Source organism: Streptomyces sp. NPDC052079, from assembly GCF_040680275.1.
Lineage (GTDB): Bacteria > Actinomycetota > Actinomycetes > Streptomycetales > Streptomycetaceae > Streptomyces.
The window spans coordinates 1-113,077 of the sequence record NZ_JBFAWL010000021.1; the positions used below are offsets into that span (position 1 = coordinate 1).

Consider the following 113,077-nt stretch of genomic DNA (forward strand, 5'->3'; position numbering starts at 1 on the left):
CGCAACGGCTCCCCGGTCGTCCTCGGCATCGGCGAGAAGGAGATGTTCGTCGCCTCCGACATCGCCGCGCTGGTCGCCCATCCCCTTCAGGGGCGCGGGGCTGTATCGACATGCGGCTCCGCCGCGTGGGCGCGAAGGGGGTCTGGGGGCGGAGCCCCCGGGGACGGGACGGGAAGGGGCGGCGGGGGCGAAGACCGCCGTCCAACCACTGGACGGTCCGGGTGGTCGCGCCAGAAGCCGGCCAGGACCGTCAGCCTGCCACGGTCGAAGGGGGCATGTTGTAGGGGGTCACGACCTGGATGGCGGAGGGGAGCGTGGGTCCCGCGGGCGGCAGGGCTCCGTGCGCCCGCATCACCAGGTGGCAGGCCTCGCGCAGATCGTGGCGCAGATCGTGGTGGAGCACCGCGGACAGCCGGTGCTCACGCAGCAGCCGGGTGTTGTCGTGGTCGAGGTCGTGCGCCACGAACACGGAGCACTCCCGCCCGGCGTCCTCGAAGGCGCGCAGGGTCGCGATGTTGCCGCCGCCGATGGAGTACACCGCGCGGATCTCCGGATCGCGGTCCAGAGCGGCGCGGACGAGGTCGTACTGGGTGGCGTCCAGGCCCTGACCCTCGGCGATCTCGACGAGGGTCCGCCCCGGGTGCCGGGCGCGCATGATGCTGCGGAAGCCCATCTCGCGTTCCTCCTCGTTGCGGAAGAAGCCGCTGGAGAGGCTGGTGAGCACATTGCCGGGGCGGTCGCCGAGCCACTGGCCCATGAGGTAGGCGGCGGTGGCGCCCGCCGCCCGGTTGTCGCTTCCCACATGGCCGATCCGGGCGCTCGCGGGCAGGTCCGTCACCAGGGTCACCACCGGGATGCCCGCCGCCGTGAGCCGGCCGACGGCGGCGGTGATCTCGGGGACGTCGGGCGCCTTGAGCAGCACGCCCTGCGAGCCGCGCCGGGCGATCCGGTCGAGGACCCCGGCCAGTTCCCCCGCCGGGCCCGTCTCGCGGAAGTGGAAGCGGGAGCGGACCACCGCCGGGTGCAGGGAGGGCAGTTCGGCCTCCAGGGCGGCGCGGACGGCGGTGGAGAAGCGCTCCGGCGCCTGCATCACGATGTCCACCATGAACGTGCGGCCGACGAGACGGACCTGGGTGCGCTGCCGGTCCAGGTCGGCTATCGCGCGGCGCACCTCCTGAGCGGTGCTCTCCCGCACCCCGCCCCGCCCGTTGAGGACGCGGTCCACCGTGGCCTCGCTCAACCCGGCCTGACGTGCGATTTCCCTGATCGGGAAGGGGTGGCCCATGCGATGGCTCCTGAGGGGTTTTTGATGGGTTGCTGCTGGTTGTTCGAAGGGTTTGTACTGACAAGAATGACACCACCCGCGTCGCTCCATGACCCGAAGGGACGACTTCATGTCCGCATCCGCCTCCGTGCAGACTCCCGCGCCGGCCGACTGGCTGTCCGAGCGGGACTGCGACCTGGAGACCTTCCGCGCGCTGGTGGAGCAGCAGACCGACCTCGCCGCCCACCCGCACGCCACCGCCGTCGAGCGGAATGTGCTGCTGTACGACGCCGACCGGCTCGCCCTCGCCGACCGCCGCGCCGTCCAGGCCGAGCTCGTCCGCGCGCTCGCCGCAGGGCCCGGCATCGTGGTGATCCGCGGCGCCTTCCCCGACCCGGCGGTCGTGGACCGGACCACCACCGTGTTCGACGCCCTGATCGCCGAACAGCGTGCCTCGGGCGCCGGCGGCGGCGACCACTTCGCCCGGCCGGGCGCCAACGACCGGGTGTGGAACGCCCTGGAGAAGACGGCCCTGTACGACCCGCAGACGTTCGCCGACTACTACGCCAACGATGTGATCGCCCTGGTCTCCTCGGCCTGGCTCGGTCCGGGCTACCAGGTGACCTCGCAGGTCAACGTGGTCAACCCGGGCGGCGCCGCGCAGACCGTGCACCGCGACTACCACCTCGGGTTCCTGTCCAACGAGGCGGCCGCGGCCTACCCGGCGCAGGTGCACCGCCTCTCCCCCGCGCTCACCCTCCAGGGCGCGGTGGCGCACTGCGACATGCCCGTCGAGTCGGGGCCGACCCTCTACCTGCCGCACTCGCAGAAGTACGAGCCCGGCTATCTCGCCTGGCGGCTCCCGGAGTTCCGGGCGTACTTCGAGGAGCACCACGTCCAGCTGCCGCTCGCCAAGGGCGACGCGGTGTTCTTCAACCCGGCGCTGTTCCACGCCGCCGGCGCCAACCGTTCGGCGGACATCCGGCGCATGGCCAACCTGCTGCAGGTGTCCTCCGCGTTCGGGCGGGCCATGGAGACCGTGGACCGTGAGGCCGTGACGGGCGCCGTCTACCCGGTGCTCCTGGGCCGCAAGGCGGAAGGCGCCGGGGAACGGTGGCTGGAGAACGTGATCGCGGCGAGCGCCGAGGGCTACCCGTTCCCCACGAACCTCGACAACGACCCGCCGGTCGACGGTCTGGCCCCGCCGTCGCAGGCGGACGTCGTGCGGCGGGCGCTGCGCGAGGGCTGGACCGCGCGGGCCCTGCGGAACGAACTGCGGGCCGCTGCCAAGCGGCGCGAGAGCTGAAAGGAACCCGGACACATCATGGGACTTCTCGACGACAGGATCGTCCTCGTCAACGGCGGCAGCCAGGGCGTCGGTGCCGCCATCGCGCGGGCCGCGGTCCGCGAGGGTGCGGTCGTGGCCGTCAGCGGGCGGCGCCCGGAACCCGGCGAGGCGCTGGTCGCCGAGCTGATCGCCGGGGGCGGCAAGGCGATGTTCGTACGGGCCGACCTGGCCGACGCCGAGCAGGCCAGGGCCTGTGTGGCCCAGGTGGTAGAGGCGTACGGCCGGGTCGACTGCCTGGTCAACTCGGCGGGTCTGACGACGCGCGGGACGCTCCTCGACACCACGCCCGAGCTGTTCGACCAGCATGTCGCGGTCAACCTGAAGGCGCCGTTCTTCGCCATGCAGGCCGCCGTCGCGGACATGGTGCGGCGCGAGGAGCCCGGCACCATCGTCAACATCATCACCTCGTCGGCGCACGGCGGGCAGCCGTTCCTGGCGCCGTACGTCGCCGCGAAGGCCGGGCTGATCGGTCTGACCCGCAACGCGGCGCACGCCCACCGCTGGGACCGGATCCGGATCAACGGACTGAACATCGGCTGGACCGCCACCGAAGGCGAGGACGCCACCCAGCGCACCTTCCACGGCGCCGGGGACGACTGGCGCGAACAGGCCGCCGCGCGGCTGCCGATGGGCAAGCTCGGCCAGCCGGACGAGATCGCCGACTTCGTGGTCCTGCTGCTCTCCGACCGTTCCGGTGTGGTCACCGGATCCGTGATCGACTGGGACCAGAACGTCCTCGGCGGCCTCGACTGACCTCCCTCACCTCCTGCTCGTACGCACCACCCCGCACCCAAGGAGCACCACCCTCATGCGTATCGGAATCCTCGGCCTCGGCCGTATCGGCGCCTTCCACGCCGAGACCCTGTCCGGGCTCGACGCCGTCGAGTCCCTCGTCGTGTCGGACCCGTTCGCGGACGCCGCGAAGGCAGCCGCCGAGCGGTTCGGCGCTGAGGTCGCGGACTCCCCCGAGGCGGTGCTCGCGGCCGGGGTGGACGGCGTGGTCGTGGCCGCCGCGACCGACGCCCACCCGGCGCTGATCGTGGCGTGCGCGGAGGCGGGCGTGCCGGTCTTCTGCGAGAAGCCGGTGGCGCGCACGATGGCCGAGGGTGTGGAGGTGCTGAAGGCGGTCGAGGGGCTGGACGTGCCGATCCAGATCGGCTTCAACCGCCGCTTCGACGCCGGCTTCGTCGCCGCGCGGGAGGCCGTGCGCAGCGGTGAGCTGGGCGACCTGCACACGGTGCGCTCGACGACGCTCGACCCGGCGCCTCCGCCGGCCGCGTACATCGCCGCGTCCGGGGGGATCTTCCGCGACTGCTCGGTGCACGACTTCGACATCATCCGCTGGGTGACCGGCCGCGAGGTGACCGAGGTGTACGCGGCCGGCGGCAACCGGGGCGCCGCCTTCATCAAGGAGGCGGGCGACGCCGACACCACGGGCGCGGTCCTGACCCTGGACGACGGCACCCTCGCGGTGGTCTCCAACAGCCGTCACAACGCCCGGGGTTACGATGTGCGCATGGAGATCCATGGCTTCCGGGACTCCATCGCGGTCGGTCTGGAGGACAAGCTGCCGCTGCGGTCGGTGGAGCCGGGCGTGACCTTCCCCGCGGGCACCCCGCACGACTTCTTCATGGACCGCTTCACCGCCGCCTACCGGGCCGAACTGACGGCGTTCACCGAGGTGGTGTCCGGTTCCCGGCCCTCGCCGTGCACGGTCGCGGACGCCCTGGAGGCGGGCTGGATCGCGGAGGCGTGCACACTGTCGCTCCATGAGCACCGGCCCGTCACCGTCGACGAGGTACGGCACGCCTGAGCGAGCCCGGCCCGCAACTCCTGCGGGCCGCCAACATGGCTGAGGCCGCCCCCGCGGGGGCGGCCTCAGCCATGTTGTGTCAGCGGTACAGCGGCGGTTTCTCCACCAGGTCGACCGTCACCCGGCCGCCGTTCTCCAGCGCCCGCACGCCCGCCTCGCAGACGGCCGCGGCTGCGTAGCCGTCGTAGACGCTCGGGCCGGCGATCCGGCCGTGTCGGGTGGCGTCGACCCAGGCCTGGATCTCGTCGTCGTAGGCCTGGGCGAAGCGTTCGGTCCAGTCCTGGGTGATGGTGCCGCCCCAGTGGCCGTCCGTGTGGGTGACCAGGGCGTGGCCGTCGCCGATGCGGGCGGTGCCGCGTTCGCAGACCGCCTCGGCCTGCACCTGGTAGCCGAATCCGCAGTTGACGAAGATCTCCACGTCGGAGAGGGCGCCGCCGTCGGTCTCGAGAACGACGAACTGGGGGTCGCGCAGTCCCTCGGGGGCGCCGGCGGACGGAGTGGGACGCAGCACCGTCACGGCGGTGATCTCCTGGCCGAGCAGCCAGCGGGTGGCGTCCACCTCGTGGACCACGGAGTCCGTGATGAGCATGGCGCTGGTGAAGAAGGACGGGCTGGCCATGTTGCGGTGCCGGTTGTGCAGCATGAGCGGGCGGCCCAGCCGGCCGCTCTCCAGCAGGGCCTTGAGCCGCACGTACTCGGTGTCGTAGCGGCGCATGAAGCCGACCTGGACCCTGCGGTGGCCGAGGGCCTGTTCGGCCTCCATGACGCGCAGGGCGGAGGCCGCGTCGGGGGTGAGCGGCTTCTCGCACAGGACGGGCAGATCGTGCTCGAACGCGGTGAGCAGAGCGGCCTCGTGGGCCGCACCCGGGGAGGCCACGATCACGGCGTCGACGTCGGCCGCCGCCATCGCGGCGGCCGGGTCGGTGTGGGCGGTGCAGCCGTCGACGCCCGCGGCGACGGCCTTGGCCCGTTCGGCGTCGACGTCCACGACGGCGGTGACCCGCGCCCCGCTGATGACCCGGTCGATCCGGCGTACATGGTCCGCGCCCATGCGGCCGGTGCCGATGACGGCGATGCGCAGTGGCTCGCGCGGGTTCATCCTCTCGCCTCTCTCCAGGGTCGTCAGGCGCCGCAGGAACGCAGGAACTTGCGGGTGCGTACGGCGATGGGCAGCGGCTTGTCGGGCTCGCACGGGTACATGTCCTGCTCGACGATGGCGAACAGGTCCACGCCCAGTTTCTGGGCGGCCGTGAGGACCGGGCCCAGCTCGGGGACGCCGGCGGGCGGTTCGCACATCACCCCGCGCTGGACGGCGGGCCCGAAGGGGATCTCGTTCTTGACGACGTCGGCGAGGATCTCCGGGTCGACCTGCTTGAGATGGAGGTAGCCGATGCGCTCGCCGTAGGTCTCGATCAGCTTGACGCTGTCGCCGCCGCAGTAGGCGTAGTGGCCGGTGTCCAGGCACAGGTTGACCAGCGAGGAGTCGGTCGAGTCGAGGAAGCGCTCGACGTGCTGCTCGGTGTCGATGTGGGTGTCGGCGTGCGGGTGGACGACGATGTCGAGCCCGTACGTCTCCTTCACCTCGCGGCCGAGGCGTTCCATGCCCTTGCTGAGGTGGCCCCACTGCTCGGTGGTGAGCTCCGGGGGCTCGAGGATCTCGGCGGTCTTGTCGTCGCGCCAGAAGGACGGGATGACGACGAGGTGCTTGGCGTTCATGTCGCGGGTGAGTGCGGCGACGCGGCTGACCTGTTCCCAGGTGGCGTCCCATTCGGACGGGCCGCGGTGCAGTCCGCAGAAGATGGTGCCGGCGGAGACCTTCAGGCCCCGCCGCTCCACCTCCTCGGTGAGCCGCGCCGAGTCGGTGGGGAGGTATCCGTAGGGGCCGAGTTCGATCCAGGAGTAGCCGGCCTCGGCGACCTCGTCGAGGAAGCGCTGCCAGGGCACCTGCTGGGGGTCGTCGGGGAACCAGACGCCCCAGGAGTCGGGGGCGGATCCGACCCGGATACGGTCGAGCGCGACTGCCATGTCAGGACTTTCCTTCCGGTGTTGCGGCTGCGGGGGCCTGGAGGTCGCCCTCCTCGGGGAGCCCTTCGGTGTCCACGCCTCGCACCTGTGCCAGCTCGTGCTTGAGGGCGGCGAGTTCGGCTCCGCCGGCCATGTGGTTGGTGAGTTCCTCGAGGGTGACCTGGCTGCGGTCGGCGGACAGTTCGAGGGTGCCCAGGCGCAGCACGCTGAAGTGATCGCCGACCATGTAGGCGTGGTGCGGGTTGTGGGTGATGAAGATGACGCCGAGGCCGCGGTCGCGGGCCATGGCGATGTACTTCAGGACCACGCCGGACTGCTTGACGCCGAGGGCGGCGGTCGGCTCGTCGAGGATGAGGACGCGGGCGCCGAAATACACGGCGCGGGCGATGGCGACGCACTGGCGCTGGCCGCCGGAGAGCGTGCCGATGGGCTGCTCCATGTCGTCCAGGACGATGCCCATGTTGCGCAGTTCCTCGTCCGCCGTCTTCTTCATCCGGTCGATGTCGAGGCGGCGCAGCGGCCAGGGCCCCTTGGTCATCTCGGAGCCGAGGAAGAAGTTGCGCCACACCGGCATCAGGGGGACGACCGCGAGGTCCTGGTAGACGGTGGCGATGCCCCTGTCGAGGGCCTCTCGGGGGGTGGAGAAGCGCACCGGCTCGCCGTCGACGAGGAACTCGCCCTCGGTGTGCTGGTGCAGCCCGGAGATGATCTTGATGAGGGTGGACTTGCCGGCGCCGTTGTCCCCGAGGACGCAGGTCACCTTGCCGGGCTGGACGGTGAGGTCGACACCGTGCAGGGCCCTGATGTTGCCGTAGGACTTGCCGGCCGCGCGGAGTTCGACCAGGGGGCGGTCGCCGTCCGGCGCGGTGTCCTGGGTGACGGCGCCCTGGGTGCCGGTGGGGTTGTCGGTCATTGCGGTCACCTCCGGGTCGCCGTGCGCTGGACCCACAGATTGATGAGGACGGCGCCGAGGAGCATCACGCCGAGGAAGGCCTTGAACCAGTCGGGGTTCCAGCCGGCGTAGACGATGCCCTGCTGCACCATGCCGAACATGAACGCGCCGAAGACCGGGCCGATCGCGGAGCCGTAGCCGCCGGTCAGCAGACAGCCGCCGATGACCGCCGCGGCGATGTAGATGAGCTCCTGGCCCACGCCCTCGCCGGACTGCACGGTGTTGAAGGAGAACAGGTTGTGCATGCCCACGAACCAGGCGCCGAAGCCGACCAGCATGAACAGCGAGATCTTGGTGAAGGTGACGGGGACACCGACCGCGCGGGCGCTGTCCTTGTTGCCGCCCACCGCGAAGATCCAGTTGCCGTACTTGGTGCGCAGCAGCACCCAGGTGGCCAGGGCGGCGAAGACCAGCCACCACACGACGGTGATCTTCACCTGGATGCCGCCGACGTCGAAGCTGGAGGCGAAGAGCGCCTTGGCCTGGTCGAAGCCGTCCATGTCGCTGATGTCGTCGGTGGCGACGTTGCCGGTGACCAGCTTCGTCACCGCGAGATTGACGCCCTGCAGGATCAGGAAGGTGCCGAGGGTGACCAGGAAGCTGGGCAGCCCCGTCTTGACCAGCATCCAGCCGTTGAACATGCCGACGGCGAGGGACACCACGAGGGCGACGATCACGCCCACCCAGACGTTCAGGGTGAGCTGGTAGCTGAGCATGCTCGCGGTGAGCGCCGAGGTGAGGACGGCGACACCGGCGGAGAGGTCGAACTCGCCGCCGATCATCAGCAGGGCCACGGGCAGCGCCATGATCCCGATGGTCGACGACTGGTACAGGATGTTCGCCATGGAGCTGCCGTCCCGCACCGGCGGGGCGGCGAACAGGAAGAACACCAGGACGGCTACGGCACCGAGGAACACGCCGACCTCGGGCCGGGCGAGCAGGCGCAGCGCCAGCGGACGCCGCGCGGTCCGGCCGTCGGTCTGCTGAGGGCCGGGGGCCGGCGGCGGGGTCACCGCCGCCGGCTCAGCCTGTTGCGCCATACTCATCACCGAGTGCCCTTCGCGGCGAACTCGGAGACCGCCTCGACGTTCGACTCGTCGACGAACGCCGGGCCGGTCAGCACGGGCTGCTCACCGCCGCCGCTGTAGTTGCCGTTGTTCTTGTAGAGCCACAGTCCGTCGACGGCGAGGTAGCCCTGGAGGTAGGGCTGCTGGTCCACCGCGAACTGGATGTCGCCGTCCTTGATGGCGCCGGTCAGCTGCTTGTTCAGGTCGAAGGTGGCGACCTTCGCCTTGCTGCCGGACTCGTCGACCGACTGCACCGCGGTCAGCGCGAAGGGCGCGCCGAGGGTGACGACGTAGTCGATGGAGGAGTCCTGCTTGAGCTTGGCGGTGATCGTCGACTTGACGGACGGCATGTCGGTGCCGTTGACGTTGAGGATCTGGGTCTTGCCCTTGAAGGTCTTCTTCACCCCGTCGCAGCGCTGGGTCAGGCCGACGTTGCCCTGCTCCTGGACGACGCAGACGGCGTTCGACGCGCCGACCTCGTTGAGCTTCTTGCCGAAGGCCTCGCCCGCCACCGACTCGTCCTGGCCGAAGAACTCCAGCAGGCCGAGGTCCTTCCAGTCGCTCACGCCGGAGTTGAGGCCGACGACCGGGATGCCGGCCGCCTCGGCCTTGGCTATGACGCCCTTGAGCGCGTCCGGCTTGGCGAGGGTGACCGCGATGCCGTCGACCTTCTGGTCGATCGCGTTCTGCACCAGGCCGGCCTGGTTGCCGGCGTTGGGGTCGGCGGAGTAGACGAGCTTGACGTTGTCCTTGTCCGCGGCGGTCTGGGCGCCCTTGCGGACGATGTCCCAGAAGGTGTCACCGGGGGACTGGTGGGTGATGAGGGCGATCGTCATACGAGGCGTCGAGGCCTTGCCCGCCGAGGCGTCGGCTCCGCCTTCCTCGGACTTCTTGCCGCCGGAGCCGCTGGAGCAGCCGGCGAGGGTCAGGGCGGCTGCCGCCGCGACCGCGACGAAGGGCGCGATTCTGCGGGAGCGGGTGTGAGAAGAGCGGTCCATCTGTCCTGCACCTCACTGTGCTACACGGGGAAAGGGCGAAAGTCCGAGTATCTCCGGTGCCCGGAGGGCTCGGGAGTCCGGGTATGTGTGCCTGGCACACAACACGTCTGTCGTGCTGGGACGCGATCCAATCCCCAGATACGGCCACTGTCAATACTTTGTTAAGACATCACTTCACGCGCTCGTCCGAATGTAAGTACAAACTATTGACATCGCGGCCCTGCGAGATCTACACCTGAGAGGCGGCAGGTCCCGGGAACGCACGTGCCCACCGTGGCAGGGCGTCCTGGGACCCGCATCCCCAGCAGCTTCAGGAGCAGCGCTTCATGGCCGACTCACCACAGTATTTCGATCTGATCACCATGGGTCGCATCGGGGTCGATCTCTACCCCCTGCAGACCGGTGTGCCCCTGTCGCGGGTGGAGACATTCGGGAAGTTCCTGGGCGGCTCGGCCGCCAATGTCGCGGTCGCGGCCGCCCGGCTGGGCCGCGCCACGGCGGTGATCACCCGCACGGGGGCCGACCCCTTCGGCGCCTATCTGCACGAAGCGCTGCGCGACTTCGGCGTCGACGACCGCTGGGTCACCCCGGTGGACGCGTACCCCACCCCCGTCACGTTCTGCGAGATCTTCCCGCCGGACGACTTCCCGCTGTACTTCTACCGCCGTCCCAAGGCGCCCGACCTGGAGATCCACACCCACGAGCTGGACCTGCCCGCCGTACGCGCGGCGGGAATCTTCTGGATCACCGGTACGGGTCTGAGCGAGGAGCCGAGCCGCTCGGCCACCCTCGACGCCCTGGCGGCCCGTGACAAGGCCGGCACCACCGTCTTCGACCTGGACTGGCGCCCCATGTTCTGGCGGGACCCGGACCAGGCCCGCCCGTACTACCGCGAGGCACTGCGCCACGCCACGGTCGCGGTCGGCAATCTCGAGGAGTGCGAGGTGGCCACGGGAGTGCGCGAGCCCGAGGCCTGCGCCGAGGCGCTGCTGGCGGCCGGGGTGGAGCTGGCCGTGGTCAAGCAGGGGCCCAGGGGCGTGCTCGCCGTGCACCGCGACGGCACCCGGGCCGAGGTGCCCCCGGTGCCGGTGGAGGTGGTCAACGGTCTCGGCGCGGGGGACGCCTTCGGCGGCTCGCTCTGCCACGGTCTGCTCTCCGGCTGGGACCTGGAGCGGACCATGCGCCACGCCAACGCCGCCGGTGCCCTCGTCGCCTCACGCCTCGCCTGCTCGTCCGCCATGCCGACCGGGCCGGAGGTGGCGGACCTCCTCGCGCGGGCCGCGTCGCCGGACGCTGGCCTGCCGAGCCAGTCCTGAACGGAGCCCTTCCTTGAACCTCAGCATCCCCGACCTCACCACGGTCCGCGCCCGGCACCCCGAGGCCGTCGCCGAGGCGGCCGCCCGCCGGACCCGCCGCCCGCTGATCGGCGACAGCGGCCGGCTGATGATCGTGGCCGCCGACCACCCCGCCCGGGGCGCGCTCGGCATCGGCGACCGGCGCCTGGCCATGGCGGACCGCGCCGACCTGCTCGCACGCCTGTGCGTCGCCCTGTCCCGGCCGGGCGTGGACGGGGTGCTGGCCACCGCCGACATTCTCGAGGACCTGCTGCTGCTCGGGGCGCTGGAGAACAAGGTCGTCATGGGTTCGATGAACCGGGGCGGCCTGGCCGGGGCCTCCTTCGAGATGGACGACCGCTTCACCGGCCACCGCGCCGAGGACATCGCCCGGCTGGGCTTCGACGCCGGCAAGCTGCTGGTCCGGGTCGACTACGACGACCCGGGCTCGCTGACCACCCTGGAGTCCTCCGCCCGCGCGGTCGACGCGATGGCCGAACACCGGCTGCCCATCTTCGTGGAGCCGTTCATCTCGCGGCGGGTGGACGGCAAGGTCCGCAACGACCTGTCCGCCGAGGCCGTCACCCGCTCCATCGCCATCGCCTCCGGACTGGGCGGCACCTCCGCCTACACCTGGCTGAAACTCCCGGTCACCGACGACGTGGACGACATGGCCGAGGTGCTGGCGACCTCGACGCTGCCCGTCGTCCTGCTCGGCGGCGAGGTCGGCGACCAGAAGGCGGCGTACGAGCGGTGGGGCAAGGCGCTGCGGCTGCCCACCGTCCAGGGGATGGTCGTCGGCCGCTCGCTGCTCTACCCGGCCGAGGGCAGTGTGGAGAAGGCGGTCGACACGGCCGTCGGCCTGTTGTGACAAGCACGTTCGCCAACGGAGGCATGGCATGACGCATCACCTTCCCGCGGGCAAGGCCCTCGCCGGCCCCTACGCCGTCGACGTGAGCCCACGGACCGCAGGCTGGGGCTACTCCGGTCTGCGCGTGCTGGAGCTGCCGCCGGGCGGCGGCCAGACCTTCGACGCCGGTGACAGCGAGTGGATCGTGCTGCCGCTGAGCGGCGGCTGCACGGTGGCCGTGGACGACGACTTCGGCCACGACACCTTCGAACTCACCGGCCGCGCAAGCGTGTTCGAGGGCGTCACCGACTTCGCCTACGTCCCCCGCGACGCCCGCGCGACGGTGTCCTCGGCCGGCGGCGGCCGGTTCGCGCTCACCGGCGCCCGCTGCACCCGCCGGCTGCCCGCCCGCTACGGACCGGCCTCCGGCGTGCCCGTCGAGCTGCGCGGCACCGGGAACTGCTCACGGCAGGTCAACAACTTCGCCGCCGCCGGTGTGTTCGAGTGCGACCGGCTCATCGCGGTGGAGGTGCTCACCCCGGGCGGCAACTGGTCGTCCTTCCCGCCGCACAAGCACGACGAGGACCGGCCGGGCGAGGAGTCCCTGCTGGAGGAGATCTACTACTTCGAGTTCGCCGGCCACGAGGGCACGCCCGGCCTCGGCTACCAGCGGGTCTCCCCGTCCGGCCTGGGCCGCGACACGGACGTGCTGGCCGAGGTGCGCGACGGCGACGTCGTGCTCATCCCCAACGGCTGGCACGGCCCGTCCATGGCCGTGCCCGGCCACCACATGTACTACCTCAACGTCATGGCCGGTCCGGGGGCCGAACGCGCGTGGCTCATCTGCGACCACCCCGACCACGCCTGGATCCGCGACACCTGGCAGGACACGCCGGTCGACCCCCGGCTCCCCCTCTACACCGCACCGGAGAGGTCCGCATGAGCGCCACCACCCGCCGACTGACGACCGCCCAGGCCCTGGTGCGGTTCCTGTCCGTGCAGTACACCGAGCGCGACGGCGTGCGCCGCCGGCTGATCGCGGGCACCTGGGGCATCTTCGGCCACGGCAACGTGGCCGGCATCGGGCAGGCCCTGGTCGAGCACCGCGACGTCATGCCGTACCACCAGGGCCGCAACGAGCAGGCGATGGTGCACGCCGCCGTCGGCTACGCCCGTCAGCTCAACCGGCTCTCGGCGCAGGCGGTGACCACCTCCATCGGCCCCGGCGCGACCAACCTGGTCACCGGCGCCGCGCTCGCCACCATCAACCGGCTGCCGGTCCTCCTCCTCCCCGGCGACTACTTCGCCTCGCGCGTCGCCAACCCGCTGCTCCAGCAGTTGGAACACCCCGTCGAGGCCGATGTGTCGGTCAACGACACGCTCCGCCCGGTCTCGCGGTACTTCGACCGGGTCACCCGCCCCGAGGCGCTGATCCCCTCCGCGCTGAACGCCATGCGGGTGCTCGCCGACCCGGCCGAGACCGGCGCCGTCACTCTCGCCCTGCCGCAGGACGTGCAGGCGGAGGCGTACGACTGGCCGGAGGAGTTCTTCACCGAGCGCGTCTGGCCGGTACGGCGTCCGGCACCGGATCCGGTGGAGCTGACGGCGGCCGTGGCGGCCGTACGAGCGGCGCGCAGGCCGCTGATCGTCGCGGGCGGCGGGGTCCACCACAGCGAGGCCGAGGAAGCGCTGCGGGCGCTGGTGGACGCCACCGGCATCCCGGTCGCCTCCACCCAGGCCGGCAAGGGCTCGCTGCGCCACGACCATCCTGCCGACCTCGGCGGCATCGGCCACACCGGCACCGCGGTGAGCGACGAACTCGCCCGCACCGCCGACCTGGTGATCGGCGTCGGCACCCGCTACACCGACTTCACCACCGCCTCCGGCACCCTGTTCCAGCACCCGGACGTGCGCTTCCTCAACCTCAACATCACCGGCTTCGACGCGCACAAGCTGGCGGCGCGCACCCTGGTCTGCGACGCGCGGACCGGACTGGAGAGGCTCACCGAGGCGCTGGCCGGGCACCGGGTGGAGGAGGCGTACGAGGCCGAATACCGGGCCGGCAAGGAGCGCTGGGAGCGGGTCGTCGAGACCGCCTACCGGGCCGACGACGACAGCGCCGTACCGACGCAGACGCAGGTGCTCGGCGCGCTGGACGCGGTCGTCGGCGACGAGGACGTGGTGATCAACGCGGCCGGTTCGCTCCCCGGCGACCTGCACAAGCTGTGGCGTGCGCGCGGCCCCCGCCAGTACCACCTGGAGTACGGCTACTCCTGCATGGGCTACGAGATCCCGGCCGCGCTGGGCGTCCAGCAGGCGGCTCCCGGCACCCCCGTCTGGGCGCTGGTCGGCGACGGCACCTATCTGATGATGCCGACGGAGATCGTCACCGCCGTCCAGGAGGGCCTGCCGGTCACCATGGTCCTCATCCAGAACCACGGTTACGCCTCCATCGGCGGCCTGTCCGAGGAGACCGGCGGCGAGCGCTTCGGCACCGCCTACCGTCACCGGGCCGCCGACGGGAGCTTCACGGGGGCCCCGCTGCCCGTCGACCTCGCCGCGAACGCGGCCAGTCTCGGCATGGACGTGCTGCGCGCCAAGACCGTGCGGGAGCTGCGGAACGCGCTGGCCGAGGCCCGCGCCTCCGACCGTCCGACGTGCGTCTACGTCGAGACGGACCCGACGCCCACCGCTCCCCCGGCCGAGGCCTGGTGGGACGTGCCGGTGGCCGAGGTGGCGTCCCGCGAGGCGGCCACCCGGGCCCGCGAACGCTACGAATCCCAGGTCGCCGGTCGCCGCCGCCACCTGTGAACCCGCCCCCACCGACCGCACCCCTTCAGGGAGGTACGTTCCATGGCGAAGACCGGTGATCCCGCCCGCGCCGCGACCGCACCCGCGTTGAGCACCCTGGACTTCGCCCTGGACCGGGGCAGTCCCGTACCGCTGTACTACCAGCTCGCCCAGCAGCTGGAGGCGGCGATCGAGCACGGCGTCCTCACCCCGGGCAGCCTCCTGGGCAACGAGGTCGACCTCTCCGTGCGCCTCGGCCTGTCCCGCCCCACCGTCCGCCAGGCCATCCAGTCCCTCGTGGACAAGGGCCTTTTGGTCCGCCGGCGTGGGGTGGGCACCCAGGTGGTGCACAGTCAGGTCAAGCGCCCTCTGGAGCTGAGCAGCCTCTACGACGACCTGGAGGCGGCCGGCCAGGGACCGACCACCGAGGTCGTGCGCAACGAGACGGTCCCGGCCTCCCCCGACGTGGCCGCCGCCCTCGGTGTCGCGGAGGGCGCCGAGGTCGTCCGGCTGGAACGGCTGCGCCGCACCCACGGCCAGCCGGTCGCCCTGCTCTGCAACCATCTGCCGACGGATCTGCTGGACCTGGACGGCGCCCGCCTGGAATCGACCGGCCTCTACCGGATGCTGCGCTCGGCCGGGGTGACCCTCCACAGCGCCCGCCAGACCGTCGGCGCCCGCTCGGCCACGGCGCCGGAGGCCGCCCGGCTCGACGAGAAGGAGGGCGCCGCCCTGCTGACCATGCAGCGCACGGCCTACGACGACACCGGCCGGCCGGTGGAGTTCGGCACCCACATCTACCGTGCGTCCCGCTACTCCTTCGACTTCCAGCTGCTGGTCAGGTCCTGAGGCCCGCGCTGAACGGGGTGACCGGGCGCGACAGGCGTTCGCCGTCCACGGTCAGGTCGACGGCCTCGTTGTAGAAGGCGAGGCGGTCCTTGATCACGGCCACCGCGGGCAGCGGGTCGGGGTAGCTCCACGCGATGTGCGGCGGTACGGCTCCCCCGCCACGCCAGGACCAGTAGGCGTCGGCCGTGCCCTTGTACGGGCACCGGGTGCTGTGGTCCGTGGCTTCGAAGAGGTCCAGGCGGACGTCCTCGCGCGGTAGGTAGTAGCGGGTCGGCAGCGAGGTCTCGAACAGCAGGACCGGGTTCGCCGAGTCGGCGACGACGGTGCCCTCGATCTCGACCCGGACGCGGCGGCTGCTCGGCATCGCGTCCACCCGTTTGTGCGGGTCGCGAGGGTGGACGAAGATCTCCTCGTCCTCCTCGTACCAGTGGTCGAGGCCGGTGTCGGTGCGCCCGAACCACGCGAAGGCGATGTACCCGGACAGGTCGTCGGCGGGGAAGGTCCAGGCGGCGTTCGGGCGCGGGTCGCCGCCGGCGTGGAGGTCGTAGAAGACCGTCGAACCGGTGTGGCTGCCCGTCCGGGGGTGCCGGGCGGGGCGGAGGAGGTCCGTGCGCACCTCCTCACGGGGGAAGGCGTACTGCGGGACCGGCAGCCGGGGCTCCCAGACGAGGACCGGGTGGCGGCTGTCGACGACGGTGACGTCGCCGGTGATGCCGCGCACCCAGCGCTCGCTGGGTTCCCACAGCAGGCCCTCTGGGGTAGCCCGCGTGGAACGGGCGGTGGGATGGGTGATCATGGCCGGGCTCCCTCCGGATGTGCGGCTGACTTCCACCGTCGCACCGGCGGGCCTGCGTGTCCGTCTCAGTGCGCCGCGTTCAGCCGGGCCCGCTGCTCCGCCGACAGTTCCAGGTCCACCGCCGCCAGGTTCTCCTCCAGCTGGGCCAGGGACGACACCCCGGCCAGCGGGAGGATCGGCAGTTCGTGGCCGAGCTGCCAGGCCAGGACCACCTGGTTGGGGGTCGCCCCGGTCTCCCGGGCGACCTCGTGCAGCACCGCGAGGCGGGCGGGCGTGCCCGGGTGGTCGTAGTCGTGGGGCAGCCGCTCGGGGTGGGTGTAGGCGCCCCTGAACAGCGGTGAGTAGGCGACCAGGGTCAGTGCGGGCTCGGCGCGGAGATAGCCGGCGTGTTCCGCTCCGGCGTGGCCGAGGCTGCCGTTGGGGAACAGGTCGTCGGGGACGTCGGAGCGGGGCCGCGGATAGCTGTGCTGGTACTGCAGGACCTCGTAGCCGGGCAGTCCGGCCGCCGCCGCGAGCGCGCGGGCCCGCTCCACCCGCCACACGGCCTGGTTGCTCACGCCGAGCAGCCCCACGGTGCCCTCGGCGACGAGGGCGCCCACGGCCTCGACGGTCTCCTGCTGGGGGACGGTGGGGTCGTCGATGTGCGCGTACAGCAGGTCCAGCCGTTCCAGACCGAGCCGCTCGCGGCTGCGTTCGGACGACTCCCTGATCACCTTCGCGGACAGACCCTCCGGGTTGTCGGTGTAGCTGGTGCCGGGAGCGAGGGGCCGTGCCCCCAGCTTGGTGGCGAAGACCAATTCGTCGCCCACTCCCCTGCTGCGCCGCCAGCGGCCGAGCAGCTCCTCGCTCTGTCCGCCCTGGCCGCCGTCGGTCCAGAACGCGTAATTGTCGGACGTGTCGATGAAGTTGCCGCCGGCCTCGGTGTAGCGGTCGAGCAGGGCGAAGGCGGTCTTCTCGTCGGTCACCGACCCGAACAGCATCGCGCCGAGCGCGAGCACGCTCACCCGGCGGCTGTGCGGACCGGTGCCGATGGTGCGGTACTTCATGGCGGATCCCTCCGTTCCGCACCCGGTTGTCGGGGCACGGCACGGGAGTCTTCCTGCTGGAGCGCGCTCCAAGTCAAGCGTGCGGCGCGGCCCCGGCCGTCCCGTCGGAACCTGTTCGGCCTCGCGCTTCGTCCTGATCGACGGGACGAGTGAACAGGGAGCAAGGCGTGGAGCGCTACTGGGGGTGGGAGCGGGGGCGGGTGCTCGCGGTGTGCGCGGTGCTGACGGCCGGGCTGCTGGTGTTTCACGGGACGGTGCCCAACTCGCCGGGCCGGCTGGGCAGTCTGCTGGAGGTGTTCCTGCCGTGGCTCGGCCTGGTGGCCGTCCCGCTGTTCGGGCTGGCCCTGCTGCGCCGTTCGGCCGCCGCGCTGTTGGCCTTGCTGCTGCCCGTGGCGGCCTGGACGCATCTGTTCGGCGGGCTGCTGCTGCCCGGGGCCGCGTCCGGCCCGCAGGGCCTGCTGGTGGTGCAGCACAACGTCAGCGACGAGAACACCGACCCGGCGGGCACGGCCCGGGCCCTGGCCGGAGCCGGGCCGACCTCATCGCGCTGCAGGAGCTGGTGCCACCCGCTCTGTCGGTCTACCGAAGGACGCTCGCCGCCGACTACCCGTACCACGCGGTCCGGGGCACCGTCGGGCTGTGGTCGAAGTATCCGCTCACCGGGGTCCGCCCGCTGGACATCAAGCCCGCGGACATCACGGAGCCGTGGAGCCGCGGGCTGCGGACCGTGGTCCACACCCCGCACGGCGAGATCGCTGCGTACGTCGCCCACCTGCCCTCGATCCGGGTCGGCGCGGGCGGTCTGGCATCCGCCCGGCGTGACGAGAGCGCCGGCCTGCTGGGCCGGGCCGTGGCCGCGGAGCGGCTGGACAGGGTGGTCCTGATGGGCGACCTCAACGGCACGGCCGACGACCGCGGGCTGGCCCCGCTGACCTCACGGATGAACCTGGCGCGGCGGGGCTTCGCCTTCAGTTACCCCGCCGCCCTGCCGGTGGCCCGGATCGACCAGGTCATGGCCCGCTCGGCGCGCGTCGACCACGTACGTGCCCTGCCCGCCACCGGCAGCGATCATCTGCCGGTGGCGGCCCGCGTCACTCCCCGCTGACTCCGGCGAACGGGCCCTCCAGGGCGGCCCACTGGAGGAGCATGACGGTCTTCGCGTCGTTGATCTCGCCCGTGCGGATCATGCGCAGGGCCCGGCGGAAGGGCAGCTCGAGGATTTCGATGTCCTCGCCCTCCTCGCCGAGTCTCCCGCCCTCGTGGGTGCGGGTGGAGGGACCGTAGGCGGCGGCGTAGAAGCTGACGCGTTCGGTGACCGAGCCGGGGCTCATATAGACATCGAAGACGTGCTGGACGGGGCCGATGGTGTGGCCGGTCTCCTCCACCACCTCGCGGCGCACGGCGACCTCGGGGTGCTCGTCCTCGTCGTCCAGCACGCCGCCGGGGGTCTCGATCAGCATGCCGTCGGGGTGGCCGTTGACATAGGCCGGGAAGCGGAACTGGCGGGTGAGCAGCACGGTGTGGCGTTCGGCGTCGTAAAGGAGCATGGTGGCGCCGTTGCCGCGTTCGTGCGTCTCCCGCTCCTGGGTGCTCCAGGTGCCGTCGGCGTGCTGGAAGTCGAAGCTCGTGGTGCGCTCGACGTACCAGTGGCTGGACAGCAGTGTCACATCGCGGATCTTCACCCGCGGGTTGCCGGTGAGGTCACGGCCGGTCCGGTCGAGTCCGGTGCGGCCCCGGCGGTCCGGGGTGTCGATGCCGGCGGTCATCGGAGGGCCCCCGCGAGGGAGGACGCGTACGGGGGGCGTGGATACAGGGTGGTCATGCCCGGTTGTACCATCCGGGGCCCTCCGGGATCACGCGGAAGGTCATCCGGACGGCTCGGGCGCCGGCGGCATCCCGGTCGGCCGGCACGCGGTCCTGGTGGACAGCTCGGACTTCAACAGCACCGCGATCCAGGGCAACTGGTCGCGGACGCAGGCCGAGGAGCAGTACGGCTACGACACCTACTCCCACGCGGCCGGCGACGGCACCGCGTCGTTCTCCTGGCAGCTCAACATCCCGCAGGACGGCACGTACGAGGTCTTCGTACGGCATCCGAAGATGACCGGTGCGGCCACCGACGCGACGTTCAAGGTCGACCACGACGGCGGCAGCACCACCAGGACGATCGACCAGACGCAGCGCGCCGGTGAGTGGATCTCGCTCGGTTCCCACCCGTTCGTGGAGGACGGCCCGCAGAAGATCACCCTCACCGAAGCGGCGAACGGCACCTCGCCAACGGCACCTGGTACGCCGCCGAGGGCAACTACGCCGACGCGGCCCTCTCCATGACCTCGGCCATCCCGCTGGCCGGTTACGCCGCCACGGCGGTCAAGGCCGGCAAGTACGCGAAGAAGGGGATCGACGCCGCCGACAGCGCGAACGACGTGCGCAAGACCGCGAACACGGCGGACACCGCCAACGACGCGCGGAAGACCACGTCCAAGCCCGACTCCGGGAAGAACTCGGGTGGCAGTTGCCCCGTCAAGCAGCCGGCACCGCAGAGCTTCGTGGCCGGGACCCAGGTGGTCATGGCCGACGGAACCCTGCGCGACATCGAGGACCTGGAACTCGGCGACCTGGTGCCGGCCACGGGCGTGGAGACCGGTGAGAGCGCCGCGCGCCCCGTCACCGACACCCGTGACAACAGAGGCGAGAAGCACCTCGTCACCCTGACCGTCGACCCGGACGGCAAGGACGGCGAGGCGAAGCCCGGCAAGGTCACCTCCACGGACGCGCACCTGTACTGGCTGCCCGACTACGGCAGGTGGGTCCCCGCCAAGGACCTCGCGCCCGGCATGTGGCTCCAGACGTCCGCGGGCACCTGGGTCCAGATCACCGCGATCGACACCGCGCACCGTACGGACCGCGTCTACAACCTCACGGTCGAAGGCGCCGGGCACGCCGAGCAGCGCGCCTGGCAGGAACTCCAGCAGAAGCACCCGGGCATCCAGCCGGACCAGGTGAGCCGGGTCTACACCGAACTCGCCCCTGCGACTACAACGGATGCGACAACTGGCTCAGGAGTACCTTCGGGGGCAACAAGGTATCGTGGAGCATCGATTATCCGCATGGCCAGGGGCCTGCGTCCAAGGCCGGCCGAAGCGCCGGAATCAACGAACTCACGCGCATGCTGACGCAGATCCGGCGAGGGAAGCTGTGAGCGACGGAGCGTCACGAAGGGGACTTCCCGTGGGGTACACACCTCGGTGGCTGACCGCATCGTCGTGGGAGGAGGACGGCATCCTGGAAGTGGACGCCGACGCCCTCTCCGGCTGGGGCAGTTGGCCGCGGGCCGTGCGCGAGGCGCTCGACACGGCCCAGCGGTACGGGCTGCCGCAGGAGGCCGCCATGTTCTACCCGAGTGCGCACGGTGCTCCCTTCACGGTCGTCGACGATCCGTCCGGTAACCGGTACTGGAGGCTGGGCCAGCACGATGCCCAGCTGAATCCCGGTTACTACGTGTCCGAGTACGTCCTCGACAGCGACGGGCGGGTGCTTCTGCTGGACCCGTCGCTGCCGAAGCCCCGGTTCGTGAACTCGTCGCTGATCGCGTTCCTCGACGCCCTCGCCGCGTGGGACTACCGGTGCGAGCATGTCGACGACTTCGACGACCTCGATGACGACGAGGACGAGGGTGAGGACGAGGGGGACGACGAGGACGCCACGGATCCGTCGGAGGCGGCACGGATCGCCTTCGGACTGGAGATCAGGGACCGGCTTCGTGAGCTGGACCCGCCTGCGTTCGAGATGGACACCTGGTGGGACCGGGTCTACGAGGAGGTGGAACTCGATGCCATCTGAGGGGCGCCGCTGAGTGAGGAGGGGCCCTGCCCGGAGAGGATCCGGGCGGGGCCCGTCCGTTCCGCGGGTCGTCCGCGGAGGGACACGAACTCCTGGAAACGATCAAGGGCCCTGTCCCACGTGATGTGGACAAGGCCCTGATCCGGGCTCCGAAGCCCTTACCGCACCGTCGGGACGACAGGATTTGAACCTGCGACCCCTTGACCCCCAGTCAAGTGCGCTACCAAGCTGCGCCACGTCCCGGTGCGCTCACGTGCGGTGAACCGCGTGATCGCGCGAACAGCACTTTACCCCACACCCCGGGCCGCGCCGAAGCGGGCCCGGACTTGGGACAATCGGCCTATGGGCAGCACGGACAGCACCTCCGCGGGCCGGACAGCCGCCGCGCGGGACCGGGACGACGAGGGGCGGGCGCGCAACGCGCGGCCCCGGGACGGGCTCGGGCGGCCCCTCCCGTACGACGCGGAAGGGGTGGCCCGGCAGCCCGAGGGCGTCGTGCGGCGGCCGGAGGAGAGCGTCGCCGAGGCACAGCGGCTGCTGGACGAGGGCAAGCCGTTCCACGCGCACGAGGTCTTCGAGGACGCCTGGAAGTCGGGTCCGCAGGAGGAACGGGAGCTGTGGCGGGGGCTGGCGCAGCTCGCCGTGGGGCTCACCCATGCCGCGCGGGGGAACACCACCGGCGGGGCGCGGCTGCTGCGGCGCGGGGCCGGTGCGGCGGAGGAGTGGGCCGCGAGGGCGGGCCGCCCCCGCCCGCACGGGATCGATCTTCCCGGTGTGATCGCCTGGGCCCGGGACCTGGCGACGGAGGTGGAGCGGGGCGTCCCGGTGGACGCGAGGGCGCGAGCGCCACGGCTGCGGGGCGGCTCCTGAGGGGGCGGGATGCGGTGTACGCGCCGTGAGTGCCGTGCGGCAGACTCGGGGCGTGCGAGAGATTCATGTCATCGGTATCGGCGCGGGCGACCCCGACCAGCTGACCCTGCAGGCGGTCAAGGCGCTGCGGAGCACGGACGTGTTCTTCATCCTGGACAAGGGAGAGGCCAAGGCGGACCTCACCCGGCTGCGCCGGGACATGCTGGACGTACATCTGCCGGAGGGCGGCTACCGCGTCGTCGAGGCGCGTGACCCGGAGCGGGACCGGACGGCCGGGGGGTCCGCCTACTCCCCCGCGGTCGGGGACTGGCGCAGCGCCCGCGCGGACATCTACGAGCAGCTGATCGCGGGGGAGCTGGCCGAGGAGGAGACGGGCGCCTTCCTGGTGTGGGGGGACCCGTCGCTGTACGACAGCACACTCGGGATTCTTCAGGAGGTCCTGGAGCGCGGGACCGTGTCGTTCGTGTACGACGTCGTGCCGGGCATCAGCAGTGTGTCGGCGCTGGTGGCCCGGCACCGGACGGGGCTGAACCGGGTGGCGCGGCCGGTTCAGATCACCACGGGGCGGCGGCTCGCCGAGGGGTTTCCGGAGGGCGTGGACGACGTGGTGGTGATGCTGGACGCGCATCAGACGTTCCGTGCGTACACCGGGCAGGACGTCGACATCTACTGGGGCGCGTATATCGGCACGCCGGACGAGATCCTGGTTTCCGGTCCGCTCGACGAGGCGGCGCCGCGTATTGAGCGGCTGCGGGCTGAGGCGCGGGAGCGCAAGGGGTGGATTATGGACACGTATCTGCTGCGGCGCAGGGGGGTTGAGGACAGCTAAGCGCCGGGGGGCGTGCGCGAGAGTTTTTCGCCCCCGCCACCCCTTCCCGTCCCGTCCCCGGGGGCTCTGCCCCCGGACCCCCGCTCCTCAAACGCCGGAGGGGCTGGATGTGGCGTCCAGCATGCGCAGGGCGGTCCGTACGTCGTCGACCGGTGTGATGCCTTGCGGCAGCGGTGGGCGGCGGATGACGACGACCGGGAGGGCGAGGGCGCGGGCCGCGGTGAGTTTGGCGGAGGTGGCGGCGCCGCCGCTGTCCTTCGTCACCAGCACGTCGATGCCGTGGTCGCGCAGCAGCGCCGTCTCGTCGGCCACGGTGAAGGGGCCGCGGGCCTGCAGGATCCGCGTGTGGGCCGGCACGGGCGGCTCGGGGGGCTCCACCGACCGGACGACGAAGCGCAGTTCCGTCAGATGGGCGAAGGCCGCGAGGCCCAGTCGGCCGGTGCTGAGGAACACCCGTGGTCCGAGCCGGGGCAGCAGGTCCGCCGCCGCCTCCAGTGAGGGGACAGGGTGCCAGCGGTCCCCGGGGCCCGGTTGCCAGCCGGGGCGGCGCAGTACCACCAGGGGCACCCCGGTGGCCGTCGCCGCCCGTGCCGCGTGCGCCGTGATCGTCTCCGCGAACGGATGCGTCGCGTCGACCACGGCGTCCACCCGCTGCTCGCGGAGCCAGGCGGCGAGTCCCTCCGCCCCGCCGAAGCCGCCCACCCGCACCTCGCCGGCGACGGGCCCCGGGCGACTCACCCGTCCGGCGAGCGAGGTGGTCACCCGGGTTCCGGGCCGGGCGGTCAGTGCGGCGGCCAGTTCGCGTGCCTCGGTGGTGCCGCCGAGGAGCAGGACGTGCGTGGGCATGGGCCGAGAGTACGGGGACCGGGCACGGCGTCCGGCACCGGTCCTCGTGTCGCTGATCGTCATCCGGCCGCACGCAGGTGCATCACACGCCCTACGATGACGCCGGGCGACTGGAGGAGTCATGGCCGTGAACTGGAGCGAGCGGGGCTACCACGCCCAGCGTTGGGCCGCGCGGGGGGCGCTGGCCGCCGCCGCGCTGGCGGTGGCGGCTCCCCTCGCCTACGGCGGGTTGCGCGGTCTGGTGCTGCTGGTGTGCGGCGTCGTGGGACTCGCGCTCAGCGCGGCCGCCGTGTGGTGGACGCTCACCCGGCGGGGTCCGGTGCGGTGGGTGTCCGCGCTGATCGCCGTGTGTGTGCCGGCCGGTCTGCTCGCCCTGTTCGCGGTGACCCTCTTCTGGGGGCTGCTGATGTCGCTGGCCTTCTGGGGTCTCGCGGTGTGGAGCGGGCGGTTGGCGCTGCGCGGCACGGGCAGCGGGCAGGCCGTACGGGAGCGGCGGCTGCCGCCGCCCCGGAAGCCGGTGCTGATCATGAACCCCCGGTCGGGCGGCGGCAAGGTCGGCCGGTTCCGGCTGCGCGAGAAGGCCGAGCGGCTGGGCGCCCGGGTGGTGCTGCTGGAACCCGGCAAGCAGCACGACGTCACCGAGCTGGCCCGGGCCGCCGTCGCGGATGGGGCGGATCTGCTCGGCGCCGCGGGCGGCGACGGCACCCAGGCGCTGGTCGCGGCCGTGGCCGCCGAGCACGACATCCCGTTCCTCGTCATCAGCGCCGGGACGCGCAACCACTTCGCCCTCGACCTCGGCCTCGACCGGACGGACCCGGCCACCTGTCTCGACGCGCTCACGGACGGCGTGGAACTCCGCGTCGACCTGGGGTTCGCCGGTGATCAGCCGTTCGTGAACAACGCCTCCTTCGGCGCGTACGCCGCGATCGTGCAGAGCCCCGCCTATCGCGACGACAAGATCGGCACGAGTCTGGAGATGCTGCCGGAACTGCTCACCGGTCAGCAGGGGCCCCGGCTGGTCGTGCGGGCCGGGGACACGACGCTCACCGCTCCGCAGGCCGTGCTGGTCAGCAACAACCCGTATCGCACCGGGGACCCCTTCGGGCTCGGCCGGCGGGAACGGCTCGACTCCGGCGTGCTCGGCGTCGTGGGGGTCAAGCTGGAGGGGGCTATCAGTGCCGCCGCGCTGCTGCTGAATCCGGAGCCGAGCGGGCTGACCATTCTGACCGCCCCCGAGGTCGTCATCGAGGCGGACCGTGAGGAGATCGAGGCCGGCGTCGACGGGGAGGCCATGGTGCTGCCGGCCCCGGTGCACTGCCGCATCGCACCGGGCGCACTGCGGGTCCGGGTCCCGCGCAAGCGGCCCGGCGTCACCTCGGCCCAGCCCCGGCTGGACTGGCGGCGGCTGCGGAAGCTGGCGGCGACGGTGGGCCGTACCGCCGCGCCGAGCCGGCTGCACCGTCCGCACGCCGCACCGCAGGACACCGGGGCGGGCCCGGGTGGGCGGAACGAGTCGGCCGGGTCCTCCTCAGCGCACCAGTAGCTGCAGGCCGCCCACGACGGTGGCCGCGATCACCAGCTGTTCGAAGAGCCGCTGGTTGATCCGGTTCACAGCCCATGTGCCGAGCAACGCGCCGGGCACGACGAACAGCACGAGCGCGGCGTCGAGCAGCAGCGAGTCGGCGTCGATGAGCCCGAGACCGGCGCTGAAGGGCAGCTTTGAGGTGTTGACGATGAGGAAGAAGAACGCGGAGGTGCCGAGGAATCCCAGCTTCCGGAAGCCCGCGGAGAGCAGGTACATCGACATCACCGGGCCGCCCGCGTTGGCGACCATGGTGGTGAAGCCGCCCAGGACACCGTAGGAGCGGGCTTTCGCGCGGCCCGCGCGGGTGCTGACCGGGCCGGGTTCGTCCTCGGCGTCGGCCCGGCGCCGCCGCCACACCGTCACTCCGGCCATCAGCAGCAGGATCACTCCGATCGAGGTCCGTACGACGCCGTCGTCGGCCCGCATCAGGAACAGGGTGCCGACGACGACGCCGGCCGCGACCGCGGGGAACAGCCGCCACAGCGTCGGCCAGTGGGCGTGCCGGCGGTAGATGAGGACGGCGAGTACGTCTCCGGCGATGAGGATGGGCAGCAGTACGCCGGTGGAGGCGCGGGCGGGCAGGACGGCGGCGAAGACGGCGAGGCTGACCGTGTTGGCCCCGCTGACGGCGGTCTTGGAGAAGCCGACGAGCAGGGCGGCGAAGGCGAGCGCGGCGAATTCCCAGCCGGTGAGGTGCCAGAGCGTCATGGTGTCCATTGCGGGGACCGATGCTATGTGCAAGCAACGGACGCCCGTAGCACCGTCTCGTCTGATGGCTCCCGGGCGGCGGTCAGGGCCTCTCGACCAGCACCGCGCTTCCCTGGCCCACGCCCACGCACATCGTCGCCAGGCCGCGTTCGCCGCCGGTGCGGCGCATGCGGTGGAGCAGGGTGGTGAGGATGCGAGCGCCGGAGCAGCCCAGCGGGTGGCCCAGGGCGATGGCGCCGCCGCTGGGGTTGACCAGGCCGGGGTCGATGCCGAGCTGGTCGACGCAGGCGAGTGCCTGGGCGGCGAACGCCTCGTTGAACTCGGCCTCCCGGAGGTCGCCGACGGTCCAGCCGGCCCGGGCGAGCACCTTGCGGGTGGCGGGGACGGGGCCGATGCCCATGACGTCCGGGTGGACGCCCGCGGAGGCGCCGGCGACATAGCGGCCGAGCGACTCGAGGCCCAGTTCGTTCAGGACCTCCTCGCTGACGAGGATCAGCCCGGCCGCGCCGTCGTTCATGGGGGACGCGTTACCCGCCGTCACCGAACCGCCCGCCCGGAAGACGGGCTTCAGGCGGGCCAGCTTCTCGGCCGAGGTGTCCTCGCGGATGCATTCGTCGGCGTCGACGACCACTCCGTCGGGGCGGGCCACGGTCAGGAGCTCGTCGTCGAAGTGGCCGTTCTTGCGGGCGTCGGCGGCCCGCTGGTGGCTGCGCAGGGCGAACGCGTCCTGGCGCTCGCGCGCGATGCCGTAGCGGGCGGCGACCTCCTCGGCGGTCTCCCCCATGGCCAGCAGGCCGTGCAGTTCCTTCATCGCGGGGTTGACCAGCCGCCAGCCCAGGCGGGTGTCGGCGGTCTCCATGCGGTGCGGCAGGGCCTCGTCGGGGCGGGGCAGCACGAAGGGTGCGCGGCTCATCGACTCGGATCCGCCCGCGATCACGATGTCCGCCTCGCCGGCCGCGATGGTGCGGGCGGCGGTGGTGACGGCCTCGAGACCGGAGGCGCACAGCCGGTTGACCGTGGCACCCGGCACGGCCTCGGGGAGCCCGGCGAGCAGGGCGGCCATGCGGGCGACGTTGCGGTTGTCCTCGCCGGCCTGGTTGGCGGCGCCCCAGTAGACGTCGTCGACGCGGGCGGGGTCGAGCGCGGGGAGGTCGGCGACCAGGCCGCGGATCACGGCGGCGGCGAGGTCGTCGGGCCGTACGGTGGAGAGGGCTCCGCGCAGTTTGCCGATGGGGGTGCGGCGGGCGGCCGCGAAGTGGACGGGACGCACGAGTGGACTCCTGACCCGACGCCGGTGGCCGTACCGTGACCGGCGGCTCTCTCAATTCTTAATTAGCACCGCTAGTTTTGCACTATAGGCCGCCGGACGGCCCTCTGGGAAGATCTCGGGGCGGCCGTGAGTGCGTCCTCCTCCCACGCACCCGGGCTGGGTTTGTGCCGTGGGGGCACGGGCACCCGCGCGTTCATGAAGGAGCCGCGGAGCGCACGCGGCACCCGGGACGAAGCGAGAAGGAGGAGCGGTACTTCATGACCGTCGTGAGGAGCACCCTGCCCGACGAGGCCCGCCGGGTTTCCTGCGAGGCCCTTCAGGACACCCTGGTGGACCTGCTCGGACTGTCACTGATCGGAAAGCAGGCCCACTGGAACGTCGTGGGTCCGCGGTTCCGTTCCGTCCACCTCCAGCTGGACGAGGTGGTCTCGGCCGCGCGCACCCACGCCGACACGGTCGCGGAGCGGGCCGCGGCACTCGGCGTGCCGCCGGACGGCCGCCCGGAGACCATCGCCAAGGTCTTCTCCCTGCCGGCTCCCAAGGAGGGCTGGCTGCGCGACTCGGAGGCCGTCGAGGTGATGACGCAGGCCCTGGGCTCGGCGGTCGCGCGGCTGCGCGAGCGCATCGACGCCACCGAGAAGGCGGATCTGGTCACCCAGGACCTATTGATCTCGATCACCGCGGAACTGGAGAAGCAGCGCTGGATGTTCGAGGCGGAGAACGTCCCCGGCGACTCCTGACCGCCGCGGCACCCGGAACGACACGCAGATGAAGGACACATGATGAGCGAGGACGCCCTCGAAAAGGACGCGCTGTGGGAGGACTTCCACCGCGTGGTCAACATGACCTCCGCGGAACTGGCGGCCTGGCTGCGGGCGATCGACGCCGACGAGACGACGGAGCCGCTGCCCGAACACGCGGGCCCCGAGATCGGGCAGCGCGTCCTCTCCATCCTGCAGAAGCGCCGCACCGACCTCACCGAGGACGACCTGCGGGTGATGGAGCATGTGGTGGACACCGTCACCGCCGAGATCGACCCGGAGAACGAGCCGACGGCCGAGGACACCGACCGCCGCCACCGACTGATGACGCTCGGCCACGATCCGCTCAAACCCTGACCGTGACCCGCCGGGAGAAGGAGCGGGCCGTGGTGCGCGCGCTCCTCGACGCGCACGGGGAGACGTACGCGGAGGAGGCCGGCATCGAGCTGCGGAACACGCCGCAACCGCTGTACCGGCTGCTGGTGCTGGCTCATCTCCTCAGCGCCCGCATCAAGGGGTCGATCGCCGTGGACACCGCCCGTGCCCTGCACGACGCGGGGCTGCGCGATCCCCGCCGGATGGCCGACGCCGACTGGCAGGAACGGGTGGACGCGCTCGGCCGGGGCGGTTACCGGCGCTATGGCGAGCGCACCGCGACCCAACTGGGCGAGGCCGCCGAGCTGGTGACCGAGCGCTGGGGCGGGGATCTGCGCAGACTGCGCGAGGAGGCGGTCGGCGATGTCGGCGAACTGCGCCGTCTGCTCCAGGAGTTCCCGGGTGTGGGGCCCACCGGTGCCGACATCTTCCTGCGGGAGGTCCAGCGTGTCTGGCCGGAGGCGGCCCCGTACCTGGACGACAAGGCCCTGCGGGGCGCGCGGCGGCTGGAGCTGCCGCGAGACCCCGAACGCCTCCTGGAGCTGGCGGAAGGTTCCGAACCGGCCGTGCTCGCGGCGGCGTTGGTACGGGCGGCGATCGACAAGGACGTCGCCGAGGACACCCTGAGCCACGCCGGGGCCGGGTGAAGTCTCCGGGCCGCGCCCGTCCCCCGTTCGCGGGACAGCGTGATCACCACGCGGCACAATGGCCGGGGTGGCCGGCCCGGAGGGGCCGCCGGGGCGAGGAGAGGGATGCAGACGTGAGTGAGAGCCACACCCCGCCGAGCGGGTCGGCAAGGCTGAACACCGGTGTGGCGCACAACGCGCGCGTGTGGAACTACTGGATCGGCGGCAAGGACAACTACGAGGTCGATCAGCGGGTCGGCGAGCACGTCGCCTCGATCATCCCGGTCATCCGGGACATCGCCCGCGCGGACCGGGACTTCCTGGGCCGGGCGGTGACCCATCTGACCCGTGAGCTCGGGGTACGGCAGTTCCTCGACATAGGCACCGGGCTGCCGACCGCGGACAACACCCATGAGATCGCGCAGCGCATCGCGCCCGACGCGCGGATCGTGTACGTCGACAACGACCCGATCGTGCTGGTGCACGCCCGCACCCTGCTGACCGGCAGCCGCGAGGGGGCGACCGACTACATCGACGCCGATGTTCACGACCCGGAGGCGATCGTGGCGCGCGCGGCCGCGACGCTGGACATGACCCGGCCGGTCGCGGTGATGATGCTCGGCATCCTGAACTTCGTGCTCGACACCGACCAGGCCCGTGACATCGTGCGCCGGATCATGGCGGCGGTGGCCCCGGGGAGCTTCCTGGTCCTCACCCATCCCACCTTCGACCCCGAGGTCGGCGGCGAGCTACAGGTGCCCGCCATGGAGTTCTGGAACGAGAACGCCACTCCCCCGATCACCGCCCGCAGCGCCGCGGACATCGCCGCGTTCTTCGAGGGCCTTGAACTGACCGAGCCCGGCCTGGTCTCCTGCTCGCAATGGCACGCCCCGTCCGGCAGCGCCGTCGTGGTGCCGCAGTACGGCGCGGTGGCCATGAAGCCCTGACCGTTGAAAGTATGATCAAACAATGTCTGACATGACCGAAACCACGCCGGGCTGGCTCTCCTCCGACGACCTGGAAATGGCACGCGCCCAGATGCCGATCCTGTACGTCGAGGCGGTCCCCGTGCGTGTCGACGACAGCGGCGAAGTCACCAGCGTCGGCCTGCTGCTGCGCATAGGGCCCGACGGAACGGTCAGCCGGACTCTCGTCTCCGGCCGAGTGCTGCACCACGAACGGGTCCGTGACGCCCTCCTGCGCCATCTGGAGAAGGACCTCGGCCCGGTGGCGCTGCCCCGCGTCCCCGCGTCGCCGCAGCCGTTCACGGTCGCGGAGTACTTCCCGACGCAGGGCATCACCGCGTTCCACGATCCGCGTCAGCACGCGGTGTCGCTGGCGTACATCGTGCCGGTGACGGGTGACTGCCGGCCCCGGCAGGACGCTCTGGACCTGGTGTGGTTCAGCCCCCAGGAGGCCGTGTCGGCGGCCGTGCAGAGCGAGATGCCGGGCGGGCACGGGGTGCTGCTGAAGCAGGCGCTGGCCCACGCGGGCTGTGTGATCTGAGAGGCTGGTCATCCGCGCTCCGGGTGGGTCAGGTTGGCGCCGGTCGAGGGGTCGAACACATGGGCCTTGCCCATGTGGACCCGGAGTTCCATGGGTACGCCCTCGCGGGCGCGGGTGGCGGCGTCCAGCCGGGCAACGATCTGCTGGGCCGTCCCGGCTCCGGTGTCGCGCAGACCCGAGTCCGTGGCGAGTTCCTCCAGTTCGGCGGTGGTGACCGGACCGCCCTCGGCACTGAAGTAGACGTACGCGTCCGAGCCCAGGGACTCCAGTACGTCCACCGTGGCGGTGACGACGGGACCGTCCGTCCGGCGGGCGAGACTCGCGTCCTCGAAGGCCTCGGGGCGCAGCCCCAGGATGACCTCACGGGGCGCCTCCCGCTGTTCCAGCGCCCGGCGCGCGCGGTCGTCGAGCGGCAGGTCGCCCAGCGGGGTGCGCAGGCTGCCGGCGGACAGGGAGGCGTGGAGGAAGTTCATCGCCGGGGAGCCGATGAAGCCGGCGACGAACAGGTTGCGCGGCATGTCGTAGAGCCCGGCCGGAGTGCCGACCTGCTGGACCACGCCCTGGCGCATCACGACGACCCGGTCGCCGAGGGTCATCGCCTCGGTCTGGTCGTGGGTGACGTACACGGTGGTGGTACCCAGGCGGCGTTGCAGCCGGGAGATCTGGGTCCGCATCTGCACGCGCAGCTTGGCGTCCAGGTTGGACAGCGGCTCGTCCATGAGGAACGCCTTGGGGTCGCGGACGATGGCCCGCCCCATGGCCACCCGCTGGCGCTGGCCGCCGGAGAGGTTGGCCGGCTTGCGGTCCAGGAACTCGCTCAGGTCGAGCACCCGGGCGGCCTCCTCCACCTTGCTGTCGATGGTCGCCTTGTCGACCTTGGCCAGCCGCAGCGGGAAGCCCATGTTCTCCCGCACGCTCATGTGCGGGTAGAGCGCGTAGCTCTGGAACACCATGGCGACGTCCCGCTCCTTGGAGGCGAGGTCGTTGACGACCCGTCCGCCGATGCGCAGGGTGCCCTCGGTGATGTCCTCCAGGCCGGCGATCATGTTCAGGGTGGTCGACTTCCCGCAGCCGGAGGGACCCACCAGGATCACGAACTCGCCGTCGGCGATCTCCAGGTCCACGTCCCGCACGGCGAGGGATCCGTCGGGATAGCGCTTGGTGACTGACTCGAGGACGATCTCGGCCATGGGTGGTGCCTCCTTGCCTTCAATGCTCAACCCTTGACCGCCCCGGAGGTGAGTCCGGCCACGATCCGCCGCTGGAAGAACAGGACGAAGATGATGATCGGGACGGTGATCACCACGGCCGCGGCGGCGATGGACCCGGTGGGCTGCTGGAACTGCGAACTGCCGGTGAAGAACGCGATCGCGGCGGGCACCGTGCGCGCGGACTCGGTGGAGGTCAGCGAGATCGCGAACAGGAAGTCGTTCCAGCAGAAGATGAACACGAGGATGGCCGTGGTGAACACGCCCGGCGCGGCCAGCGGCAGGATGACCAGCCGGAAGGCCTGCGCGGGAGTGGCCCCGTCCACCTTGGCGGCCTTCTCCAGGTCCCAGGGGATCTCCCGGAAGAACGCCGACAGCGTGTAGATGGCCAGCGGCAGCGAGAAGGTCATGTAGGGGATGATCAGCCCGAGCCAGGTGTCGAAGATCCCCATGATCCGCTCGATGTTGAACAGCGGGGACACCAGGGAGATCGGCGGGAACATGGCGATCAGCAGGGACATGCCGATGAGGACCTGCTTGCCGGGGAACCGCAGCCGGGCCACGGCGTACGCGGCCATGGTGCCGAGCATCACCGCGATGACCGTGGCGATGAGGGCGATACCGATCGAGTTGATCAGCGCCCGGGTGAACTCGGAGGTGGCGAAGATGCCCCGGTAGTTCTCGAACGTCCAGTCCCGGGGGATGTAGTTGCCGTCCGTGACGGTGCCCGGGTCCTTGAACGACAGTGCGGCGATCCACCACACCGGGAAGAGGGCGTACAGCACCACCACGACGTTCACGACGGCCCATCGGGTCGCGTGAGTCCTGCCCGCGGCGGCCATCAGCGCTTCACCTCCGCGCCCGGTGCGGCGGCGCCGAACAGCTTGACGAAGGTGAAGGCGATGATCCCGACACAGAGGAAGATCAGGACCGAGATCGCCGACCCGATGCCCAGGTTCAGCGCGGTGAACAGGTTGTCGTAGCCGAGGATGGACAGGGAGCCGGTGCCGTGGGCGCCCGAGGTCAGGATGTAGATGTTGTCGAAGATCCGGAAGGCGTCCAGGGTGCGGAAGAGCAGGGCGACCAGGATGGCCGGTTTCATCAGCGGCAGCGTGACCTTGATGAACCGCTGCCATGGGGTGGCGCCGTCGACCATGGCGGCCTTCAGGGTCTCCTCGGGGACCAGGGCGAGGCCCGCCAGGAGGAGGAGCGCCATGAACGGGGTGGTCTTCCACACCTCGGCGAGGATGATCAGCCACAGCGCGGGCCACTGTTCGGTGAGCGGGGCGTCGCCGGCGGGCAGCAACGAGGCGAGGTAGCCGAGTTCGGGGGTCCAGGCGTACTGCCAGGAGAAGGCGGCGACGACGGTGACGATGCCGTACGGGATGAGGACCGCGGTGCGGACCGTGCCGCGTGCGAAGGGGGTGCGGTGCATCACCAGGGCGAGGCCCATGCCGAGGACCAGTTCGATCGCCACGGACACGGCGGTGAGGAACAGTGTCACCCAGAAGGCGTCCCACCAGAACGGGGAGGTCAGCACCGCCCCGTAGTTGTCCAGACCGACGAACTCGGCCTGTGCGGGGAAGCGCAGGTCGTAGCGCTGGAGGGACAGGTAGACCGCGTAGCCGATGGGATAGGCGGTCACGGCGGCCATGACCAGGACGGCCGGGGCGCACAGCAGCAGGCCCAGCCGGCGCTCCTGTCTGGCGCCGGCGGATAGCGCCTTCGCGCCGCCCGCCTTGTCCTTCGTCGGCTCGGCCATGGTGCTCACGGGATCACGCCCTCCGATCGCAGGGCCTGGTCGATCTGTTCCCCGATGGTGTCCACCGCGCTCTCGGGCCGGATCTCCGACGGCGGGGACAGGGTGTGGGAGACGGCGATCGACACGTTCTGGTAGGCGGGGGTGAGCGGCCTTACGCTCGCCCTCTCCAGTGAGGACAGGACCTCCGCGGAGAAGGGGTACTGCTTCTTGAACGACGGGTCGTCGTAGAGGGCGCGCAGGGTGGGGGGCAGTCCGCCCTCGAGCGCGGCGGTGAGCTGGTTCTTCCGGTTGCGCAGGCACAGGGCCGCCTCGAAGGCCAGGTCGGGGTGACGCGAGTAGGCGCTGACGGCCAGGTCGATGCCGCCGACGGTGGGGCGGGCGGGACGGTCGGCGTCGACGCGGGGGTAGGGCGCCCAGCGGAAGTCCTCGAACAGCTGCGGGTTGTTGCTTCTCATCGACGGATAGACGAACGGGTAGTTGAGCTCGAAGGCCGCCACGCCGGACTCCATCGCGAGGCGGTTCTGGTCCTCCATCTGGTTGGGCAGGGAGGGGTCGGCGGCCGGGGAGTTCGCGAGGTCGCGCATGATCGAGGCGGCCCGTACGGCGGGCGGGCCGAGGGAGGGCTCGGTGGCACTCAAGTTGAGGATGGTGCCGCCCGCGCTGTTGATCAGGGAATTGAACCAGGCGGTCAGGCCCTCGTACTGGGCGCCCTGGATCTCCACGTAGTGCGGTCTGCCCTGCCGGGCGAGCTCGCGGGACATGTCCAGCATCTCGGACCAGGTCGTGGGCGGAGTGGGCACCAGGTCCTCGCGGTACCACAGGAGTTGCACGTTGGTGTTGTACGGGACCGCGTACAGCCTGCCCTTCCAGGTGGCCGTCCGGAGGGGGACGCGGAGCGTGCCCTCGGTGGCCCGGCGCCTCATCTCCCCGGTCCACTCCCGGATCCAGCGGGCCTCGGCGAATTCGGCCGCCCAGGTGACGTCCAGTCCCAGGATGTCGAGGGAGTCGTCCTCGGCGGCGAGTCTGCGCACCAGCTGCTCACGCTGGCCGTCGGCGGCCCGGGGCAGCTTGTTGTAGTTGATCCGGTAGCGGCCGCCGGAGGCCCGGCTGCACCGGTCGGCGGCCTTCTGCAGGGCGCCGGAGTCGTCGGGGAAGTTGTACCAGTTCAGGGTGGGGCGGGAGGTGTCGTCGGTGTCACCGCCGCAGGCGGCGAGCGTCGACGCCAGCAGGGTCAGCGCGACCAGCGCACGCGTCCGCCCCGGACGGCCGGTACCTTTGCGCCTCACGTGCACGTGCTCCACACCTCGCTCCCGGGATCGCGGCGCGGGTGTCGCACCCCGCGGCGGTGCCTACCCGGCGAACGCTAAGCAGTACGTAGAGCGACATCAAGGACATCTGCTGACAATTGATTCACGGATGTTCGCGCGGGCGAGCGGCGCACGGACGACGGTTCAGCCGGTGGTACCGCCGGGAGTCACCAGTCCGGTCTCGTAGGCCACCACGACGGCCTGGTCGCGGCTGTCCAGGTCGGGCTTGGTCATGGTGCGGTTCAGATGGGTCTTCACGGTCGCCTCGCTGATGAAGAGCTGTTCGGCGATCTCGGTGTTGGACAGTCCCGGGACACCCGCCGCTCTGACCCGCTCGACCATTTCCCCGAGCCGGGACAGCCCGGGCATCGGCGCATACGGTGCCGCCTCCGCGTCCCCCGGCTCCGCGCCGCCCTCGGGCCCGGTGCGCGGCAGCGTCAGCATGCGGCGCAGTTCGCCCAGCCCTTCTTGGCTGGTTTCCTTGATCGTGCGCAGGGCCGCGCGGGCGGTGTCCGGTTCGGAGTCGAAGACGTAACTCGCCGGCCCTCCCTGCACGTTGATCACCGACATGTGGTGGGCGACCACGTCGTGCAGCTCGCGGGCGATCCGCCGCTGCTCCTCGGCGACGGCGCGGCGCATCCGGTCCTGCTGCTCGCGCCGCAGCTGCTCGGCCAGTTCGGCGAGCCGGTCGGCGCGGCGGGCGGACACCTGCGCGGCGATGCCCACCCGGCAGCCGACGGCCGGGAAGACCGCCGCCTGGGCGAGCACGGCGGGCGTGGCCTGCCCGGCCCGCCAGCCGGAGTACACCCATACGGCGCCCACCAGCACCGTGCAGACGACCGCCGAGCGCAGGCGGCGCAGCGAGGCGACCGTGTACAGGGCGAAGAAAGGGCCCATCGATTTCACGACGGGCCAGTAGTCGAGGGTGATGAACAGCCCCCATGCCGAGTCGCTCACCGCGAAGACGGTGAGCGGGGCGCGTCTGCGCAGCGCGAGTGGCGCGTTGATCAGGCAGCTCAGGGCGATCCCGAGGCCGTCCTGGGCCCGCCAGTCGGCCCCCGGTTCGGGTTGGCGGCCGAGCAGGACGGCGACCAGGGTGAAGGCCACCGCGATGGCGGTGTCCAGCCAGAGGTCCCGACGTTCGATCAGCCGTGTGATCCAGCGCACGGGCGCAGCGTACGCGGAAACGGCGAAGAGGCCGTCCGGGTTTCCCCGATACGGCCTCTGACCTGCGTCTCAGCAAGTCGGGACGACAGGATTTGAACCTGCGACCCCTTGACCCCCAGTCAAGTGCGCTACCAAGCTGCGCCACGTCCCGTTGCCCGTCTGACCTGGGGTTCCCTCGGCCGAACGCGCACGGAAACCATACCGCACTCGGGGCGGTGATCGCGCACCCGTTTACCACGGGCGGCAGCGGTGCTCAGTGCGCGGACGGCAGGCCCAGCCGGGGGTGCGCCTCCAGGAGCCGTGGGGGTGCCGCCTGGCGCCAGGAGTCGGCGAGGATGTCGCGCAGCTCGCCCTCGTCCTCCAGGGCGGGGAGGCGGACCCTGACCCAGGCGAACTGCGCCTCGTGGCCGGCGATCCAGAACTTCTCCGGTTCGGCGAGGGCCAGTTCGTCGCGCTCCTCCTTGGGGCAGCGCACGGCGACGGAGGTCTCGTCCTCGGGCAGGGTGGCGAACATCTTCCCCGCGACGCGGAAGGTGGGCATGCTCCAGGCGATCTTCTCCGTCGTGTCCGGCAGGGACAGGGCGATCCGTCGTACGTCTTCGGCATCCGGCATGGCAGGCACCGTAGCGGCCGCCACTGACATTGATCCTGATACTCAGGTTCCGGTGGTCATGGCTCTGCCAGTCTCACCCGCCGGTTGCGGGGTCGGCCGCCATTCCGGGACGGTACCGACGGCAGTCCGGGAAGACCCCTGCCTACGCTTCCCCGGCCGCCGCGCGGAGCGCGTCCAGCACCGGGCGGATCAGCGGGTGCTCCTCGGCGCCCCGGCGCACGGCCGCGAAGACCCGGCGGGTGGGCGCCACGCCGTCCACCGGGCGGACGACCACGCCCGAGAGGTCCATGCCGCGCAGCGCCGAGCGGGGCACCAGGGCGACGCCCACGTCGGCCGAGGCGAGGGCGACCACCGCGCGGAAGTCGTCCGAGGAGTGCTCGAGACGGGGCTGGAACCCGGCGCTCTCGCAGGCCAGCACGACCACGTCGTGGCAGGGGTTGCCGGGGTAGGGGCCGATCCAGGGGTCCTTGGCCAGCTCGGCCAGCGGCACCTCGGCGGTGTCGGCCAGGCGGTGGGTGACCGGGACGACCGCGTCGAAGGGTTCGGCGTACAGCGGCAGGTGGGCCAGGCGCGGGTCGTCGGCGGGAGGCGCCCCGCGGTACTCGACCGCCACGGCGACGTCGACCTGCCGGTCGAGGACCATCGGCAGACTGGCGTCCCCTTCGGCGTCCTGGACCCGGATGCGGATGCCGGGTGCCGACGCGGCGATGCGGGCCACCGCGGGCGCGACGACCTGGGCGATGCCGGTGGCGAAGGCGGCGACCGTGACGGTGCCGGCCTCCCCCGACCCGTAGGCGGCCAGCTCGGCCTCGGCCCGCTCCAGCTGCGCCAGGACGGCGTTGGTGTGGCTGAGCAGGATCTCGCCCGGCGGGGTGAGCCGTACGCCCTTGGCGCCGCGCTCGACGAGGCGGTGGCCGGTCTCCTGCTCGAGGGCGGCGAGCTGCTGGGAGACGGCCGAGGGGGTCAGATGCAGCGCGGCGGCCGCCGCCGTGACCGTGCGGTGGTCCGCCACCGCACGGAGGATGTGGAGCCGCCGCGCCTCGATCATGCGAGCGATTGTCTCAAGACGCTCGGTGTGTTCCGTTCAGGCGTCGAGTTCCGCCCGCGCCGCCACGAAAGCGTCCACCGCGCGGTGCACGTCGTCCGTGGAGTGGGCGGCGGACAGCTGGACGCGGATCCGGGCCCGCCCCTGCGGGACGACGGGGTAGGAGAAGCCGATCACATAGACGCCGCGTTCCAGCAGCAGCTCCGCCATGCGTCCCGCGCGGGCCGCGTCGCCGATCATCACCGGGGCGATGGCGTGGTCGCCGGGGAGGACGTCGAAGCCCTCCTCGGTCATCCGGCGGCGGAACAGGGCGGTGTTCTCGGCCAGCCGGACGCGCAGGTCGTCGGCCGACTCCAGCAGGTCCAGGACCTTGAGGGAGGCGGCGGCGATCACCGGGGCGAGCGTGTTGGAGAACAGGTACGGGCGGGAGCGCTGGCGCAGCAGGGCGACGATCTCCGCGCGGGCGGCGACATAGCCGCCGGACGCGCCGCCGAGCGCCTTGCCGAGGGTGCCGGTGATGATGTCGACGCGGTCCATGACGCCGTGCAGCTCGGACGTGCCGCGCCCGCCGGGGCCGACGAAGCCCACGGCGTGCGAGTCGTCGACCATGACCATGGCGCCATGCCGGTCGGCGAGGTCGCAGATCTCGTCCAGCGGGGCCACGTAGCCGTCCATGGAGAACACGCCGTCGGTGACGATCAGCGTACGGCGGGCGCCGCCCTCCGCGGCCTCCTTGAGCTGCCGCTCCAGGTCGGCCATGTCACGGTTGGCGTAGCGGAGGCGGCGGGCCTTGGACAGCCTGATGCCGTCGATGATCGACGCGTGGTTCAGCGCGTCGGAGATCACCGCGTCCTCGGGGCCGAGCAGCGTCTCGAAGACGCCGCCGTTGGCGTCGAAGCAGGAGGAGTAGAGGATCGTGTCCTCCTGGCCGAGGAACGCCGACAGCCGCGCCTCCAGCTCCTTGTGCACCTCCTGGGTGCCGCAGATGAAGCGGACGGACGCCATGCCGTAGCCCCAGCGGTCGAGGGCCTCGTGGGCGGCGGCGATCACCTCGGGGTGGTCGGCGAGTCCGAGGTAGTTGTTGGCGCAGAAGTTGAGGACCTCGCCGGGGCGGCCGCCGGCGGTGACGTTCACGGTGGCGGACTGCGGGGTGCCGATGACGCGCTCGGGCTTGTGCAGTCCGGCGACGCGGATCTCGTCGAGGGTGGCGCGCAGGTCGTCGCGCACGGAGTCGAACATGACGGGGGCTCCTTGTGAGGCAGATGACTTACGCGGTCCAGTCGAGGATGACCTTGCCGCCCTTGCCGCCGGCCGCGTCCTCGAAGGCGGCCTCGAAGTCGCGGTAGGAGTAGCGGCCGGTGATCACGGGGGCGAGGTCGAGACCGCCCTCCAGCAGGACCGACATGGCGTACCAGGTCTCGAACATCTCACGGCCGTAGATGCCCTTGATGGTGATCATCGAGGTGACGACGCGGGCCCAGTCGACCGGGAACTCCTCGGCCGGCAGGCCGAGCATCGCGATCCGGCCGCCGTGCGTCATGTTGTCGATCATGTCGCGCAGGGCCTCGGGGCGGCCGGACATCTCCAGGCCGATGTCGAAGCCCTCGCGCAGTCCTAGAGCGTGCTGCCCGTCGGCGATGGTGGCCTCGGCGACGTTCAGCGCCAGGGTCGCCCCGATCTTGCGGGCGAGTTCCAGACGCTCCTCGCTGACGTCGGTGATCACGACGTTGCGCGCACCCGCGTGCCGGGCCACGGCGGCGGCCATCAGACCGATCGGGCCCGCGCCCGTGATCAGGACGTCCTCGCCGACCAGCGGGAAGGACAGCGCGGTGTGCACGGCGTTGCCGAACGGGTCGAAGATCGCGGCGACGTCGAGGTCGACGGGGACCCGGTGCACCCAGACGTTGGTGGCGGGAAGCACGACGTACTCGGCGAAGGCGCCGTCGCGTCCGACGCCGAGGCCGATCGTGGCCCGGCACAGATGGCGGCGTCCGGCCAGGCAGTTGCGGCACTTGCCGCACACGAGGTGGCCCTCGCCGCTGACCCGGTCGCCGGCCTTGATGTCGTCGGGGACGTCCCGGCCGGTGTCCACGACCTCGCCGACGAACTCGTGCCCGACGACCAGGGGCGTACTGATCGTCTGCCGGGCCCAGCCGTCCCAGTTCCGGATGTGCAGATCGGTACCGCAGATACCGGTGCGCAGCACCTTGATCAGCACGTCGCCGGGTCCGACGGCGGGCTCCGGGACGTCCATGAGCCACAGCCCGGGCTCCGCCTGCTCCTTGACCAGCGCCTTCAACGCTACGGCTCCTGAGGGTGAGTCCCGGCCGCCGGGCACGCCGAAGCGGCCCCGGTCCGGGAGGAGGAGTGGAATCGCACAGCAATCTGCCGTACAACACCCTCAGGGGTCCATCGAGGTTTTCTTAAGCGCGGCCACAGCTTTGCTTCACACGGTCACCCCATCGGCGGCGCCGGGGGCCTCACAGCGGCAGCCCCTCGTCCTCCAGCCGCTCCAGCCGTACGGCGAGATCCGCAGCCTGTGCCTTGATGGCGGCGAGCCCCGGCCGGCCCCAGGCCCGCGGCCGGATGTCGGTGACCGAGACGGTGCCGAGCACCATGCCGGTGCTGTCGATCAGGGGTGCGCCCAGATAGGAGCGGATGCCGAACTCGTCCACCACCGGATTGCCCGCGAACCTCGGGTAGTCGCTCACGTCCTCCAGCACCAGCGCCTTGCGCCGGGCCACCACATGGGGACAGAAGCCGTGGTCGCGGGGCAGCACCCGGCCCAGCAGGGCACCCGTGCCGTCGCCGCGCACGAACGGCGCGACGGCCGGGGCGTGCAGACCCGCGAAGAACTGCCCGTCCTCGCCGAGGAAGTTGACCATGGCGTACGGCGCCCCCGTGAGCTCCGCGAGACCGTGGGCGAAGACGTCGAGCGCGGGCTCGGGGTGGTGTCCCAGTCCCAGGCCGCGGAGCCTGCCGGTGCGGGCCGGGGCCTCCTTGTCCTCGGGGGTGAGCAGCAGACGACCTGCCGGGCGGGGCGGGTCGTAGCTCATGGGCGGGCTCCCAGGGTGTGGGCGAGGATCATCTACGGGCTCCGAGGGGGTGCGCGGGGATCACATGTGGGCGCCATACCCCGTGGTGGTGGCCGGGGTGTGGACGATGAGGTGCCGGACGAGGGTCAGCAGGGTCTGGACGCCGGAGCTGGAGATCCGGGCGTCGCAGCGGACGACCGGGACCTCGGCGGGCAGGTCGAGGGCGGCCCGTACTTCCCCGGGGTCGTAGCGGAACGCTCCGTCGAACTCGTTGACGGCGACGATGAATCCGAGGCCGCGCTGTTCGAAGAAGTCGACCGCTGCGAAGCACTCCTCCAGGCGCCGGGTGTCGGCGAGGATGACGGCGCCGAGCGCGCCCTCGCAGAGCTCGTCCCACATGAACCAGAAGCGTTCCTGGCCGGGCGTGCCGAACAGGTACAGCACATGCTCCGCGTCGAGGGTGATGCGGCCGAAGTCCATGGCCACGGTCGTCTCGACCTTGTTCTCGATGCCGTCGAGGTTGTCGGTGCCGGCGCTGACCGTGGTGAGGAGCTCCTCCGTGCTGAGCGGCGCGATCTCGCTGACCGCGCCGACGAAGGTCGTCTTGCCCACGCCGAACCCTCCCGCCACGAGGATCTTGAGTGCGGTCGGGAACGGGTCGTCACCGTGGGCCGTGCCGGCGCGCCGGTCAGAGCTGTCGTCGTAGTCCATCGAGCACTGCCTCCAGTAGGGCCCGGTCCGTCGGGTTGTGGTGGAACGCGGGGGGTTTGTCGGTCAGCGCCCCGCATTCGACGAGGTCCGCCAGCAGCACTTTGGTGACGGCCACCGGCAGCCTGAGATGTGCGGCGACCTCGGCGACCGGGACCGGGGCGCGGCACAGGTCGAGGGCCTGCGCGTGCTCGGGGCCGAGATAGCCGAGGGGGGTGGCTCCGGTGGCTCGCACCTGCGACAGCAGGTCGAGTGCGACGGTGGGGCGGGTACGGCCGTTGCTGACCGTGAAGGGGCGCACCAGCCGGCCGGCCGCGTCGTCGAGCCAGGGCCCGTCACTGGCCGCCGTCACGCTCAAGGCCTCATCGCCGGGGGTTCGACGCCCGGCTGCCGCGGGGCCGTCATCAGGTACGGGCGGACGGACTTGACCAGCATGGCCATCTCGTAGCCGAGCACGGCGGCGTCGGCGTCCCGGCCGGCCATCACGGCCAGACAGGTGCCGGAGCCGGCGGTGGTGACGAACAGCAGCGTCGAGTCGAGCTCGACGACCACCTGGCGGACGTCACCGCCGTCGCCGAAGCGGATGCCCGCGCTGCGGCCGAGGGAGTACAGGCCGGAGGCCAGGGCCGCCATGTGGTCGGCGCTGTCCGGGTCGAGGCCGTGCACGGACTTCACCAGCCCGTCGCAGGACAGCAGTACGGCGCTGTTCGTGTGCGGTACGCGTTGCACGAGGCCGCTCATCAGCCAGTCGAGGTCGGATACCTGGGCGGTCGGCGCATCGCTCGCCATGGCGGATCGACTCCTTGGGGTACGAAGGTCTGCGGGAGCGCGGGGAGTGGGGGTGGGGAGGCGGGTGGTCATCCGGCGGGCGCGCTCCCGTCCTGCCGGGCGATGTGGTCGGTAAGGGGTGCGGCCGGTGACGGCCGTGGGGTGGCGGACGGCTCCTGCTGGGACTCCGCGAGGCTGACGCCCCGCTGGAAGGCCGCCATCAGCTGGGGGTCATGGCCGGCGACGTGCTCGGTGTCCTGGCGCGGTTCCGGTCTGTCGCGCAGTTGCGGTGCGATGTGCTCCTGGGCGCGCCGACGGGGCAGTTGGGGCCGGCTCATGGTGCCGCGCACCGTGGTGCTGCGCGGGGTGAGGGGCGTGGTTCCGTCGTCGTCGGGGGCGGCCTGGTCGCTGTGGCGCACGCCGGGTACGGCCTCCGCCGGGGTGGGGCGCACCTCGCGGGCACCGCGCAGCGGCAGGGGCGGGGGGACCGCGCCCTGGCCGGGGGCGGGGGCCGGGGGACGGGGCCGGGGGACGACCGGGGTGAGGGAGGCCGCGGGTGCGGTGCCCGGCCCGTTCACGGGGACGGGGAGGGATACGGCAGGCATGTGACGTACCGTCGGGACCCGACCGCCGTCGCTGTCGGGCGGCTGCTGTCCCGCCCCCGTGGCCTGTCCCATGCCCGCCATGCCCGCGACACCCGGCTCCGTACCGAGCAGTGCCTGCGGCACGACGAGAACGGCCTGGATCCCGCCGTAGATGTTGGTCTGGAGCCGGACCTGGATGCCGTGCCGCTTGGCGAGCTGGGAGACCACGAACAGCCCGATGCGGCCGTCGGCCAGCAGGCTGGCGACATGCACCTGGTCGGGGTCGGTGAGCAGCGCGTTCATCCGGTCCTGCTCGCCGACCGGCATCCCGAGTCCGCGGTCCTCGACCTCGACCGCGAGTCCGGATGTCACGAGGTTGGCCCGCAGCAGCACCTGGGTGTGCGGGGCGGAGAACACCGTGGCGTTCTCGACGAGTTCGGCCAGCAGGTGGATGACGTCGGCGACGGCGTGCCCGCGCAGCGTGCCGTCGATCGGGGGCACGAGCTTGACCCGCGAGTACTGCTCGACCTCGGCGATCGCCGAACGCAGCACCTCCGTCATGGAGACGGGGTTGCTCCACTGCCGCCGGGAGACGGCCCCGCCGAGCACGGCGAGGTTCTCGGCGTGGCGGCGGATGCGGGTGGCAAGGTGGTCGACGTGGAAGAGGCCCTTGAGCAGTTCGGGGTCCTCCATCTCGTTCTCCAGCTCGTCGAGGAGGGAGATCTCGCGGTGCACCAGGGACTGCAGACGCCGCGCGAGGTTCACGAACACCTCGAGTTTCTGTTCGCTGCCCGTCTGGCTGGAGAGCTGCGAGGCCTGTACGACGGCGGTGACGGCGCCGTCGTGCGCGCGGGTGAGGTCGGCGGCGAGGAGGTCGAACTCGTCGGCGTCGTCGGGGGCCTGTTCGCCGCGCCGTGCGCGTGGGGGCGGGGCCTCGCCGTGGCGCAGGGCCTCGACGAGGGCGTGCAGTTCGGCCTCGCGCCGGGCGGTGCTCCGGCGCAGGGCGCCGATGCGGTCGTACACGGAGCGGGCGGCGCGGTCGGCGGCCACGGCGGCGATGACGATGCCGGCGCAGGTCACCGATGTGGCGCCGCCGAGCACGGCCCACAGGGTGGGGCCCGGCCGCACTCCGGTGGAGCGGACGGTGAACAGTACGGCCGCGCAGGCGCTGAGCGCCACCGCGACGGGTGGTAGCACGGCGAGGCGCAGCAGCTGGGGCCGTATGTGCGTCTCGGGGACGGTGGGAGCGGTCCGCGCGGGCGGCCGTCCGTGCCGCCCGCCCTCACGCCGCTCGGGCCGGGGGGCGGTGCCGTTGCCTCGGCGTGCGCCCGGGCCGGGGGCCGGGGGCTTCGGGGCGGCGCCGCTCTGGGGCGTGCGGGCCACGACCGTGGCGCCGACCGTCCCCGGGTGTCGGGGCTCCTCGCCCCGTCGGCTCCCTCGTCCGCCTTGTGGCTGCACGTACCGGTCCCCGCTCCCTGATCCCGATCCCTACGACGCGGCCCTCGGCACGAGGCGTCCTGCGACATGAGCCGTCGCGAGCCGTCACACCGAGCGACCGACACTCACCGTAGTCGTCACCGCATCATGTGCGGTGGGCAGTTGACAAACTCCTGCGGACAGCATCGCGCTCTGGTATGAGGCCTCGTACGACAGACCGATAACCGTTCGGCCGGATGCGACGGGACTGGTCGCGGGTCGATCGATGCTGGTCAGAAGCGGTCGCGCGAGCGTTCGGGGCGCAGGGGTGTGAAGGGAGGTGCGAGCGGGACCAAGTGCGCCCCCGAGCGCGCCCCCGACTCCGGAAGGACCTCGGGGGTACCTTCAGCCCTCCGGCCAGAACATCACGCTGAGTAGCGGAACGCGGGTGTTGGCACCCTTCACACGCGAGGCGCCGGGGCCGACGCCCGCAGTTGTTCGATCACGTCGTCCAGGTGCGCCGCCACCGCACGTGCCGCCGCCTCCGGGTCGGCACCGGCGACCGCGTCGATGATCGCGAGGTGCTGGGGCAGGGACTGTGCGGGGCGTCCGGGGCGCAGGGCGAGGCGGAACTGGAAGCGGACCATCGGGCCGTTCAGCCGCTCCAGCTGACGGCGCGCCACCTCCTGCCCGCTGGCCTCGATGACGAGTTCGTGGAGCCGCTGGTTGAGGGCGGAGTACGCGTGCCAGGCGCCGTCGGCGACGGCCTGCCGCATGTCGGCGCCGATCCGCCGCAGTTCCGCGCGCTGTTCCTCGCTCGCCCCACCGGCCGCCTTCCGCGCACACAGCTGCTCCAGCGCCGACCGGCACTCGGTGATCTGCACGGCCTCCTCCACGGACACTGCGCGGATTCGGGCGCCGCGGCGGGGGACGATCTCGACGATGTCCTCGGCCGCGAGGTCCTGCAGCGCCTCCCGGACGGCGCCGCGCGTGGCGCCGTAGACCTCCGTCACCTCACTGTCCTTCGTGGGCATGTTCATCGGCGCGGTCGTGGCCGGCGGGCTGGCCGACCGGCTGGGCCGCAAACGGACGCTGACCCTGACCACCCTGTGGTTCACGGTGTGGTCGTTCGCCTGCGTGTTCGCCTGGGACATCTGGTCCCTCGGCGTGTTCCGCGTGCTGACGTCGGCGGGCCTGTCCGCGATGACGGTCGTCGCCGTCGTCTACATCAGCGAGCTGTTCCCCAGCGCCAAGCGCGGCAAGTTCCAGGCGTACGCCATCGTCATCGGCATCTGCGGCACGCCCGTCACCAACCTGATCGCCTCCGCGGTGGTGCCGATGTCGGACTGGTCCTGGCGGCTGGTCTACCTCTGGGGGTCGCTGGGCGCGCTGTTCCTGTTCTTCGTGCGGCGGCTCGAGGAGTCCCCGCGGTGGCTGGAGTCGCGCGGCCGGCACGACGAGGCGGAGGCGGTGCTGACCCGCATCGAGGCTCAGGTGACGGCCGAGCACGGGCCGCTGCCCGAGCCGCAGCTGCCGACGCCGGCGGGGCCCTCGGTCAAGCCGGGCCTGGGCATGCTGAAGGACAGGAAGTTCCTGTACCCGACGATCCTGCTGTCGGTCCTGTGGATCACCCAGACCATCGGCTTCTTCGGCTACTCCAGCTGGGCGCCGACCCTGCTGGCCGCGGAGGGCGTCAGCGTCGAGGACTCGATCTTCTACGTGGCGCTGACGACCGTGGGCGCGCCGCTCGGCTCGTTCCTCGCGGCGATGGTCACCGACCGCTTCGAACGCAAGTGGTGCCTGGTGGTGTTCGGCCTGGTCATCGCCGCGTCCGGCCTGCCCTACGGCCTGACGTTCACGCCGGTGCTGATCGTCGTCTTCGGCTTCCTGGTCAATCTGTTCGAGCGCGGCTACACGGCCCTGGCGTACGCCTACGCCCCCGAGTTGTACGGCACCGAGGGCCGCTCCCTGGGCACGAGCATCGCCTACGGCCTGGGCCGGCTGTCCAACGCGGTGGGCCCGCTGATGATCGCCGGCGTCTACAACGGCATCGGCTACCAGGCGGTGTTCATGGTGATCGCGGGCACGTGGACGCTGGGCGCGCTGGTCCTGGCGGTCTTCGGCCCGGCCACCCGCCGGCGTCGGCTGGCGGAGGCAGCGGCGGCGGCCGGGACGGGGGCGAAGTCGGTGACGGCGACGCGGTAAGTACGGGTGATCGCGTGCGGCGGGCGGACGGACGGGGGCCTCCGTCAGCCCGCCGCGTCACCACACCAGACGGGCGACTCTCCCCCGCCCGACTCGTCACCGACCGAGCGGGTCAGCGGTCGCCCGCGAGGTCGAGGTCGCCACTGAGGGTCTCCTCGCTCCGCGACGGGCCGCCGGTCTTCCATGAGCGCGGGACGGGCCGGGTGAGCGGCCGCCACCAGCGCTCGGTGGGCAGTTCGCCGCCCGGCTCGAAGGGGGCGCCCGGACGCGGGAAGGCGACCGCCTGGCCCACCGCCGCCGCGGCGTCCGTCATCCACTCCCCCGGCTCCGCCCACGGATGCGGGGCGAGGTTGAAGGTGCCCCAGTGGATCGGCATCAGCACGCCGCCCGGGTCGCCACCCTGAGGTCGAGGTGGGAGCGGACGCCTTCCTCGGGGGTCATGTGGATGTCCGGCCAGAAGGTGTTCTCAACTCTGCGGCATAACATTAGAGTTGGTCTGACGAGTTGCTGTTCAGATGGACACCATGTCCAACGGCAGGTGGTGCACTGCGCTCCTTGAGGACTGGCCCCCGGACTCGCCCTCTGGAGGCAGTTCACAACCCGTGCCGGTCAAGAAGGGTCATCAGCTTGCGCCTCCGCTTCAGCTCCGCCCTCAGGTCGGCGAGTTGGGCGGTGAACTCGGCCTCGGTGCCCATCGCCTGGTGACAGTCACGGGCCTTGAGCAGTAGCTGCGCCATACGCTCGTACACGCGGTCCCCAGTCGGCTCCTTCAGCGGTTCGATCAACCGCAAGTACACCGCGAGTGCGTCGGCCGGGCGCCTCTCGCGCGAGAGGTCGGCGAGCCACTGCCATTGCCGATCGTCGGCACGGCCGACCGCCTCCCGCCAGGCGGCATCCAGATCGCCGTCATCCAGCAGCGCGTCCAGCAGCACGGGGCCGCGGTACCCAGCGCCGCGGTCCCGGCACGCGTCCTCGCCCAAGACGGACAGCGCCGCCTCCCGCGTACTCTCCCAGCAGCCTGCGGTCCGGGCTGCGGCGCGCAGCTGCTGGTAGGCAACGAGCGAGCGCTCCACTCGGAAGCGGTCGTGGCGGACCGCGACCGTCTCGGCTGTCCGGCCTGCCTGCGTGTAGCGGGTGCACACATAGTCGGCCAGGCGGCCGTCGACGTGGGCCTCGGCGGCGGTGTCCCGCAACCCGCGCTCCGCCCACGCCAGCGCCTCGTCCGCGCGGCCCGCCGCCTCCAGTTCCTCGGCGATGCGCAGATGCGTGGCGCCGGACGGCACCAGGTCCTTCGCGTACAGGGCGACCAGCGCGTCCACATCACCTTCCGCCTTGACCAGGCGCTCCATCAGGTACCGCTCCGCCCAGCCGTTCGGCCTGCGCCGCCGCGCCTCGGCCGCCAGTTGCCGCATACGGGCCAGTCCGGTCGGCCCCAGGACGTCGGCGTAGTCGAGCGGGTCGAGGTCCGCCGCGTCGTTCCAGTCGCCGAGCGCCTGGCCGACGAGCCACTCGGCCAGCCGGTCCGGGTCAGGGCGCGCGACCGAGCACGCTTCCAGATGGGCCTCGGACACTGCTCCGACGGCCTGCCCGACCACCCCGTCGGAGTCATCGACCTCCTCGTACGCCCGCCCGAGCGCCCGGATCGCCTCTTCCGCCAGACCGACCGCCTGCGCCGCCAGCCCCCTTGAGGCCAGGGCACGCAGCGCGTCGGCCGCTTCCTCGACCTGCCGGGCGTACCTGGCGGCGTCCGCGTACTCGACGTATCCGTACCGGGCGAAGGGCCGCGGGTCGATCAGCACCAGGATCCGATCCCGGACCGCGCCCGTGTCCGAGTGCGCGGCCGCGGCCCGCAGCTCCAGACGCCGACGCAGCTCCCGGTCCTCCCCGATCTGTTCTCGCACCAGTGCAAGCAGTTGGTCACGGGACAGCGCCGTGAGCCACGCCTCCAGGCGGGAGGCCCGTGCCCGGGCGGCGGCCCGCTGACGCGGGATCGCCTCCGACTGCCGCAGCACGGTCAGCCCCACCGCCACGCAGTGCTTGCAGAAGTTGCCCTCCTGCCCGTATGGGCAGTCGCACCACCCGGAGACTCCGATGCCGTCACGGAGGGTGAGCTCCACTTCGTAGACGTCGGTGCCGTGCACCGTGGCGGTGACCGAGCCGTCGCCCACCTCCAGGCCACTCACCGCATCCAGATACCCCAGCCCGCGATCGAAGGACCGAACCCCGGCCAGGGCCCGCAGATCCTCCTCGCCGAATCCCACTACGTGCCGTGCCACACCGGTATTCAACCCTCCCGCCGAGTGCTGGGTGCGAGATCCGGCGACCTGCCCCAGTAACAGCGCCGTGCTACAAAGTGGCACCTGATAGCACATGAGGGCTACCGTGGAGCCATGACCGCCCAGCCCGAGATCACCCAGCGCGACCTGCGCACCAAATCCAAAGAGATCATGGACGCCGTCCAAGACGGCCAGGCCTTCACCGTCACCCGCGACGGGCACCGCATCGGTGAGCTGATCCCCCTGCGCCGTCGCCGCCGCTTCGTCCCGCGCGGGGAGTTCGCCGCCATGTCCCGCACCGCCCCCGACATCTCCCTGGACGCCTTGCGCGCAGACCAGGACGCCACCGCCGAGCAGGAGCCGGACGACCCCTATGCCCGATGAGCACCGGCCCACCGCGTATCAGCAGGGCCTTCTCGACACCAACATCATGATCCTGCGCAAGTGGATCAATCCGCAGGAGCTGCCCGCCGAGGTGGCCATCACCGCCATCACCCTCGCGGAACTCTCCGCCGGCCCCCACCAGGTGCGCAGCAACGCCGAGCAGGACGACTACGACGAATACGCCGAACGCGCCCGCCGCACCGACATCCTCCAGCGCGCCGAGAACGAGTTCGACCCCATCCCCTTCGACGCGGAAGCCGCCCGCATCTACGGCCGCGTCTGCGCCGCCGTCATCAGTGTCGGCCGCACGCCCCGGCGCCGCATCGCCGACCTGCTGATCGCCTCCATCGCCATCGCGGAAGACCTGCCCCTGTTCACCACCAACCCGGACGACTTCAAGGGCTTGGACGGCCTGCTCACCGTCGTCCCCGTCACCCGCCCGAAGGTGCTGCACGACCGGTAGGCCACCGCCGCACAACCGCTCACGCCTTCCGCGAACCGGGGTGGTCTGTGCGCCTGGCCTCCCAGACCTCAGCGCGGAGCCGCCCCCGGGATGGCACGTCCATGCCCCGCCCCGCTCTCGGACCCAGCCCGTACCAGCAGCGCAGGTCCCGTTCTCAAGGCCTAGGCACCGGATGTCCCTGTGCCAGCGGTGCATGCCATCTCACTGCGCAACAGGCCCCCTGCTCGCAAGTCCGGAACCCTGTGGGCTCTACGCGCTCGGAACGATGCGCGTCGTGATCTTCAGCCTCGTCACGTAGACCGCGGTTGGCAAAGGTACGCGCAGCTGCGGCACCTCCTGCTCCTCCATCCGAGGCGGTCCATCGATCGTTCGAAGGGCCTGCTGCCGCTCCGACTCGTTCATCGAGGCCAGGACATCAGCGACCCACTTCAGTTCGTCCACGGTCAGCCCTCGCCCACAAGGTCGAGGTCGTCACGAGACGCCACCGAAGCAATCTCCGGAATAGGCCATTTGCGACTCAGCGCCGGAGACACATCCCGCCACCAAGGACGCGTCGGCAGATCTCCACCAGGCTCGAAAGGCTGGCCTGGGACAGGCAGGGCGACCGCCTGCCCGACCGCACCAGCCGCGGCCAGCACCCACTCCACCGGCTCCGCCCACGGGTGCAACGAGAGATTGAACGTGCCCCAGTGAATCGGCAGCATGACACCGCCCGGTCGGCCCTGCTGCAGGTCAAGATGGCTCTGGACCCCCTGCGAGGGGTTCATGTGGATGTCCGGCTACGCTCCGGGCAGCGGCGTAGAATCGGTGTGGTTCTTGGGCCAGAAGTCCGAGTACGCGCCGACCTGGATCATCGTCGCGTCGAACGGGCCGTGCTCGGCGCCGATGTCGCGGAAGCCCTCGAAGTAGCCCGTGTCGCCGCTGTGGTAGATCCGGTGCTCCTCGCCGGCGACTACCCAGGAGGCCCAGAGGGTGTGCTGGGGGTTGCGCAAGCCCCGGCCGCAGAAGTGGCGGGCCGGGGTGGCGGTCAGGGTGAGACCGCCGATCCGCGTCGTCTCCTGCCAGTCCAGTTCGCGCAGCCGGCCCTCGGACACGCCCCAGCGCTCCAGGTGCGCGCCCACGCCGAGGGGCACGGCGAACAAGGTGTCCGTGCCGGCCAGTGCCTTGATCGTCGGCAGGTCCAGGTGGTCGTAGTGGTCGTGGGAGATCACGACGACATCGACCGGGCCGAGCGCCGCCAGCGGCAGGGGCGCGGGGTGCAGCCGCTTGGGTCCGGCGAAGGGGAACGGCGAGCAGCGCTCTCCCCACACGGGGTCGAACAGCACCCGCTGCCCGTCGATCTCCGCGAGCACGCTGGAGTGGCCCATCCACGTCAGGCGCAGCCCGGTCGCCGGCGGGCGGTTCAGGTCGGCGAGGGTGGTGGGATGGACCGGGATCGTGCCCTGCGGGGCGCGGAGGGAGCGGGAGTCCTTGTCCAGGAACTGCTTGGCCATGTCCCATCCCGACCCGGAGGGACGCGTACGGGCCTGCCCGCCCGGGTTCTGGAACACGCCGTTCGCGAAGTGCGGGGACCTGCGGATCCGCGCCAGGCGCTCACCGGCCGGCTCCGCGCCGAAGGCCGGCAGCCGCAGGGCGGTCAGCCTCGCCCGGGGGGCGGAAGAAGCGGCCACGGTACCTCCAGATGAAGTCGATCGGAGTGTCCATTATGTGCGGTGGCTCCGCGGACGGGGGCAGTTGTGGAAACAGCCCCCGCGCCCCCAAAGGGGCGCGGGCAACTGCGCGACCAGCCACCCGTACACGCCCCCGCGCGCCAAGCCCCACGCGGACCTCAAGACGCCGCGAGCGCAGCACCCCAAAAGGGGCGCGGGGAACTGCGCGACCAGCCACGCACCACCCACACACGCCCCGCGCGCCCAGCACCCCGCGAACCGCGCCTCACGCCACCTTCGCGATCCGCGACCGGATGTCCTCCGGGGACAGCGTCCCCTTCGCCGTGACGTGGTCGCCCGACGACTCCCCCCGCAGGCGGCGGCCGATCCACGGGACCAGATACTCCCGCGCCCAGTGGACGTCGTCCCGCCGGATCTCCAACGTGCCGCGAGGCGGCAGCGGCGGCCACGGCTGCTCCGGGTCCGCGGGCACCTTCAGGCCGAGGGCGAGGCCCGCGCGCAGCGCGACGCGGGTGTGGCCCTCGGGCGAGAGGTGCAGCCGGTCGGCGTCCCAGGCCCTGCGGTCCTGGACGCTCTTGAGGGACCACAGGTCCAGCACCGTGCAGCCGTAGCGGTCGGCGATGGCCCGTACGTGCCCGTTGTACGTGGCGATCTTGCCGCGCAGATGCCTGAGCACGGGGACGCCGCGGGTGTCGAACCCGGTCGTCACCAGGACCGTGCCGCACACGGCGGTGAGGGCGGCGATCGCCTGCTCGAAGCGCTCGGCGACCTCGTCCGGGTCGGTGCCCGGACGGAGGATGTCGTTGCCGCCCGCGCAGAACGAGACCAGGTCGGGGGCGAGTTCGACCGCCACCGGGAGCTGGTCCGCCATGATCTGGTCCAGCAGCTTTCCGCGCACCGCGAGATTGGTGTACTCGAAGTCCCCCTCGGGCCGGCGGTCGGCGAGAAGCACGGCGAACCGGTCGGCCCAGCCGACGAACGCCCCGTCGGGGCCGGGGTCACCCACGCCCTCGGTGAAGCTGTCCCCCACCGCCACGTACGACCCGATCACTCTTCTGCTGTCATTCTTCGAATCGTCTGCCACGGCAGATCATGATTCACCGTGGAATGTGACCTACGCGACCGTAGGCGAGCGTTGACGTGCGGTGAGATAAGCCACTCTCAGAATGTCGCCCGGTCCGGAATACACCGGAGGCCGGACCCGTGGATGGGGTCCGGCCTTCGGTGCGCGTGTCAGGAAGGTTGCCGCAGGGGGTCAGATGGAGACGCCCTTGGAGCGGAGGTAGGAGAGCGGGTCCACGTCCGAGCCGTAGTTCGGGGTGGTGCGGATCTCGAAGTGCAGGTGCGGGCCGGTCGAGTTGCCGGTGGAGCCGGAGAGACCGACCTGCTGGCCGGCGCTCACGGTCTGGCCGGCCGAGACCGACAGCGAGGACAGGTGGGCGTACTGGGCGTAGTGGCCGTCGCTGAGCTGGATGACGACCTGGTTGCCGTACGCGCCGGCCCAGCCCGCGGAGACGACCGTGCCGGAGCCGACGGCCTTCAGGGAGGTGCCGGTCGGGACGCTGAAGTCGACACCGGTGTGGTAGCCGCTGGACCACATGCCGCCGGCCACCTTGTAGGCGGTGCCGATGCCGCCGCCGGGCACCGGGGAGCTGTAACCGGAGGCGGCCGGGGAGGACGGCTGCGGCTGCTCGGCCGGCTGCTGCGCCGGCTGCTCGGCGGGCTTCTCGGCCTTCGCCGCGGCAGGCTTCGGAGACGCCGGCGCAGTGGACTTCTTCGGCGTGGCCTTGGCGGCCTCACCGTCGATGGTGAGCTTCAGACCGGGGTGGATGAGTGCCGGGTCGTCGCCGACGGCCTCGCGGTTGTCCGCGTAGAGCTGCTTCCAGCCGCCGTCGACGTTCTCCGTCTCCGCGATCTTCGCCAGGTAGTCGCCGGCCTTCACGGTGTACGTGCGGACCTGGTCGCTCTTTTCGGCGGTGGCCTCGTGGCCGCCGGCGGAAAGGGACTGGACGGCCTTTTCGGGGGCCGCCTGCGGCGTGGCGGCGTTCGCGCCGGTGGCGCCGAGAAGCGGCAGGGCGAGTGCGGCGCCACCGGTTCCGGCGACGGCGATGGAGCGGGTGAAACGCTGAGCCTTGGGACGGCGGTGCTTACCCTTCGCGGGCATGACGAATTCCTCTCCGGCGCCTGCGAGGTGAGCTGTCGGGTTCGGACTGGAGATGTCCGGCCGCGATATCACGCGACTTAACCCCAAGCCGTTCCGGAGACCGGAACAGGCAGTCTTACCTGTGGGTCCCCCGCTCCTGCCGTACACGGGTCAGTGTGTGCGGGCTCCGGGCGGCGGCAGGATTAGGCGTCCGTCCGGATCGGTCGTGAACGTAAGCGACCCGGATGCGACGGGACAAGCGGCAGTTCGCCGCGAAGGTGCTTTTTCCGTGATCCACAGGAGGAATTGACGTCACCGAGCGTCAATCGTGATGCAGAGGGCCCACGAATTCCCTTGTTATTGCGCTTGATTACGTGAGCATGGCGATAACACATCGTCACGGATATGACGCTGCTCACGCACCCCACTCCCATTTCTCCTGCTTTGGTGGCATGTTATAGCGAAGCGACCTAATCGGACACAACGCCTCAATCATGCGATCACAGGCATGCGCATCCTGGGCGCCTGGGCGGCCGGGCCACGCCTGTGGAGAACTCATTGCCCCAGGCAGGCATGTCGTATCGTCAGGTGATGCCCGCCGACGAGCAGCGGCGGCGGCGCCGAGTGGGAGGAGTCCCCGTGACGCAGCAGATCCCGTCGACCGAACCCGAGCTGGCCGGAGTACGCAACTTCCGCGACGTGGGCGGACTGCCGACCGTGGACGGTCGGCGGGTGCGGCACGGGGTGCTGTTCCGCAGCGGTCACCTGGCCCATGCGACCGCCGAGGACGCCGTCTTCCTGTCCTCGCTCGGGCTGCACACGATCTTCGACTTCCGCAACGCGGCGGACCAGAAGCTGGAGGGGCCGGACGTCGAACTGCCGGGCGTGCGCAATCTGAACCTGCCGCTCAGCGACCCGGCCGACGGCGCCGAGTTCTGGAAGATGGTCCGCGACGGCGACCTGGACCAGCTGCGCTCGGTCCTCGCGGACGGCAAGGGCGCGGACCGGATGATCACCTCCTACCGGATGATCATCACGGAGCGCACCGCCGAGCACGCCCAGGTGCTGCGCTCGCTCGCCGAGGACAGCGTCCCCGTGCTGATGCACTGCGCGGCGGGCAAGGACCGTGCGGGACTGTCCGTGGCGGTGACGCTGCTCGCGCTGGGCGTCGAGCGGGACGCGATCGTCGACGACTACCTCAAGTCCAACGCCAAGCACCGCCGTTACAAGGTGCACCGCAGCGGCAGCTCCGCCTCGGCCTACTCCTCCGAGGTCATGGAGCTGCTCAGCCCGCTGTTCGACGCCCGGGCGGAGTACCTGTCGGCCGCCTTCGAGACGGTGGAGGAGACCTGGGGCGGGGTCGACGCCTATCTGGAGCAGGGGCTCGGCCTCACCCCCGGGGCCCGGGAGCGGCTGCGCGAGCGCATGCTCGACTGAGGCGGGCACCCGCCCCGGCGTCTACTTCTTGGGGGCTATCTCGAACAGGAAGTAGATGAAGGCCGCGAAGAGGTGCCCCACCACCACGTAGATGAACAGCCGCACCCACAGGGCCCGTGGGAACTTCTCCTCCATGTCCTTACCAGTCATGTCGCTTCTCCGTGGATCGGGCCCAGGCACAGCGCGGCCGTGGGACTCTGCAGCAGGGTGTGGACGAACAGCAGTTCGACCCCGTCGGGGTCGGCTGCGGCAATACGGTGCGGGGTCAGCGAGTCGAAGTGCGCGCTGTCGCCCGGGGCGAGCCGGTGCAGGACGTCCCCCAGGCGCAGCAGCAGCCGGCCCTTGAGGACGTACAGCCACTCCTCGCCGGGATGGACGCGCACGATGTCGCCCTGGGAGCCGTGCGGCACATGGACCCGCAGGGCCTGCATGCCGCGCCCCGGCGCCCCGGCCGGCCAGTACGTCCAGCCGCCCGCCGCGGTGGGTTCCATGTCGGCGGCGCGGACCACGGCGTCCCGTTCGGTGGCCGCCTCGCCGAGCAGCTCGGAGACCGTCGTACCGTAGATCCGGGCGAGGGACAGCAGCATCGGCAGCGAGGGCTGCCGCTGCCCGGTCTCCAGCCGGGAGAGATGCGCCGGTGACAGACCGGCGTCGCGGGCGGCGGCCTCGAGGGTCAGGGAGGCCCGTCGCCGCAGGGCGCGCAGTTGGGGCGCGACCGCGGGAAGGCCACCGGCAGGCCCGGTCGGCGGCTCGGCGTCGGAGGAGCTCATGCCCCCATTGAGCCGGAAATTTGCCCGTGGGGCAATTTTCTTGCCTCACAGGCAAACGGCCGGATGTCCTCCGGTCAGCGGATGGCCACCGCCTGCTTCACCAGCGTCCTGCCGAACTCCCACATCAGACCGCCATCATGGGCGTCGTCCATGACCGCGCGGAAGGCGCGCACGAACCGGTCCACGTCCTCCTCGTCGATGACGAGCGGCGGGATCAGTTTGATCACCTCCATGTGATCGCCGGAGACCTGGGTGAGGATCCGGTGCCGTTGCAGCAGCGGTACGACCACCATCTGCGCGAAGAGCCCCTTGCGGGCCGCCTGGAGCATGGTCCAGCGGGAGCGCAGCTTCAGCGACCGGGGCCGGCCGAACTCGATGCCGATCATCAGGCCCCGGCCGCGGACGTCGGCGAGCAGCTCGTACTGGTCGGTGAGCGCGGCCAGCCGGGTCCGCAGCAGCTCGCCGGTGGTGCGGACGTTCGCGATGATCTGCTCGTCCTCCATGACCGACAGCACCGCGAGGCCCGCCGCCATGGCCTGGGCGTTGGACCCGAAGCTGGCCGAGTGGACCAGCACCCGGTCCATCGACGAGAAGACCTTCTTGAAGATCCAGTCCTTGCCGATGGTGGCGCCCACCGGCACATAGCCGCCGGAGAGCGCCTTGGCCACGCACACCAGGTCCGGCTCCACGCCCTCCTCGTGCTGGTAGGCGTAGAAGTCGCCGGTCCGGCCCAGTCCGGTCTGCACCTCGTCGGCGATCAGCAGCGCCTTGTGCCGGTGCAGCAGCTCCTGGGCGGCCCGCAGATAGCCGGGCGGTGCCACGTGGACGCCCTTGCCCTGGATCGGCTCCACGATCAGCGCGGCGACGTCCTTCTTGCGCAGCTCCCGCTCCAGGGCGTCCAGGTCGCCGAGCGGGACGGCCGTGTCGGGCAGCAGCGGGGTGAACCCGTCCTTGAAGCCGGACTCGCCGTTGACGGAGAGGGAGCCAGCGGTCAGGCCGTGGAAGGCGTGCTCGCAGTAGAGGACGCGCGGCCTGCCGGTCGCGTACCGGGCGAACTTCAGGGCGCCCTCGACCGCCTCCGTGCCGCTGTTGCCGAAGAACACCCGGTCCAGGTGGGGGGTGTGCGCGAGCAGCTTCTCGGCCAGCAGTCCGGGCAGCGGCTGGCAGTCGAAGCGGGTGAGGTCGGCGAGCTGGGCGTCCAGGACGTCGTGCAGCGCCTTGCGGACCACGGGGTGATGGCGGCCCAGGCCCATCACCCCGAACCCGGCGAGCATGTCCAGGTAGTCGTTGCCGTCGGCGTCCCAGAAGTGGGCGCCCTCGGCGCGCTCGTAGACCTTGTCGAAGCCGAGGGTGTGCAGCATGCGCGGGAGCTGGTGGTTGAGGTACCGGCTGTGCAGCTCGTAGCGCTCGGCCCCGCGCTCGGCCAGCAGCGCGCCGAGGTCGAACTTCCCGGCTCTTGACGACTCCGACGCCGACTCCGCGGTGGTCATGGCTGGTGCTCCTGTGCGTCCTGTGGCTGTTTCGCGAGTTCTTCCCCGACGGCGAGGCTCGCGCTGATCCGCCCGGCGACCTCGACGGGCGTGAGGCCGATGTCGGCGAGCACCTCACCGCGCTTGGCGTGCGCGAGGAACTGCTCCGGGATGCCGAACCGGCGTACGGGCACGTCGACCTCGGCGTCGCCCAGTGCCAGCGCCACCGCGGAACCCACCCCGGCGGCCCGGCTGTTGTCCTCGACGACGGCCACCATGCGGTGGCCGGCAGCCAGCGGCGGGAGGGCCGGGTCGACGGGTTTGACCCACCGGGGGTCGACCACCGTGCACCCGATACCGCGGGCTTCCAGCAGTTCGGCGGCCCCCAGACAGACCGGCGCCATCACGCCGACGGCCACCAGCAGCACCTCCGGCGCGTCCGCACGGTGCAGCACGTCCATGCCGCCGATCCGGTGCAGCGCCGGGATCACCGGGCCCACCGACTCCTTCGGGAAGCGGAGCAGGGTGGGCGCGTCGTCGACGCAGACCGCCTCGCGCAGCTGGGCGCGCAGCTGGGCGGCGTCGCGGGGCGCGGCGATGCGCAGGCCGGGGACGACCTGGAGGACGGACAGGTCCCACATGCCGTTGTGCGAGGGTCCGTCGGCCCCGGTGACGCCGGCCCGGTCCAGGACGAAGGTCACCCCGCAGCGGTGCAGCGCCACGTCCATCAGCAGCTGGTCGAAGGCGCGGTTGAGGAAGGTGGCGTAGACGGCGACGACCGGGTGCAGGCCGCCCGTCGCCAGGCCCGCCGCGGACACGGCGGCGTGCTGTTCGGCGATGCCGACGTCCCACACCCGGTCGGGGAACCGCTCGGCGAAGGCACCGAGGCCGACCGGATGCAGCATGGCGGCGGTGATCGCCACCACGTCCTCGCGCTCCTCCCCGATCCGGACGATCTCCTCGCCGAAGACGGAGGTCCAGGACGGTCCGCCGGACGGTGTGAGGGGCGCGCAGGTGAGCGGGTCCATCACGCCGACGGTGTGGAAGTGGTCCTCCTGGTCGGCGAGGGCGGGTTCGTAGCCGCGGCCCTTCTCGGTCAGGCAGTGGACCAGGACGGGTCCGTGGAAGCGTTTGGCGCGGCGCAGCGCGGATTCCACGGCGCCGATGTCGTGGCCGTCGATCGGGCCGACGTACTTCAGTCCCAGGTCCTCGAAGAGGCCCTGCGGGGCGAAGGCGTCCTTGAAGCCCTTCTTCGCGCCGTGCAGTGCCTCGTAGACGGTGGAGCCGACCACGGGCGTGCGCTGGAGCACGTCCTTGCCCCAGGCCAGCACGCGTTCGTAGCCGTCCGTGGTGCGCAGGGTCGCGAGATGGTTGGCGAGCCCGCCGATGGTCGGGGCGTAGGAGCGTTCGTTGTCGTTGACGACGATGATCAGCGGGCGGTCCTTGGCGGCGGCGATGTTGTTCAGCGCCTCCCAGGCCATTCCGCCGGTGAGCGCGCCGTCGCCGATCACCGCCACGACATGGCCCTTCTCCCCCTGGACCTGGCGGGCCTTGGCGAGCCCGTCGGCCCAGCCGAGGGCCGTGGAGGCGTGGCTGTTCTCGATGACGTCGTGCTCGGACTCCTCGCGGGAGGGGTAGCCGGACAGGCCGCCCTTGCCGCGCAGCTTGGAGAAGTCCTGACGTCCAGTCAGCAGTTTGTGGACGTAGCTCTGGTGGCCGGTGTCCCACAGGATGCGGTCCACGGGCGACTCGAAGACCCGGTGCAGGGCGAGGGTCAGTTCCACCACCCCCAGGTTGGGTCCGAGATGACCGCCGGTCCTGGCCACCGCCTGCACCAGGAACTCCCTGATCTCGTGGGACAGTTCGCCGAGTTCCTCCTTGGACAGCGCCTTCAGGTCGCGTGGTTGCCGGATGCTCTCCAGGATCGTCACGCTCGGGCCCCCTTCGGATTCCGTGCTCTTCAGCTCACGGTGACGGCCGGCTCCCCCGACGCGGCGCCGTCCTTCTCCATCTGCTCGGCGATCTTCATCGCCTCTTCGATCAGCGTCTCGACGATCTTCGACTCGGGGACGGTCTTGATGACCTTGCCCTTGACGAAGATCTGGCCCTTGCCGTTGCCCGATGCGACCCCCAGGTCGGCTTCGCGGGCCTCGCCCGGGCCGTTCACCACACAGCCCATGACGGCGACCCGCAGCGGCACCTCCATGCCGTCCAGCCCGGCGGTGACCTCGTCGGCCAGCTTGTACACATCGACCTGGGCGCGCCCGCAGGACGGGCAGGAGACGATCTCCAGCCGCCGCTCCCTGAGCCCGAGCGACTGCAGGATCTGGATGCCGACCTTGACCTCCTCGGCCGGCGGCGCGGACAGCGACACCCGGATGGTGTCGCCGATGCCCTCGCTGAGCAGCGCCCCGAAAGCGACCGCCGACTTGATGGTGCCCTGGAAGGCGGGGCCGGCCTCGGTGACGCCGAGGTGCAGCGGGTAGTCGCAGCGCTCGGCGAGCTGCCGGTAGGCGTTGATCATGACCACGGGATCGTTGTGCTTCACGGAGATCTTGATGTCCCGGAAGCCGTGCTCCTCGAAGAGGGACGCCTCCCACAGGGCGGACTCGACGAGCGCCTCCGGAGTGGCCCTGCCGTACTTCTGGAGCAGCCGCCGGTCCAGCGAGCCGGCGTTGACCCCGATCCGGATGGGGGTGCCGTGGTCCTGCGCGGCCCGCGCGATCTCCTTGACCCGGTCGTCGAACTGCTTGATGTTGCCCGGGTTCACCCGGACGGCGGCACATCCGGCCTCGATGGCCGCGAACACGTACTTGGGCTGGAAGTGGATGTCCGCGATCACCGGGATCTGGGACTTGCGGGCGATGGTCGCGAGGGCGTCCGCGTCGTCCTGCGTGGGGCAGGCGACCCGGACGATCTGGCAGCCGGACGCGGTGAGCTCGGCGATCTGCTGCAGTGTCGCGCCGATGTCGGACGTACGGGTCGTCGTCATCGACTGCACGGACACCGGGGCGCCGCCACCGACCGCCACCGGTCCTACCTGGATCCGCCGCGACGCGCGCCGCTCGGCGAGCGACGGTGCGGGCACCTCGGGCATCCCCAGCGAGACAGCGGTCATGGCGTCACCCCCGGTTTCCGGAGACGGTCCCACGCAGGGCGCGCAGCGACTCCTTCAGGGAGCCCATGGTGGCGAGGACGGCGGTGGGCTCGTAGCCGCAGTGCGCCATGCAGTTGGCGCAGCGCGGGTCCTTGCCGCGGCCGTACCGGTCCCAGTCGGTCTCCTCGATCAGCTCCCGGTAGGTCGGGACGTATCCGTCGCTCATCAGGTAGCAGGGGCGCTGCCAGCCGAAGAGCGAGTAGTTCGGGATCGCCCACGCGGTGCACGGGAAGTCGACCTTGCCCTCCAGGAAGTCCAGGAACAGCGGGGAGTGGTTCAGCCGCCAGCGGTTGCGGTTGCCGCCCGCGAAGGCCTTCTTGAACAGCTCCCGGGTCTGTTCCACGCCGAGGAAGTGCTCCTGGTCGGGGGCCTTCTCGTAGGCGTAGGCGGGCGAGATCATCATCTCGTCGACCTTGAGGTCGTCGTTGAGGTAGTTGAGCACCTCCACGACGGTCTGCGGGGTGTCGGTGTTGAAGAAGGTCGAGTTGGTGGTCACCCGGAAGCCGCGCCGCTTGGCCTCCTTGATGGCCTCCACGGCCTCGTCGAACACGCCCTCCTTCGCCACCGACTCGTCGTGCCGCTCCCGCAGCCCGTCGATGTGCACCGCGAAGGCGAAGTAGGGGGAGGGCCTGAACCGGTCCATCTTCTTGCGCATCAGCAGGGCGTTGGTGCACAGGAAGACGTACTTGCGCCGGGCCACCAGCTGGCGCACGATCTCGTCGATCTGGGGGTGCATCAGGGGCTCGCCGCCCGCGATGGACACCATGGGCGCCCCGGACTCCAGTACGGCGCCCACGGCCTGGGCGACGGGCATCCGCTGCTTGAGCACCCCGGCCGGGTGCTGGATCTTGCCACACCCCTCGCACTTGAGGTTGCAGGCGAAGAGCGGCTCCAGTTCGACGATGAGCGGGAACTTGTCCCGCCTGCGGAGCTTCTGTTCGGCCAAGTATGTAGCGACCTTGATGGACTGACGCAGCGGCATGGCCATCTGGCTCACCTCCTGGGGAGCAGCAAGGAACGGTGCCATTCATAGAAAGCCGGAAGTACGAGGCGAAGGACACGGAAAGCCGATATTCCACCGCGGACCGTGCCGATGCGGACGAGTTCGTGTTCTGGAGCGTCCACCACCACCCGGACGGCCGCAACCGGGCGCTCGCCCGCCCGGACGGCGCTCAGGAGCGTGGCCGCCGATTCCATGTCCGCCGCGATCGCGCCGGTCGCGAGCAGATCGGACCGTTCCTGGCCGCGGACGACGTGGTCGGAGCCGGTGAGCGCACCGGTGTGGACGGTGCGCCCGGGAAGGATGCGCACCAGCTCCTTCACCAGCCGTGCGGTCCCGACGCAGGGGACGCTGCCGCGCGGGTCCCGGGTCTCCTCGGCCACCACCAGGTCGCCGGGGTGCATGCCGGGGGCGAGGCCGGCGCAGAAGCCCGTGGCCAGGACGGCCGCCCCGCTCAGGGCCGGGCCGGCGAGCACCCGGGTGACGGACCGCTCGGCCGCCGCCGGCCCCATGCCCGTACGCAGCACGGTGACCGGCCCGCCCGGACTGCCGCGCTCACGCCTGCGCAGGGCGAACTGCTCGATGCCGAGCGCGCAGGCGATCAGCAGCGGTGCCGGGGCGGGCCGGGAGCTCATCAGGTTCCCTTCGCCTCGGCAAGGGCCTGCTCCGCACCGGTCCGCGCCGGGACCGGCTGCTTCGTGAACGGCTCCCCGTGCACATACCGGCCGAGCGCGGTGAGCGGGAAGACCTGCCGGTAGAGGTGGTAGTTGATGGAGAAGTCCCAGGGGAAGCCGGTGCCGGTGAAGTAGGGCTCGTCCCAGGAGCCGTCCTCGCGCTGGGTGGCGGCCAGCCACCGGATGCCCCGTTCGACGGCCTGGGAGTCCCGCTCCCCGGCCGCCAGCAGCGCCATCAGCGCCCAGGCCGTCTGCGAGGCGGTGGAGGCCCCCCGGCCGCTCCACTCCCGTACATAGCGGTAGGAGCGCAGGTCCTCGCCCCAGCCGCCGTCGTCGTTCTGCACCTTCTCCAGCCAGGCCACGGCCCGCCGGATCGCCGGGTGCGAGGTGGGGATCCCGGCAGCGGCCAGCGCGGGGACGACGGAGCCGGTGCCGTACAGGTAGTTGACACCCCAGCGCCCGAACCAGGAACCGTCGGGCTCCTGTTCTGCGAGCAGCCACTGGATGCCGCGGCGGGTGCGCGGGTCGTGGGCGAGGCCCTCGACGGCGAGCATCTCCACGACATGCGCGGTGACATCGGCCGACGGCGGGTCGATGACCTCGCCGAAGTCGCAGAACGGCAGCCGGTTGGGGAACCGGCTGGTGTTGTCCACGTCGAAGGCGCCCCAGGCGCCGTTCTTCGACTGCATGCCGAGGTTCCAGCGCACCCCGCGTCCGACGGCGTTGTCCAGCCGCTCGGGGTCGTGGTGCTTCACCCGGCGCAGCGCGAGGACCACCTCGGCGGTGTCGTCGATGTCCGGGTAGTTGTCGTTGTGGAACTCGAACGCCCAGCCTCCGGGCGGGAGATGGGGTCTGCGGACGGACCAGTCGCCGGGCCGCACGATCTGCTCGCCGAGCATCCAGTCGGCGGCCTTGACCAGTTGCGGATGGTCCGTGGGCAGACCCGCGTCGGCGAGCGCGATCGTGGCGAGGCAGGTGTCCCACACCGGGGACTGGCAGGCCTCGATCATGCGGGCCCCGTCCTCGCGCCGGACGGCGAACCGGTCCAGCGACTCCAGGCCGGCCCGCATCACCGGATGGTTCAGGTCGTAGCCGAGCAGATGCAGCGCGATGAGCGAGTACACGGCCGGGGGCTGGATGCCGCCCCAGCAGCCGTCGTTCTCCTGCCGCTCGATGATCCAGCGGGCGGCGGTGTTCATGGCCGCTCGGCGCAGCCGGCGCGGCACCGCCCGGCGCAGGGTGTGCAGGGCCTTGTCCAGCCGCTGGAAGGCGCCGTCCCAGGTGTTGGGCGGGGCGAGGGGCCGGGGAGGGTTGGGCGTGCTCGGGTCGGTGTGCAGTTCGTCCAGCGGGAACGGGGCCGGGCGCACCGGCCGGAGGGCGGAGACGATCGTCAGCGGCACGATGGTCTGCCGGGCCCAGCATCCGAAGTCGTAGATGTTGAGCGGGAGCCAGGAGGGAAACCAGATGAGCTCGGGCGGGAGCTCGGGCAGGTCCTCCCACGTCCACCAGCCGAACAGGGCCAGCCAGATCCGGGTGAAGACCCGGGAGGAGGCGATGCCGCCCCGCTCTCGGATCCAGGCGGAGGCTCTGGCCAGGTGCGGGGCGTCCGGCGGGTCGCCGGCCAGTCGCAGGGCGACGTACGCCTCGATGGTGGCGGACAGGTCGCCGGGGCCGCCGTAGAAGGTGGCCCAGGTGCCGTCCTCGCGCTGCTCCCCGCGGATGAACAGGGCGGCGGCGCGGGTGGTGTCCTCGTCGAGAATGCCGAGGAACTGACGCAGGAGCAGGTCCTCGGCGTCCATCGTGACGTTGGTCTCGAGGTCGCCCTTCCACCAGCCCTGGTCGTCCTGCCGCGACAGCAGGAAGTCGGTGGCGCGCCGCATGGCGCCGGCGGCGATGTCGGGAACCCCGGCCGCCTCGGGGATGTCGGTGTCGTTGTCGCTGGCCGCGGTCACGCGGGGCGGCAGGGCCGCCCCGGTGCTTCCGTCGGTCGTCGCTGTCATGGCTTCCCCTTCGTGCAGTCCTGCGAGTAGTGCGTCTGCTGTGGGTCCGCCGTCGGCCGGTGCCGTTCTCCCCTGGGCGCCGGCCGGCGACTACGCGAGGGCTATTCGACCGATAGTGATCATCTCTTTCGTACGACGACGAAGTCCGCGAGCGCCGTGAACTGCTCCCGCACCGGGTCGGGCATGTCCACCTCGTCGAGGGCCTCGATGGCGATGGTGTGCTGACGGCGTGCCTCGCCGGCGGTCCACTCACGGCCGCCGGCCTCCTCGATGAGGGCGGCACGGGCCGCGAACTCCTCCTCGGAGAAGTTCGCGAAGTCGCTGCTCCTGGCGTCGGCCGCGAGGAGCTCGCCGAGCCGCCGGGCGGCGGGGCCGTCCGCGGCGAGCGCGGCCACGACCGGGAGGGACTTCTTGCGCTGGCGCAGGTCGCTCCAGGTCTGCTTGCCGGTGGCCTCCGGGTCGCCCCAGATGCCGAGGAGGTCGTCGACGGCCTGGAAGGCGAGGCCGAGGTGGTAGCCGTAGGTCTCCAGCGCGTCGGCGGTGCGGTCGTCCGCGCCGCCGAGCACCGCGCCGATGGAGCTGGCGCAGGCGAGCAGGGCGCCGGTCTTGTTGCCCTCCATCTCCAGGCACTCCGCCACGCTGACGCGGTCGCGGTGCTCGTAGGAGATGTCCTGGGCCTGGCCGTCGATGAGCGCCCGGCTGGCGGTGGCGAGGCGGCGGGCGGCGCGGCCCGCCTCCACAGTGCCGAGCTCCAGCAGCACCTCGCCCGCCAGAGCGAACAGGGCGTCGCCGACCAGGATGGCCTGGGCGGGGCCGTGCACCTTCCAGACGGTGTCGCGGTGCCGGCGCTGTTCGTCGCCGTCCATCAGGTCGTCGTGCAGCAGTGAGAAGTTGTGGACCAGTTCGACGGCGACCGCTCCCGGGACACCGGTGGCCGGGTCGGCGCCCGTGACCTCGGCGGACAGCAGCGCGAGGGCGGGGCGCACGGCCTTGCCGCCGTCGCCGTCCGCGGGCCGGCCCTGGGCGTCGATCCAGCCGAAGTGGTAGGCGGCGACCGTGTCCATGGGAGGTGCCAGGCGGTCGACGGCCGCCCGCAGTACCGGTGTGGCCAGGGTCCGGCCGCGCTCCAGGAGCGCGGACACGTCCACCGCGGTCCTTCGAGCGGCCTGCGAGGCCGGGGGCACAGTGGGCACAGTCTCTCCTCTTGTCGCGGTACGGGGGGTGCGGGAACCTGCCGCGCCGCTCTCCTGCAGCATCAGGCCGCCTCCTCGATCGCGAAGAGGTGGCGGGGGCGGGGCCGGCCGAGGGCGTCCAGCGCGGCGTCCGCCGCGCCGACGCCGCTGCGGACCGCACTCTCCATGGTCGCGGGCCACCCGGTGGCGGTCCACGCTCCGGCCAGGTACAGGCCGGGTGCCTGGGTACGGGCGCCGGGCCTGAGGCGTCCGACGCCCGGAGCGGGAGCGAACGTGGCGGTGCGCTCCCGGGTGACGAAGAAGTCCTCGACGCGGGCGTCCCGGGTGCGCGGCAGCAGCCGCTCCAGTTCGGGCAGATACCGCTGGCGCAGCACGGCGACGGGCTCGTCGATGTCGTCCTGGGCGACCGACTGGGACAGCGCCAGGTACTGGCCGCGCAGCAGTCCGGACGCGTCGGTGCGGTCGAAGACCCACTGCACGGGGGTGCCGAGCGCCGCGAGGAACGGGCGGGCGAGCACCTTGCGGTCGTAGACGACGTGGATGTTGAGGATCGGGGCGGTGCCGATGCCGAGGAGCCGCTCGGGCGCCTCGAGCGCTCCGGCGGGCAGCAGTTCGTACGCCTCGCGCTGCGGTACGGCGAGGACCACCGCGTCGGCGTAGATCGTCCCGCCGGGAACCTGAACGCTCCAGCCTCTGTTCCCGTCTGCGGAGACGGAGGTGACTTTTGTACGGGTCTCGGTACGCACGCCCACGGAGTCCAGCGCCTTGCGGGCGAGCCGGTCGTGCAGTTCGCCCAGCGGCACCCGGGCCCAGCCGATGTCGGCCGCACCCGGGTCGGACAGCAGACCGGTCTGGAACACCATCGCGGCGAGCGACAGGGACGCGTCGCCCGCGACCGCGTTGAGGGTGGCCACGCCGACCAGATCCCACAGGGCCTCGACGGCACGCGCCGACTGGCCGTGCGCGGCCAGCCAGCTGCCGAAGTCCTGGGTGTCCAGAGTCGGATCGCTGAGGTCGAGCCCCTTCAGCGCGAGCGCGGCCCGGCCCACCCTGGCCCGGTCGGCGAGCGACAGATGCGGATAGGTGGCGAGGCTGCGCCCCAGATGCAGGGGGACGGGCAGCGCGTCGCGCCGCAGTCTGCCGAGCCGCCGCCCCTCGGGGCGGGTGACGTCGACCACGGGCACGTCGAGACGGTCCTGCAGCGGTGCCAGCGCCGTCCCGCCGATGCGGTCGAGGAACCAGCGGTAGGCGGTGCAGCAGCGCAGGTACACATGCTGGCCGTTGTCGACGGTGAGGTCGCCGCGCCGGAAGGAGAAGGCGAGCCCGCCCAGGCGGGGCCGGCCCTCGAGCAGGGTGACGCCAACTCCGGCGTCGGCGAGGGCGAGCGCGGCGGTGACACCGGCCAGACCCCCGCCGACCACGACGGCATGACGTCCTGCCGGGACGGAGCCGTCCACGAGCGGACCCTCGGTCCGTGTGCCGTGGCTCATGCGCCCTCCCCTGACCGGCCGGACCGCTTGAACCGGGCACGACCGGCCGTCTCAGTCTGGGACGCGGCGTCGCGGCGGAGGGTTGCCCGCCGCTTTTCGCCGGGGAGCTGAGTGTCCATCAGGCACGCCTCCTGACGGTCCGCCGGGTCACGTTCCTGGCGTCCAGGCCCGACAGTGCGCGCACGGCCACATAGGCCTTCTCTCGTCCGGGCAGGGAGACCCGGCCGCGCAGCACCGCCTCGGGCTCGCGCTCGATGCGGTCCAGCAGCCGGCGGTAGATGCCGGCCATGGCGGCGACACAGGCGCCGCTGCGCCGGTCGAGCAGGGGGAGCAGCCGGTAGCCCTCGGCGAAGAGGGCGCGGGCCCTGCGCACTTCGAAGTGCACCAGGCCCGCGAAGTCGGAGCCCTCCGGTGGCATCGGCCCGCTGAACCCGGCCGAGCAGCCGAACTTGGCGAGGTCGTCGGCGGGCAGATAGATGCGCCCGCCCTCGGCGTCCTCGCGCACGTCCCTGAGGATGTTGGTCAGCTGGAGCGCGAGACCCAGCGTATCGGCGTACTCGGGGGCGCGCTCGGCCGCGCGCGCGCCGGGTTCGGTGCCGAACACGCCGAGGGAGAGCCGTCCGATGGCGCCGGCGACACAGCGGCAGTAGGCCTTGAGGTCGTCCCAGGTCTCATAGGTCTCGCCGCGTACGTCCATCCGGACGCCGTCGATCAGCTCGTCCAGGCCGCCGAGCGGGATCGGGAAGCGCCGGGCGGCGTGCGCGAGGGCGACCGCGACCGGGTCGGTGTCGTCCTCGTCGATCGCGTCGTCGCGGATCCGGGAGAGCAGCGCCCGGGTGTCCTCCAGCCGGGCGACCTTGACGTCGGCCGGCAGCGCGCCGTCGCCGATGTCGTCGACCCGTCGGGAGAACGCGTACAGCGCCGACATCGCGCGCCGCTGGGGGGGCGGCAGCAGCCGGATGCCGTAGGCGAAGTTGCGCGCCTGCTGTCCGGTGACCGTCTCGCAGTAGCTGTAGGCGGCGAGTACCGGTGCGGACGCCGGTGGTTGCGACTCCACGGTCCGGATCACCCCTTCCCTCGCAGAGTCACGCCCGCCTCACGCAGCAGCTGGATCCTGCCGGGCCTGGGCGGGCCGGGGAGCACGTCGTATTCGGCGGCGGCGATCGCCCGGACGGCCGCCCTTCCTCCGGCCACGAACCCCGCGAGCAGCAGTCGGAGCCTGCCGTGGACGCTACCGAGCAGAGGCGCGCCTTCGTTCAGCAGGTCAAGGGCGCGTTGGGCCTGGTGCGCGACCAGTGCGCGCACCGATGCGCCGGCCGTGGGCGCGGCGAGGTCCGCCTCCTGGACTTGGAAGAGCTTCATGTCCGTGACGGGCAGATAAATGCGGTCGCGGCGGAGGTCCTCGGCGACGTCCTGGAGGTGTTCGACGATCTGCAGGCCAGTGCAGACGGCGTCGGAGCGGCGGATCCGTTCCGGGGTGGCGGTCCCGGTCACGGCGAGGACGAGGCGGCCGACGGGATTGGCCGACTGCGCGCAGTAGGCCAGCAGGTCGTCGTAGGTCTCGTAGCGCTTGACGAGCTGGTCCTGGCGGTTGGCCGCGATCAGGCGGAGGAAGGGCTCGGGGGTCAGCGCGTGGCGGCGGACCGTGGGCCGGAGCCGGAGCAGCAGCGGATGACGGGGTTCCGGGCCGGCCGGGTCGAACACCCGGTGAAGATCGGCTTCGAGGGCGTCGAGGAGGGCGGGCCGGTCCCCGGCCCGGTCGTCCGGGACGCCGAGGAGGCGGGCGTCGGCGCCGCCGGGCGCCAGATCGCCGTCGCCGATGTCATCGACCAGACGGGCGAACCCGTACACGGCCATGAGGTCCTCACGCCAGGGCCGGGGCAGGAAGAAGGGGGCCACGGGGAAGTTCTCGGCGGCGGCCTTGTCGAGCGTGGCACGCTCGACGTCGACGCCGCCCGCCCTGTCGGGGGGCGTCACCGTGGACTGCCCGGAGCGGGGACGGCACATGCTGCGTTCAGCCGGGGAGTCTCCGTAGCCATTGCCGTCACATCTCCCGTTCTACACCGCTGACCCAATGCACACTATTTCGGACACGCCGCCCAGGTTCTCGCCCGGCGGTGTCGTTGGATGGTGTCGGGCATTATGGCCCTGATTACCGTCTTTCGGGACCGGTACAGCTTACGTTGTACAAAGCGGTGCGCACCGCCGGGGTCACCCGGGCCACCCAGAACACACCGGTCGGCGTCAACATCGCATGTCACACCGGAAGTTGACGTCTTCTTTGCAGACGCCGGCCCCGCCGGACAGTTCCGGCAGGGCCTCTGGGCGAATCGGGCTATTTGCCCGTGAACTTCTCGTACTCCTTGAGGACCTCGTCGGTCGGCCCGTCCATGCGCAGCTCGCCGCGTTCCAGCCACAGCACACGGTCGCAGGTGTCGCGGATCGACTTGTTGTTGTGGCTGACCAGGAACACCGTCCCGGCGTGCTTGCGCAGCTCCCGGATGCGGGCCTCGGAGCGCTTCTGGAACTTGCGGTCCCCGGTGGCCAGCGCCTCGTCGATCATCAGGACGTCGTGGTCCTTGGCGGCGGCGATGGAGAAGCGCAGCCGGGCCGCCATACCGGAGGAGTAGGTACGCATCGGCAGGGTGATGAAGTCGCCCTTCTCGTTGATGCCGGAGAAGTCGACGATGTCCTGGTACCGGTCCTTGATCTGGTCGCGGGACATGCCCATCGCGAGCCCGCCCAGGATGACGTTCCGCTCGCCGGTCAGATCGTTCATCAGGGCCGCGTTCACACCGAGCAGGGAGGGCTGGCCATCGGTGTAGACCTTGCCCTTCTCCGCGGGCAGCAGTCCGGCGATGGCCCGCAGCAGGGTCGACTTGCCGGAGCCGTTGGAGCCGATCAGGCCGATGGCCTCGCCCCGGTAGGCGACGAAGGAGACCCCGCGTACGGCGTGCACCTTGCGCACCCCCCGCTCCTCGCCCCGCTTGAGGATGCGGCTGAGGGCCGCCGTGGCACTCCCCTTGCCGCTCTTCGCACCGTTGACGCGGTAGACGATGTGCAGCTCGTCCGCGATGACGGTGGGCACCCGTGCACCCGTCCTGTCGTCAGCCACGGCCGTACCTCTCCTCGGACTTCCAGAAGTAGACGAAGCCGGCCACGCCGGTCAGCAGGGCCCAGCCCAGCGCGAACGCCCACACATGCGGGGGCAGGTACGAGGACCCGTACTCGTCGATCATCGCGAAACGGACCAGATCCATGTAGACGGCCGCCGGGTTCCACTGCAGGACGTCGGCCAGCCAGCCGGGGACGTCCTTGCCGTGCAGCATCGCAGGGATGCTGAACATCACGCCCGAGGCATACATCCAGGTGCGCAGCACGAACGGCATCAGCTGGGCCAGGTCGGGCGTCCTGCTGCCCATCCGCGCGAAGATCAGCGCCAGCCCGGTGTTGAACACGAACTGCAGCGCCAGCGCGGGCACGATCAGCAGCCACGACAGATCCGGGAAGCTGCCGAACGCCAGCATGATGACGACCAGCACGATCATCGACGCCAGCAGCTGCTGGAGCTGCTGGAGCGCGAAGGAGATCGGCAGCGAGGCCCGGGGGAAGTGCAGCGCCCGCACCAGGCCCAGATTGCCGGAGATCGCCCGCACCCCGGCCAGCACCGAGCTCTGGGTGAACGTGAACACGAACACGCCCGTCACCAGGAACGGCACATAGACGTCCTTCGGGATGCCCCGGTTGGCGCCCAGCAGCAGCCCGAAGATGAAGAAGTACACGGCCGCGTTGAGCAGCGGGGTCGCCACCTGCCACAGCTGGCCGAGCTTGGCCTGGCTGTACTGGGCGGTGAGCTTCGCCTGGGAGAAGGCGAGGATGAAGTGCCGCCGGCCCCAGAGCTGACGGACGTACTCGATGAGGGACGGCCGGGCGCCGCTGACGGACAGCCCGTACTTGGCGGCCAGCTGGGCCGCCGTGAGGCCCTCGTCGGGCGACGCGGGCGCGGTGGCCGCGACCTTGTCGTCGTGCGTTGTCTCACTCACTGGCGGAAAACTTTCGTCCTTGGGATGCGCGGCCCGCGCGGGGCCTGACATGAGCCGGGGGCCCGGGTACGGCCCCGGCGGTCCCGGACCCGAGCTTGTCAGATGACCGGGGGCCGGCCCAGTCGGGTCAGCCGCCACACCGTACGCCACTTGATGGGCCGGCGGGGACCGCAGGGGGTGGTCAGGCCCTCGCGGAAGCCGCCCAACCAGGCCTTCAGAGCCGGGAGCGAGGGACGGCGTACGAGGGTGAGGAACAGCCAGGTGCCCAGGTAGACCGGGACGAGGGGGGCGGGGAGGTTGCGGCGGGCGAGCCAGACCCGGTTGCGGGCGACCATGCGGTGGTAGACCGCGTGCCGGGAGGGGGCGGTCGTCGGGTGGTACAGCACCATGTCGGCCCGGTAGTCGATCAACCAGTCGGCGTCGAGGGCCCGCCAGGCCAGATCGGTCTCCTCGTGGGCGTAGAAGAACTCGTCCGGCAGCCCGCCGACCTCGGCGAAGACCTTGGTGCGTACGGCGTTGGCGCCGCCCAGGAAGGTGGTCACGCGGGAGGAGCGCATCGGGTCGGAGGCGCGCAGCCGCGGCACATGGCGGCGCTGGGTGATGCCGGACTCCGGGTCGGCGATGCGGAAGCTGATGATGCCGAGCCTCGGGTCGGCCGCGAAGGCCTCACGGCACAGCTCGGCGGTGTCGTGGCGGGCGAGCAGGCCGTCGTCGTCGAGGAAGAGCAGGATGTCGACGTCCCGGCCGCCGGGGCCGAAGGCCTCGATGCCGATGTTGCGGCCGCCGGGGATGCCGAGGTTCTCCGGCAGCTCGACGGTGCGCACGCTCTCGGGGACCTCGGGCACGGGCGAGCCGTTGCCGACGACCACGACCTGGACCGGGTCGCCGTCCTGCTTGGCGACCGAGTCCAGCAGGGCGCGCAGTTCCTCGGGGCGGTTGCCCATCGTGATGATCACCGCACCGACCTTCATACCGGCGCTCACTTCAGCCTGCTGGACGCCAGGACGGACACCAGGTGCAGCACCGTCTGCAGCAGGGCGATGCCGGCGAGTACGGCGGTGCCGAGGCGGGTGAAGAACAGGTCGCCCCGGCCGGCGTCGAGGATCGCGAGGAGCAGTATCAGCAGGGACGCCTCGATGCCGAGGATGAGCCGGTGGAACTTGAGCGCGGCGGCGGCCCTGCGGGCCAGCGCCATGCCGGAGGAGCGCGGCTCGGACGCGGCCTCCTTCACCGGGGGCAGACCGGCCTGGTGGCGGGCGACGCCGACCAGGTCGGTCTCGGCCTTGACCAGGACCGCGCCGAGCGCGGCCAGGGTGCCGAGGAAGGCCCACAGCCAGTCGACACGCCCGGAACCCCACAGGTCGGCGGCGCGCAGGCCGAGCCCGACCAGGACGGCCGCGTCGCACAGGTAGGCGCCGACGCGGTCCAGGTAGACCCCGGCGAGCGAGTACTGCTTCTTCCAGCGGGCGACCTCGCCGTCGACGCAGTCGAGCAGCAGATAGAGCTGGACCATGACCACGCCGAGGACGGCTCCGGCGATCCCCGGCACCAGCAGGGCCGGGGCGGCGAGGACGCCGCAGACGGTCATCAGATACGTGAGCTGGTTGGGCGTGACCCTGGTGTTCACCAGGTAGCGGTCCACCCGGAGGGACAGTTCGCGCATGTAGAGGCGCCCCATCCAGTGCTCACCGCTGCGCCGGTCCTTGACCCCGGCGGGGTGCACGACCGGACGGAGTTCAGCTACCGATGGCCTTGACATAGTCGGCGTAGGTGTCCTTGATCTGGTCGGTCTTGAGGTCGAGGTGCTCGAGGATGGTGAAGCGGCCGGGGCGGGTCTCCGGGGCGAACTCGATGGCGCGGACGAACTCGTCCACCGTGAATCCGATCTCCTCCGGCAGGACCGGAAGCCCGTGCCGGCGCAGCACGTCGGCCATGGCCGCCGACTCCTCGTGCGCCCCGCGCAGGAACATCGCGAAGGCGGCGCCCAGCCCGCACTGCTCCCCGTGGGCGGCGGCGCGCTTGGGGTAGAGCAGGTCGAAGGCGTGGTTGATCTCGTGGCAGGCGCCGGAGGAGGGCCGGGAGTCGCCCGACACCGACATGGCGATGCCGGTGAGGACCAGGGCCTCGGCCAGCACCTGGAGGAAGCCGTCGTCGCCGACTCCCCCGGGGTGGCGCAGTACGGCCTCACCGGCCTGCCGGGCCATGGCGGCGGCGAGACCGTCCATCTTCTCGCCGTTGACGCGGTGGGACAGTTCCCAGTCGGCGACCGCGGAGATGTTGGAGATGACGTCGCCGATACCGGAGCGCACGAACCGGACGGGGGCCTCACGGATGACGTTGAGGTCGATGACCACCGCGATCGGGTTGGGCACCCCGTACGAGCCGCGGCCCGCGTCGTTGTCGAGGGTCGCCACCGGCGAGCACAGGCCGTCGTGCGCCAGGTTGGTGGCGACGGCGACCAGGGGCAGGCCGACGCGCGCCGAGGCGAACTTGGCGCAGTCGATGATCTTTCCGCCGCCCAGTCCGACGACGGCGTCGTAGTGGCCGCCCTGTATGTCGCCGGCCAGCCGGACGGCGTCGTCGATGGTGCCGCCGCCCACCTCGTACCAGGTGGCGCCGGGCAGCGAGGGTGCGATCCGCTCGCGCAGCCGGGCGCCGGAGCCGCCGCTGACGGCGATCGCGAGCCGGCCCGACGGGGAGATGCGTTCGTCGGCGAGGACGCAGGCGAGGTCGTCTAGGGCGCCCGGGCGGATGTCGACGACGACCGGCGAGGGAATGAGCCGGGTCAGTACTGGCACGCGATCTCCCGTCCACGGGCGAGGTCGTCGTGGTTGTCGATCTCGACCCACTTGACGTCACCGATCGGCGCCACGTCGATCCGGAAGCCGCGGTTGACCAGCTCCTGGTAGCCGTCCTCGTAGTACAGCTGCGGGTCGCGCTCGAAGGTGGCCTTCAGCGCGTCGGCCAGCTCCCCGGCCGCCTCGCCCTCGATGAGCGTGACACCGATGTACTCACCGGTCGCCTCGGAGGGGTCCATCAGCTTGGTGATCCTCGTCATCCCCTTCTCCGGGTCGACGACGACCTTCATCTCCTCGTCCGCGAGCTTCTTCACCGTGTCCAGCGCGAGGATGATCTTCTTGCCGTCACCGCGCGCGGCGAGCAGGGTCTTCTCCACCGACACCGGGTGCACGGTGTCGCCGTTGGCGAGGATCACACCGTCCTTGAGGGCGTCACGGCCGCACCACAGCGAGTAGGCGTTGTTCCACTCCTCGGCCTTGTCGTTGTCGATGAGCGTCAGCTTCAGCCCGTACTTCGCCTCCAGGGCCGCCTTGCGCTCGTACACGGCCTCCTTGCGGTAGCCGACGATGACACCGGCCTCCGTCAGCCCGATCTCGGCGAAGTTGGCGAGGGTCAGGTCCAGGACCGTCGGCTCACCGTCCAGGCCCGCGGGCCCCACCGGCACCAGAGCCTTGGGCAGGGTGTCGGTGTAGGGGCGCAGACGGCGTCCGGCGCCGGCCGCCAGCACAAGGCCGATCATGCGGGTTCTCCTTCGTCGTGTACGGCGGGCGCCCCTGCGGACACCCAGAAGCGGATGCTCTCGGCGAGCACCACGAGCGCCACGCCCACGGCGAGCGCCGTGAGCGCGACAGTGAACTGAGAGGCGGTGAGCACGGCCGCCAGCACGGCGACCGCCAGGGTGCGGCCCTCGTGCCCACCGATGGCCCGCACCAGCCGGCGCGGGGACGCGCCCGCGTTGCCGCGGATGCGGTAGACCGTGTCGTAGTGATGGTAGGCGACTGCGGCCACCAGCCCGTACGCCGCCGGAAGGGCCCCGTTCACGTCCGCGTGGGCCGCCAGTGCCAGGACGGTGCCGTATTCGGCGGCGCGGAAGAACGGGGGGACCAGCCAGTCGAGGGCGCCCTTGAGGGGGCGGGCGACGGCGAGGGCCGAGGCCAGGACGTAGCCACAGGCTGCGACCGCCGTCCAGGGGCCGCCGAAGCCGGTGAGCACGGCCGTCGCGACGACGGCGAGGCCGCCGAGGAGGGCGACGGCGGGGGCGGCGAAGCCGGGGAGCCGGCCCACGGGCTTGGTCAGCGGGCCGCCGAGCGCCTGGGCGAGCGGACCGGAGTCCGCCAGGTCCGCCAGCGCCTGCGCGGCCCGGTCGGTGCGGCGGGCCTTGCGGGTCAGCGAGCGCAGGACGCGGCCGGCCGTGGTGTACGTCGCGGCGAAGGCGCAGCCGATGAGCAGCGCGTAGAAGGTGATCCGGGGGGTGGTGACGGCCGTGAGGACGGCGATCATGGCCCAGCGTTCGCCGATCGGCAGGACGATCATGCGGCGCACCCAGACCGTCCATCCGACGCTGTCCAGCTTGTCGGAGAGCGCGGCCGTGGGGCTGGTGTTGGCGGTGGCGTCGTGGTTGGCCTCGTTGAAGGAGAAGTCGACCACGTGCCGGCAGGTCTGCAGGACCATCGCGCCGAGGGCCAGGGCCCATACGTCGTCGCCGCCCCGGGCCGCGCCCAGGGCGAGGCCGGCGTAGTAGGCGTACTCCTTGGCGCGGTCGAAGGTGGCGTCGAGCCAGGCGCCGAGGGTGGAGTACCGCAGGGAGTAGCGGGCCAGCTGCCCGTCGGTGCAGTCCAGCACGAACGAGGCGAGGAGCAGGAGGCCGGCGGCGACGAAGCCGCCGCGGGTGCCGGTGGCGGCGCAGCCGGCCGCTATGAGCGCGGTGAGCAGGGAGGCGGTGGTGACCTGGTTGGGGGTCAGTCCGCGGCGGGCGCACCAGCGGGCGATGTAGCGGGAGTACGGGCTGATGAAGTGGGTGGTGAAGAAGCCGTCGCGGGCCTTGACGGCGGACTTCAGGCGTACGGCCTCGTCGTCGACGGCGGCGACGGCCTGCCGCGCCTCGTTGCGGGTCTGGGGGTCCGCGGGGACGGTGGCGACGAGGCTGCCGAGCTCGGGGCGGTGCACCTCGGCGCCCTCGGTGTCGAGGGCGGTGACGACGCGGTCGGCGAGGCAGTCGACGAGGGTGGTGCCGCTCCCGGGTGCCTGGTCCGCCGAGTTCTCGCGGGCCATCGCGCGGGTGAGGGCCTGGCGGCCGGCCTGCTGGGCGGTGACGGCGCCGGGGATGGCGGAGATCGGGAAGCGGGGGTCGGTGAGGCCGAGGCGCAGTGCGTGCACATGCCCCACGAACCGGGCGTCGACCACGGCGACCCGCTCGCCCGCGGGCACCCCGGCGAGCAGGGTCTCGGCCTCGGCGGTGCCGGACGCGATCCGTACGTCGAAGCCGAGGGAGCGCAGATCGCCCTCGAGTGACGAACCGGGGACCGGCTGGCCGGTGAGGATGGCGGTCGACAACCGAATCTCACTCCCTGGGTGCCGACGCGTCCGCGCCGGTCATGTACATGGTGACGCGCCCGTGGGTTGGCCTCAGGGTGGCCTCCGGGCGGCATGTCGGCAGAGGCTATCGGATCCCCGGAAGCCCGCGTTCACCGCCCGTTCGGCGGCTGGAACGACATGGTTAGTCCGCGCCTGTGCCGCGAGCATCATCGGGGATGCGGGGCCCGGCCCACAAACCGCGCCCGGCGGCCCGCCCTTCCGGACACCGGGGTGCGCCCGGGCTGCTCCCGGGGCCGCCGTGGGGCGGCATAGGGTGGTCGCCCATGAGTTGGCTGATTACCGGCGGAGCCGGTTACATCGGAGCACATGTGGTGCGCGCCATGGCGGGTGCCGGGGAGAGCGTCGTCGTCCTGGACGACCTCTCGGCCGGCGTACCGGGACGGCTTCCCGCCGACGTGCCGCTGGTCAGGGGCTCGTCCCTGGACGGCGAGCTGCTGAAGCGGACGCTCGCCGAGCACGAGGTGACGGGGGTGCTGCATCTCGCCGCGCGCAAGCAGGTCGCCGAGTCCGTGGCGCAGCCGACCCGGTACTACCGGGAGAACGTGGGCGGACTCGCGACGCTCCTGGACGCCGCCGCGGAAGCCGGTGTCCAGCGCTTCGTCTTCTCCTCCTCCGCCGCCGTGTACGGCGACCCCCGTGTGGACCTCATCACGGAGGACACCCCCTGCGTCCCCGTGAACCCCTACGGCGAGACCAAGCTCGCCGGGGAGTGGCTGGTACGGGCGGCCGGCCGGGCGCACGGCATGGACACCGTGTGCCTGCGCTACTTCAACGTCGCGGGGGCGGCGGCGCCGGAGCTCGCCGACACCGGTGTCTACAACATAGTGCCGATGGTCTTCGACCGGCTCACCCGCGACGAGGCCCCGCGCATCTTCGGCGACGACTATCCGACGCCGGACGGTACGTGTGTGCGGGACTACATCCATGTGGCCGATCTGGCGGAGGCGCACCTGGCGGCGGCCCGGCGACTGTCGGAGGGGAAGCTGACCGGGGATCTGACGGTGAACGCCGGCCGCGGTGAGGGCGTCTCGGTGCGCGAGCTGATCACGGCCATCGGCGAGGTCACCGGCGACACCCGGGCCCCGCTCGTGGAGCCCCGCCGCCCCGGCGACGCCCCCCGTGCGGTGGCCTCCTCCGCCCTCGCGCGCGAGCGGCTCGGCTGGACCGCGCGCCGTTCGGTGCACGAGATGGTCGACTCGGCCTGGCGGGGCTGGCAACTGCACCGGGCCACCGCGAAGGGCCGCTGAGCGGCGCTGACCTGCGGATCGTTTCCGCAGGTCACGGGACATGACAACGATGTTCAGTGCCGCGTTGCCCCATACGCCCCACCCGGAGTTCACTGTGCTCAGGAGACGGCACGGAAGGGCGGCAGCACGCATGGGGGCTGGGCACGATCACGGGCACGCGCACGGCGGGCCTGCCGGCGGGACGGCGAGTGCGGCGTACCGCGGCAGGCTGCGGACCGCACTGGCGATCACGCTCGGCGTCATGGTGGTCCAGATCGTCGGCGGTCTGCTGGCCGACTCGCTGGCGCTGGTCGCGGACGCGGCCCACATGGCGACGGACGCCCTGGGCCTGGGCATCGCGCTGCTCGCGATCGGCTTCGCGGGCCGCCCGCCGAGCGAGCAGCGCACCTTCGGGCTCGCCCGCGCGGAGATCCTCGCCGCGCTGGCCAACTGTCTGCTGCTGCTCGGCGTCGGCGGCTATGTGCTGTACGAGGCGATCGAGCGGTTCGTCACTCCGGCCCCCACCGACGGCGCCCTGACCATGGTGTTCGGCGCGGTCGGCCTGGTCGCCAACCTGGTGTCGCTGACCCTGCTGATGCGTGGGCGGAGGGAAAGCCTGAACGTGCGCGGCGCCTTCCTGGAGGTGGCCGCCGACGCGCTCGGCTCGGTCGCGGTGATCCTGTCCGCGCTGGTGATCGTGACCACCGGCTGGACGGCCGCCGACCCGGTCGCCTCGCTGCTGATCGCGCTGATGATCGTGCCCCGCACCGTCAGGCTGCTGCGCGAGACGCTGGACGTCCTGCTGGAGGCGGCGCCCAAGGGCGTGGACATGGCCAGGGTGCGGGAGCACATCCTCGCCACGGACGGCGTGGAGGACGTCCACGATCTCCACGCCTGGACGATCACCTCGGGGATGCCGGTGCTGTCCGCGCACGTGGTCGTCAGTTCCGACGTCCTGAGCGCCATAGGGCACGAGAAGATGCTGCACGAGCTCCAGGGCTGTCTGGGCGACCACTTCGCCGTGGAGCACTGCACCTTCCAGCTGGAGCCTCGGGGTCACGCCGTACACGAGGCGCGTCTCTGCCACTGAGCCGGTCCGACAGCGCGCCCGGCGCTGGTCGCCAGCGCCCCCGGCGCACCCATGCGCCGGGGAACGCAGCCGTCCGCATCCGTGGCGGCCGCATTTCCGTCGGCCGGAGCGGGCACGCTCAGTGCGGAGGTTTGGAGGCCGGTTCCGTCCTCCGGCCGGTACGACCGCATCCGTGCCCCGGCGCGGGACATGCGGGCGAGGACCGGAGTGCCGGGAGTGCCGGATTCGTGCGGCAGACTTGGGCGCGAAGACCGAGTGAAGGATGGGTATGCCGATCACACCTGCCACCGCGACGAACAGCCCGTCGAGCGGCACCACCGAGCAGATTGTGCTGGAACTGGTCGACGAGGACGGCGTGACGATCGGCACCGCGGAGAAGCTCGCCGCACATCAGCCGCCGGGGCAGCTGCACCGGGCGTTCTCGGTGTTCCTGTTCGACGCCCGCGGGCGGCTGCTGGTCCAGCAGCGGGCGCTGGGCAAGTACCACTCCCCAGGTGTGTGGTCCAACACCTGCTGCGGCCACCCGTACCCCGGTGAGGCGCCGTTCGCGGCGGCGGCGCGGCGGACCTTCGAGGAGCTGGGGGTGTCGCCGTCCCTGCTCGCCGAGGCCGGGACCGTCCGCTACAACCACCCGGACCCGGCGTCCGGGCTGGTGGAGCAGGAGTTCAACCACCTCTTCGTCGGCATGGTGCGGGCGCCGGTGCGGCCGGACCCGGAGGAGGTGGCGTCCACGGCGTTCGTGACTCCGGAGGAGCTGGCGGAGCGGCATGAGAAGGACACCTTCTCCGCGTGGTTCATGACCGTGCTGGACGCTGCCCGCCCGGCGATCAGGGAACTGACGGGGCCGACGGGGGGCTGGTGACGCGTCCCAGGGAAATGGTTCCTACGGGATCTGCGCGGGCTTGAGCGGCAGGGCGGCCCAGATCACCTTGCCGCCGGTCGCGGTGTGCTCGACCTCGCACGCCCCGCCTGCCTCGCGGGTGATCTCACGCACCAGGAGCAGTCCGCGGCCGCCGGTGCGGGCGTGGTCGGTCTCCAGGGCGGTGGGACGGTAGGGGTGGTTGTCCTCCACGGACACCCGGATCCACTCGGCGCCGACGGCGACCTCGACGCCGAGCATCGGGGACAGCAGCGCCGCGTGCCGCACGGCGTTGGTGACCAGCTCCGAGACGATCAGCAGCAGCCCCTGGACCACCTCGTCCGCGACCGGCACCCCCTGCCGCAGCAGCAGGTCCCGCACGGCGTGGCGGGCCTGGGGGACCGAGGCGTCCACGGCCGGGGCGGTGAACCGCCAGACACCCTCGTACGGCAGCGGATCGCCACTCTCACGCTCGATTGTCACCACACGTCGAGTGTTGAACCGATCGGCTCCGCACTTCGACGCTGAACAGAAGTCAGCACATATCGAGCGTTTACGACCGTTGGCGTATGACAGCGTCGAATGCGGGACCGTTCCCGTACGCCTTGTGCCGTGTCGGCGCACTATTCGGGTTGTACGGGTTTGGAGGGCGGCCGCTCACCGGTCGCTCCCGCCCCCGCCTCCTCCTCACCGGCCAGCCGGTCGGAGACCATGCCGACGATCCGGCGGCCCCCGTAACCGGTGGCGATCAGCCCCAGCCCGTCGAAGAGCAGGGAGAGGGAGAAGAAGGTTCCGATGACGTACTGGCTGCTGCTCGGCCAGGTGGCCAGCACCAGGATGCCGAGCAGCAGACCGAAGGCGCCCTGGACCAGGGTCCAGCCGAACTGGGGGCCGCGCACCACCAGGCTGCCGACCAGCCGGAACACCCCACCGGTGAGGAAGAGCAGCGCCGCGAACATGGTCAGCGCCTCGGCCGCCGCCTCCGGCGTCTTCAGCACCACCACACCGGCCGCGATGTTCAGCGCCGCGACGACCACGCCGAGCCAGAAGAAGTTGGTGTGCCGCGCCTGGACGGCGTGCAGCAGTCCGATCACCCCGCCGATCAGCAGCAGCCAGCCGAACAGCAGCATCGAGGTCAGGGTGGCGACACCCGTGTACACCAGGCCGACCAGCCCGGCGACGACCAGGATCACTCCGAGTACGGCGAGCAAACCGAAACCGCGGCTCAGTTTGGCCACCTCGCCCTGGGGCTTGGCGGTCCCGGCGGACTTGCTCATGAGTGCCTCCCGGGTTTTGTTGTCCCCCTCCCCAGTCCCCCGCGCCCGCCGGACGTAACGCCCGCCGTACTCCCGCCCGCGGGACCGCCGACCGGGACGGATAGCATCCGGCCCATGGAGCCGCAGCTGCTGCACAGCGTCACCGACTCGGTCGCCACGGTCGTCATCCGCCACCCGGCGAAGCGCAACGCCATGACGGCCGCGATGTGGGCCGCTCTGCCACCCCTGCTCGACACCCTGGCGGCCGACCCGGACGTACGGGTGCTGGTGCTCACCGGTGACGGTTCCACGTTCTGCGCCGGGGCGGACATCTCCACGCTGCGCGGATCGCCGGCGGAGGCACAGCGGCTGGCCGTGGCGGCGGAGGAGGCGCTCGCCGCCTTCCCCAAGCCCACCCTGGCGGCGGTCCGCGGGCACTGCGTGGGCGGCGGCGCCCAGCTGGCGGCGGCCTGCGACCTGCGGTTCGCCGAGGAGGGGGCGCGGTTCGGGGTGACACCGGCAAAGCTCGGCATCGTCTACCCGGCCTCCGCCACCCGCCGGCTGGTGTCGCTGGTGGGTCCGGCGACCGCCAAGTACCTATTGTTCTCCGGGGAGTTGATCGACACGGACCGGGCCCTGCGCACCGGTCTCGTGGACGAGGTGCTCCCCGGGGACGAACTGGACGCGCGGGTGGCGGAGTTCACCCGGACCCTGGTGTCCCGCTCACAGCTGACGCAGGGAGCGGCAAAGGAGTTCGCCGACGGCCGGCCCGACCGGGAGGCCTACTGGCACGAACGGGCCCGGGAGAGCGACGACACCACGGAAGGTGTCACCGCCTTCCTGGAGCGCCGGCCACCCCGCTTCACCTGGACCGTGCCCACGTCAGCACGAACCGGCTCCGCGACCTGAACCCCTCGACGAGGCGAAGAAGACCGCGAGAACGGTTCGTTGGGCCATGTGGGCGATTCTTCGGGACGTCCGTGGTGGCCGGCCATGCATGTTGAAGCGTTCACGAGGTACCCGCGGTAGTCCCGGCCGGGGAGGTCGGGAGACGAAAGGGGTATTAACCGTGTTCCGTGCCATCGCAGACGTCCTGCGCCAGATCGGCGGTGCCGTGGCCACCGTTGTGACGCTGCCGTTCCGGGCGCTCGCCCGGCTGTTCGGTGGGGCCTCGTCCGCCACCCGCGGGCATCGGGCCTGACGCCGCCCGGGCGGTCCTGGGGCGCGTCGCTGCCCTGATCCCCGATTGTCGGCGTCACCTGCCACAATTGCCGCGCAACCTCAGTGGAGAAGGCGGTACGGGAACGTGACGACACCCCTCGCAGGGTCCATCGAAGGCAGGATCGCCGAAGAGCTCGGCGTACGGGAGCGGCAGGTCAGGGCCGCCGTCGAACTGCTCGACGGCGGTTCGACGGTGCCCTTTATCGCCCGCTACCGCAAGGAAGCGACCGAGATGCTCGACGACGCGCAGTTGCGCACGCTCGAGGAGCGGCTGCGCTATCTGCGCGAGCTGGAGGAGCGTCGTACGGCGATCCTGGAGTCGGTGCGCGAACAGGGCAAGCTGACCGACGAGCTGGAGGCCCGGATCCGGGGCGCGGAAACCAAGGCGCGCCTGGAGGACATCTATCTGCCGTTCAAGCCGAAGCGGCGCACCAAGGCGCAGATCGCCCGCGAGGCGGGTCTGGAGCCGCTGGCGGAGGGGCTGCTCGGGGATCCGGGTGTCGAGCCCCTCGCCGCGGCAACCGCGTTCGTGGACGCCGGCAAGGGGGTCGCCGATCCGCAGGCGGCGCTGGACGGCGCGCGGGCCATCCTCACTGAGCGGTTCTCGGAGGACGCCGACCTGATCGGCGAGCTGCGCGAGCGGATGTGGGTGCGCGGGCGGCTGGCCGCGAAGGTGCGCGAGGGCAGGGAGGAGGCGGGAGCGAAGTTCGCCGACTACTTCGACTTCGCCGAGCCGTTCACCGAGCTGCCCTCGCACCGGGTCCTGGCGATGCTGCGCGGCGAGAAGGAGGAGGTCCTCGACCTCGTCCTGGAGCCCGAGGAGCCGGTGGACGGGCCCTCGTCGTACGAGGGGATCGTCGCGCACCGCTTCGGGATCGCCGACCGGGGGCGTCCGGCCGACAAGTGGCTGGTCGACACGGTCCGCTGGGCCTGGCGCACCCGCATCCTGGTGCACCTGGGGATCGACATCAGGTTGCGGCTGCGCACCGCCGCCGAGGACGAGGCGGTGCGGGTCTTCGCGGCAAACCTCCGTGATCTGCTGCTCGCCGCCCCCGCCGGTACGCGCGCCACGCTCGGTCTCGACCCGGGCTTCCGCACGGGTGTGAAGGTCGCCGTGGTGGACGCGACCGGCAAGGTCGTGGCCACGGACGTGATCCATCCGCATGTCCCGGCCAACCGGTGGGACGAGTCGATCGCCAAACTGGCGCGGCTGGCGAAGGAGCACGCGGTCGAACTGATCGCGATCGGCAACGGCACGGCGTCCCGCGAGACCGACAAGCTCGCCGGTGAACTCATCGCCCGGCACCCCGAGCTGAAGCTGACGAAGGTGATGGTGTCCGAGGCGGGCGCCTCCGTGTACTCGGCCTCCGCCTTCGCCTCGCAGGAACTGCCGGACATGGACGTGTCGCTGCGCGGCGCGGTGTCGATCGCGCGGCGGCTCCAGGACCCGCTGGCCGAGCTGGTGAAGATCGACCCGAAGTCGATCGGCGTCGGCCAGTACCAGCACGACCTGTCCGAGGTGAAGCTGTCGCGTTCGCTGGACGCGGTGGTCGAGGACTGTGTGAACGGCGTGGGCGTGGACGTCAACACCGCGTCGGCGCCGCTGCTCGCCCGGGTCTCCGGCATCACCTCCGGCCTCGCCGAGAACATCGTGGCGCACCGGGACTCCAACGGGCCGTTCCGGTCGCGCGGCGAGCTGAAGAAGGTGGCGCGGCTCGGCCCGAAGGCGTACGAGCAGTGCGCGGGCTTTCTGCGGATCCGCGGCGGCGACGACCCGCTGGACTCCTCCAGCGTGCACCCCGAGGCCTACCCGGTCGTGCGGCGGATGGTGAAGACGTCCGGCGAGGAGGTCGCCTCGCTGATCGGGAACACGGCGGTGCTGCGGTCGCTGCGGCCGCAGGACTTCGTGGACGAGAAGTTCGGTCTGCCGACGGTCTCGGACATCCTCAAGGAGCTGGAGAAGCCGGGTCGGGACCCGCGTCCGGCGTTCCGGACGGCGGTCTTCAAGGACGGCGTGGAGAAGATCTCCGACCTGTCCTCCGGGATGGTGCTGGAGGGTGTCGTCACGAATGTCGCCGCATTCGGGGCGTTCGTGGACGTCGGTGTGCACCAGGACGGCCTGGTGCACGTGTCCGCGATGTCGAAGACGTTCGTCAAGGACCCGCGGGACGTGGTGAAGCCGGGGGACATCGTCAAGGTGAAGGTCCTCGACGTGGACATCCCGCGCAAGCGGATCTCGCTGACGCTGCGGCTGGATGACGAGGCGTCCGGGCAGGACCGGGCGGGCGGTGGCGAGCGTCGGCAGCGTGGCGGCCGTCCGCCGCAGCAACGCCAGGGCCGCGGTGGCGGCGGTGGCGGCTCGCGGCAGGCGCCCGCGCCGGCGAACAGCGCGATGGCCGACGCCCTGCGCCGGGCCGGCCTGGTCGACCCGAAGAGCGGCAGGCGCTGAGCGGTCCGCCGTGGCCCGGGTTCCGCGCGGCGATGCGAGGACCCGGGCCCGCCCGGCCCGTAGGGTGCCGGCATGCCGGGATCACGCGTCATCACATGGGACGTCACCGCGAGCGGGGGCTACGAGACGGCCTGGGCCGAGTTCGGCGACGGGACGCTGAGGGCCCGCGGCCGGGCCGTCGGAACCGTCCCGGAGCCATACTGGATCACCTACGGCCTGGAGACCGCGGACGGTTATGTCACCAGGCGGCTGACCGTGACGGCCGAGCACGCCTCCGGCACCCGTACGCTCGAACTGCTCCACGACGGACGGGGCGGCTGGACGGCGAACGGTGAGCGGGCGCCCGGGCCGGCCGGCGCGCTCGACTGCGACCTGGGGCTGTGCCCGCTGACCAACACCATGCCCGTGCTGCGGCACCAACTGCACCAACGGCCGGGCGACCGGGAGTTCCTGATGGCGTGGGTGTCCGTGCCCGACCTCGAGGTGCGGCCGTCGCGGCAGACGTACACGCATCTCGGTCCCGGGCGCGTGCGCTACACGTCGGGGGACTTCAGCAGCGACCTGGAGTTCGACGAGGACGGCTGCGTCGTCGACTACCCGCGTCTGGCCCGTCGGCTGACCGCCCGTTAGCGTTCGGTCACCTTGCCGTCGGCGACCTCCAGACGGCGGGTCACGCGGACCGCGTCCAGCATGCGGCGGTCGTGGGTGACCAGGAGCAGGGTGCCCTCGTAGGCGTCGAGGGCCGACTCCAGCTGTTCGATGGCGGGCAGGTCGAGGTGGTTGGTCGGCTCGTCCAGGACCAGGAGGTTGACGCCCCGGCCCTGAAGGAGGGCGAGGGCGGCGCGGGTGCGTTCGCCCGGGGAGAGGGTGGCCGCGGGGCGCATGACGTGGTCCGCCTTGAGGCCGAACTTGGCCAGCAGGGTGCGGATGTCGGACGGTTCCAGCGCGGGGACCGCCGGGCGGAACGCGTCGAGCAGGTTCTCGGGACCGTGGAACAGCGCGCGGGCCTGGTCGACCTCGCCGAGCAGGACGCCCGACCCGAGGGCGGCGTGGCCGGAGTCGAGCGGGACGCGGCCCAGCAGGGCGCCCAGCAGGGTGGACTTGCCCGCGCCGTTGGCGCCGGTGACGGCCACCCGGTCCCCCCAGTCGATCCCCAGGGACACCGGGCCGAGGGTGAAGCCGCCGCGCCGTACCTCGGCGTCCCGCAGGGTGGCCACCACCGCTCCGGAGCGCGGGGCCGCCGCGATCTCCATGCGCAGCTCCCACTCCTTGCGCGGCTCCTCGACCACCTCGAGGCGTTCGATCATGCGCTGTGTCTGACGGGCCTTGGCGGCCTGCTTCTCACTGGCCTCGCTGCGGAACTTGCGGCCGATCTTGTCGTTGTCGTTGCCCGCCTTGCGGCGGGCGTTCTTCACGCCCTTGTCCATCCAGGCCCGTTGCATCTGCGCCCGGTCCTGGAGGGCGGCCCGCTTGTCGGCGTACTCCTCGTACTCGTCCCGGGCGTGCCTGCGGGCCACGTCCCGTTCCTCCAGATAGGCCTCGTAGCCACCGCCGTGCAAGTTGATTTGCCGCTGGGCGAGGTCGAGTTCGAGGACCTTGGTGACGGTGCGGGTGAGGAACTCGCGGTCGTGGCTGACGACGACCGTTCCGGCGCGCAGGCCGCCGACGAAGCATTCGAGGCGCTCCAGGCCGTCCAGGTCGAGGTCGTTGGTCGGCTCGTCGAGGAGGAAGACGTCGTAGCGGGACAGGAGGAGGGAGGCCAGTCCGGCGCGGGCGGCCTGGCCTCCGGAGAGCGAGGTCATCGGCTGGTCCAGGCCGACGGCCAGACCGAGGGTGCCGGCGACCTCCTCGGCGCGCTCGTCGAGGTCGGCGCCGCCCAGGGAGAGCCAGCGCTCCAGGCTTGTGGCGTACGCGTCGTCCGCGCCCGGCGCGCCGTCGACCAGGGCCTGGGTCGCCTCTTCCATGGTGCGCTGGGCCTCGGCGACTCCGGTGCGGCGGGCCAGGAAGCCGCGCACGGTCTCGCCGGGCCGGCGCTCCGGCTCCTGCGGCAGATGACCGACGGTCGCGGTGGGCGGGGAGAGACGGAGCTCGCCCTCCTCCGGGGCGGTGAGCCCGGCGAGCACGCGCAGCAGCGTGGACTTGCCCGCACCGTTGGCGCCGACCAGCCCGATCACGTCGCCGGGTGCGACGACGAGGTCGAGCCCGGCGAACAGCGAGCGGCCGCCGTGCCCGGCGGCGAGGTTCCTGGCGACAAGGGTGGCAGTCATGAGACCGCCGATCCTAGTCGCCCGCGCGTGCCCGTACGCGCGCCGGTGTTCAGCGCCCCACGGCCGTCACCAGCACCGTCCCGCCGGTGCGCGCGACGACGTACGCCTCGCCCCGGACCGCCTTGGCGTCCAGCGGGAGGCGGTGGCGGCCGGGTTCCAGGACGCCGTCGAAGACGTCCTGCGTGTGGGTGCGGGTGAGGCGGTCGAGCCGGTACGCGGTGAGCCGCACCCGGCAGGACGACGTGACGTGGACCTCCGCGGCGCCGTCGGCGGCGGTGAGCTCCGTCAGGCGGCGCTGCTGCGGCGGGCTGCCGTTCAGGGCCTGTTCGGTCTGGGCGACCAGCAGCGGGACGATCGGGGCGAGGCCGTGGACGCAGGGCACGTGGACGCCGGCGGTGGTGAGGGCGCGGCGGACGGCGTCGCGCTCCCCGGCGCCGGCCGATGGGCCGAGGGCGACGGCGCCGTAGGTCCGCAGTTCGTCGGCGGGGACTCCGTCGGCGTTCTGGGCGATGTCGGCGCCGACGCCGATCGTGCGCAGGGCGGCGGCGAGCCGGGCGAGGAGGGCGACCCGGGCGCCGATCAGCAGAACACGGCGTCGGGGGCTGGGGGCGTCGCCGTTCAGCAGGGAGGCGAGCGCGGCGCGGTACTCGGTGCCGCGGAAGCGGAACGGGCCTATGCCGTGGTAGCCGTTGAGCTCGAGGTCGGCGTGTGCGTCGGTCTGCCAGGCGAAGTCCCGCCAGATGACGTCCTCGCCGTCGTGCTCGATGACCGCGGTGACCGCGCCGCAGCCGAGGTCCTCGCACTCGGGGCAGCCGTAGACGATGTACCGGCCGGCGGGCAGGGGGGCCTCGGTCTCCAGCAGCAGGCTGCGGACCTGGGCGGTGAAGATCGAGGGCGGGACGTCGGAGGCGAGCGGGGAGACGGCGTCCAGGTCGGAGAGGCGGAAGAGCAGCGGGCGTCCGTCGACGACGAAGTCGACGAAGTCCCGGTGGACCTGGTAGTCACCGTTGGCAAGGAGTCCACCGGCTCTGGTCGCCGGTGCCAGGCCGAAGGTCGCGTACTCGGCAGACATGCTGTGAGTATTCCCACCGCGGACGGACCTGAGCACGGCATGACATATTCCGCTAACGTCCGATCGATGGAGCGCGAACTTGGCTGCGATGTACTGGTGATCGGCGGCGGCGTGGCCGGGCTGACCACGGCGGTGGTCCTGGCCGAGGGTGGTGTACGCGTACGGCTGTGGACGCGGGACCCGGTCGAGGGGACCACCTCGGCGGTTGCGGGCGGGCTGTGGTGGCCGTACCGCGTCGAGCCGGTGGAGTCGGCCCGTGCGTGGGCGCTGCGGTCGCTGGACGTCTACGAGGAACTGGCGGAACGGCCCGACACCACCGGCGTACGCATGGCCGAAGGGGTACTGGGCGAAACGGCGCTGGACGACGTCGGCGCGTGGGCCGCCGCGCGGCTGCCGGGGCTGCGCCCGGCGACGGCCGGGGAGTATCCCGGCGGGTCGGGGGTGTGGGCCCGGCTGCCGCTCATCGACATGCCGGCTCATCTGCCGTATCTGCGGGAGCGGTTCCTGGCGGCGGGGGGTGTGGTCGAGGCGCGTACGGCGGCGGACCTGGCCGGGACCGGCGCGCCGGTCGTGGTCAACTGCACGGGCCTCGGGGCGCGGGAGCTGGTTCCGGATCCGTCGGTGCGGCCGGTACGGGGGCAGTTGGTGATCGTGGAGAACCCGGGGGTCCGTACGTGGACGGTCTCCACGGGGGCCGACGGCGCGCCGGCGTACGTCCTGCCGCAGCCGGGGCGGCTGGTGCTGGGCGGTACGGCGGAGGAGGACGCCTGGTCCACGGAGCCGGACCCGGCGGTGGCCGACGCGATCGTGCGGCGGTGCACGGCACTGCGCCCGGAGATCGCCGGCGTCCGCGTCCTGGACCACCGCGTGGGTCTGCGCCCGGCCCGCGACGCAGTCCGCCTGGAACGCGCCGTCCTCCCCGACGGCACCGTCCTGATCCACAACTACGGCCACGGTGGCGGCGGAGTCACCGTGGCCTGGGGCTGCGCGGAGGAGGCGGCGAAGCTGGCCACGGGCTGACCCGGCGCACCGCACGGCAGGCGGACCGTGGTAGGCGTGCGCACTCCGCTCCCCGGATGGGCAGCAGCCGCGCCCCGGGGGGACCGCCCGTGCGCTTGGCCGCCGACGGCCAGCCCCAGCCGGGAGCGGACTCACGTATGCCCGCACCTTCCGCGGCCCGCCGGTCCGGGCCACCCAACGGCAGCGGCGCGGCGTCGGCACGTGCCCCGGACCGGCCGACGGTTCCGGCCGAACACCGCCACCGCGCTCCTCGCGGAACGCCCCCCGCCACGCCAGACACCGACCGCGCGCGTGCGCCATCACCGCAGGCCCGGGCCTGGGCTGGATGCCATACCGCCGGGGGCGGACTCGCGTATGCCCGACCGGGCTGCGGCCCGCCGGTCCCGGCCACCCGACGGCAGCGGCGCGGCATCGGCACCTGCGCCGAACCGACCGACGGATCCGGCCGGACACCGCCACCCACGGCCCCGCCCCTCGCGGAACGACCCGGCCCACGCCAGACACCGACCGCGCGCGTGCGCCATCACCGCAGGCCGGGCCTGGGCTGGGTGCCATACCGCCGGGGGCGGACTCGCGTATGGCCGGCCGCGCTGCGGCCCCGTCGGTCGGGGGCACGTGGGGCGTGCCGACCGACGCCCCCGGCCGGACACCGCCACCCCACGGCCTCCGCTCCCCGCGGAACGACCCGGCCCCACACCAGAGACACGGACCACGCGTGTGCCATCGCCTCAGGCCCCGGAGGCGGGGCTGGGTGCCGTACGGCCGGGGCTGGACTCGCGTGTGGCCGACCGTGCCGCGGCCCGCCCGTCCGGGCACGTGGGGCGCGCCGACCGATGGCCCCGGCCGGTCCCCGGGCGACGGCAGTGTCGCGGACCGCGCGCGTGGGCCGTTGCCGCGAGTTTGCCGGGCCGTACGGCCGGGAGCGGACTCACGTATGGCTGACAGTGCCGGGGGCCGCCGGTCCGGGCACGTGGGGTGTGCCGACCGACGGCCCCGGCCGGTCCCCGTGTGAAAGCAGTGTCGCGGACGGCGCGGGGCGTACGGCCGGGGGCGGGCTCGAGTGTCGCCGACCGTGCCGCGGGCCGCCGGTCGGGGCATGTGGGGCGCATCGGGGGACGGCCCCGGGCGGTTGCCGGGCGACGGCAGGGTCGCGGGGCGTGCAGCGGGTCACTGTTTGCCGATGGGGTCGCCCTCCACGTCTGGGCCGCGGCCGGGTTCGACGCGGAGTTGGAACTCGCCGTCGTACTTCTTGTGGCCCTCGATGACCGCGAGTTCCACCGCCTCGGAGGCCATGCGGTCCCGCACCATGAGCGGGTCGCGGCGTAGGTCGCGCATGAGTGCCATGCACATGAAGATCATCACGATGACGAATGGAGCCGCCGCGAGGATCGTCAGATTCTGCAGGCCGGTCAGCGCGTCGGCCTGTCCGCTGCCGACCAGCAGCATGATCGCCGCCACGGCACCGGTGACCACGCCCCAGAACACCACCACCACACGCCCGGGTTCGAGCGCTCCGTTCTGCGAGAGGGTGCCCATCACGATGGAGGCCGCGTCGGCGCCCGAGACGAAGAAGATGCCCACGAGGATCATCACCAGCAGGCTGGTGGCGGTGGCGACGGGGTACTCCTGCAGCACCGCGAAGAGCCGGCCCTCCGGGGTCGTCTCGCCGCCGAGCCGGTTCTGCTCCTGGAGCCGCATCGCCGAGCCGCCGAAGATCGCGAACCAGACCAGACTGACCGTGCTGGGGACGAGGATCACCCCGCCGATGAACTGGCGGATGGTCCGGCCCCGGCTGATACGGGCGATGAACATGCCGACGAACGGCGTCCAGGAGATCCACCACGCCCAGTAGAAGACGGTCCAGCTGCCCAGCCAGTCGGCGACGCCCTCGCCGCCGCTGACCTCGGTGCGGCCGGCCAGTTCGGGCAGGTGTCCGAGGTAGGAGAAGATCGAGGTGGGCAGCAGGTCCAGGATGAGGATGGTCGGGCCCGCGACGAACACGAACACGGCGAGGATCAGGGCCAGCACCATGTTGGTGTTCGACAGCCACTGGATGCCCTTCTCCACACCGGAGATCGCGGAGGCCACGAACGCCGCCGTCAGCACCGCGATGATGCTGACCAGCAGCCCGGTGCTGACCTTGTCCAACCAGTCGAGCTTCTGGACCCCGGACCCGATCTGCAGCGCGCCGAGGCCGAGCGAGGCAGCGGAGCCGAAGACCGTCGCGATGATGGCGAGTATGTCGATGACCCGGCCGCCGACGCCGTTGGCGTTCTTCTCACCGATGAGCGGGGTGAACACGGCACTGATGGTCTGCCGGCGGCGGCGCCGGAAGGTGCTGTAGGCGATGGCGAGACCGACCACCGCGTAGATCGCCCAGGGGTGGAGCGTCCAGTGGAACAGGGTGGTGGCCATGGCCGTTTCCATGCGGTCGCCGGAGTCGGCCGGACTGGTGCCGGGCGGGGGTTCGGTGTAGTGGGCCAGCGGTTCGCTCACGCCCCAGAACATCAGGCCGATGCCCATGCCCGCGCTGAACATCATGGCGATCCACGACACCGTCCGGAACTCCGGCTTCTCGCCCTCGGCACCGAGATGGATCCGGCCGTAGCGGCTGGCCGCGAGCCAGAGCGCGAAGACCACGAAGCCCGAGGCCGCCAGCATGAATCCCCAGCCGCCGTTGTGCATCAGCCCACGGAGCATGCTGCTGGAGGCGTCCTGGAGCGAATCCGTCGCGAGGGCGCCCCAGAGAACGAAGGCGAGGGTGAGCACGGCGGTGACGCCGAACACCACCCGGTCGGTCCGTGGACCCTGCCTTCCGGGCAGGCCCGCTTCGGAGCCGGGCAGCGGGCCTGCCGTGTGGTCGTTGTCGCCGTTCTGGTCCTGCGTCACAGGCGGCACCCTTCGTCGAGCCATTGGGCGGAGAGCACTCCTCCCCGATAGGCCCTTACCACTTTTGGCGCAAAACTCACCTCTTCAGCAGGACGGGTCGGCACTTCGCCTCCACCAGCTGGCGGGTGGCCCGCCCGTCGAGGAGCAGGGGCACGAGCGCACGCAGGGACTGCCGCAGCGGTACGACGACGCCGCCGCCGTCCCTCCGGACCCGCGTATCAGGGCGCGTTCACCGGGCCTCCCCCGGGACGCGGTGGGCGGTGACGTCGGGCCGGTCCACGCCGTCCAGCACGGCGTCCGGGGCGGTGGGCCGGGCACCTGCCGTGGCGCGGGCGAACGCGGCCGTTCCGCCGGCCAACGGGACCCGCGCGGAGGTGCGTGCCAGGTCGATACGGAGGGTCGGTGTGTCGACGGGCGGGTCGATCAGGCCACGGTCCGTGCCGGCGACGATCAGCGCCAGGCGGTGTCCCTCGGGCACGACGTGGTCGGTGGCGGCAAGGTCCAGAGTGATCGTGTACCGCTTGCCGGGGACCAGGGGCTCGCCCTTGCCGTCGCCGGCGTGGTGTCCGAGGTCGGCCCAGCCGCGGCTGACGACGGTGTGCTCGACGTCGACCGTGGTCGCGCGGGTCTCCTTGAAGCAGGAACTGTCGCCCTCGGTGCTCGCGCCCCAGCAGGTGCGCTCGGGGAGGGTGGTGATGCCCTCGCCGGCGGCGGTGTAGTCGCGGACGGTGTCGGGGCCGAGGTCCACGAGGACGGCGGAGAGGTGGGCCGTGGGGGTGCTGGGCGTGGCGGTGACGGTGACCTCGGAGGCACCGGACAGGCGCAGGTCCCGGGTGAGCGGGCCGGTGACGAAGCCCGCCTTGTGGGGAGTCGACGTGTCGACACGGGCAGCCCAGTCGGTCTCGCTCAGCCGGGGGTCGTCGGTGAAGGACTCGGTGCCCTTGCCGCGGCGCAGCCCCAGGGTGCCGACACCGGGCTCGTCGCCCTGGTGGGGTCGCAGGGTCGTGGGGTGCGTGCCGCGCGGCGGCCAGGTCGTTGAGGTGACCCACTGGTCGGGCCGGCGTTCGATGTCGGCCATGGGTTCGCGGTCGATGCCGTTGTCGTAGCCGAGGAGTTCGTGGTCGAACCAGCGGTGCAGGGTGCGGACCCACTCGGCGCGGCGGAAGTCGAAGGGGTCGACGTGGCCGGTCTGGGAGAGCCAGATCTTGCGCCGTACGCCGTTCTTCGCGAGGGCGTCCCACCAGGGGCCGACGTGCTGCATGCGCACGTTGAGGTCCTGCATGCCGTGCACGAGGAAGACGCTGGCCCGGACCTTCTTCGCCGCGCGCACATAGTCGCGGGCGGTCCACAGCGGGGTCCGGTCGCCGGTGCGCGGGGCGCCTTCGACGAGTTCGCGCTGGACCGCGGCGCACCGGGTGCGGGCCTCGGGTGTCTCGACGTACTGGGACAGCCAGTCGGGGCCGGAGTCGTAGAGCGGGGCGCCCTGGCTGAAGTAGTAGTCGTACCAGGTGGAGATGGCGGCGATCGGGACGATGGTCTCCAGGCCCTCGACGCCGGTGGCGGCGACGCCGTTGGCGATGGTGCCGTCCCAGCTCTTGCCGATCATGCCGGTGCGGCCGTTGGTCCAGCCGGCGCGGGCGCGCTCGGTGCCGCTGCGGCTGGTGTACGCCGTGCCGCGGCCGTTGAGCCAGTCGACGACGGCCTTCGCGGACCGGATGTCGGAGCGGCCTCCGACGTCCACGCAGCCGTCGGACCGGTTGGTTCCGGCCAGGTCCACGCCGACGACGGCGTAGCCGCGCGGCACGAAGTAGTTGTCGTAGAACAGCGGCATCCGCACGACGTCGCCGTTCGCGTCGTATGTCTTCTTCTGGCTCTCGTTGCCGCGCCCGCAGCAGGAGTAGTAGGGGCTGGCGTCCATGATGACGGGTATCTTCCGGCCCTGCTGAGCCGGTTCGCGGGGCCGGACAATGTCGACGGCGACCCGGTCGGTCCTTCCGTCCCGGTCCTCGTCGAGGCCGGTGTCCACCCAGACGGCCTCGCGGATGGCGTCGTCGTAGGAGTGGACGGGCCGGCTCTCGCGTGGCGCGGCGTCCGCCGCGGCCGGGGTGAGCAGTGTGGCCGTCAGGGCGGCGGTGGCCGCGGTCGCGAGCGTTCTCCAGGTCGTGGGGCGCGTGCGTTTCGGCATGCGCGGACGGTACATCGTTGAACTGGCGTGCAGAAGAGTGCGTCTGACGTGATGTGAGGCAGCGGGTGGCCGGATCCTGCCGTGTGTCGTGGGGGTTCATGACGGCCGGATGGCGATCCTGTGACCGCGGTGGTCATGGACAAGCCAGAGGCGGAGGGGATCAATAGGCTCCGAAAGGACCTCGCTCCCCGACCACTTGGAGCCCTTCGTGCACCGCAGAATCTTCGTGCCGGGAGTCCTGGCCTCGGCCACCCTGTTGCTGGCGATCCCTGCATCGGCCGCGAGCCCCTCCCCCGGCGCGCCGGGCATCGGCGACCCCTACTACCCGGCCTACGGCAACGGCGGATACGACATCTCCCACTACGACTTACGGCTGACGTACCGGCCGGCCACCGACAAGCTGGAGGGCACCGCCACCCTGCTGGCCCGCACCACCCAGGACCTGTCCCGGTTCAATCTGGACTTTCTGCTGGAGGTGAGCGAGGTCCGGGTGAACGGCGCGAAGGCGTCGTTCACGGCCACCGGTGAGCACGAGCTGGAGATCACCCCGAAGAAGGCGCTGCCCAGGGGCGCGGACGTCACGGTCGTGGTCCGTTACCAGGGCGTGCCGTCGTCGAAGGAGGCGTACGGCTTCACCGGCTGGCACCGCACCCCGGACGGCGGCGTCGCGGCGAACGAGCCCGAGGCGGCGTGGTGGTGGTTCCCCAGCAACGACCACCCGCTGGACAAGGCCACCTACGACGTCTCGGTGCAGGTGCCGGACGGCACCCAGGCCATCTCCAACGGCACCCTGCAGTCGACGCGTTCCCGGGCGGGCTGGACCCGCTGGAGCTGGCGCTCCGACAAGCCGCAGGCGACCTATCTGGCCACGCTGGCGGTCGGCCGGTTCGACATCACCACCGGTGAGACCGAGGGCGGCATCCCGGTCCTCAACGCCTACAGCAAGGACCTCGGCGCCCACGCGGGCGCGGCACGGGCGAGCGTCGAGCGGACCGGGGAGGTCGCCGACTGGCTGACCGGGTACTTCGGCCCGTACCCCTACAACGCGCTCGGCGGGTACGTCCCGAACACGGACACCGGGTACGCGCTGGAGACGCAGACCCGGCCGTTCTACAGCCCGCGGCAGTTCGCCGACGGTTCGAACGTCTCCGTCGTCGTCCACGAGCTGGCCCACCAGTGGTACGGCGATCTGGTCTCCGTGGCCGGCTGGAAGGACATCTGGATCAACGAGGGCTTCGCGCGGTACGCCCAGTGGCTGTGGTCCGAGCACGAGGGCGAGGGTACGGCGCAGGAACTCGCCGATCACGTGTACGCCTCCCATCCGGCCGGTGATCCGTTCTGGACGGTGAAGCCGGGTGACCCGGGCCCGGAGAACCAGTTCCACATCGCCGTCTACGACCGGGGCGCGCTGGCCCTCCAGGCGCTGCGCAACAAGATCGGCGACGAGGCGTTCTTCGCCGTACTGAAGGGCTGGCCGCAGAAGTACGCCCATGGCAACGCGACCGTGGCGGACTTCCGGCGGTACGCCGAGGGGGTGTCGGGCAAGCGGCTGACGGCACTGTTCGACACCTGGCTGTACCAGCCGGCGAAGCCGGAGGCCGCGTCGGCGCCGGGTGCCTCGGAAACAGCGTCCGCCCGGTCGCCGGAGCCGCCGAAATCGTGGAAGAAGATCGCCGCCACCAACGACGTGCACGACAACGGCCACCGCCGCTGAGCGAACTCCGCCGGACACCTGAGCGGTGGGCCGCACCCCACCGCTCAGCCCCCGTGCTCGTACACGGTCACCGGTATCCCGCGCCGCGCCAGCCGCTCGTCGATCAGCGGCTCGACGCGGGACCATCTGCCGCCGGCGAGACCGCACCCTATGCGGGGCATATGGACCGAGGCGCCCAGTGCGATCGCGTGGTCGGCGAGGCGGGCGAGGGCGGTGTCGATGGCCTCGTAGCGGACGGGGACGCCCTTGCTGCCGGTTCTGATGCCGCGCTGGCCGATCATGTTGGCCACCCAGACGTGGCGCTCCACCTGGACGAGCCGCACCGCGCCCAGCGCGAAGTCGTTGGAGGCGCGGTCCCGGTGCCAGGCGCGGTAGGCCGCCTCCGGCTCGGGCCAGCGGCGCGACAGGGCCACGACGAAGCCCTTCCCCCAGCCGCCGATGTCGTTGCAGACATGGGCGATCACCTTGACGCCCTTCACCGACGGAGCGGTGGCGTCACCCCGGATGTATGTGATCCCCGACATGACGCCACCCTACGGACCGCCACTGACAATGGCGGCGGTGAGCTGCTACTTCTGCTGCGTGCGGCCGGTCGGGGCGGCCAGTTCGCGGTCGGTGGTGTGTGCGACCCGGCGGCGGACGGCGTACCAGCCGGCGACCAGCATCGCCGCGACCAGGGGGACGAGCAGCACTGTCTTGCGGCCCACCTCGGGGTCGTTCCACATGAGGCCGAGGACGGACACCAGGAAGGCAATGGTGACGATCTCGGTCACCGGGCTGCCGGGGAGGCGGAAGGACGGGCGGGTGACCAGGCCGGCGCGGGCGCGGCGGACGAAGACCAGATGGGAGATCATGATGATCACCCAGGTGCTGATGATGCCGAGCGAGGCGACGTTCAGCACGATCTCGAAGGCCTTCTCCGGCACCAGGAAGTTGAGGCCGACGCCGAGCACGCACACCGCGCAGGTCAGCAGGATGCCGCCGTAGGGCACCTGGCTGCGGTTCATGCGCGCGGTGAACTTCGGGGCGGAGCCCGCCATGGCCATGGAGCGCAGGATGCGGCCCGTGGAGTACAGGCCGGAGTTCAGGGACGACATCGCGGCCGTGAGGACGACCAGGTTCATCACGTCGCCGGCCGCGGGGACGCCGATCTTCGACAGGACGGTGACGAAGGGGCTCTCGTCGGCCGAGTACATCGAACCGGGCAGGAGCAGGGCGAGCAGGGCGACCGAGCCGACGTAGAAGAGGCCGACGCGCCACATGATGGAGTTCACCGCGCGGGGGACGACCTTCTCCGGCTCGGCGGTCTCGCCCGCGGCGACGCCCACCAGCTCCAGCGCCGCGTACGCGAAGATCACGCCCTGCATGACGAGGACGACGGGCAGGACACCGTGCGGGAGGATGCCGCCGTTGTCGGTGATCATGTTCAGGCCGGGGGTGCCGCCGCCCACCTCGTGCTGTGTGGCGAGCAGGAAGACACCGACGAGCATGAAGGCGACGAGCGTGGCGACCTTGACGATCGCGAACCAGAACTCCATCTCGCCGAAGATCTTCACCGAGATCAGGTTCACGGCCAGGACCACCGCGAGGGCGATCAGGGCGAGCACCCACTGCGGGATGTCGGTGAACGCACTCCAGTAGTGCGTGTAGAGGGCGATGGCGGTGATGTCGGCGATGCCGGTGGTCGACCAGTTCAGGAAGTACATCCAGCCCGCGACATACGCGCCCTTCTCGCCGAGGAACTCCCGCGCGTACGACACGAAGGAGCCCGACGACGGCCGGTACAGGACCAGCTCGCCGAGGGCGCGCACGACGAAGAAGGCGAAGAGGCCGCAGACCAGGTAGGCCAGCGCGAGCGCCGGGCCCGCGTCGTGGAGGCGTCCCCCGGCGCCGAGGAAGAGTCCGGTGCCGATCGCCCCGCCGATGGCGATCATGTTGACGTGGCGGGCCTTGAGGTCCTTGCTGTAACCGGCGTCGCCCGCGTCCGCGGGCGTCGGGGCCTCCGTGGTGGGTGCTGCGGCCGTTGCCGTGGTGACGGCGTCCTTGCTCACGGGTGGTTCCACTCTCTGGCGCGCTCGGGCGAGTCGCGCCCGGTTGTTCCGGATTGCCTGGCCGGCGTGCTCGATCAAGGCACAGACCGAGAGGGCACCTTTCCCGACACCCGGGGCCGCATGCGATGGCACATGTCACACCGCGGGACATCTCACAGGGCCGTGCGGGGTGACAGTGAAGGTGTCACAGCGCTGGTGGGACAGCGATACTGCTGCACATGACGACCGAGACCGAGGCCCTGACGATCGACGAACTGGCGGCCCGGGCGGGGGTCACCGTGCGCACGGTCCGTTTCTACGGCACCAAGGGGCTGCTGCCGCCGCCGGTGATCGGCCCGCGGCGGGTCGGTCGCTACGGGCGGGAGCATCTGGCCCGGCTGGAGCTCATCGAGGAGCTGCGGAGCAGGGGCATGACGCTGGCGGCCATCGAGCGGTATCTGGGGGAGCTGCCGCCGGACCTGAGCGTGCGCGACCTGGCGGTCCAGCGGGCGGTGGTGGCGTCCTGGGCGCCCGGCGCCACGGAGACGGTCTCGCGCGGGGAACTGGAGCGCCGCGCGGGGCGCGCGCTGGGCGAGGAGGACCTGAAGCGGCTGGCGGCGATGGACGTCGTCGAGCCGGCCGACGGGGCACCGGACGGCGAGGCCTTCCGGGTCGACGCCGGGCTGCTGCGGCTCGGCGTCGAACTGCTGGACGTACCGCTGTCGCACGGGACGGTCCTCGCCGCCCGTACCGCGCTGATCGGGCACTCCCGCGCGGCGGCCCGCGAGCTGTCGCGGCTGCTGCGGGACGCGGTGGCGGACAAGGACGCGCGGGATGTGCGGTCCCTGTCCGCCCGGATGCATCCGCTCGTGGTGCAGGCGCTGCTCACGACCTTCCAGCGGTCGCTGCGGGAGGAGCTGCGGGAGTGGCTCGACGAGGAGGGCGAACCGCGCTAGGGGGCCGGTCCGGCGGATCATGCCGGACAGGCACTGACGCCGTCAGCGCGCGTCCTTGAAGACCTCTCCCTTCTCGGCCTTCTCCACCAGCAGGGCGGGCGGGGTGAAGCGGTCGCCGTAGCGCTCGGCGAGTTCCCGCGCGCGTGCCACGAATCCGGGCAGACCGCCGTCGTAGCCGTTGATGTACTGCAGGACGCCGCCGGTCCAGCCAGGGAAGCCGATGCCGAGGATCGAGCCGATGTTGGCGTCGGCGACGGACGTCAGCACGCCCTCCTCGAGCAGCCGGACGGTGTCCAGCGCCTCGGAGAACAGCATGCGTTCCTGCATGTCCCGGAACGGGATCTCGTGGCCCGGCACGGTGAAGTGCTCGCGCAGTCCCGGCCACAGGCGGCCCCGCTTGCCGTCCTCGCCGTACTCGTAGAAGCCGGCCCCGCCGCTGCGGCCCGGGCGCCCGAACTCGTCGACCATGCGGTCGATGACCGCCTCGGCCGGGTGTGCGGTCCAGGTGCCGCCGGCTTCCTCCACGGCCCGCTTCGTCTCGTTCCGGATCTTCCGCGGCAGGGTGAGGGTCAGCTCGTCCATCAGGGAGAGCACCTTGGCGGGGTAGCCCGCCTGGGCGGCGGCCTGCTCCACGGAGGCGGGCTCGATGCCCTCGCCGACCATGGCGACGCCCTCGTTGATGAAGTGCCCGATGACACGGGAGGTGAAGAAGCCGCGCGAGTCGTTGACCACGATCGGGGTCTTGTTGATCTGCCGGACCAGGTCGAACGCGCGGGCCAGCGCCTCCTCGCCGGTGCGCTCGCCCTTGATGATCTCGACCAGCGGCATCTTGTCGACGGGCGAGAAGAAGTGCAGCCCGATGAAGTCGTCCTGCCGCTCGACGCCCTCGGCGAGGGCGGTGATGGGCAGGGTGGAGGTGTTGGAGCACAGCAGCGCGTCGGGGGCGACGACGTCCTGGATCTCCTGGAACACCTTGTGCTTGAGGGAGGTGTCCTCGAAGACCGCCTCGATCACCGCGTCGCAGCCGGCGAGGTCGGCCGCCTCGGCGGTGGGCGTGATCCGCGCGAGCAGCGCGTCGGCCTTCTCCTGGCTGGTACGGCCCTTGGCGACGGCCTTGGCGCACAGCTTCTCGGAGTAGCCCTTGCCCTTGACGGCGGCCTCCAGGGAGACGTCCTTCAGCACGACGTCGATCCCCGCGCGGGCGCACGAGTAGGCGATGCCCGCGCCCATCATCCCTGCGCCGAGGACGGCCACCTTCGTCACCTTGCGGGGCTCGACGCCCTTGGGGCGGTTGGCGCCTGAGTTGACGGCCTGGAGGTCGAAGAAGAACGCCTGGATCATGTTCTTCGAGGTCTGCCCCGAGGCCAGCTCGACGAAGTAGCGGGCCTCGATGATTTGGGCGGTCTCGAAGTCGACCTGCGCGCCCTCGACGGCCGCGGCCATGATGTTGCGCGGGGCCGGATAGGGGGCGCCGCCCGTCTGCTTGCGCAGGTTGGCCGGGAACGCGGGCAGGTTGGCGGCGAACTTGGGGTGGGCGGGGGTGCCGCCGGGGATGCGGTAGCCGGGCCGGTCCCAGGGCTGGGCGGACTCGGGGTGGGCGTCGATGAAGGCGCGGGCCTTGGCGATCATGTCCTCGGGCGTGTCGGCGACCTCGTCGACCAGGCCGTTCTCCAGGGCGCGGCGCGGGGTGTACTGGGTGCCCTGGAGGAGCACCTTGAGCAGGGCGTCGGTGATGCCGAGCATGCGTACGGTGCGGACGACACCGCCGCCGCCGGGGAGCAGGCCGAGCGTGACCTCGGGGCAGCCGATCTTGGAGCTGGGGGCGTCGAGGGCGATCCGGTGGTGGCAGGCCAGGGCGAGTTCGTAGCCGCCGCCGAGGGCGGCGCCGTTGAGGGCGGCGACGACGGGCTTGCCGAGGGTCTCGATGCGGCGCATCTGGCGCTTGAGCGCCATGCCGCCGTCGAACAGCTGCTGGGCGGTTTCGGGCGTGACCCGGATCAGGTCGCGCAGGTCGCCGCCGGCGAAGAAGGTCTTCTTGGCGGAGGTGATGATGACACCGCGGATGGAGTCCTGCTCGGCCTCCAGGCGGTCGGTGATCACGGCGAGGGAGTCGCGGAACGCCTGGTTCATGGTGTTCGCGGACTGGTTGGGGTCGTCGATGACGAGGGTGACGACGCCGGTGCGGTCCTGTTCCCAGCGGATGGTGGTGCTCTCGGTCATGAGGAGGTCTCCGTTAGAGGTGGCGGGGGCGCTGGGTGTCAGAGGCGTTCGACGACGGTGGCGATGCCCATGCCGCCGCCCACGCACAGGGTGGCCAGGCCGTAGCGCTTGTCCTGGCGCTCGAGTTCGTCGACGAGGGTGCCGAGGATCATCGCGCCGGTGGCGCCGAGGGGGTGGCCCAGGGCGATGGCGCCGCCGTTGACGTTGACCTTGTCCAGCGACAGGCCCATGTCCTTCACAAAGCGCAGGACGACCGCCGCGAACGCCTCGTTGATCTCGACCAGGTCGATGTCGTCGATGGTCAGTCCGGCCTTGGCGAGTGCCTTGCGGGTGGCCGGGGCGGGGCCGGTGAGCATGATGGTGGGCTCGGAGCCGGAGACGGCGGCGGAGACGATCCGGGCGCGCGGGGTGAGTCCGTTGCGTTCGCCGGCCTCCTTGGAGCCGATGGCGACGAGGGCGGCGCCGTCCACGATGCCGGAGGAGTTGCCCGCGTGGTGGACGTGGTCGATCTGCTCCACCCAGTGGTACTTCTGCAGGGCGACGGCGTCGAAGCCGCCGAGTTCGCCGATGTCCGCGAAGGACGGCTTCAGCTTGCCCAGCGAGTCGGCGGTGGTGCCGGGGCGCAGGTGCTCGTCGTGGTCGAGGACGACCAGGCCGCTGCGGTCCTTCACCGGGACGACGGACCGCTCGAAGCGGTTCTCCTTCCAGGCGGTGGCCGCACGCTCCTGCGAGAGGGCCGCGTACTCGTCGACGTCGCGCCGGGAGAACCCCTCGATGGTGGCGATGAGGTCGGCGCCGATGCCCTGCGGAACGAAGTTGACGGCGTGGTTGGTCATCGGGTCGTTGAACCAGGCGCCGCCGTCGGAGGCCATGGGGACGCGGGACATGGACTCCACGCCGCCCGCGAGGACGAGGTCGTCCCAGCCGGAGCGCACCTTGGCGGCGGCCAGGTTGACCGCCTCCAGGCCCGAGGCGCAGAAGCGGTTCTCCTGGACGCCCGCCACCGTGTCCGGCAGTCCGGCCGCGATCGCGGCGATGCGGGCGATGTCGGAACCCTGGTCGCCGACCGGGCCGACGACGCCGAGCACGACGTCGTCCACAGCCGCGGGGTCCAGGTCCGGGAAGCGGTCCCGGATCTCGTGGATGAGGCCCACGACCAGGTCGATGGGCTTGGTCCCGTGCAGGGCGCCGTTCGCCTTGCCGCGCCCGCGCGGGGTGCGGATCGCGTCGTACACGTACGCTTCGGTGCTCACGAGGAGGCCTTTCACTGAGGGTGGGAGGGCTGGGACGTGGGTGCGGGAGCCGTCGCCGCCGGGCGGGGCAGGTCCCAGTCGCGGGCCACGTCGTCGGTGTCGGCGCCCGGCCGGGCCGGTCCGGTGCGGACGGCGACGGGGGTCGCGGAGAACCGCGGGGCGGGTGCGGGCTGGGTGATGCCGCCGTGGTCGGTGAAGGTGCCGCGGGCGGCGAGATGCGGGTGGTGTGGGGCCTCGCGGAGGGAGAGCACGGGGGCCACGCACGCGTCGGTGCCCTCGAAGACGGCCGTCCATGCGTCGCGGGTGCGTTCCTTGAAGCGGGCGGCGACCTGTTCGCGCAGCGCGGGCCAGCGGGAGACGTCCGTGTGGGCCGCGGCCTGGTCCTCGATGCCGAGCAGGCGCAGGAACTCGGTGTAGAACCGTGGCTCCAGCGCACCGACCGCCATGTGCTCCCCGTCGGCGGTCTCGTAGGTGCCGTAGTAGGGGCATCCCCCGTCGAGGAGGTTGGCGCCGCGCCGGTCCTGCCAGGCTCCCGCGGCGAGCATGCCGTGGATCATCGTGGAGAGGTGGGCGGTCCCGTCCACGATCGCGGCGTCGACGACCTGCCCGGTGCCGGTCGCGCGCGCGTGGTGCAGGGCGGCGAGGACGCCGACGACGAGGTAGAGGGAGCCGCCCGCGTAGTCGCCGAGCAGGTTGGCGGGGACGGCCGGGGGGCCGTCCGGGCCGCCGATCATGCCGAGGGTGCCGGTGAGGGCGATGTAGGCGATGTCGTGTCCCGCGCGGTCGGCGAGCGGGCCGTGCTGGCCCCAGCCGGTCATCCGGCCGTAGACCAGGCGCGGGTTGCGGGCGTGGCAGTCCCCGGGGCCGACGCCGAGGCGTTCGGCCACGCCGGGGCGGTAGCCCTCGATGAGAATGTCGGCGCGTTCGGCGAGGTCCAGGACGCGGGCGGGGCCGTCGGGGTCCTTGAGGTCGACGATCACGGAACGCTTGTTGCGGTTGGTGATGTCCCCGGCCGGGTCGATCCCCAGTCCGGGGCCGCCCGGGCGGTCCACGCGGACGACATCGGCGCCCAGGTCGGCCAGGAGCATGGCGGCGAACGGGCCCGGCCCGATGCCGGCCAGTTCGACCACGCGTACGCCGGTGAGCGGACCCTGTCCCGGCGCCTTCGCCTCTGTCATCGAGCCCCCAACGGCTGTGACACACATGATGTAACACCAGCGATGTTAAGAACACGTTCCACCCGGCACAAGACCGGGCGAGCAAGCGCTTGGCCACTTTACGGGGCCGAGTCCGGTCGCGCCCGGTCACGCGCCTCCTCAGCGCGCGTCGAGCTCCGCCGCCAGCCGCTTGGGGGCGATGCTCCGGTAGCTCTCCTCCACCCAGTCGCAGAGCAGTTCGGCCGCCGGGGCGCCCTTGGGCTCCAGGGGGATGCTCACCCAGCCGGCCTTCCCCAGCCCGTATCCGGCGGGCTCGGCGCCGGGGCAGGCGAGCGCGTGGGCGTGCGCCGTCTCGTCCTTGAGCTTCACCGTCACCCCCAGGGGGTAGCTGCCGTCGTCGGCTCCGAGGAAGACGAACACCTTCTTGTTGACCTTGGCGACGGTGTCGCCCCAGGGATGTTCCTCGGTGGCTCCCGGCAGTCTCAGGGCGTAGTCGCGCACTTTTTCCCACTTCTTCAGGGCGTTCGGGGGCACGGCCATCGCTTTTCCTCCGGGCTCGTCGTCACAGCTCCGCTCCCCTCACGCTAGCCTCGACCACCGACAGCGGCGCGGCTGCACGACCAAGGGGTGTCATGAGCAGGCTGAAAAGGACGGATCGTCCCTACGACATCGTGCTCTTCGGAGCGACCGGCTTCGTCGGGACACTGACCGCGGAGTACCTCGCCGCCCATGCCCCGGCCGGGCTGCGCTGGGCGATCGCCGGCCGCAGCACCGAGAAGCTCGAGCGGCTACGGGAGCGGCTGCGAGAGCAGCTGCCCGGCGGCGCGGAGCCGGAACTGCTGCGGGCGGACGTGTCCGAGCCCGGCTCCCTGCGCGCCCTCGCCGAGCAGGCGCGCGTGGTCGCCACGACCGTGGGCCCCTATCTGGAGTACGGCGAGGAACTCGTGGCCGCCTGCGCGGACACCGGGACGGACTACGTCGACCTCACCGGAGAACCGGAGTTCGTGGACCTCGTGTACGTCCGTCATGACGCACGCGCGCGGGAGACCGGGGCGCGGCTGGTGCACGCCTGCGGTTTCGACTCGGTACCGCACGACCTGGGGGCGTACTTCACCGTGCGGCAGCTGCCGGAGGGGGTGCCGCTGACCGTGGACGGTTTCGTCACCGCGGACGCGGCCTTCTCGGGCGGGACCTTCGCCTCGGCGCTGAACCAGTTCGCCCGGCACCGGCGGCTCCGCGCGGCGGCCCGCGAGCGCAGGCACCACGAGCCGCGGCTGATGGACCGCCGGGCCTCGGCGCCGCTGGGCGCGCCGCGCTACGCGCCGGAGGTCGGCGCATGGGCCCTGCCCCTGCCGACGATCGACGGGCAGATCGTGCGCCGCTCGGCGATGTCACTCGACCGGTACGGCCCCGACTTCCGTTACCGGCACTACGCGGCCGTGCGGCGGCTCCCGGTCGCGGTGGGCGGGGTGGCGGCGGTCGGCGCGGTGGTCGCGGCGGCCCAGTTCCCGCCGCTGCGCCGGCGGCTGTCCGACCGGGTCAGGCCCGGGGAGGGGCCGGGGCCGGAGAAGCGCGCCCGGAGCTGGTTCAGCGTGCGGTTCGTGGGTGAGGGTGGCGGGCAGCGGGTGTATACGGAGGTGGCGGGCGGCGATCCGGGGTACGGCGAGACGGCGAAGATGCTGGCGGAGGGGGCGCTGTGTCTGGCCCTCGACGACCTTCCGCCGACCGCGGGGCAGGTGACTACGGCGGTGGCGATGGGCGACGCGCTGATCGGACGCCTCCGGGCGGCGGGTATCCGGTTCCGCGTGGCCGCGACACGCTGAGGGGCCGTAGCCGACTGCAGGGGCCACTGGACCAGCGCGTCGACGGGCCGTCCGTCGGTGGCAACGGGCTTGGGTGCGCGGGGCGTTGTCATGCGTGCGCACCGGCCCAGCGCGTCGCCCGCAGCTGCGGGCAGTCGTGCCTCCCCCAGTGCCTTAAGGGCCTGGGAGGTACCCCCAGGGCGATGGGGGTCCCCCCGCTCGAGCGAAGCCGAGAGTGGGGGAGGGTGGGCGCAGCGGCACCGGCCCAGCGCCGTGAGCCCTCCCCCGCCCCGGCCGAGCCCAGCGCCGTAAGCCGTCCCAGCGCCCTGAGCCGTCCCAGCGCCACTAGCCGTCCCCAGGCCCGCACGCGCCTACCCGTGCCGCCCTGGGGGTACCTCCCAGGCCTTTAAGGCACTGGGGGAGGCACGACTGCCCGCAGCTGCGCGGGCGTGGGTGCCACGTCTAGGACGTGTCCTAAACGGCGGCGGCTCCGGCGAGGGCACGGCGGCAGAGGGTGTCGGCTTTGCGGGTGGTTTCCGGTAGGCGGTAGGTGGGGGTCAGGGTGAGAGTGTGGGCGCAGGCGTTGTCCAGGCTCATGCGGTGGCCGACCGAGACGAAGACCGGCTTGACGGCGTCCCTGGTGCGCAGTGCGCGGCCGATCTCCTCGCGGCCGTCGAGCAGCGGTGAGGTGCTGCCGCGCGAGGTGTCCGGTTCCTCGTGGGTGAAGGCGAAGGGGTTCTTGGCGACGCCGATGGTCGGCAGGCCCGTAAGGACGCCCAGGTGGCTGGCCAGACCGAAGCGGCGCGGGTGGGCGCGGCCGTAGCCATCGCAGACCACGAGGCCGGGCGGACACGGCAGGGCGTCCAGGGCCGCCAGCACGGTCGGGATCTCGCGGAAGGCGAGCAGGCCGGGGACGTACGGGAAGGAGACGCGGCCGACGGCCGTGGCCTCGGCGACGACGTCCAGGGTCGCGGCGTCCAGGACGACGGCCGCGGCGGCGACGACGTCCCGCTCGTCGTCGTATGCCACGTCCACCCCGGTCACCCGGCCGGTGCCGGGCGGCGGGCCCGCTTCGTCGAGCACCACCCGCGCCCGGAGCCGGTCCTGGACCGCTCGGGCCTCTTCCTCGGTCACGGGCCAGTCGGCCGGTGTGCGTACGGTCGTCATGGTGCCCCTGAGCCTATGGGGCGGGTCTGCTCCGCGCGGGGGCGCCTCCCGGTGCTCCCCGCGCGGAGGCGGCTCACTTGCCGAGCGCCCGCTGGAGCTGACTCTTGTTCATGCTCGAACGGCCTTCCACGCCCTTCTTCTTGGCCTCCTCGTACAGCTGGTCGCGGGTGAGGCCCTGGGAGCCCTTGCCGGACCGCTGGCCGCCCCGCTTGCCGGACGACATGTCCTGCGTGGAGGTGCGGCTGGCCGTCTTGGACTCGCCGGACCGGGCGCGCTCCTTGTTCACGGTCCGGGCGGCGATCTCCTTGGCGCGCCCGGTGCTCTCGCCCCGGGACTCGGCGCTTTCCTTGATGTGCTCGTACTGACGCTCCCGCTTGGGGCTGGAACCGCGTGGCATGTCCGCTCACTTCCTCTCGCGTACAGCGCACGGGTACCCACGTTCGTTCCTCGCGATCAGCGCAAGCCGCATGGGTTCAGTTCTCCAGACGGGCAACCCGTCCCTGCTCCCCCGCAGCCCAGCAGCCGTGATCGGGCGTGCAGTCGACCGTGTCGTACGAGCCGGTGTCCACGGTCCGCCAGGTGCGGCCGGCGTCGGTCGTCAGGCTGGTGCCCGTGGGGCCGACCGCGAGGGCGGCGGTGCGGCTGTGCGGGAGCCAGGCGACACCGGAGCGGTAGGCGGGCGGCGAGGCGTGGGCCGGCCGCCAGGCGCGGCCGCCGTCGGCGGTGCGTGCGGCCGCGTCCGGTGACGCCTCGCCGGGGCGGAAGTCGCCGCCGACGGCGAGGCCGTGGGCGCGGTCGCGGAAGGCGAGGGCGAAGACGCCGCGCGCCGGGTCGCCGCCCGGGATCGGGCTGTCGGTGACCGTCCAGGTGCGGCCCCGGTCGGCGGAGTGCAGCACGCGCGCGCGTGCCGCTCCCCCGGTGGCCAGCCACACATCCCTCGGTCCGGAGGACACCAGCCACTGGCCGCTCGCCGCGAACCCGGCCTCGCCCTCCAGCGCGGGCGGCATGCCCGTGTCCGGGAGCGCTTTCCAGGACCGGCCGCCGTCGCCGGTCGCCAGGATGCGGAACTTGCCGTCCACCGGGTCGCTCATCGCGAGGCCGTGTCGGTGGTCGAAGAAGGTGAGGCAGTCGTAGAAGGCACGGGCGTCGGTGTTGCGGAAGGACTCCGTCCAGGTCGCTCCGCCGTCATCGGTGCGGTAGACCCGGGATGCCTCGCCCTCGCCGATGGCGAGCACCACGGCCCGCCGCGCGTCGAACGCCTCGATGTCCCGGAACTGCAACTCCCCCGCGCCGGGCGGCGAGACGTCCCGCCAGCTCCTGCCGCCGTCGGTGGTGCGCAGGACGGTGCCCGCGGTTCCGGCCACCCAGGCCGTGCCGCGGCTGACGGCGGCCAGCCCGCGGAACCTGACGTCCGGGGTGCCCGTCTCCTTGACCGACCAGTGCGGTGACGTGTGCCGGTCCGGTCCGTGCGCCTGTGCCGGTACGGCCGTCAGGGCGGCCACGGCCGCGGCGCACACCGCCGCCGCGGTCACCCGGCGGCTGCGTCCCGTCGGTCTCGCCTGTCCCGTCCGTCGCGTGTTCCCCGAGCGCCTCATGGCGGGGGAAGCTAGTCCAGCGCCGGGGTGCCGTCCAGAGGGCCTCTCCGGCAGGAACAAGCGCCCCGGGGAACACGCGAGGAGAGCCGCGTCACTCGGGTGCATGAAGGCGGTGACAGAGGTCACTCGCTTTTGGTGTGCACGGATTGGCTCATTCCGTCGTCTCTTCCCGTAGCCGACCCGATCCGCCCGGAAGCCCGTCCAGCCGTCAGAGGGAGCAAGGCGTTGTCCACCGTCATTGAGCAGACCGTAGAGGCCCGTCTGGTCGCCGCCGCGCCGCGGATGCCGAACATCCCCGCCACCCTGCACTATGACGGCGACGACCCGTTCGCCGTCCGCATGACCTTCCCCGCGCCCGCCACCCTGGAGGGCGTCGAGGTCTGCTGGACGTTCTCCCGTGAGCTGCTCGCCGCGGGCCTGGAGGGTCCCGAGGGGTACGGCGACGTACGGGTGCGCCCGTACGGCTACGACCGGACCGTTCTGGAGTTCCACGCCCCGGAGGGGACTGCCGTGGTGCATGTCCGCTCGGGGGAGGTGCGCCGGTTCCTGGACGCCACGAGCGAACTGGTGCCGACCGGTCTGGAGCACCTCCGGCTCGACCTCGACCACGGCCTCGCGGAACTGATGCGCGACGCCTGACGCCGGGCCGACTGCCTTCGGCGATCAGGCCGTTGAGCGTTCCGTACGCCGTGCCGCCGGCCTGCGACTCGTAAGTCCCGGTCCGAGCGGCCCCCGCGCGGCGCGCGGCCGGTTCACCTGCCGCCGGCCAGGCGCGCATCCGGTCGGCGAGCTCCCTCACGGTCCCCGGGTCGAGCGTTCCGTACGCCGGGCCTGCCGCCTGCGCTTCGTCGGTCCCGGTGCCGAGCGGTCCCCGCGCGGCCGGTTCACCGGCCGTCGGCCAGCACGCATCCTGCCGGCGAGCTTCCTCACGATCCCCGGGTCGAGCGTTCCGTACGCCGGGCCTGCCGCCTACGCCTCGTAAGTCCCGATGCCGAGCGGCCCCCACAGGCGCGCGGCCGGTCCACCGGCCGCCGGCCAGCACGCATCCGGTCGGCGAACTTCCTCACGATCCCCGGGTCGAGCGTTCCGTACGCCGGGCCTGCCGCCAGCGCTTCGTCGGTCCCGGTGCCGAGCGGCCCCCACGCGGCGCGCGGCCGGTTCACCGGCCGCCGGCCAGCACGCATCCTGCCGGCGAGCTTCCTCACGGTCCCCGGGTCGACTGTTCCGTACGCCGGGCCGCCGGTCTGCGCCTCGTAAGTCCCGGTGCCGAGCGGCCCCCACGCGGCGCGCGGCCGGTTCACCGGCCGTCGGTCAGATGCGCATCCGGTCGGCGAGCTTCCTCACGGTCCCATCCGACACGGACCTGCGGCACGTCGGAGGGGTCAGCGGCCCCTGGTCGGTGACGCCAGCGGCGCGCCGTCGGCGAGGCCCGCGCACAGCTCGCGCAGGATGGGCTCGAACCCGGGGGCCGACGCCCCCGCACGGCGGATCAGGGCCTCGGCGTGCCGGTGGCGGGAGGGGCCGTCCAGGGGCTTCGGCAGGCCCGCCGCGGCGGCGAGTGCTAGGGCCGCGGCGGTCGGCTCGGGGACGTTCTCGGCGGACGCGGATCCGTCCAGGACCTGGTGGGCCTCCCGGTGCAGGGCGTCCGCGCGGGCGGTGTCGGCCAGGACGTGTTCCACGGACGGGAACACGCCGAGGACCCGGTGCTTCTCGGCACGCAGGGCGCCTTCGGCCACGAGCTGCTCCCGGACCGCGTCCAGGGTGTGCCGCGCGTGCAGCGTCACCCAGACGCGCCAGCGGTGCGGGAAGGACTCGGTGATGAGTTCGAGGAGACCGTCCAGGACCGGGTCCCCGGTCCTGGAGTCCAGGTCGACCGGCGTGGCGATGCCGTCGTCGTCGGTCAGCAGACCGCGCCGCGCCAGCTCGGCGAGGGCACCGGCGCGCACCAGGGCGGACAGTCGGGCCGGGTCGGTGTCCCAGGCCAGCAGGCAGAGACGGGCCGGCAGTGAGAGCGGGCCGTGGGGCACAGGGCCTCCTCGAGGGTGACGTCGCGGTCGTAAAAAGGCGTTGACAGCCGTTCCGGCCGCTCCTACGGTGTACAGCGGTTCTGTTGCCGTCGAATGGAGAAGGACGTTGCTCGTCTGAGGTTCTGAGACACCGCGTCACACCTGTCGGGTGTGTACGCCGCGTGCGACCTCGGCGTTCGAGCCGTCCTTGTGCTCCCTCCGGAACAGGGCTTTTTTCATGCCCACGGCTTTCCCTTCCGGCTGCCGGTCGTCGTCCCGCGGTGTCTCGATACGCGTTTGCCCCTGATCGCCCCGAGCAACCGCGGAGGCCCGCATGTCACCATCCATCACCTGTACGTCCCTCGCCTTCACCTGGCCCGACGGCACCGCCGTCTTCGAGGGCCTCGACGTCGCCTTCGGCCCCGGCCGCACCGGGCTCGTCGGCGTCAACGGCTCGGGCAAGTCGACCTTGCTGAAGCTGATCGCCGGAGAGCTCAGCCCGGCGGACGGCGCCGTCCGCGTCGCCGGCGAGGTGGGCTGTCTGCCACAGAACGTCACCCTCGACACCGCGCTGAGGGTCGACGAGGCCCTCGGCATCGCCGCACGGCGGGCCGCGCTGCATGCCATCGAGGCGGGCGACGTGGCCGAGGAGCACTTCGAGACCGTCGGCGACGACTGGGACGTCGAGGAACGCGCCCTGGCCACGCTGGGCGAACTCGGCCTCGGTCACATCGGCCTCGACCGCACCGTGGGCGAGGTGTCGGGCGGCGAGTCGGTACTGCTGCGGCTGGCGGCGCTGCTCCTGCGGCGTCCGGACGTGCTGCTGCTCGACGAGCCCACCAACAACCTCGACCTGTACGCCCGCAGACGGCTGTACGCGGCCGTGGAGAACTGGCCCGGCGTCATGGTTGTGGTCAGCCACGACCGTGAACTGCTGGACCTCGTCGACCAGATCGCGGATCTGCGCTCGGGTGAAGTCACCTGGTACGGCGGCAACTTCTCGGCGTACGAGGAGGCCCTGGCCGTAGAGCAGGAGGCCGCCGAGCGGACGGTGCGCGTCGCCGAGGCGGACTTCCGCAAGCAGAAGCGCGAACTGGTCGACGCCCAGGTCAAACTGGCCCGCCGCAAGCGGTACGGCCAGAAGATGTTCGAGCAGAAGCGCGAGCCGAAAATCGTCATGGGGGCGCGCAAGCGCGCGGCGCAGGTGTCCGCGGGCAAGCACCGGATCATGCACGAGGAGAAGCTTTCCGAGGCCAGGGAACGGCTCGACGACGCGGTGGAGGCCGTACGGGACGACGACGAGATCCGCGTCGACCTGCCGTACACGGCCGTACCGCAGGGCCGGGGCGTCCTCACCCTCATGGACCTGGAACTGGCGTACGGCGCCCGGGTGCGGGGCGGCTTCGATCTGCGCGGGCCCGAGCGGGTGGCGCTGATCGGGCGCAACGGCGCGGGCAAGACGACGCTGCTGCGCACGATCGCCGGTGAGCTGGAGCCGGTCTCCGGCGAGGCGCGGGCCCATGTGCCCCTGCGGTTCCTGCCGCAGCGCCTCGACGTCCTCGACCCGGAACTGACCGTCGCCGAGAACGTGGCCCGGTTCGCCCCGGGCGCCACCAACAACCGGGTCCGGGCCCGGCTCGCCCGGTTCCTGTTCCGGGGCGCCCGCGCGGACCAGAAGGCGGAGACACTCTCCGGCGGCGAGCGTTTCCGGGCGGCGCTGGCCGCGCTGATGCTGGCGGAGCCCGCGCCGCAGCTGCTGATGCTGGACGAGCCGACCAACAACCTCGACATGGCGAGCGTCCGGCAGCTCACCACCGCGCTGGAGTCGTACGAGGGAGCGCTGATCGTGGCCAGTCACGATCTGCCGTTCCTGGAGTCGATCGGCATCACGCGGTGGCTGCTGATGGAGGAGGGGGAGCTGAGGGAGACCACGGCCGAGGCCGTGGGGGCGTCCCGCCCGGCGCACTGAGGCGTTACCGGTGGTACAACTCATCGCCGTCAGGGGTGGTCCTGTCCCGATTCGCCCTGCATGATGGCTGCGCCGACGCCCGTGGGAGGCCGGCCGCCGCACGGCCTCCCCGGCTCGGTGGAGCCATGCCCGTCCGTCCGAAAGGCGCACCCGTGCCCAGCAAGAAGGCCCTCGTCCGCCGCCCCTCGCCCCGCCTGGCCGAAGGTCTGGTGACGCACCTCGAACGGGAGGACGTTGACCTCGACCGGGCGGTGAAGCAGTGGGAGGCGTACACAGAGGCCCTGCGCGCCCACGGCTGGGAGACGATCGAGGTGGACCCTGCCGACGACTGCCCGGACTCGGTCTTCGTGGAGGACACCGTCGTCATGTTCCGGAACGTGGCGCTGATCGCGCGGTCCGGCGCGGAGTCCCGGCGTGCCGAGACGTCCGGGGTCGAGGAGGCCGTGGCGTCCCTCGGCTGCTCGGTGAACTGGGTCTGGGAGCCGGGCACCCTGGACGGCGGAGATGTGCTGAAGGTCGGCGACACGGTGTACGTCGGCCGGGGCGGGCGCACCAACGCGGCCGGGGTGCAGCAGGTGCGGGCCGCCTTCGAGCCGCTGGGCGCACGGGTCGTCGCCGTGCCGGTCGCGAAGGTGCTGCATCTGAAGTCCGCGGTCACGGCGCTGCCGGACGGGACGGTCGTCGGGCATATCCCGGCCATGGACGCGCCCTCGCTGTTCCCGCGCTTCCTGCCGGTGCCGGAGGAGTCGGGGTCGCATGTGGTGCTGCTCGGCGGGGACAAGCTGCTGATGGCGGCGAGCGCGCCGAAGACCGCGGAGCTGTACGCGGATCTCGGCTACCAGCCGGTCCTGGTGGACGTCGGCGAGTTCGAGAAGCTCGAGGGGTGTGTGACGTGCCTCTCGGTCCGCCTGCGGGAGTTGTACGCCTGAACCGGACCAATATCACCCGTACGGCGCAGCGACCTGCGGCTCCGGTGGCATTCGGCGACGCCACGCCACTCGTACGGACCCCCGCTGATCAGCGGTCTTTACGGCGGTCTTAACCTACGGCTTCGTAACCTACGGATTCGTAGCCTACGATTCCGTAGGTTCCCGGCACCCCTCGCCGGACCTCAGCATGTCAGCGTCCCCCTGGAGTCACCCGTGTCGCTCGCTTCTTCCCACCTCGGCAGCCCTTCCGTCTGGACCGACGCCCGGCTGTTGTACGCACTGGAAGAAGTGGTCGAGAAGGAGCTCAACCGGCACCTGAAGGTCGCCAAGGACTGGATGCCGCACGAGTACGTGCCGTTCAGCGACGCCCGCAACTTCCCCGGCTTCTTCGAGGACGGCGAGGCCTGGGACAAGGAGCAGTCGAAGGTCACCGAGGTCGGCCGGATCGCGCTGGTGGTGAACCTGCTGACCGAGGACAACCTTCCCAGCTACCACCACGAGATCGCCACGCTCTTCGGCCGTGAGGGCGCCTGGGGCACCTGGGTGCACCGCTGGACGGCCGAGGAGGGCCGGCACGGCATCGTGATGCGGGACTATCTGCTCGCCTCGCGGGCGGTGGACCCGGACCAGCTGGAGCAGTTCCGCATGGCCCATATGAGCGAGGGCTTCGAGTCGGACAACCGGCACTCGATGCTCCACTCGATCGCCTACGTCGCCTTCCAGGAACTGGCCACCCGCATCTCGCACCGCAACACCGGTCACCAGTCGGGTGACCCGGTCTGTGACCGCATGCTGGCCCGTATCGCGACCGACGAGAACCTGCACATGGTCTTCTACCGCAACCTGCTCAAGTCGGCGTTCGAACTGGCCCCGGACCTCACGATGCAGGCGGTGCGCGATGTCGTGGTGAACTTCCGGATGCCCGGACACGGCATCCCCGGGTTCGAGCGGGCGGCCGCGCAGATGGCCATCGGCGAGGTGTACAACCTGCGCATCCACCACGACGACGTGAT

General features: G+C 71.7%; 104 protein-coding genes, 2 tRNA genes, 4 pseudogenes and 1 riboswitch (1 of these 111 cut by a window edge). Of the genes and pseudogenes, 39 read left to right on the forward strand and 71 right to left on the reverse strand.

The window, feature by feature from the left end; translation table 11 throughout:
- Positions 1-250: 250 nt before the first annotated feature.
- Positions 251-1,285 (reverse strand): LacI family DNA-binding transcriptional regulator, encoded by a 1,035-nt coding sequence (locus tag AB0L56_RS25155; protein WP_361028092.1) that lies wholly within the window; start codon positions 1,283-1,285, stop codon positions 251-253.
- A gap of 109 nt (positions 1,286-1,394) precedes the next feature.
- Between AB0L56_RS25155 and AB0L56_RS25160 the strand changes: the two genes are divergently transcribed.
- From AB0L56_RS25160 to AB0L56_RS25170, 3 genes are read left to right on the forward strand one after another with little or no spacing between them, the layout of a single operon-like run.
- Complete coding sequence (locus AB0L56_RS25160) at positions 1,395-2,570, forward strand: phytanoyl-CoA dioxygenase family protein (RefSeq protein ID WP_365426713.1); 1,176 nt, start codon at positions 1,395-1,397, stop codon at positions 2,568-2,570.
- An 18-nt stretch (positions 2,571-2,588) separates the two neighbouring features.
- A complete protein-coding gene (locus AB0L56_RS25165) occupies positions 2,589-3,365 on the forward strand; it encodes an SDR family oxidoreductase (RefSeq protein ID WP_361028086.1) in 777 nt (258 codons plus the stop codon).
- 55 nt (positions 3,366-3,420) lie between these two features.
- Positions 3,421-4,425: a Gfo/Idh/MocA family oxidoreductase gene (locus AB0L56_RS25170; RefSeq protein ID WP_361028083.1), complete on the forward strand. Its 1,005-nt coding sequence runs from the start codon at positions 3,421-3,423 to the stop codon at positions 4,423-4,425.
- Between the two features lie 79 nt (positions 4,426-4,504).
- On the opposite strand, the gene AB0L56_RS25175 is transcribed toward AB0L56_RS25170, so the two are convergent.
- The 5 genes from AB0L56_RS25175 to AB0L56_RS25195 are packed head-to-tail and all read right to left on the reverse strand — an operon-like array spanning position 4,505 to position 9,467.
- On the reverse strand, positions 4,505-5,524 hold the full coding sequence (locus tag AB0L56_RS25175; RefSeq protein ID WP_365426718.1) for a Gfo/Idh/MocA family oxidoreductase: 1,020 nt from the start codon (positions 5,522-5,524) through the stop codon (positions 4,505-4,507).
- A 23-nt stretch (positions 5,525-5,547) separates the two neighbouring features.
- Complete coding sequence (locus AB0L56_RS25180; RefSeq protein WP_365426721.1) at positions 5,548-6,450, reverse strand: sugar phosphate isomerase/epimerase; 903 nt, start codon at positions 6,448-6,450, stop codon at positions 5,548-5,550.
- Position 6,451: 1 nt separating this feature from the next.
- Complete coding sequence (locus AB0L56_RS25185; protein WP_361028074.1) at positions 6,452-7,363, reverse strand: ATP-binding cassette domain-containing protein; 912 nt, start codon at positions 7,361-7,363, stop codon at positions 6,452-6,454.
- A gap of 5 nt (positions 7,364-7,368) precedes the next feature.
- Positions 7,369-8,448, reverse strand: a complete 1,080-nt coding sequence (locus AB0L56_RS25190) for an ABC transporter permease (protein WP_361028071.1) — start codon at positions 8,446-8,448, stop codon at positions 7,369-7,371.
- Positions 8,448-9,467, reverse strand: a complete 1,020-nt coding sequence (locus AB0L56_RS25195; RefSeq protein WP_361028068.1) for a sugar ABC transporter substrate-binding protein — start codon at positions 9,465-9,467, stop codon at positions 8,448-8,450. The genes AB0L56_RS25190 and AB0L56_RS25195 overlap by 1 nt, the downstream gene beginning before the upstream one ends.
- 326 nt (positions 9,468-9,793) lie before the next feature.
- Between AB0L56_RS25195 and iolC the strand changes: the two genes are divergently transcribed.
- Genes iolC through AB0L56_RS25220 form a run of 5 tightly spaced genes read left to right on the forward strand, consistent with a single transcriptional unit; the run spans position 9,794 to position 15,290 of the window.
- The gene (gene iolC, locus AB0L56_RS25200) at positions 9,794-10,783 is read left to right on the forward strand and encodes a 5-dehydro-2-deoxygluconokinase (RefSeq protein ID WP_361028065.1); all 990 of its coding nucleotides are present in this window, start codon (positions 9,794-9,796) and stop codon (positions 10,781-10,783) included.
- Between the two features lie 13 nt (positions 10,784-10,796).
- Positions 10,797-11,672, forward strand: coding sequence for a deoxyribose-phosphate aldolase (locus tag AB0L56_RS25205; protein ID WP_365426727.1), 876 nt, complete (start codon positions 10,797-10,799; stop codon positions 11,670-11,672).
- A 28-nt stretch (positions 11,673-11,700) separates the two neighbouring features.
- Positions 11,701-12,594, forward strand: a complete 894-nt coding sequence (gene iolB, locus AB0L56_RS25210) for a 5-deoxy-glucuronate isomerase (RefSeq protein WP_365426730.1) — start codon at positions 11,701-11,703, stop codon at positions 12,592-12,594.
- The gene (iolD, locus tag AB0L56_RS25215; protein WP_365426733.1) at positions 12,591-14,462 is read left to right on the forward strand and encodes a 3D-(3,5/4)-trihydroxycyclohexane-1,2-dione acylhydrolase (decyclizing); all 1,872 of its coding nucleotides are present in this window, start codon (positions 12,591-12,593) and stop codon (positions 14,460-14,462) included. The genes iolB and iolD overlap by 4 nt, the downstream gene beginning before the upstream one ends.
- 42 nt (positions 14,463-14,504) lie before the next feature.
- The gene (locus AB0L56_RS25220; protein WP_365426736.1) at positions 14,505-15,290 is read left to right on the forward strand and encodes a GntR family transcriptional regulator; all 786 of its coding nucleotides are present in this window, start codon (positions 14,505-14,507) and stop codon (positions 15,288-15,290) included.
- Here AB0L56_RS25220 and AB0L56_RS25225 read toward each other — a convergent pair.
- On the reverse strand, positions 15,280-16,086 hold the full coding sequence (locus tag AB0L56_RS25225) for a DUF427 domain-containing protein (RefSeq protein WP_365426739.1): 807 nt from the start codon (positions 16,084-16,086) through the stop codon (positions 15,280-15,282). The two genes, AB0L56_RS25220 and AB0L56_RS25225, sit on opposite strands and share 11 nt — an antisense overlap.
- A gap of 65 nt (positions 16,087-16,151) precedes the next feature.
- Complete coding sequence (locus AB0L56_RS25230; protein WP_365426742.1) at positions 16,152-17,132, reverse strand: aldo/keto reductase; 981 nt, start codon at positions 17,130-17,132, stop codon at positions 16,152-16,154.
- 167 nt (positions 17,133-17,299) lie between these two features.
- On the opposite strand from AB0L56_RS25230, the pseudogene AB0L56_RS25235 reads away from it, so the two are divergent.
- A pseudogene (locus tag AB0L56_RS25235) lies at positions 17,300-18,237 on the forward strand (endonuclease/exonuclease/phosphatase family protein).
- Here the strand turns inward: AB0L56_RS25235 and AB0L56_RS25240 are convergent.
- Positions 18,224-18,898, reverse strand: a complete 675-nt coding sequence (locus AB0L56_RS25240) for an NUDIX domain-containing protein (RefSeq protein ID WP_365426745.1) — start codon at positions 18,896-18,898, stop codon at positions 18,224-18,226. The pseudogene AB0L56_RS25235 and the gene AB0L56_RS25240 overlap by 14 nt on opposite strands.
- Positions 18,899-19,052: 154 nt before the next feature.
- Between AB0L56_RS25240 and AB0L56_RS25245 the strand changes: the two genes are divergently transcribed.
- The 3 genes from AB0L56_RS25245 to AB0L56_RS25255 are packed head-to-tail and all read left to right on the forward strand — an operon-like array spanning position 19,053 to position 20,975.
- Positions 19,053-19,463 (forward strand): hypothetical protein, encoded by a 411-nt coding sequence (locus AB0L56_RS25245; RefSeq protein WP_365426748.1) that lies wholly within the window; start codon positions 19,053-19,055, stop codon positions 19,461-19,463.
- Positions 19,460-20,308, forward strand: a complete 849-nt coding sequence (locus tag AB0L56_RS25250; protein ID WP_365426751.1) for a Hint domain-containing protein — start codon at positions 19,460-19,462, stop codon at positions 20,306-20,308. The genes AB0L56_RS25245 and AB0L56_RS25250 overlap by 4 nt, the downstream gene beginning before the upstream one ends.
- Positions 20,309-20,363: 55 nt before the next feature.
- A complete protein-coding gene (locus AB0L56_RS25255; protein WP_365426754.1) occupies positions 20,364-20,975 on the forward strand; it encodes an SUKH-4 family immunity protein in 612 nt (203 codons plus the stop codon).
- 169 nt (positions 20,976-21,144) lie between these two features.
- Here the strand turns inward: AB0L56_RS25255 and AB0L56_RS25260 are convergent.
- Positions 21,145-21,218: transfer RNA gene (locus AB0L56_RS25260), tRNA-Pro, on the reverse strand.
- A gap of 99 nt (positions 21,219-21,317) precedes the next feature.
- Between AB0L56_RS25260 and AB0L56_RS25265 the strand changes: the two genes are divergently transcribed.
- Together AB0L56_RS25265 and cobF are read left to right on the forward strand one after the other, a co-directional pair.
- Complete coding sequence (locus AB0L56_RS25265; protein ID WP_365426757.1) at positions 21,318-21,845, forward strand: DUF309 domain-containing protein; 528 nt, start codon at positions 21,318-21,320, stop codon at positions 21,843-21,845.
- Positions 21,846-21,897: 52 nt separating this feature from the next.
- Entirely contained in the window at positions 21,898-22,674 is a 777-nt protein-coding gene (gene cobF, locus AB0L56_RS25270; protein ID WP_365426760.1) for a precorrin-6A synthase (deacetylating), read from the forward strand.
- An 87-nt stretch (positions 22,675-22,761) separates the two neighbouring features.
- Here the strand turns inward: cobF and AB0L56_RS25275 are convergent, their stop codons facing one another.
- The gene (locus AB0L56_RS25275; protein WP_365426763.1) at positions 22,762-23,520 is read right to left on the reverse strand and encodes a cobalt-precorrin-6A reductase; all 759 of its coding nucleotides are present in this window, start codon (positions 23,518-23,520) and stop codon (positions 22,762-22,764) included.
- Positions 23,521-23,641: 121 nt separating this feature from the next.
- Here AB0L56_RS25275 and AB0L56_RS25280 point away from each other — a divergent pair, with 121 nt between their 5' ends.
- Positions 23,642-25,063 (forward strand): diacylglycerol kinase family protein, encoded by a 1,422-nt coding sequence (locus AB0L56_RS25280; RefSeq protein ID WP_365426766.1) that lies wholly within the window; start codon positions 23,642-23,644, stop codon positions 25,061-25,063.
- Here AB0L56_RS25280 and AB0L56_RS25285 read toward each other — a convergent pair.
- Positions 25,049-25,822 (reverse strand): sulfite exporter TauE/SafE family protein, encoded by a 774-nt coding sequence (locus AB0L56_RS25285; RefSeq protein ID WP_365426769.1) that lies wholly within the window; start codon positions 25,820-25,822, stop codon positions 25,049-25,051. The two genes, AB0L56_RS25280 and AB0L56_RS25285, sit on opposite strands and share 15 nt — an antisense overlap.
- A gap of 73 nt (positions 25,823-25,895) precedes the next feature.
- Entirely contained in the window at positions 25,896-27,083 is a 1,188-nt protein-coding gene (locus tag AB0L56_RS25290; protein ID WP_365426772.1) for an acetyl-CoA C-acyltransferase, read from the reverse strand.
- 257 nt (positions 27,084-27,340) lie between these two features.
- On the opposite strand from AB0L56_RS25290, the gene AB0L56_RS25295 reads away from it, so the two are divergent.
- The 5 genes from AB0L56_RS25295 to AB0L56_RS25315 all read left to right on the forward strand — a co-directional run bounded on the left by AB0L56_RS25295 (position 27,341) and on the right by AB0L56_RS25315 (position 30,351).
- Positions 27,341-27,823: a DNA starvation/stationary phase protection protein gene (locus AB0L56_RS25295; RefSeq protein WP_361028012.1), complete on the forward strand. Its 483-nt coding sequence runs from the start codon at positions 27,341-27,343 to the stop codon at positions 27,821-27,823.
- Positions 27,824-27,862: 39 nt separating this feature from the next.
- The gene (locus AB0L56_RS25300) at positions 27,863-28,201 is read left to right on the forward strand and encodes a DUF3140 domain-containing protein (RefSeq protein WP_365426776.1); all 339 of its coding nucleotides are present in this window, start codon (positions 27,863-27,865) and stop codon (positions 28,199-28,201) included.
- 2 nt (positions 28,202-28,203) lie between these two features.
- A complete protein-coding gene (locus AB0L56_RS25305) occupies positions 28,204-28,866 on the forward strand; it encodes an endonuclease (protein ID WP_365426779.1) in 663 nt (220 codons plus the stop codon).
- A 113-nt stretch (positions 28,867-28,979) separates the two neighbouring features.
- Positions 28,980-29,792 (forward strand): SAM-dependent methyltransferase, encoded by an 813-nt coding sequence (locus AB0L56_RS25310; protein WP_365426782.1) that lies wholly within the window; start codon positions 28,980-28,982, stop codon positions 29,790-29,792.
- Positions 29,793-29,823: 31 nt separating this feature from the next.
- Positions 29,824-30,351: an NUDIX hydrolase family protein gene (locus AB0L56_RS25315; protein WP_361028000.1), complete on the forward strand. Its 528-nt coding sequence runs from the start codon at positions 29,824-29,826 to the stop codon at positions 30,349-30,351.
- 8 nt (positions 30,352-30,359) lie between these two features.
- On the opposite strand, the gene ugpC is transcribed toward AB0L56_RS25315, so the two are convergent.
- The 16 genes from ugpC to AB0L56_RS25395 form a co-directional block, all read right to left on the reverse strand.
- Positions 30,360-31,541, reverse strand: a complete 1,182-nt coding sequence (gene ugpC, locus AB0L56_RS25320; RefSeq protein WP_365426785.1) for a sn-glycerol-3-phosphate ABC transporter ATP-binding protein UgpC — start codon at positions 31,539-31,541, stop codon at positions 30,360-30,362.
- 26 nt (positions 31,542-31,567) lie between these two features.
- Positions 31,568-32,401: a carbohydrate ABC transporter permease gene (locus AB0L56_RS25325; protein ID WP_365426788.1), complete on the reverse strand. Its 834-nt coding sequence runs from the start codon at positions 32,399-32,401 to the stop codon at positions 31,568-31,570.
- Entirely contained in the window at positions 32,401-33,321 is a 921-nt protein-coding gene (locus AB0L56_RS25330) for a sugar ABC transporter permease (protein ID WP_365426791.1), read from the reverse strand. The genes AB0L56_RS25325 and AB0L56_RS25330 overlap by 1 nt, the downstream gene beginning before the upstream one ends.
- Positions 33,322-33,326: 5 nt before the next feature.
- A complete protein-coding gene (locus tag AB0L56_RS25335; protein ID WP_365426794.1) occupies positions 33,327-34,607 on the reverse strand; it encodes an ABC transporter substrate-binding protein in 1,281 nt (426 codons plus the stop codon).
- Between the two features lie 165 nt (positions 34,608-34,772).
- Positions 34,773-35,795: a histidine kinase gene (locus AB0L56_RS25340; protein ID WP_365426797.1), complete on the reverse strand. Its 1,023-nt coding sequence runs from the start codon at positions 35,793-35,795 to the stop codon at positions 34,773-34,775.
- A 77-nt stretch (positions 35,796-35,872) separates the two neighbouring features.
- A tRNA-Pro gene (locus tag AB0L56_RS25345) sits at positions 35,873-35,946 on the reverse strand.
- 102 nt (positions 35,947-36,048) lie between these two features.
- Entirely contained in the window at positions 36,049-36,408 is a 360-nt protein-coding gene (locus tag AB0L56_RS25350; protein WP_365426799.1) for an MmcQ/YjbR family DNA-binding protein, read from the reverse strand.
- Between the two features lie 142 nt (positions 36,409-36,550).
- Positions 36,551-37,456 carry a LysR family transcriptional regulator gene (locus tag AB0L56_RS25355; protein WP_365426802.1) on the reverse strand — a complete coding sequence of 302 codons (906 nt, stop codon included), beginning with the start codon at positions 37,454-37,456 and terminating at the stop codon, positions 36,551-36,553.
- Positions 37,457-37,492: 36 nt separating this feature from the next.
- Positions 37,493-38,692, reverse strand: a complete 1,200-nt coding sequence (locus AB0L56_RS25360; protein ID WP_365426805.1) for a glycine C-acetyltransferase — start codon at positions 38,690-38,692, stop codon at positions 37,493-37,495.
- 28 nt (positions 38,693-38,720) lie between these two features.
- On the reverse strand, positions 38,721-39,752 hold the full coding sequence (gene tdh, locus AB0L56_RS25365) for an L-threonine 3-dehydrogenase (RefSeq protein ID WP_361027976.1): 1,032 nt from the start codon (positions 39,750-39,752) through the stop codon (positions 38,721-38,723).
- 181 nt (positions 39,753-39,933) lie between these two features.
- Positions 39,934-40,509: a GAF domain-containing protein gene (locus AB0L56_RS25370; RefSeq protein WP_365426809.1), complete on the reverse strand. Its 576-nt coding sequence runs from the start codon at positions 40,507-40,509 to the stop codon at positions 39,934-39,936.
- A 60-nt stretch (positions 40,510-40,569) separates the two neighbouring features.
- Positions 40,570-41,199, reverse strand: coding sequence for an ATP/GTP-binding protein (locus tag AB0L56_RS25375; protein ID WP_361027970.1), 630 nt, complete (start codon positions 41,197-41,199; stop codon positions 40,570-40,572).
- Complete coding sequence (locus AB0L56_RS25380) at positions 41,177-41,548, reverse strand: DUF742 domain-containing protein (protein ID WP_361027967.1); 372 nt, start codon at positions 41,546-41,548, stop codon at positions 41,177-41,179. Before AB0L56_RS25380 ends, AB0L56_RS25375 begins: the two co-directional genes overlap by 23 nt.
- A 2-nt stretch (positions 41,549-41,550) precedes the next feature.
- Positions 41,551-41,985: a roadblock/LC7 domain-containing protein gene (locus tag AB0L56_RS25385; protein WP_361027964.1), complete on the reverse strand. Its 435-nt coding sequence runs from the start codon at positions 41,983-41,985 to the stop codon at positions 41,551-41,553.
- 68 nt (positions 41,986-42,053) lie between these two features.
- Positions 42,054-43,931, reverse strand: a complete 1,878-nt coding sequence (locus AB0L56_RS25390; RefSeq protein WP_365426814.1) for an ATP-binding protein — start codon at positions 43,929-43,931, stop codon at positions 42,054-42,056.
- Positions 43,932-44,425: 494 nt separating this feature from the next.
- The gene (locus AB0L56_RS25395; protein WP_365426817.1) at positions 44,426-45,004 is read right to left on the reverse strand and encodes a GntR family transcriptional regulator; all 579 of its coding nucleotides are present in this window, start codon (positions 45,002-45,004) and stop codon (positions 44,426-44,428) included.
- Here AB0L56_RS25395 and AB0L56_RS25400 point away from each other — a divergent pair.
- Positions 44,973-46,169: pseudogene (locus AB0L56_RS25400) on the forward strand (MFS transporter); the annotation flags it as partial. The gene AB0L56_RS25395 and the pseudogene AB0L56_RS25400 overlap by 32 nt on opposite strands.
- Before the next feature lie 112 nt (positions 46,170-46,281).
- Here the strand turns inward: AB0L56_RS25400 and AB0L56_RS25405 are convergent.
- Together AB0L56_RS25405 and AB0L56_RS25410 are read right to left on the reverse strand one after the other, a co-directional pair.
- A pseudogene (locus AB0L56_RS25405) lies at positions 46,282-46,628 on the reverse strand (MBL fold metallo-hydrolase); the annotation flags it as partial.
- Positions 46,629-46,762: 134 nt separating this feature from the next.
- Entirely contained in the window at positions 46,763-48,445 is a 1,683-nt protein-coding gene (locus AB0L56_RS25410) for a DUF6880 family protein (protein WP_365426819.1), read from the reverse strand.
- A gap of 114 nt (positions 48,446-48,559) precedes the next feature.
- Here AB0L56_RS25410 and AB0L56_RS25415 point away from each other — a divergent pair, with 114 nt between their 5' ends.
- Both AB0L56_RS25415 and AB0L56_RS25420 read left to right on the forward strand, forming a co-directional pair.
- Entirely contained in the window at positions 48,560-48,829 is a 270-nt protein-coding gene (locus tag AB0L56_RS25415; RefSeq protein ID WP_361027948.1) for a type II toxin-antitoxin system prevent-host-death family antitoxin, read from the forward strand.
- Positions 48,819-49,292, forward strand: a complete 474-nt coding sequence (locus AB0L56_RS25420) for a type II toxin-antitoxin system VapC family toxin (RefSeq protein WP_361027945.1) — start codon at positions 48,819-48,821, stop codon at positions 49,290-49,292. Before AB0L56_RS25415 ends, AB0L56_RS25420 begins: the two co-directional genes overlap by 11 nt.
- 249 nt (positions 49,293-49,541) lie before the next feature.
- Here the strand turns inward: AB0L56_RS25420 and AB0L56_RS25425 are convergent, their stop codons facing one another.
- From AB0L56_RS25425 to AB0L56_RS25440, 4 genes and pseudogenes are all read right to left on the reverse strand, one after another.
- Positions 49,542-49,733 (reverse strand): hypothetical protein, encoded by a 192-nt coding sequence (locus tag AB0L56_RS25425; protein ID WP_365426824.1) that lies wholly within the window; start codon positions 49,731-49,733, stop codon positions 49,542-49,544.
- A gap of 2 nt (positions 49,734-49,735) precedes the next feature.
- Positions 49,736-50,962: pseudogene (locus AB0L56_RS25430) on the reverse strand (MBL fold metallo-hydrolase).
- Between the two features lie 265 nt (positions 50,963-51,227).
- On the reverse strand, positions 51,228-52,013 hold the full coding sequence (locus tag AB0L56_RS25435; protein WP_365426951.1) for an SGNH/GDSL hydrolase family protein: 786 nt from the start codon (positions 52,011-52,013) through the stop codon (positions 51,228-51,230).
- Between the two features lie 204 nt (positions 52,014-52,217).
- Complete coding sequence (locus AB0L56_RS25440) at positions 52,218-53,126, reverse strand: peptidoglycan DD-metalloendopeptidase family protein (RefSeq protein ID WP_365426827.1); 909 nt, start codon at positions 53,124-53,126, stop codon at positions 52,218-52,220.
- A 4-nt stretch (positions 53,127-53,130) separates the two neighbouring features.
- Positions 53,131-53,292: riboswitch (cyclic di-AMP (ydaO/yuaA leader) on the reverse strand.
- A 452-nt stretch (positions 53,293-53,744) separates the two neighbouring features.
- On the opposite strand from AB0L56_RS25440, the gene AB0L56_RS25445 reads away from it, so the two are divergent.
- The gene (locus AB0L56_RS25445) at positions 53,745-54,542 is read left to right on the forward strand and encodes a tyrosine-protein phosphatase (RefSeq protein WP_365426830.1); all 798 of its coding nucleotides are present in this window, start codon (positions 53,745-53,747) and stop codon (positions 54,540-54,542) included.
- 21 nt (positions 54,543-54,563) lie between these two features.
- Here AB0L56_RS25445 and AB0L56_RS25450 read toward each other — a convergent pair whose 3' ends face one another.
- From AB0L56_RS25450 to AB0L56_RS25545, 20 genes are all read right to left on the reverse strand, one after another.
- Positions 54,564-54,692, reverse strand: coding sequence for a DUF6126 family protein (locus tag AB0L56_RS25450; RefSeq protein ID WP_361027934.1), 129 nt, complete (start codon positions 54,690-54,692; stop codon positions 54,564-54,566).
- Positions 54,689-55,312, reverse strand: a complete 624-nt coding sequence (locus tag AB0L56_RS25455) for an XRE family transcriptional regulator (RefSeq protein ID WP_361027931.1) — start codon at positions 55,310-55,312, stop codon at positions 54,689-54,691. The genes AB0L56_RS25450 and AB0L56_RS25455 overlap by 4 nt, the downstream gene beginning before the upstream one ends.
- Positions 55,313-55,386: 74 nt before the next feature.
- Positions 55,387-56,802: an aspartate aminotransferase family protein gene (locus AB0L56_RS25460; RefSeq protein WP_361027928.1), complete on the reverse strand. Its 1,416-nt coding sequence runs from the start codon at positions 56,800-56,802 to the stop codon at positions 55,387-55,389.
- Entirely contained in the window at positions 56,799-58,712 is a 1,914-nt protein-coding gene (dxs, locus tag AB0L56_RS25465; protein WP_365426835.1) for a 1-deoxy-D-xylulose-5-phosphate synthase, read from the reverse strand. The genes AB0L56_RS25460 and dxs overlap by 4 nt, the downstream gene beginning before the upstream one ends.
- A gap of 29 nt (positions 58,713-58,741) precedes the next feature.
- The gene (gene ispG / locus AB0L56_RS25470) at positions 58,742-59,899 is read right to left on the reverse strand and encodes a flavodoxin-dependent (E)-4-hydroxy-3-methylbut-2-enyl-diphosphate synthase (protein ID WP_361027922.1); all 1,158 of its coding nucleotides are present in this window, start codon (positions 59,897-59,899) and stop codon (positions 58,742-58,744) included.
- Between the two features lie 4 nt (positions 59,900-59,903).
- On the reverse strand, positions 59,904-60,926 hold the full coding sequence (gene hpnH / locus AB0L56_RS25475) for an adenosyl-hopene transferase HpnH (RefSeq protein ID WP_361027918.1): 1,023 nt from the start codon (positions 60,924-60,926) through the stop codon (positions 59,904-59,906).
- 5 nt (positions 60,927-60,931) lie between these two features.
- Positions 60,932-61,573: a 1-hydroxy-2-methyl-2-butenyl 4-diphosphate reductase gene (locus tag AB0L56_RS25480; protein ID WP_365426840.1), complete on the reverse strand. Its 642-nt coding sequence runs from the start codon at positions 61,571-61,573 to the stop codon at positions 60,932-60,934.
- Positions 61,573-63,612, reverse strand: a complete 2,040-nt coding sequence (gene shc / locus AB0L56_RS25485) for a squalene--hopene cyclase (protein WP_361027912.1) — start codon at positions 63,610-63,612, stop codon at positions 61,573-61,575. Before shc ends, AB0L56_RS25480 begins: the two co-directional genes overlap by 1 nt.
- Before the next feature lie 119 nt (positions 63,613-63,731).
- Positions 63,732-64,805, reverse strand: coding sequence for a polyprenyl synthetase family protein (locus tag AB0L56_RS25490; RefSeq protein WP_361027909.1), 1,074 nt, complete (start codon positions 64,803-64,805; stop codon positions 63,732-63,734).
- Positions 64,806-64,867: 62 nt separating this feature from the next.
- Positions 64,868-66,295, reverse strand: a complete 1,428-nt coding sequence (hpnE, locus tag AB0L56_RS25495; RefSeq protein ID WP_365426844.1) for a hydroxysqualene dehydroxylase HpnE — start codon at positions 66,293-66,295, stop codon at positions 64,868-64,870.
- Positions 66,292-66,414: a DUF6380 family protein gene (locus tag AB0L56_RS25500; protein ID WP_365426847.1), complete on the reverse strand. Its 123-nt coding sequence runs from the start codon at positions 66,412-66,414 to the stop codon at positions 66,292-66,294. The genes hpnE and AB0L56_RS25500 overlap by 4 nt, the downstream gene beginning before the upstream one ends.
- Entirely contained in the window at positions 66,414-67,364 is a 951-nt protein-coding gene (gene hpnD, locus AB0L56_RS25505) for a presqualene diphosphate synthase HpnD (RefSeq protein WP_365426850.1), read from the reverse strand. The genes AB0L56_RS25500 and hpnD overlap by 1 nt, the downstream gene beginning before the upstream one ends.
- Positions 67,361-68,302 (reverse strand): squalene synthase HpnC, encoded by a 942-nt coding sequence (gene hpnC, locus AB0L56_RS25510; RefSeq protein ID WP_361027897.1) that lies wholly within the window; start codon positions 68,300-68,302, stop codon positions 67,361-67,363. Before hpnC ends, hpnD begins: the two co-directional genes overlap by 4 nt.
- Before the next feature lie 328 nt (positions 68,303-68,630).
- Positions 68,631-69,410, reverse strand: a complete 780-nt coding sequence (locus tag AB0L56_RS25515; RefSeq protein WP_361027894.1) for an ABC transporter ATP-binding protein — start codon at positions 69,408-69,410, stop codon at positions 68,631-68,633.
- The gene (locus tag AB0L56_RS25520) at positions 69,403-70,338 is read right to left on the reverse strand and encodes an ABC transporter permease (RefSeq protein ID WP_365426855.1); all 936 of its coding nucleotides are present in this window, start codon (positions 70,336-70,338) and stop codon (positions 69,403-69,405) included. The genes AB0L56_RS25515 and AB0L56_RS25520 overlap by 8 nt, the downstream gene beginning before the upstream one ends.
- A 98-nt stretch (positions 70,339-70,436) precedes the next feature.
- Positions 70,437-71,321: a glycosyltransferase gene (locus AB0L56_RS25525; protein WP_365426858.1), complete on the reverse strand. Its 885-nt coding sequence runs from the start codon at positions 71,319-71,321 to the stop codon at positions 70,437-70,439.
- The gene (locus AB0L56_RS25530) at positions 71,318-72,061 is read right to left on the reverse strand and encodes a CDP-alcohol phosphatidyltransferase family protein (RefSeq protein WP_365426861.1); all 744 of its coding nucleotides are present in this window, start codon (positions 72,059-72,061) and stop codon (positions 71,318-71,320) included. Before AB0L56_RS25530 ends, AB0L56_RS25525 begins: the two co-directional genes overlap by 4 nt.
- 13 nt (positions 72,062-72,074) lie before the next feature.
- Entirely contained in the window at positions 72,075-73,136 is a 1,062-nt protein-coding gene (locus AB0L56_RS25535; protein ID WP_361029754.1) for an iron-containing alcohol dehydrogenase family protein, read from the reverse strand.
- The gene (locus AB0L56_RS25540) at positions 73,124-73,876 is read right to left on the reverse strand and encodes a phosphocholine cytidylyltransferase family protein (RefSeq protein WP_365426864.1); all 753 of its coding nucleotides are present in this window, start codon (positions 73,874-73,876) and stop codon (positions 73,124-73,126) included. Before AB0L56_RS25540 ends, AB0L56_RS25535 begins: the two co-directional genes overlap by 13 nt.
- Complete coding sequence (locus tag AB0L56_RS25545; RefSeq protein WP_365426867.1) at positions 73,873-75,690, reverse strand: DUF5941 domain-containing protein; 1,818 nt, start codon at positions 75,688-75,690, stop codon at positions 73,873-73,875. The genes AB0L56_RS25540 and AB0L56_RS25545 overlap by 4 nt, the downstream gene beginning before the upstream one ends.
- A 305-nt stretch (positions 75,691-75,995) precedes the next feature.
- On the opposite strand from AB0L56_RS25545, the gene galE reads away from it, so the two are divergent.
- The 3 genes from galE to idi all read left to right on the forward strand — a co-directional run bounded on the left by galE (position 75,996) and on the right by idi (position 78,910).
- Positions 75,996-76,979 (forward strand): UDP-glucose 4-epimerase GalE, encoded by a 984-nt coding sequence (galE, locus tag AB0L56_RS25550; protein WP_365426870.1) that lies wholly within the window; start codon positions 75,996-75,998, stop codon positions 76,977-76,979.
- Positions 76,980-77,109: 130 nt separating this feature from the next.
- The gene (locus AB0L56_RS25555) at positions 77,110-78,048 is read left to right on the forward strand and encodes a cation diffusion facilitator family transporter (protein ID WP_365426873.1); all 939 of its coding nucleotides are present in this window, start codon (positions 77,110-77,112) and stop codon (positions 78,046-78,048) included.
- A gap of 268 nt (positions 78,049-78,316) precedes the next feature.
- On the forward strand, positions 78,317-78,910 hold the full coding sequence (gene idi, locus AB0L56_RS25560) for an isopentenyl-diphosphate Delta-isomerase (RefSeq protein ID WP_365426876.1): 594 nt from the start codon (positions 78,317-78,319) through the stop codon (positions 78,908-78,910).
- Positions 78,911-78,931: 21 nt separating this feature from the next.
- On the opposite strand, the gene AB0L56_RS25565 is transcribed toward idi, so the two are convergent.
- Together AB0L56_RS25565 and AB0L56_RS25570 are read right to left on the reverse strand one after the other, a co-directional pair.
- Positions 78,932-79,393, reverse strand: a complete 462-nt coding sequence (locus tag AB0L56_RS25565; RefSeq protein WP_190164084.1) for an ATP-binding protein — start codon at positions 79,391-79,393, stop codon at positions 78,932-78,934.
- 137 nt (positions 79,394-79,530) lie between these two features.
- Positions 79,531-80,184 carry an HdeD family acid-resistance protein gene (locus AB0L56_RS25570; RefSeq protein ID WP_365426879.1) on the reverse strand — a complete coding sequence of 218 codons (654 nt, stop codon included), beginning with the start codon at positions 80,182-80,184 and terminating at the stop codon, positions 79,531-79,533.
- 114 nt (positions 80,185-80,298) lie between these two features.
- Here AB0L56_RS25570 and AB0L56_RS25575 point away from each other — a divergent pair, with 114 nt between their 5' ends.
- From AB0L56_RS25575 to AB0L56_RS25590, 4 genes are all read left to right on the forward strand, one after another.
- Positions 80,299-81,072: an enoyl-CoA hydratase/isomerase family protein gene (locus AB0L56_RS25575; protein WP_365426882.1), complete on the forward strand. Its 774-nt coding sequence runs from the start codon at positions 80,299-80,301 to the stop codon at positions 81,070-81,072.
- A 160-nt stretch (positions 81,073-81,232) separates the two neighbouring features.
- The gene (locus tag AB0L56_RS25580; protein WP_361029726.1) at positions 81,233-81,364 is read left to right on the forward strand and encodes an LPFR motif small protein; all 132 of its coding nucleotides are present in this window, start codon (positions 81,233-81,235) and stop codon (positions 81,362-81,364) included.
- A 105-nt stretch (positions 81,365-81,469) separates the two neighbouring features.
- Complete coding sequence (locus AB0L56_RS25585) at positions 81,470-83,833, forward strand: Tex family protein (protein ID WP_365426885.1); 2,364 nt, start codon at positions 81,470-81,472, stop codon at positions 83,831-83,833.
- A gap of 72 nt (positions 83,834-83,905) precedes the next feature.
- Complete coding sequence (locus AB0L56_RS25590; protein WP_365426888.1) at positions 83,906-84,463, forward strand: putative glycolipid-binding domain-containing protein; 558 nt, start codon at positions 83,906-83,908, stop codon at positions 84,461-84,463.
- On the opposite strand, the gene AB0L56_RS25595 is transcribed toward AB0L56_RS25590, so the two are convergent.
- Both AB0L56_RS25595 and AB0L56_RS25600 read right to left on the reverse strand, forming a co-directional pair.
- Complete coding sequence (locus AB0L56_RS25595; RefSeq protein ID WP_365426891.1) at positions 84,460-86,100, reverse strand: ABC-F family ATP-binding cassette domain-containing protein; 1,641 nt, start codon at positions 86,098-86,100, stop codon at positions 84,460-84,462. The genes AB0L56_RS25590 and AB0L56_RS25595 overlap by 4 nt on opposite strands.
- Positions 86,101-86,149: 49 nt before the next feature.
- Complete coding sequence (locus AB0L56_RS25600; protein WP_365426895.1) at positions 86,150-87,172, reverse strand: oxidoreductase; 1,023 nt, start codon at positions 87,170-87,172, stop codon at positions 86,150-86,152.
- 66 nt (positions 87,173-87,238) lie between these two features.
- Between AB0L56_RS25600 and AB0L56_RS25605 the strand changes: the two genes are divergently transcribed.
- A complete protein-coding gene (locus AB0L56_RS25605) occupies positions 87,239-88,192 on the forward strand; it encodes an FAD-dependent oxidoreductase (protein ID WP_365426897.1) in 954 nt (317 codons plus the stop codon).
- Between the two features lie 1,167 nt (positions 88,193-89,359).
- Here AB0L56_RS25605 and AB0L56_RS25610 read toward each other — a convergent pair.
- Together AB0L56_RS25610 and AB0L56_RS25615 are read right to left on the reverse strand one after the other, a co-directional pair.
- Positions 89,360-91,081: a BCCT family transporter gene (locus AB0L56_RS25610; RefSeq protein ID WP_365426900.1), complete on the reverse strand. Its 1,722-nt coding sequence runs from the start codon at positions 91,079-91,081 to the stop codon at positions 89,360-89,362.
- A gap of 229 nt (positions 91,082-91,310) precedes the next feature.
- Positions 91,311-93,266, reverse strand: a complete 1,956-nt coding sequence (locus AB0L56_RS25615) for a Xaa-Pro dipeptidyl-peptidase (RefSeq protein WP_365426903.1) — start codon at positions 93,264-93,266, stop codon at positions 91,311-91,313.
- 208 nt (positions 93,267-93,474) lie between these two features.
- Between AB0L56_RS25615 and AB0L56_RS25620 the strand changes: the two genes are divergently transcribed.
- Entirely contained in the window at positions 93,475-94,980 is a 1,506-nt protein-coding gene (locus AB0L56_RS25620; protein WP_365426906.1) for a M1 family metallopeptidase, read from the forward strand.
- Positions 94,981-95,024: 44 nt separating this feature from the next.
- On the opposite strand, the gene AB0L56_RS25625 is transcribed toward AB0L56_RS25620, so the two are convergent.
- Both AB0L56_RS25625 and AB0L56_RS25630 read right to left on the reverse strand, forming a co-directional pair.
- A complete protein-coding gene (locus tag AB0L56_RS25625; RefSeq protein WP_365426909.1) occupies positions 95,025-95,504 on the reverse strand; it encodes a macro domain-containing protein in 480 nt (159 codons plus the stop codon).
- A gap of 45 nt (positions 95,505-95,549) precedes the next feature.
- Positions 95,550-97,031: an amino acid permease gene (locus tag AB0L56_RS25630; RefSeq protein WP_361029696.1), complete on the reverse strand. Its 1,482-nt coding sequence runs from the start codon at positions 97,029-97,031 to the stop codon at positions 95,550-95,552.
- Between the two features lie 218 nt (positions 97,032-97,249).
- Here AB0L56_RS25630 and AB0L56_RS25635 point away from each other — a divergent pair, with 218 nt between their 5' ends.
- Positions 97,250-97,966, forward strand: coding sequence for a MerR family transcriptional regulator (locus tag AB0L56_RS25635; protein ID WP_365426912.1), 717 nt, complete (start codon positions 97,250-97,252; stop codon positions 97,964-97,966).
- A gap of 42 nt (positions 97,967-98,008) precedes the next feature.
- Here AB0L56_RS25635 and AB0L56_RS25640 read toward each other — a convergent pair whose 3' ends face one another.
- From AB0L56_RS25640 to AB0L56_RS25655, 4 genes are all read right to left on the reverse strand, one after another.
- Positions 98,009-100,186 carry a 3-hydroxyacyl-CoA dehydrogenase NAD-binding domain-containing protein gene (locus AB0L56_RS25640; RefSeq protein WP_365426915.1) on the reverse strand — a complete coding sequence of 726 codons (2,178 nt, stop codon included), beginning with the start codon at positions 100,184-100,186 and terminating at the stop codon, positions 98,009-98,011.
- A gap of 38 nt (positions 100,187-100,224) precedes the next feature.
- The gene (locus AB0L56_RS25645; RefSeq protein ID WP_365426918.1) at positions 100,225-101,439 is read right to left on the reverse strand and encodes an acetyl-CoA C-acetyltransferase; all 1,215 of its coding nucleotides are present in this window, start codon (positions 101,437-101,439) and stop codon (positions 100,225-100,227) included.
- 11 nt (positions 101,440-101,450) lie between these two features.
- On the reverse strand, positions 101,451-102,617 hold the full coding sequence (locus AB0L56_RS25650; RefSeq protein ID WP_365426921.1) for a CaiB/BaiF CoA-transferase family protein: 1,167 nt from the start codon (positions 102,615-102,617) through the stop codon (positions 101,451-101,453).
- Positions 102,618-102,755: 138 nt separating this feature from the next.
- On the reverse strand, positions 102,756-103,136 hold the full coding sequence (locus tag AB0L56_RS25655; RefSeq protein ID WP_361029681.1) for an MmcQ/YjbR family DNA-binding protein: 381 nt from the start codon (positions 103,134-103,136) through the stop codon (positions 102,756-102,758).
- Positions 103,137-103,228: 92 nt separating this feature from the next.
- On the opposite strand from AB0L56_RS25655, the gene AB0L56_RS25660 reads away from it, so the two are divergent.
- Positions 103,229-104,419 carry a saccharopine dehydrogenase NADP-binding domain-containing protein gene (locus AB0L56_RS25660; RefSeq protein ID WP_365426924.1) on the forward strand — a complete coding sequence of 397 codons (1,191 nt, stop codon included), beginning with the start codon at positions 103,229-103,231 and terminating at the stop codon, positions 104,417-104,419.
- 453 nt (positions 104,420-104,872) lie between these two features.
- Here the strand turns inward: AB0L56_RS25660 and AB0L56_RS25665 are convergent, their stop codons facing one another.
- The 3 genes from AB0L56_RS25665 to AB0L56_RS25675 all read right to left on the reverse strand — a co-directional run bounded on the left by AB0L56_RS25665 (position 104,873) and on the right by AB0L56_RS25675 (position 107,097).
- Positions 104,873-105,565 carry an endonuclease V gene (locus tag AB0L56_RS25665; protein ID WP_365426927.1) on the reverse strand — a complete coding sequence of 231 codons (693 nt, stop codon included), beginning with the start codon at positions 105,563-105,565 and terminating at the stop codon, positions 104,873-104,875.
- Positions 105,566-105,638: 73 nt separating this feature from the next.
- Entirely contained in the window at positions 105,639-105,962 is a 324-nt protein-coding gene (locus AB0L56_RS25670; RefSeq protein WP_365426930.1) for a plasmid stabilization protein, read from the reverse strand.
- A gap of 76 nt (positions 105,963-106,038) precedes the next feature.
- Entirely contained in the window at positions 106,039-107,097 is a 1,059-nt protein-coding gene (locus AB0L56_RS25675; RefSeq protein WP_365426933.1) for an oxidoreductase, read from the reverse strand.
- A 288-nt stretch (positions 107,098-107,385) separates the two neighbouring features.
- On the opposite strand from AB0L56_RS25675, the gene AB0L56_RS25680 reads away from it, so the two are divergent.
- Positions 107,386-107,799, forward strand: coding sequence for an SsgA family sporulation/cell division regulator (locus tag AB0L56_RS25680; RefSeq protein ID WP_361029665.1), 414 nt, complete (start codon positions 107,386-107,388; stop codon positions 107,797-107,799).
- Positions 107,800-108,542: 743 nt separating this feature from the next.
- On the opposite strand, the gene AB0L56_RS25685 is transcribed toward AB0L56_RS25680, so the two are convergent.
- Positions 108,543-109,187 (reverse strand): GPP34 family phosphoprotein, encoded by a 645-nt coding sequence (locus tag AB0L56_RS25685; RefSeq protein WP_365426936.1) that lies wholly within the window; start codon positions 109,185-109,187, stop codon positions 108,543-108,545.
- A gap of 313 nt (positions 109,188-109,500) precedes the next feature.
- Here AB0L56_RS25685 and AB0L56_RS25690 point away from each other — a divergent pair, with 313 nt between their 5' ends.
- The 3 genes from AB0L56_RS25690 to AB0L56_RS25700 form a co-directional block, all read left to right on the forward strand.
- Entirely contained in the window at positions 109,501-111,135 is a 1,635-nt protein-coding gene (locus AB0L56_RS25690) for an ABC-F family ATP-binding cassette domain-containing protein (RefSeq protein ID WP_365426939.1), read from the forward strand.
- Positions 111,136-111,287: 152 nt separating this feature from the next.
- Positions 111,288-112,064 (forward strand): dimethylargininase, encoded by a 777-nt coding sequence (gene ddaH / locus AB0L56_RS25695; RefSeq protein WP_365426942.1) that lies wholly within the window; start codon positions 111,288-111,290, stop codon positions 112,062-112,064.
- A 213-nt stretch (positions 112,065-112,277) separates the two neighbouring features.
- Positions 112,278-113,077, forward strand: partial view of an acyl-ACP desaturase gene (locus AB0L56_RS25700; RefSeq protein ID WP_365426945.1) — the 5' portion only. The gene runs 175 nt beyond the window's last position; 800 of the gene's 975 nt are visible here — the first part of the coding sequence; it begins with the start codon at positions 112,278-112,280; its stop codon lies beyond the right edge, outside the window.

Bases quoted from the DNA above. Each gene is read 5' to 3' on its own strand.
- AB0L56_RS25155 (WP_361028092.1), bottom strand. From the start codon at position 1,285: ATGGGCCACCCCTTCCCGATCAGGGAAATCGCACGTCAGGCCGGGTTG.
- AB0L56_RS25160 (WP_365426713.1), top strand. From the start codon at position 1,395: ATGTCCGCATCCGCCTCCGTGCAGACTCCCGCGCCGGCCGACTGGCTG.
- AB0L56_RS25165 (WP_361028086.1), top strand. From the start codon at position 2,589: ATGGGACTTCTCGACGACAGGATCGTCCTCGTCAACGGCGGCAGCCAG.
- AB0L56_RS25170 (WP_361028083.1), top strand. From the start codon at position 3,421: ATGCGTATCGGAATCCTCGGCCTCGGCCGTATCGGCGCCTTCCACGCC.
- AB0L56_RS25175 (WP_365426718.1), bottom strand. From the start codon at position 5,524: ATGAACCCGCGCGAGCCACTGCGCATCGCCGTCATCGGCACCGGCCGC.
- AB0L56_RS25180 (WP_365426721.1), bottom strand. From the start codon at position 6,450: ATGGCAGTCGCGCTCGACCGTATCCGGGTCGGATCCGCCCCCGACTCC.
- AB0L56_RS25185 (WP_361028074.1), bottom strand. From the start codon at position 7,363: ATGACCGACAACCCCACCGGCACCCAGGGCGCCGTCACCCAGGACACC.
- AB0L56_RS25190 (WP_361028071.1), bottom strand. From the start codon at position 8,448: ATGAGTATGGCGCAACAGGCTGAGCCGGCGGCGGTGACCCCGCCGCCG.
- AB0L56_RS25195 (WP_361028068.1), bottom strand. From the start codon at position 9,467: ATGGACCGCTCTTCTCACACCCGCTCCCGCAGAATCGCGCCCTTCGTC.
- iolC (WP_361028065.1), top strand. From the start codon at position 9,794: ATGGCCGACTCACCACAGTATTTCGATCTGATCACCATGGGTCGCATC.
- iolB (WP_365426730.1), top strand. From the start codon at position 11,701: ATGACGCATCACCTTCCCGCGGGCAAGGCCCTCGCCGGCCCCTACGCC.
- iolD (WP_365426733.1), top strand. From the start codon at position 12,591: ATGAGCGCCACCACCCGCCGACTGACGACCGCCCAGGCCCTGGTGCGG.
- AB0L56_RS25220 (WP_365426736.1), top strand. From the start codon at position 14,505: ATGGCGAAGACCGGTGATCCCGCCCGCGCCGCGACCGCACCCGCGTTG.
- AB0L56_RS25225 (WP_365426739.1), bottom strand. From the start codon at position 16,086: ATGATCACCCATCCCACCGCCCGTTCCACGCGGGCTACCCCAGAGGGC.
- AB0L56_RS25230 (WP_365426742.1), bottom strand. From the start codon at position 17,132: ATGAAGTACCGCACCATCGGCACCGGTCCGCACAGCCGCCGGGTGAGC.
- AB0L56_RS25240 (WP_365426745.1), bottom strand. From the start codon at position 18,898: ATGACCGCCGGCATCGACACCCCGGACCGCCGGGGCCGCACCGGACTC.
- AB0L56_RS25250 (WP_365426751.1), top strand. From the start codon at position 19,460: ATGACCTCGGCCATCCCGCTGGCCGGTTACGCCGCCACGGCGGTCAAG.
- AB0L56_RS25265 (WP_365426757.1), top strand. From the start codon at position 21,318: ATGGGCAGCACGGACAGCACCTCCGCGGGCCGGACAGCCGCCGCGCGG.
- AB0L56_RS25275 (WP_365426763.1), bottom strand. From the start codon at position 23,520: ATGCCCACGCACGTCCTGCTCCTCGGCGGCACCACCGAGGCACGCGAA.
- AB0L56_RS25280 (WP_365426766.1), top strand. From the start codon at position 23,642: ATGGCCGTGAACTGGAGCGAGCGGGGCTACCACGCCCAGCGTTGGGCC.
- AB0L56_RS25285 (WP_365426769.1), bottom strand. From the start codon at position 25,822: ATGGACACCATGACGCTCTGGCACCTCACCGGCTGGGAATTCGCCGCG.
- AB0L56_RS25295 (WP_361028012.1), top strand. From the start codon at position 27,341: ATGACCGTCGTGAGGAGCACCCTGCCCGACGAGGCCCGCCGGGTTTCC.
- AB0L56_RS25300 (WP_365426776.1), top strand. From the start codon at position 27,863: ATGATGAGCGAGGACGCCCTCGAAAAGGACGCGCTGTGGGAGGACTTC.
- AB0L56_RS25315 (WP_361028000.1), top strand. From the start codon at position 29,824: ATGACCGAAACCACGCCGGGCTGGCTCTCCTCCGACGACCTGGAAATG.
- ugpC (WP_365426785.1), bottom strand. From the start codon at position 31,541: ATGGCCGAGATCGTCCTCGAGTCAGTCACCAAGCGCTATCCCGACGGA.
- AB0L56_RS25325 (WP_365426788.1), bottom strand. From the start codon at position 32,401: ATGGCCGCCGCGGGCAGGACTCACGCGACCCGATGGGCCGTCGTGAAC.
- AB0L56_RS25330 (WP_365426791.1), bottom strand. From the start codon at position 33,321: ATGGCCGAGCCGACGAAGGACAAGGCGGGCGGCGCGAAGGCGCTATCC.
- AB0L56_RS25350 (WP_365426799.1), bottom strand. From the start codon at position 36,408: ATGCCGGATGCCGAAGACGTACGACGGATCGCCCTGTCCCTGCCGGAC.
- AB0L56_RS25355 (WP_365426802.1), bottom strand. From the start codon at position 37,456: ATGATCGAGGCGCGGCGGCTCCACATCCTCCGTGCGGTGGCGGACCAC.
- AB0L56_RS25360 (WP_365426805.1), bottom strand. From the start codon at position 38,692: ATGTTCGACTCCGTGCGCGACGACCTGCGCGCCACCCTCGACGAGATC.
- AB0L56_RS25370 (WP_365426809.1), bottom strand. From the start codon at position 40,509: ATGAGCTACGACCCGCCCCGCCCGGCAGGTCGTCTGCTGCTCACCCCC.
- AB0L56_RS25375 (WP_361027970.1), bottom strand. From the start codon at position 41,199: ATGGACTACGACGACAGCTCTGACCGGCGCGCCGGCACGGCCCACGGT.
- AB0L56_RS25385 (WP_361027964.1), bottom strand. From the start codon at position 41,985: ATGGCGAGCGATGCGCCGACCGCCCAGGTATCCGACCTCGACTGGCTG.
- AB0L56_RS25395 (WP_365426817.1), bottom strand. From the start codon at position 45,004: ATGAACATGCCCACGAAGGACAGTGAGGTGACGGAGGTCTACGGCGCC.
- AB0L56_RS25415 (WP_361027948.1), top strand. From the start codon at position 48,560: ATGACCGCCCAGCCCGAGATCACCCAGCGCGACCTGCGCACCAAATCC.
- AB0L56_RS25420 (WP_361027945.1), top strand. From the start codon at position 48,819: ATGCCCGATGAGCACCGGCCCACCGCGTATCAGCAGGGCCTTCTCGAC.
- AB0L56_RS25440 (WP_365426827.1), bottom strand. From the start codon at position 53,126: ATGCCCGCGAAGGGTAAGCACCGCCGTCCCAAGGCTCAGCGTTTCACC.
- AB0L56_RS25450 (WP_361027934.1), bottom strand. From the start codon at position 54,692: ATGACTGGTAAGGACATGGAGGAGAAGTTCCCACGGGCCCTGTGGGTG.
- AB0L56_RS25455 (WP_361027931.1), bottom strand. From the start codon at position 55,312: ATGAGCTCCTCCGACGCCGAGCCGCCGACCGGGCCTGCCGGTGGCCTT.
- AB0L56_RS25460 (WP_361027928.1), bottom strand. From the start codon at position 56,802: ATGACCACCGCGGAGTCGGCGTCGGAGTCGTCAAGAGCCGGGAAGTTC.
- ispG (WP_361027922.1), bottom strand. From the start codon at position 59,899: ATGACCGCTGTCTCGCTGGGGATGCCCGAGGTGCCCGCACCGTCGCTC.
- hpnH (WP_361027918.1), bottom strand. From the start codon at position 60,926: ATGGCCATGCCGCTGCGTCAGTCCATCAAGGTCGCTACATACTTGGCC.
- AB0L56_RS25480 (WP_365426840.1), bottom strand. From the start codon at position 61,573: ATGAGCTCCCGGCCCGCCCCGGCACCGCTGCTGATCGCCTGCGCGCTC.
- shc (WP_361027912.1), bottom strand. From the start codon at position 63,612: ATGACAGCGACGACCGACGGAAGCACCGGGGCGGCCCTGCCGCCCCGC.
- hpnE (WP_365426844.1), bottom strand. From the start codon at position 66,295: ATGAGCCACGGCACACGGACCGAGGGTCCGCTCGTGGACGGCTCCGTC.
- AB0L56_RS25500 (WP_365426847.1), bottom strand. From the start codon at position 66,414: ATGGACACTCAGCTCCCCGGCGAAAAGCGGCGGGCAACCCTCCGCCGC.
- hpnC (WP_361027897.1), bottom strand. From the start codon at position 68,302: ATGTGCCGTCCCCGCTCCGGGCAGTCCACGGTGACGCCCCCCGACAGG.
- AB0L56_RS25540 (WP_365426864.1), bottom strand. From the start codon at position 73,876: ATGATCGGCCTTGTGCTGGCGGCCGGCGCCGGACGCCGTCTGCGCCCC.
- galE (WP_365426870.1), top strand. From the start codon at position 75,996: ATGAGTTGGCTGATTACCGGCGGAGCCGGTTACATCGGAGCACATGTG.
- AB0L56_RS25555 (WP_365426873.1), top strand. From the start codon at position 77,110: ATGGGGGCTGGGCACGATCACGGGCACGCGCACGGCGGGCCTGCCGGC.
- idi (WP_365426876.1), top strand. From the start codon at position 78,317: ATGCCGATCACACCTGCCACCGCGACGAACAGCCCGTCGAGCGGCACC.
- AB0L56_RS25570 (WP_365426879.1), bottom strand. From the start codon at position 80,184: ATGAGCAAGTCCGCCGGGACCGCCAAGCCCCAGGGCGAGGTGGCCAAA.
- AB0L56_RS25575 (WP_365426882.1), top strand. From the start codon at position 80,299: ATGGAGCCGCAGCTGCTGCACAGCGTCACCGACTCGGTCGCCACGGTC.
- AB0L56_RS25590 (WP_365426888.1), top strand. From the start codon at position 83,906: ATGCCGGGATCACGCGTCATCACATGGGACGTCACCGCGAGCGGGGGC.
- AB0L56_RS25595 (WP_365426891.1), bottom strand. From the start codon at position 86,100: ATGACTGCCACCCTTGTCGCCAGGAACCTCGCCGCCGGGCACGGCGGC.
- AB0L56_RS25600 (WP_365426895.1), bottom strand. From the start codon at position 87,172: ATGTCTGCCGAGTACGCGACCTTCGGCCTGGCACCGGCGACCAGAGCC.
- AB0L56_RS25605 (WP_365426897.1), top strand. From the start codon at position 87,239: ATGGAGCGCGAACTTGGCTGCGATGTACTGGTGATCGGCGGCGGCGTG.
- AB0L56_RS25615 (WP_365426903.1), bottom strand. From the start codon at position 93,266: ATGCCGAAACGCACGCGCCCCACGACCTGGAGAACGCTCGCGACCGCG.
- AB0L56_RS25625 (WP_365426909.1), bottom strand. From the start codon at position 95,504: ATGTCGGGGATCACATACATCCGGGGTGACGCCACCGCTCCGTCGGTG.
- AB0L56_RS25635 (WP_365426912.1), top strand. From the start codon at position 97,250: ATGACGACCGAGACCGAGGCCCTGACGATCGACGAACTGGCGGCCCGG.
- AB0L56_RS25640 (WP_365426915.1), bottom strand. From the start codon at position 100,186: ATGACCGAGAGCACCACCATCCGCTGGGAACAGGACCGCACCGGCGTC.
- AB0L56_RS25650 (WP_365426921.1), bottom strand. From the start codon at position 102,617: ATGACAGAGGCGAAGGCGCCGGGACAGGGTCCGCTCACCGGCGTACGC.
- AB0L56_RS25655 (WP_361029681.1), bottom strand. From the start codon at position 103,136: ATGGCCGTGCCCCCGAACGCCCTGAAGAAGTGGGAAAAAGTGCGCGAC.
- AB0L56_RS25660 (WP_365426924.1), top strand. From the start codon at position 103,229: ATGAGCAGGCTGAAAAGGACGGATCGTCCCTACGACATCGTGCTCTTC.
- AB0L56_RS25665 (WP_365426927.1), bottom strand. From the start codon at position 105,565: ATGACGACCGTACGCACACCGGCCGACTGGCCCGTGACCGAGGAAGAG.
- AB0L56_RS25670 (WP_365426930.1), bottom strand. From the start codon at position 105,962: ATGCCACGCGGTTCCAGCCCCAAGCGGGAGCGTCAGTACGAGCACATC.
- AB0L56_RS25690 (WP_365426939.1), top strand. From the start codon at position 109,501: ATGTCACCATCCATCACCTGTACGTCCCTCGCCTTCACCTGGCCCGAC.